General features: G+C 47.2%; 119 protein-coding genes and 1 tRNA gene (2 of these 120 cut by a window edge). 79 read left to right on the plus strand and 41 right to left on the minus strand.

From position 1 onward, the window contains the following. The 6 genes from B5D63_RS00890 to B5D63_RS00915 all read left to right on the plus strand — a co-directional run. A protein-coding gene (locus tag B5D63_RS00890; protein ID WP_078666905.1) for a FecR family protein crosses the window boundary here: on the plus strand, positions 1-304 show its 3' portion. Its footprint begins 869 nt before the window's first position; 304 of the gene's 1173 nt are visible here — the last part of the coding sequence; the start codon falls outside the window, past its left edge; it ends in the stop codon at positions 302-304. Between the two features lie 145 nt (positions 305-449). After that, the gene (locus tag B5D63_RS00895; protein ID WP_078666906.1) at positions 450-3887 is read left to right on the plus strand and encodes a TonB-dependent receptor; all 3438 of its coding nucleotides are present in this window, start codon (positions 450-452) and stop codon (positions 3885-3887) included. Between the two features lie 30 nt (positions 3888-3917). Then, positions 3918-5597 (plus strand): RagB/SusD family nutrient uptake outer membrane protein, encoded by a 1680-nt coding sequence (locus B5D63_RS00900; RefSeq protein ID WP_078666907.1) that lies wholly within the window; start codon positions 3918-3920, stop codon positions 5595-5597. 41 nt (positions 5598-5638) lie between these two features. Beyond that, complete coding sequence (locus tag B5D63_RS00905; protein ID WP_078666908.1) at positions 5639-6664, plus strand: hypothetical protein; 1026 nt, start codon at positions 5639-5641, stop codon at positions 6662-6664. Positions 6665-6689: 25 nt separating this feature from the next. After that, positions 6690-7892, plus strand: a complete 1203-nt coding sequence (locus B5D63_RS00910; RefSeq protein WP_078666909.1) for a glycoside hydrolase family 27 protein — start codon at positions 6690-6692, stop codon at positions 7890-7892. 5 nt (positions 7893-7897) lie between these two features. Next, positions 7898-9325, plus strand: a complete 1428-nt coding sequence (locus B5D63_RS00915; RefSeq protein ID WP_078666910.1) for a glucosidase family protein — start codon at positions 7898-7900, stop codon at positions 9323-9325. 90 nt (positions 9326-9415) lie between these two features. Here the strand turns inward: B5D63_RS00915 and B5D63_RS00920 are convergent, their stop codons facing one another. Next, a complete protein-coding gene (locus B5D63_RS00920) occupies positions 9416-11752 on the minus strand; it encodes a TonB-dependent receptor (protein ID WP_078666911.1) in 2337 nt (778 codons plus the stop codon). Between the two features lie 126 nt (positions 11753-11878). Here B5D63_RS00920 and B5D63_RS00925 point away from each other — a divergent pair, with 126 nt between their 5' ends. After that, positions 11879-12697 carry a helix-turn-helix domain-containing protein gene (locus B5D63_RS00925; RefSeq protein WP_078668486.1) on the plus strand — a complete coding sequence of 273 codons (819 nt, stop codon included), beginning with the start codon at positions 11879-11881 and terminating at the stop codon, positions 12695-12697. A gap of 97 nt (positions 12698-12794) precedes the next feature. Next, the gene (locus tag B5D63_RS00930; RefSeq protein WP_078668487.1) at positions 12795-13412 is read left to right on the plus strand and encodes a class I SAM-dependent methyltransferase; all 618 of its coding nucleotides are present in this window, start codon (positions 12795-12797) and stop codon (positions 13410-13412) included. A gap of 41 nt (positions 13413-13453) precedes the next feature. On the opposite strand, the gene groL is transcribed toward B5D63_RS00930, so the two are convergent. Next, positions 13454-15082, minus strand: a complete 1629-nt coding sequence (gene groL / locus B5D63_RS00935) for a chaperonin GroEL (protein WP_078666912.1) — start codon at positions 15080-15082, stop codon at positions 13454-13456. A gap of 47 nt (positions 15083-15129) precedes the next feature. After that, positions 15130-15411: a co-chaperone GroES gene (locus B5D63_RS00940; protein ID WP_078666913.1), complete on the minus strand. Its 282-nt coding sequence runs from the start codon at positions 15409-15411 to the stop codon at positions 15130-15132. Positions 15412-15688: 277 nt separating this feature from the next. Here B5D63_RS00940 and B5D63_RS00945 point away from each other — a divergent pair, with 277 nt between their 5' ends. From B5D63_RS00945 to B5D63_RS00975, 7 genes are all read left to right on the plus strand, one after another. Then, entirely contained in the window at positions 15689-16369 is a 681-nt protein-coding gene (locus B5D63_RS00945) for a methyltransferase domain-containing protein (RefSeq protein ID WP_078666914.1), read from the plus strand. 191 nt (positions 16370-16560) lie between these two features. After that, on the plus strand, positions 16561-17454 hold the full coding sequence (locus tag B5D63_RS00950; RefSeq protein WP_078666915.1) for an oxidoreductase: 894 nt from the start codon (positions 16561-16563) through the stop codon (positions 17452-17454). Positions 17455-17515: 61 nt separating this feature from the next. Further along, positions 17516-18316, plus strand: coding sequence for an AraC family transcriptional regulator (locus B5D63_RS00955; protein ID WP_394333843.1), 801 nt, complete (start codon positions 17516-17518; stop codon positions 18314-18316). Positions 18317-18361: 45 nt separating this feature from the next. Next, entirely contained in the window at positions 18362-18826 is a 465-nt protein-coding gene (locus B5D63_RS00960; protein ID WP_235021492.1) for a helix-turn-helix domain-containing protein, read from the plus strand. A 65-nt stretch (positions 18827-18891) separates the two neighbouring features. Further along, the gene (locus tag B5D63_RS00965; RefSeq protein WP_078666917.1) at positions 18892-19326 is read left to right on the plus strand and encodes a VOC family protein; all 435 of its coding nucleotides are present in this window, start codon (positions 18892-18894) and stop codon (positions 19324-19326) included. Further along, entirely contained in the window at positions 19310-19759 is a 450-nt protein-coding gene (locus tag B5D63_RS00970) for a DUF1569 domain-containing protein (protein WP_078666918.1), read from the plus strand. The genes B5D63_RS00965 and B5D63_RS00970 overlap by 17 nt, the downstream gene beginning before the upstream one ends. 12 nt (positions 19760-19771) lie before the next feature. Further along, complete coding sequence (locus tag B5D63_RS00975) at positions 19772-20314, plus strand: alpha/beta hydrolase (RefSeq protein WP_078666919.1); 543 nt, start codon at positions 19772-19774, stop codon at positions 20312-20314. On the opposite strand, the gene B5D63_RS00980 is transcribed toward B5D63_RS00975, so the two are convergent. From B5D63_RS00980 to B5D63_RS35680, 3 genes are all read right to left on the minus strand, one after another. Beyond that, positions 20298-20942: a class I SAM-dependent methyltransferase gene (locus B5D63_RS00980; RefSeq protein ID WP_078666920.1), complete on the minus strand. Its 645-nt coding sequence runs from the start codon at positions 20940-20942 to the stop codon at positions 20298-20300. The two genes, B5D63_RS00975 and B5D63_RS00980, sit on opposite strands and share 17 nt — an antisense overlap. Before the next feature lie 74 nt (positions 20943-21016). Continuing rightward, complete coding sequence (locus tag B5D63_RS00985) at positions 21017-21391, minus strand: DUF1801 domain-containing protein (RefSeq protein ID WP_078666921.1); 375 nt, start codon at positions 21389-21391, stop codon at positions 21017-21019. A gap of 83 nt (positions 21392-21474) precedes the next feature. Further along, on the minus strand, positions 21475-21729 hold the full coding sequence (locus B5D63_RS35680; RefSeq protein WP_078666922.1) for a DUF2938 family protein: 255 nt from the start codon (positions 21727-21729) through the stop codon (positions 21475-21477). Positions 21730-21816: 87 nt separating this feature from the next. On the opposite strand from B5D63_RS35680, the gene B5D63_RS00995 reads away from it, so the two are divergent. Both B5D63_RS00995 and B5D63_RS01000 read left to right on the plus strand, forming a co-directional pair. After that, positions 21817-22383, plus strand: coding sequence for a Crp/Fnr family transcriptional regulator (locus B5D63_RS00995; RefSeq protein WP_078668488.1), 567 nt, complete (start codon positions 21817-21819; stop codon positions 22381-22383). 73 nt (positions 22384-22456) lie between these two features. Then, complete coding sequence (locus B5D63_RS01000; RefSeq protein WP_078666923.1) at positions 22457-23275, plus strand: alpha/beta fold hydrolase; 819 nt, start codon at positions 22457-22459, stop codon at positions 23273-23275. A 7-nt stretch (positions 23276-23282) separates the two neighbouring features. On the opposite strand, the gene B5D63_RS34525 is transcribed toward B5D63_RS01000, so the two are convergent. Continuing rightward, entirely contained in the window at positions 23283-23561 is a 279-nt protein-coding gene (locus B5D63_RS34525; protein ID WP_143312720.1) for a DUF6929 family protein, read from the minus strand. Between the two features lie 454 nt (positions 23562-24015). Between B5D63_RS34525 and B5D63_RS01005 the strand changes: the two genes are divergently transcribed. Next, the gene (locus tag B5D63_RS01005) at positions 24016-24774 is read left to right on the plus strand and encodes a hypothetical protein (protein WP_078666924.1); all 759 of its coding nucleotides are present in this window, start codon (positions 24016-24018) and stop codon (positions 24772-24774) included. Positions 24775-24843: 69 nt separating this feature from the next. Here B5D63_RS01005 and B5D63_RS34890 read toward each other — a convergent pair whose 3' ends face one another. Continuing rightward, positions 24844-25008 carry a hypothetical protein gene (locus B5D63_RS34890; protein ID WP_159455847.1) on the minus strand — a complete coding sequence of 55 codons (165 nt, stop codon included), beginning with the start codon at positions 25006-25008 and terminating at the stop codon, positions 24844-24846. Positions 25009-25111: 103 nt separating this feature from the next. Here B5D63_RS34890 and B5D63_RS01010 point away from each other — a divergent pair, with 103 nt between their 5' ends. The 6 genes from B5D63_RS01010 (at position 25112) to B5D63_RS01035 (ending at position 32422) form a co-directional block, all read left to right on the plus strand. Then, entirely contained in the window at positions 25112-25690 is a 579-nt protein-coding gene (locus B5D63_RS01010) for an RNA polymerase sigma factor (RefSeq protein ID WP_078666925.1), read from the plus strand. Between the two features lie 92 nt (positions 25691-25782). Beyond that, the gene (locus tag B5D63_RS01015) at positions 25783-26730 is read left to right on the plus strand and encodes a FecR family protein (protein WP_078666926.1); all 948 of its coding nucleotides are present in this window, start codon (positions 25783-25785) and stop codon (positions 26728-26730) included. 99 nt (positions 26731-26829) lie between these two features. Further along, complete coding sequence (locus tag B5D63_RS01020; RefSeq protein WP_078666927.1) at positions 26830-30261, plus strand: TonB-dependent receptor; 3432 nt, start codon at positions 26830-26832, stop codon at positions 30259-30261. 18 nt (positions 30262-30279) lie between these two features. Next, a complete protein-coding gene (locus B5D63_RS01025; protein WP_078666928.1) occupies positions 30280-31068 on the plus strand; it encodes a hypothetical protein in 789 nt (262 codons plus the stop codon). A 15-nt stretch (positions 31069-31083) separates the two neighbouring features. Beyond that, entirely contained in the window at positions 31084-31830 is a 747-nt protein-coding gene (locus tag B5D63_RS01030; RefSeq protein ID WP_078666929.1) for a hypothetical protein, read from the plus strand. 106 nt (positions 31831-31936) lie between these two features. Next, the gene (locus tag B5D63_RS01035) at positions 31937-32422 is read left to right on the plus strand and encodes a RidA family protein (RefSeq protein WP_078666930.1); all 486 of its coding nucleotides are present in this window, start codon (positions 31937-31939) and stop codon (positions 32420-32422) included. Between the two features lie 30 nt (positions 32423-32452). Here B5D63_RS01035 and B5D63_RS01040 read toward each other — a convergent pair whose 3' ends face one another. From B5D63_RS01040 to B5D63_RS01075, 7 genes are all read right to left on the minus strand, one after another. Continuing rightward, positions 32453-33055: a hypothetical protein gene (locus B5D63_RS01040; RefSeq protein ID WP_159455848.1), complete on the minus strand. Its 603-nt coding sequence runs from the start codon at positions 33053-33055 to the stop codon at positions 32453-32455. 95 nt (positions 33056-33150) lie between these two features. Beyond that, on the minus strand, positions 33151-33993 hold the full coding sequence (locus B5D63_RS01045) for a DKNYY domain-containing protein (protein ID WP_159455849.1): 843 nt from the start codon (positions 33991-33993) through the stop codon (positions 33151-33153). Between the two features lie 406 nt (positions 33994-34399). Then, complete coding sequence (locus tag B5D63_RS01055) at positions 34400-36055, minus strand: GmrSD restriction endonuclease domain-containing protein (protein WP_200816886.1); 1656 nt, start codon at positions 36053-36055, stop codon at positions 34400-34402. 324 nt (positions 36056-36379) lie between these two features. Next, on the minus strand, positions 36380-37783 hold the full coding sequence (locus B5D63_RS01060; RefSeq protein WP_078666934.1) for a Fic family protein: 1404 nt from the start codon (positions 37781-37783) through the stop codon (positions 36380-36382). A 433-nt stretch (positions 37784-38216) separates the two neighbouring features. Continuing rightward, complete coding sequence (locus B5D63_RS01065) at positions 38217-38672, minus strand: hypothetical protein (protein WP_143312722.1); 456 nt, start codon at positions 38670-38672, stop codon at positions 38217-38219. Beyond that, positions 38590-39054, minus strand: a complete 465-nt coding sequence (locus tag B5D63_RS01070; RefSeq protein WP_143312723.1) for a hypothetical protein — start codon at positions 39052-39054, stop codon at positions 38590-38592. Before B5D63_RS01070 ends, B5D63_RS01065 begins: the two co-directional genes overlap by 83 nt. Positions 39055-40014: 960 nt before the next feature. Beyond that, entirely contained in the window at positions 40015-41448 is a 1434-nt protein-coding gene (locus tag B5D63_RS01075; RefSeq protein WP_078666937.1) for a hypothetical protein, read from the minus strand. A 596-nt stretch (positions 41449-42044) separates the two neighbouring features. Between B5D63_RS01075 and B5D63_RS01080 the strand changes: the two genes are divergently transcribed. The 3 genes from B5D63_RS01080 to B5D63_RS01090 are packed head-to-tail and all read left to right on the plus strand — an operon-like array spanning position 42045 to position 43405. Continuing rightward, positions 42045-42512 (plus strand): hypothetical protein, encoded by a 468-nt coding sequence (locus B5D63_RS01080; RefSeq protein ID WP_078666938.1) that lies wholly within the window; start codon positions 42045-42047, stop codon positions 42510-42512. Between the two features lie 19 nt (positions 42513-42531). Beyond that, the gene (locus B5D63_RS01085; protein WP_078666939.1) at positions 42532-42984 is read left to right on the plus strand and encodes a helix-turn-helix domain-containing protein; all 453 of its coding nucleotides are present in this window, start codon (positions 42532-42534) and stop codon (positions 42982-42984) included. Positions 42985-42994: 10 nt separating this feature from the next. Then, positions 42995-43405: a hypothetical protein gene (locus tag B5D63_RS01090; protein WP_078666940.1), complete on the plus strand. Its 411-nt coding sequence runs from the start codon at positions 42995-42997 to the stop codon at positions 43403-43405. 464 nt (positions 43406-43869) lie between these two features. Here B5D63_RS01090 and B5D63_RS01100 read toward each other — a convergent pair whose 3' ends face one another. From B5D63_RS01100 to B5D63_RS01115, 4 genes are all read right to left on the minus strand, one after another. Further along, positions 43870-45027, minus strand: a complete 1158-nt coding sequence (locus B5D63_RS01100; RefSeq protein WP_078666942.1) for a hypothetical protein — start codon at positions 45025-45027, stop codon at positions 43870-43872. 148 nt (positions 45028-45175) lie between these two features. Then, positions 45176-45652, minus strand: coding sequence for a JAB domain-containing protein (locus B5D63_RS01105; RefSeq protein ID WP_078666943.1), 477 nt, complete (start codon positions 45650-45652; stop codon positions 45176-45178). Further along, on the minus strand, positions 45649-46323 hold the full coding sequence (locus B5D63_RS01110) for a hypothetical protein (RefSeq protein ID WP_078666944.1): 675 nt from the start codon (positions 46321-46323) through the stop codon (positions 45649-45651). Before B5D63_RS01110 ends, B5D63_RS01105 begins: the two co-directional genes overlap by 4 nt. Before the next feature lie 77 nt (positions 46324-46400). Continuing rightward, positions 46401-46604 carry a hypothetical protein gene (locus tag B5D63_RS01115; RefSeq protein ID WP_078666945.1) on the minus strand — a complete coding sequence of 68 codons (204 nt, stop codon included), beginning with the start codon at positions 46602-46604 and terminating at the stop codon, positions 46401-46403. A gap of 656 nt (positions 46605-47260) precedes the next feature. On the opposite strand from B5D63_RS01115, the gene B5D63_RS01125 reads away from it, so the two are divergent. Further along, positions 47261-48547 carry a DUF6538 domain-containing protein gene (locus B5D63_RS01125; protein WP_078666947.1) on the plus strand — a complete coding sequence of 429 codons (1287 nt, stop codon included), beginning with the start codon at positions 47261-47263 and terminating at the stop codon, positions 48545-48547. Positions 48548-48557: 10 nt separating this feature from the next. On the opposite strand, the gene B5D63_RS01130 is transcribed toward B5D63_RS01125, so the two are convergent. The 7 genes from B5D63_RS01130 to B5D63_RS01155 form a co-directional block, all read right to left on the minus strand. Beyond that, complete coding sequence (locus B5D63_RS01130) at positions 48558-49463, minus strand: hypothetical protein (RefSeq protein ID WP_143312724.1); 906 nt, start codon at positions 49461-49463, stop codon at positions 48558-48560. After that, positions 49438-49758, minus strand: a complete 321-nt coding sequence (locus tag B5D63_RS34530) for a hypothetical protein (protein ID WP_143312725.1) — start codon at positions 49756-49758, stop codon at positions 49438-49440. Before B5D63_RS34530 ends, B5D63_RS01130 begins: the two co-directional genes overlap by 26 nt. 28 nt (positions 49759-49786) lie before the next feature. Continuing rightward, a complete protein-coding gene (locus tag B5D63_RS01135; protein ID WP_143312726.1) occupies positions 49787-50284 on the minus strand; it encodes a hypothetical protein in 498 nt (165 codons plus the stop codon). A 6-nt stretch (positions 50285-50290) separates the two neighbouring features. Continuing rightward, positions 50291-51091 (minus strand): recombinase family protein, encoded by an 801-nt coding sequence (locus B5D63_RS01140; RefSeq protein WP_078666950.1) that lies wholly within the window; start codon positions 51089-51091, stop codon positions 50291-50293. Between the two features lie 99 nt (positions 51092-51190). After that, entirely contained in the window at positions 51191-51652 is a 462-nt protein-coding gene (locus B5D63_RS01145; RefSeq protein WP_078666951.1) for a hypothetical protein, read from the minus strand. A 116-nt stretch (positions 51653-51768) separates the two neighbouring features. Further along, on the minus strand, positions 51769-52929 hold the full coding sequence (locus B5D63_RS01150; RefSeq protein WP_078666952.1) for a hypothetical protein: 1161 nt from the start codon (positions 52927-52929) through the stop codon (positions 51769-51771). 198 nt (positions 52930-53127) lie between these two features. After that, positions 53128-53454 (minus strand): hypothetical protein, encoded by a 327-nt coding sequence (locus B5D63_RS01155; RefSeq protein ID WP_143312727.1) that lies wholly within the window; start codon positions 53452-53454, stop codon positions 53128-53130. Positions 53455-53605: 151 nt separating this feature from the next. Here B5D63_RS01155 and B5D63_RS34895 point away from each other — a divergent pair, with 151 nt between their 5' ends. The 8 genes from B5D63_RS34895 to B5D63_RS35685 all read left to right on the plus strand — a co-directional run bounded on the left by B5D63_RS34895 (position 53606) and on the right by B5D63_RS35685 (position 62550). Beyond that, the gene (locus B5D63_RS34895) at positions 53606-53779 is read left to right on the plus strand and encodes a hypothetical protein (RefSeq protein WP_159455850.1); all 174 of its coding nucleotides are present in this window, start codon (positions 53606-53608) and stop codon (positions 53777-53779) included. A gap of 298 nt (positions 53780-54077) precedes the next feature. Continuing rightward, entirely contained in the window at positions 54078-54725 is a 648-nt protein-coding gene (locus B5D63_RS01160; protein ID WP_078666954.1) for a hypothetical protein, read from the plus strand. A 282-nt stretch (positions 54726-55007) separates the two neighbouring features. Then, positions 55008-55193, plus strand: coding sequence for a hypothetical protein (locus B5D63_RS01165; RefSeq protein ID WP_078666955.1), 186 nt, complete (start codon positions 55008-55010; stop codon positions 55191-55193). A 67-nt stretch (positions 55194-55260) separates the two neighbouring features. After that, a complete protein-coding gene (locus B5D63_RS01170; protein WP_078666956.1) occupies positions 55261-56763 on the plus strand; it encodes a type IV secretory system conjugative DNA transfer family protein in 1503 nt (500 codons plus the stop codon). Between the two features lie 14 nt (positions 56764-56777). Then, the gene (locus tag B5D63_RS01175; protein WP_078666957.1) at positions 56778-57473 is read left to right on the plus strand and encodes a hypothetical protein; all 696 of its coding nucleotides are present in this window, start codon (positions 56778-56780) and stop codon (positions 57471-57473) included. A gap of 172 nt (positions 57474-57645) precedes the next feature. Next, a complete protein-coding gene (gene mobF / locus B5D63_RS01180) occupies positions 57646-60384 on the plus strand; it encodes a MobF family relaxase (protein ID WP_078666958.1) in 2739 nt (912 codons plus the stop codon). Then, a complete protein-coding gene (locus tag B5D63_RS01185) occupies positions 60368-60748 on the plus strand; it encodes a hypothetical protein (protein ID WP_078666959.1) in 381 nt (126 codons plus the stop codon). Before mobF ends, B5D63_RS01185 begins: the two co-directional genes overlap by 17 nt. 158 nt (positions 60749-60906) lie before the next feature. Further along, positions 60907-62550 (plus strand): recombinase family protein, encoded by a 1644-nt coding sequence (locus tag B5D63_RS35685; protein ID WP_394333844.1) that lies wholly within the window; start codon positions 60907-60909, stop codon positions 62548-62550. On the opposite strand, the gene B5D63_RS01195 is transcribed toward B5D63_RS35685, so the two are convergent. Continuing rightward, positions 62510-62583, minus strand: a tRNA-Met gene (locus B5D63_RS01195). The genes B5D63_RS35685 and B5D63_RS01195 overlap by 41 nt on opposite strands. 91 nt (positions 62584-62674) lie before the next feature. Continuing rightward, entirely contained in the window at positions 62675-65167 is a 2493-nt protein-coding gene (locus B5D63_RS01200; protein WP_159455852.1) for a mechanosensitive ion channel family protein, read from the minus strand. Positions 65168-65419: 252 nt separating this feature from the next. Here B5D63_RS01200 and B5D63_RS01205 point away from each other — a divergent pair, with 252 nt between their 5' ends. After that, positions 65420-66988 (plus strand): glycerol-3-phosphate dehydrogenase/oxidase, encoded by a 1569-nt coding sequence (locus tag B5D63_RS01205; RefSeq protein WP_078666961.1) that lies wholly within the window; start codon positions 65420-65422, stop codon positions 66986-66988. A gap of 32 nt (positions 66989-67020) precedes the next feature. Here B5D63_RS01205 and B5D63_RS01210 read toward each other — a convergent pair whose 3' ends face one another. The 4 genes from B5D63_RS01210 to B5D63_RS01225 form a co-directional block, all read right to left on the minus strand. Then, on the minus strand, positions 67021-67611 hold the full coding sequence (locus B5D63_RS01210; protein WP_078666962.1) for a nitroreductase family protein: 591 nt from the start codon (positions 67609-67611) through the stop codon (positions 67021-67023). A gap of 140 nt (positions 67612-67751) precedes the next feature. Next, entirely contained in the window at positions 67752-68201 is a 450-nt protein-coding gene (locus tag B5D63_RS01215; protein ID WP_078666963.1) for an acyl-CoA thioesterase, read from the minus strand. 29 nt (positions 68202-68230) lie between these two features. Further along, entirely contained in the window at positions 68231-68812 is a 582-nt protein-coding gene (gene rdgB / locus B5D63_RS01220) for an RdgB/HAM1 family non-canonical purine NTP pyrophosphatase (protein WP_078666964.1), read from the minus strand. 41 nt (positions 68813-68853) lie between these two features. Beyond that, positions 68854-69351 (minus strand): hypothetical protein, encoded by a 498-nt coding sequence (locus B5D63_RS01225; RefSeq protein ID WP_078666965.1) that lies wholly within the window; start codon positions 69349-69351, stop codon positions 68854-68856. Positions 69352-69480: 129 nt separating this feature from the next. Here B5D63_RS01225 and B5D63_RS01230 point away from each other — a divergent pair, with 129 nt between their 5' ends. The 3 genes from B5D63_RS01230 (at position 69481) to rpsG (ending at position 71779) form a co-directional block, all read left to right on the plus strand. Continuing rightward, positions 69481-70581: a branched-chain amino acid aminotransferase gene (locus tag B5D63_RS01230; RefSeq protein WP_200816887.1), complete on the plus strand. Its 1101-nt coding sequence runs from the start codon at positions 69481-69483 to the stop codon at positions 70579-70581. Positions 70582-70901: 320 nt separating this feature from the next. Next, the gene (gene rpsL / locus B5D63_RS01235) at positions 70902-71282 is read left to right on the plus strand and encodes a 30S ribosomal protein S12 (RefSeq protein WP_012789278.1); all 381 of its coding nucleotides are present in this window, start codon (positions 70902-70904) and stop codon (positions 71280-71282) included. 29 nt (positions 71283-71311) lie between these two features. Further along, positions 71312-71779, plus strand: coding sequence for a 30S ribosomal protein S7 (gene rpsG, locus B5D63_RS01240; protein WP_078666966.1), 468 nt, complete (start codon positions 71312-71314; stop codon positions 71777-71779). Positions 71780-72422: 643 nt separating this feature from the next. Here rpsG and B5D63_RS01245 read toward each other — a convergent pair. The 4 genes from B5D63_RS01245 to B5D63_RS01260 form a co-directional block, all read right to left on the minus strand. Next, entirely contained in the window at positions 72423-75509 is a 3087-nt protein-coding gene (locus B5D63_RS01245) for a collagen-like domain-containing protein (RefSeq protein WP_200816888.1), read from the minus strand. A gap of 22 nt (positions 75510-75531) precedes the next feature. After that, positions 75532-75930, minus strand: a complete 399-nt coding sequence (locus B5D63_RS01250) for a hypothetical protein (protein ID WP_078666967.1) — start codon at positions 75928-75930, stop codon at positions 75532-75534. 27 nt (positions 75931-75957) lie between these two features. Beyond that, the gene (gene porV, locus B5D63_RS01255; protein ID WP_235021435.1) at positions 75958-77097 is read right to left on the minus strand and encodes a type IX secretion system outer membrane channel protein PorV; all 1140 of its coding nucleotides are present in this window, start codon (positions 77095-77097) and stop codon (positions 75958-75960) included. A gap of 79 nt (positions 77098-77176) precedes the next feature. Further along, the gene (locus tag B5D63_RS01260) at positions 77177-77683 is read right to left on the minus strand and encodes a T9SS type A sorting domain-containing protein (RefSeq protein WP_078666969.1); all 507 of its coding nucleotides are present in this window, start codon (positions 77681-77683) and stop codon (positions 77177-77179) included. 517 nt (positions 77684-78200) lie between these two features. Between B5D63_RS01260 and fusA the strand changes: the two genes are divergently transcribed. From fusA to B5D63_RS01280, 4 genes are all read left to right on the plus strand, one after another. Further along, positions 78201-80345, plus strand: a complete 2145-nt coding sequence (gene fusA / locus B5D63_RS01265) for an elongation factor G (RefSeq protein WP_078666970.1) — start codon at positions 78201-78203, stop codon at positions 80343-80345. Positions 80346-80629: 284 nt separating this feature from the next. Further along, positions 80630-81415 carry a glycosyltransferase gene (locus B5D63_RS01270; protein ID WP_078666971.1) on the plus strand — a complete coding sequence of 262 codons (786 nt, stop codon included), beginning with the start codon at positions 80630-80632 and terminating at the stop codon, positions 81413-81415. Between the two features lie 2 nt (positions 81416-81417). After that, positions 81418-82182 carry a polysaccharide deacetylase family protein gene (locus B5D63_RS01275; protein ID WP_078666972.1) on the plus strand — a complete coding sequence of 255 codons (765 nt, stop codon included), beginning with the start codon at positions 81418-81420 and terminating at the stop codon, positions 82180-82182. 516 nt (positions 82183-82698) lie between these two features. After that, complete coding sequence (locus B5D63_RS01280) at positions 82699-83316, plus strand: outer membrane beta-barrel protein (protein WP_078666973.1); 618 nt, start codon at positions 82699-82701, stop codon at positions 83314-83316. A 271-nt stretch (positions 83317-83587) separates the two neighbouring features. Here B5D63_RS01280 and B5D63_RS34910 read toward each other — a convergent pair whose 3' ends face one another. Beyond that, positions 83588-83923 (minus strand): hypothetical protein, encoded by a 336-nt coding sequence (locus B5D63_RS34910; RefSeq protein WP_159455853.1) that lies wholly within the window; start codon positions 83921-83923, stop codon positions 83588-83590. 2641 nt (positions 83924-86564) lie between these two features. Here B5D63_RS34910 and rpsJ point away from each other — a divergent pair. From rpsJ to carA, 32 genes are all read left to right on the plus strand, one after another. Next, entirely contained in the window at positions 86565-86870 is a 306-nt protein-coding gene (gene rpsJ, locus B5D63_RS01285; RefSeq protein ID WP_012789286.1) for a 30S ribosomal protein S10, read from the plus strand. A 194-nt stretch (positions 86871-87064) separates the two neighbouring features. Beyond that, on the plus strand, positions 87065-87682 hold the full coding sequence (gene rplC, locus B5D63_RS01290; RefSeq protein WP_078666974.1) for a 50S ribosomal protein L3: 618 nt from the start codon (positions 87065-87067) through the stop codon (positions 87680-87682). A gap of 1 nt (position 87683) precedes the next feature. Then, positions 87684-88322 carry a 50S ribosomal protein L4 gene (gene rplD, locus B5D63_RS01295; RefSeq protein WP_078666975.1) on the plus strand — a complete coding sequence of 213 codons (639 nt, stop codon included), beginning with the start codon at positions 87684-87686 and terminating at the stop codon, positions 88320-88322. Between the two features lie 68 nt (positions 88323-88390). After that, entirely contained in the window at positions 88391-88690 is a 300-nt protein-coding gene (gene rplW / locus B5D63_RS01300; protein ID WP_078666976.1) for a 50S ribosomal protein L23, read from the plus strand. An 88-nt stretch (positions 88691-88778) separates the two neighbouring features. Beyond that, entirely contained in the window at positions 88779-89612 is an 834-nt protein-coding gene (gene rplB, locus B5D63_RS01305) for a 50S ribosomal protein L2 (protein ID WP_078666977.1), read from the plus strand. A gap of 63 nt (positions 89613-89675) precedes the next feature. Next, a complete protein-coding gene (rpsS, locus tag B5D63_RS01310; protein ID WP_078666978.1) occupies positions 89676-89942 on the plus strand; it encodes a 30S ribosomal protein S19 in 267 nt (88 codons plus the stop codon). A gap of 91 nt (positions 89943-90033) precedes the next feature. Beyond that, entirely contained in the window at positions 90034-90384 is a 351-nt protein-coding gene (rplV, locus tag B5D63_RS01315) for a 50S ribosomal protein L22 (RefSeq protein ID WP_078666979.1), read from the plus strand. A 61-nt stretch (positions 90385-90445) separates the two neighbouring features. Further along, positions 90446-91234: a 30S ribosomal protein S3 gene (gene rpsC / locus B5D63_RS01320; RefSeq protein ID WP_078666980.1), complete on the plus strand. Its 789-nt coding sequence runs from the start codon at positions 90446-90448 to the stop codon at positions 91232-91234. Between the two features lie 55 nt (positions 91235-91289). Then, complete coding sequence (gene rplP / locus B5D63_RS01325) at positions 91290-91709, plus strand: 50S ribosomal protein L16 (RefSeq protein WP_078666981.1); 420 nt, start codon at positions 91290-91292, stop codon at positions 91707-91709. A 65-nt stretch (positions 91710-91774) separates the two neighbouring features. Continuing rightward, entirely contained in the window at positions 91775-91975 is a 201-nt protein-coding gene (gene rpmC, locus B5D63_RS01330; RefSeq protein WP_078666982.1) for a 50S ribosomal protein L29, read from the plus strand. 51 nt (positions 91976-92026) lie between these two features. Further along, the gene (gene rpsQ, locus B5D63_RS01335; RefSeq protein WP_078666983.1) at positions 92027-92287 is read left to right on the plus strand and encodes a 30S ribosomal protein S17; all 261 of its coding nucleotides are present in this window, start codon (positions 92027-92029) and stop codon (positions 92285-92287) included. A 66-nt stretch (positions 92288-92353) separates the two neighbouring features. Then, positions 92354-92722 (plus strand): 50S ribosomal protein L14, encoded by a 369-nt coding sequence (rplN, locus tag B5D63_RS01340; RefSeq protein ID WP_078666984.1) that lies wholly within the window; start codon positions 92354-92356, stop codon positions 92720-92722. Positions 92723-92890: 168 nt separating this feature from the next. Then, a complete protein-coding gene (gene rplX, locus B5D63_RS01345) occupies positions 92891-93229 on the plus strand; it encodes a 50S ribosomal protein L24 (RefSeq protein ID WP_078666985.1) in 339 nt (112 codons plus the stop codon). Continuing rightward, the gene (gene rplE, locus B5D63_RS01350) at positions 93229-93804 is read left to right on the plus strand and encodes a 50S ribosomal protein L5 (RefSeq protein WP_078666986.1); all 576 of its coding nucleotides are present in this window, start codon (positions 93229-93231) and stop codon (positions 93802-93804) included. The genes rplX and rplE overlap by 1 nt, the downstream gene beginning before the upstream one ends. A gap of 20 nt (positions 93805-93824) precedes the next feature. Further along, positions 93825-94094 carry a 30S ribosomal protein S14 gene (gene rpsN, locus B5D63_RS01355; protein ID WP_078666987.1) on the plus strand — a complete coding sequence of 90 codons (270 nt, stop codon included), beginning with the start codon at positions 93825-93827 and terminating at the stop codon, positions 94092-94094. A 148-nt stretch (positions 94095-94242) separates the two neighbouring features. Beyond that, positions 94243-94641: a 30S ribosomal protein S8 gene (gene rpsH / locus B5D63_RS01360; RefSeq protein ID WP_078666988.1), complete on the plus strand. Its 399-nt coding sequence runs from the start codon at positions 94243-94245 to the stop codon at positions 94639-94641. 127 nt (positions 94642-94768) lie between these two features. Further along, positions 94769-95323 (plus strand): 50S ribosomal protein L6, encoded by a 555-nt coding sequence (rplF, locus tag B5D63_RS01365; RefSeq protein WP_078666989.1) that lies wholly within the window; start codon positions 94769-94771, stop codon positions 95321-95323. 84 nt (positions 95324-95407) lie between these two features. Further along, the gene (rplR, locus tag B5D63_RS01370) at positions 95408-95761 is read left to right on the plus strand and encodes a 50S ribosomal protein L18 (RefSeq protein ID WP_078666990.1); all 354 of its coding nucleotides are present in this window, start codon (positions 95408-95410) and stop codon (positions 95759-95761) included. Positions 95762-95811: 50 nt separating this feature from the next. Next, on the plus strand, positions 95812-96330 hold the full coding sequence (gene rpsE / locus B5D63_RS01375; RefSeq protein WP_078666991.1) for a 30S ribosomal protein S5: 519 nt from the start codon (positions 95812-95814) through the stop codon (positions 96328-96330). 104 nt (positions 96331-96434) lie between these two features. Beyond that, positions 96435-96620 carry a 50S ribosomal protein L30 gene (rpmD, locus tag B5D63_RS01380; RefSeq protein WP_078666992.1) on the plus strand — a complete coding sequence of 62 codons (186 nt, stop codon included), beginning with the start codon at positions 96435-96437 and terminating at the stop codon, positions 96618-96620. A 130-nt stretch (positions 96621-96750) separates the two neighbouring features. After that, positions 96751-97197 carry a 50S ribosomal protein L15 gene (rplO, locus tag B5D63_RS01385; RefSeq protein WP_078666993.1) on the plus strand — a complete coding sequence of 149 codons (447 nt, stop codon included), beginning with the start codon at positions 96751-96753 and terminating at the stop codon, positions 97195-97197. Positions 97198-97275: 78 nt separating this feature from the next. Beyond that, on the plus strand, positions 97276-98616 hold the full coding sequence (secY, locus tag B5D63_RS01390) for a preprotein translocase subunit SecY (protein WP_078666994.1): 1341 nt from the start codon (positions 97276-97278) through the stop codon (positions 98614-98616). Positions 98617-98765: 149 nt separating this feature from the next. Further along, the gene (gene map, locus B5D63_RS01395; RefSeq protein ID WP_078666995.1) at positions 98766-99566 is read left to right on the plus strand and encodes a type I methionyl aminopeptidase; all 801 of its coding nucleotides are present in this window, start codon (positions 98766-98768) and stop codon (positions 99564-99566) included. Between the two features lie 148 nt (positions 99567-99714). After that, positions 99715-99933, plus strand: coding sequence for a translation initiation factor IF-1 (gene infA, locus B5D63_RS01400; RefSeq protein WP_012789309.1), 219 nt, complete (start codon positions 99715-99717; stop codon positions 99931-99933). 70 nt (positions 99934-100003) lie between these two features. Beyond that, the gene (gene rpmJ, locus B5D63_RS01405; RefSeq protein ID WP_073083232.1) at positions 100004-100120 is read left to right on the plus strand and encodes a 50S ribosomal protein L36; all 117 of its coding nucleotides are present in this window, start codon (positions 100004-100006) and stop codon (positions 100118-100120) included. 57 nt (positions 100121-100177) lie between these two features. Then, complete coding sequence (rpsM, locus tag B5D63_RS01410) at positions 100178-100558, plus strand: 30S ribosomal protein S13 (RefSeq protein WP_078666996.1); 381 nt, start codon at positions 100178-100180, stop codon at positions 100556-100558. Positions 100559-100669: 111 nt separating this feature from the next. Beyond that, on the plus strand, positions 100670-101071 hold the full coding sequence (rpsK, locus tag B5D63_RS01415; RefSeq protein WP_078666997.1) for a 30S ribosomal protein S11: 402 nt from the start codon (positions 100670-100672) through the stop codon (positions 101069-101071). A 154-nt stretch (positions 101072-101225) separates the two neighbouring features. Next, positions 101226-101831, plus strand: a complete 606-nt coding sequence (gene rpsD, locus B5D63_RS01420) for a 30S ribosomal protein S4 (protein ID WP_078666998.1) — start codon at positions 101226-101228, stop codon at positions 101829-101831. Between the two features lie 68 nt (positions 101832-101899). Continuing rightward, positions 101900-102895 (plus strand): DNA-directed RNA polymerase subunit alpha, encoded by a 996-nt coding sequence (locus B5D63_RS01425; RefSeq protein ID WP_078666999.1) that lies wholly within the window; start codon positions 101900-101902, stop codon positions 102893-102895. A gap of 147 nt (positions 102896-103042) precedes the next feature. Next, complete coding sequence (gene rplQ, locus B5D63_RS01430; protein WP_078667000.1) at positions 103043-103543, plus strand: 50S ribosomal protein L17; 501 nt, start codon at positions 103043-103045, stop codon at positions 103541-103543. A 132-nt stretch (positions 103544-103675) separates the two neighbouring features. Continuing rightward, positions 103676-104500: a hypothetical protein gene (locus tag B5D63_RS01435; RefSeq protein WP_078667001.1), complete on the plus strand. Its 825-nt coding sequence runs from the start codon at positions 103676-103678 to the stop codon at positions 104498-104500. Positions 104501-104635: 135 nt separating this feature from the next. Next, on the plus strand, positions 104636-105748 hold the full coding sequence (gene carA, locus B5D63_RS01440; RefSeq protein ID WP_078667002.1) for a glutamine-hydrolyzing carbamoyl-phosphate synthase small subunit: 1113 nt from the start codon (positions 104636-104638) through the stop codon (positions 105746-105748). 685 nt (positions 105749-106433) lie between these two features. Here the strand turns inward: carA and B5D63_RS01445 are convergent. Together B5D63_RS01445 and B5D63_RS01450 are read right to left on the minus strand one after the other, a co-directional pair. After that, a complete protein-coding gene (locus B5D63_RS01445) occupies positions 106434-107633 on the minus strand; it encodes a pyridoxal phosphate-dependent aminotransferase (RefSeq protein ID WP_078667003.1) in 1200 nt (399 codons plus the stop codon). Between the two features lie 109 nt (positions 107634-107742). Further along, positions 107743-108135 (minus strand): DUF1573 domain-containing protein, encoded by a 393-nt coding sequence (locus B5D63_RS01450; RefSeq protein WP_078668493.1) that lies wholly within the window; start codon positions 108133-108135, stop codon positions 107743-107745. Positions 108136-108360: 225 nt separating this feature from the next. On the opposite strand from B5D63_RS01450, the gene B5D63_RS01455 reads away from it, so the two are divergent. From B5D63_RS01455 to B5D63_RS01465, 3 genes are all read left to right on the plus strand, one after another. Continuing rightward, on the plus strand, positions 108361-110739 hold the full coding sequence (locus B5D63_RS01455; RefSeq protein WP_235021436.1) for an alpha-ketoacid dehydrogenase subunit alpha/beta: 2379 nt from the start codon (positions 108361-108363) through the stop codon (positions 110737-110739). Positions 110740-110961: 222 nt separating this feature from the next. Then, entirely contained in the window at positions 110962-111927 is a 966-nt protein-coding gene (locus B5D63_RS01460) for a D-2-hydroxyacid dehydrogenase (RefSeq protein WP_078667005.1), read from the plus strand. Positions 111928-112200: 273 nt separating this feature from the next. After that, entirely contained in the window at positions 112201-112929 is a 729-nt protein-coding gene (locus B5D63_RS01465; RefSeq protein WP_078667006.1) for a response regulator transcription factor, read from the plus strand. A gap of 77 nt (positions 112930-113006) precedes the next feature. Here B5D63_RS01465 and B5D63_RS01470 read toward each other — a convergent pair whose 3' ends face one another. Then, complete coding sequence (locus tag B5D63_RS01470; protein ID WP_078667007.1) at positions 113007-113717, minus strand: YebC/PmpR family DNA-binding transcriptional regulator; 711 nt, start codon at positions 113715-113717, stop codon at positions 113007-113009. Between the two features lie 197 nt (positions 113718-113914). Beyond that, positions 113915-114148, minus strand: partial view of an amino acid permease gene (locus B5D63_RS01475; RefSeq protein WP_200816889.1) — the 3' end only. The gene runs 1176 nt beyond the window's last position; the window shows 234 of its 1410 coding nt (coding positions 1177-1410); the start codon falls outside the window, past its right edge; it ends in the stop codon at positions 113915-113917.

The raw sequence follows: 114148 nt of genomic DNA on the forward strand, positions 1-114148 counted from the left end.
GTTGAAGCCCGGCGGGCAGGCGCAGGCAAAAGAAAATATCCGGGTGCTGGACAATGTGGATACGGAAGCACTCATGGCCTGGAAAAACGGCCGTTTCTCCTGTAATGACATCCCGTTGGAAAATATTATGCGACAGATCAGCAGATGGTACGATATACAGGTGGTCTTTAAAGACCGGATTACCGATACCTATAGTATAGAAATATCCAGGGATGTGCCCCTGTCCAAACTATTGCGCTTCCTGGAACTAAGCGGAGGCGTTCATTTTGAAGTCAATGAAAAAACAATCATCGTAAAAAAGTAAAGAGCAACAACCATTCGCGCAGTGATCAGATGCAATAAAAAACCGGGAGGTGTTCGCGGCACCACCCGGCGGATTGTTGGATCAGGACACTTATACAATCGTTTTCGGGACTGCTAATTGTTTACATCCAAACTTTAACAAAAGTATGCAAAATGTTCTTTGTAATTCCACATTACTGAAAGACCGCCATGCCCGTAAACCAGAACGGCAAAGGGCACTCATGGCCAAAATCGGGTTGATCATGAAGTTGACATCTATTCTTATGCTGGCGCTGATGCTGCAGGTACATGCCGCTACCAACGCCCAAACGATCACGCTCTCACTGAAAAATGTTCCGCTCAGAACAGTCTTCAAAGCGATCAGCCGGCAGGTCGGCTACAATTTTGTTTATAACAACAACCTGCTGCTACAGGCCGGCAAGGTAGATGTTGAAGTAAACAACGCCCAGGTAGAGGAAGTGCTGAAACAGGTTTTCCGGGATCAGCCGGTCACCTACGAGATCATCGATAAAACGATCATCCTCCGCAAACCGGCATCAGCGACCCCGGCAGATAATGACCGTCCTGTCGCCCCGGCCGCCACCATCCGCGGCCGCGTGACAGACGAGGCGGGCGAGCCGCTCATCGGCGTTACCATCCAGCTGAAAGGCGCCTCCGCCGGCGCCGTCACCGGCAATAACGGTGAATTCCAGATCAACGTGCCCGACAACTCGTCCGGCATACTCGTCTTCACTTTCCTCGGGATGGAAAAACAGGAAGTGGTGATCGGCAAACGGACACACCTCGACGTGAAGCTGAAAAGGTCTGTGGCACAGCAGCAGGAAGTGGTGGTAGTAGGCTACGGCACCCAGAAAAAAGCCACCCTCACCGGCTCCGTGGCCACCATCAAAGGAGAGGAAATTGCCCGGGTGCCCACGGCCAATGTGTCTAACGGACTGGCTGGCCATATCCCCGGCGTCATCGCCAACAACCGCTCCGGCCGCCCCGGTGACGACTACTCTTCCGTATACGTGAGAGGCTTCAACTCCTTCAGCGGCGGCACAGCACCCCTCATCATCATCGACGGCATCCCCGACCGGAACATGGACCGTATCAACCCCAATGATATCGAAAGCGTTACCGTACTGAAAGATGCTTCTGCTGCCATCTACGGGGTGCGGTCGGCCAACGGTGTGATCCTCATCACCACCAAAAGAGGTAAAAGCGGCAGGCCCACCATCACCTACGAAGGTACCTACGATATCCAGCAGCTCACCCGCATGGACCACCGCGTAAATGCATGGCAGTACATGACTTACTATAATGAGCTAAGCACCTACCAAAACACTACGATCCCCTATACACAGGCCGATATCGAAAAATACAAAGCCGGCAACGATCCCAACTATACCAGCACCGACTGGCAACGGGCCGTATTCCGGAGAAATGCACCCCAAACCAACCACAGCATCTCCGTGAGAGGAGGCAGCGACGCGGTGAAATTCTTCCTCTCCGGCCAATACCTCTCGCAGCAAAGCAACTGGGCCAACAGCGACGAGAACTTCAAAAATTATAACCTGCGTTCCAACATCGACGCATCTATCTCCAAAAACCTGAAGCTGACGCTGGATATCGCTGCCAGAAAAGAAGACCGCCAATACCCCGCGCTCTCCGCCGGAAGCATCCTGCATGAAACGGTCAGCATGTACCCTTTTATCCCCGTACACTGGACAAACGGATTCCCTTCCGCCGGTATTTCCAACGGCCGCAATCCCTACACCATGACGTCTTCCGCACCGGGGTATGATAACGTGACCGACCTCTTTGTGCAGCCTAAAATAGGGTTCGACTGGCAACTGCCCGCCATCCTGAAAGGCTTGTCCATCAGCGGTTACGCCGCTTTCGATTACCGCCAGCGCAGCGAAAAAAATTTCACCCGCCCCTGGGATGCCTATACCTATAGCCTCACTACCAATTCGTACAACAACCAGAAACCCAGCACGGCGATCCTCAGCCTGTCCCAGGATGAGCGCTCTTTTAATGAGAACACCTATTTCTATAAAATCGCTTTCGAGAGATCATTCGGTAAACATAACATCAATGCCTTTGCCGGATATGAACAAACCGTATCTTCTTACCGGCAGACGATCGCTTTCCGCAAAAATCTGCTGAGCGATCAGCTGGACCAGCTTTTCTCCGGTGGCACTGTTGACCAGAACGCCAACGGCACCGCCAGCCAGGATGGCCGCGAAAGTTACCTGGGTCGTGTGTCCTACGCCTATGCCGATAAATACCTCGCGGAAGTGGTAGCCCGTTACAACGGTTCCTTCAACTTCCCCAAAGACAGGCGCTGGGGCATGTTCCCCTCCGTATCCCTCGGATGGCGTATCTCTGAAGAAAATTTCTTCAAAGACAAGGTGAAGTTTGTGGACAACCTCAAACTGCGTGCGTCGTGGGGCATCATGGGAAGCGACGCGGTGGCCAAATACCTCTACCTGGCCCGTTATTCGCTGGTAAGCAACATGAGCTCCTCCTATTTCTCCTACCCTAAAGAATACAACACCTACTTTGGCCCCAACTATACAGAATCCATCGCGCTTTATCTGGCCTCCGTACCCAATGCCAACATCACATGGGAAAAGCAGGACACGCGTAACTTCGGTCTGGATGCGGTATTGTTCAATAATCGTTTAAGCGTGACCGTAGATTATTTCCGCAATCTGCGCAAAGACATCCTGGCGCCAAGAAACGCTTCTGTACCGTTGTATACAGGTCTTACCCTGCCGGATGAAAATATTGGCAAAACGCTGAACAGGGGCTTTGATTTCATCGTGAACTACAATGGTCAGGCCCGTGCCGTCAAATACAACGTGGGTGTCAACTTCACCTATGCCAAAAGTAAGGTGCTGTTCCGCGACGAAGCGGCCAATATCCCGGCCTATCAGAAGTCTACCGGCCTTCCGATCGATTCATGGGTAGTGTTTGAAACCAATGGGATCTACCATACACAGGAAGAAGTAGATAAATCCCCCCATATGGCCGGCGCTAAAGCAGGCGACCTCTGGCTGGTGGATAAAAATGAAGACGGCGCCATCACCTACGATGACCAGGTACGCATCCCGGAGTCCGCCACACCGAAGATCGTGTTCGGAGTCACCATGGGCGCGGAATACAAAGGCCTCGCCGTAGACCTGGTATGGGCCGGACAAACAGAAGCCAAACAACTGATTCTTCCGCAGATGCAGGGTGCCGTGGTGGCCCCGCCACAATGGCTGTATGATGGCCGCTGGACACCGGACAACCCGAATGCGGAATATCCAAGGGCTTTCAATTCCAAAGATCCAAGGAACTCCGTATATGCCGATTTCTGGCTGGTAGACGCTTCTTTTCTCCGCCTGAAATCCGCGCAGATATCCTATAACATCCCGAAAAACCTGTACCGCAGCATCGGTATCGAAAACATCCGGGTATTTGTAAGCGGTTTCAACCTCTTCTCCGTCGATAAGATGAAGAAATTCTACCGCGATCCGGAAACCAACAATATCACTGGTACCGGTTACCCGCAGACAAGGATCTATCGCGCTGGTATCAGCATCGGCCTGTAATCATTTCTATGACATTTAAATCAATTTACCGTGAAAAGAACATACCGGAGAATAGGCGCTGCATTATTTATTGCATTGTTTTTTACAGCCTGTCAGAAAAATGTACTGGATAAAGTGCCACTGGATTCCTTTTCAGATGAATCTGTCTGGAAAGACCTGCGCCTCGCTAAAGCATTTGCCGATTTTCAATATAGTATACTGCCCAATGCCGGCCACTACTGGGACCACCTGAGCAACCGGTCATGGGCCCTCTCCTCCGCCTGTGATGAGGCTTTCAACCGCTTCGACGATTACAATGCGACCATTATGAATTCAGGTTCCCTCACACCGGACAACCTGAATAACTTTGACATATGGGCGGAAACGTACAAGCGTATCCAGGATTGTAATCTCTTCCTGTCCAGAATCGATGGTGTGCCCGGCGACGACGCCCTGCGCAACCAGTTGAAAGCCGAAATCACCTATCTGCGTGCCTACGCCTACTTTAAACTCATCAGCGACTACGGCGGCGTGCCACTGGTGACAAAACCATTCGATCTGAACAGCCAGTACAACATGTCACGCAGCTCCTATGATGAGTGCGCAGCTTTCATCGTGAAAGAATGTGATGCCGCCGCGGCAGTGCTGCCCGGCAGCTACAGCAACGGCGCGGCTGAACTGGGAAGGGCTACCAAAGGCGCTGCCCTCGCCTTAAAATCACGGGTACTCCTGTACGCCGCCAGCCTGCAATGGAGCGCTGACGATAAGGGCAAATGGCAAAAAGCAGCTGATGCTGCCAAAGCGGTGATCGATATGCCCAACTACCAGTTGTTTACCGGTGCGTACCCTAACCTGTTTACCACCTACAACACAGAGCTGATCATGACCCGGGCCACCAATAAACAATACCAGTGGGATGCTTTTCAGGGCGTGGAAATGTTCCTGGCGCCCAACGGTTTCCGCGGCTGGTCTTCTTTTGCCCCCAGTCAGGCCCTGGTAGATGCTTTCGGTATGGCTGACGGAAAAGATATCTCCGATCCGGCTTCCGGCTATGATCCGCAGAACCCGTACGCCAACCGTGATCCGCGCTTCTACCAGGATATTATCTGCGACGGCCGTCCTTACGGTAAACCGGACTACTTCAAGGACCGTTACGATGCAGGTCATAGCAACGTGGTGGAAACCTATGAAGGCGGCCTCGACTCCGAAAGAGGATGGGACACCTGGAACGCCAGCTACACCCGCTACAGCTTTCGCAAATACCAGGATACGACCTATAACTACCGGGTAGAAACGCAAACCAATAAAATATGGGTGGTAGCGCGGCTCTCCGAGATATATCTGAACTACGCGGAAGCAGTATTTCACCTCGGCAATGAAAGCAAAGCCCGTGAAGTGCTGGACCTGCTGCGCCACCGCGCCGGCATCGCTACCAATCTGCCGGGTACCCTGAGCGGTCCCGCCCTGCTGAAAAAAATACAGAATGAAAGGCAGGTGGAATTATGCTTGGAAGGACATCGCTATTACGATGTACGCCGTTGGAAAATCGCCGGTGAAACGGAAAACAAGCCGCTGAATGGTATGAAGATCGTAAAGAACACTGACGGTACTAAAACGTATACCGTCATCAAAGTACAGGACCGTGTGTTTAAGCCGGAGCACTACCTCCTGCCTATTCCCCGCGATGAAATCAGAAGAACCAACCTGCCTCAGAATCCAGGATATAAATGATAACCATTAAAGTGATCAGTAGCATGAAACACCGATGCATAATGACACTACTGCTGGTAATACTGGGGGCGTGCAAAAAAAGCACTGCCCCCGCCGGTGGTAGCGATCAGCATGACAAAATACAAATCGCCGTTACCGCGCCGGAAACAGGATATATCTACCTGGACGGCGCCTATACCGGCGTACAGACGCCCGGCAGCATCGCTGTCGCCAGCGGGAAACATATAGTAGGCGTGGCTTTGCGGAATTCATGGCAATACCTGCGGAAGGAAAGCCATGTCACCGGCGCCGCCACATTGAATTTTACTACGGCAGACAAACCCGCTCCCAAAGTATGGAAAGCTCTCTGGATAGGACTGTACGAGACAAAAGGCATTACCTCCTCCGGCGAATGCAGTACACATTTCTCGCAGACGGAGCTGAACATGGGCTACGATTTTTTTCAATGGAGCATCCAACAACATTTTGAGAAGTATGCGTACAACACCATTCACTGGGATGTTGTGAGGAAAGACATCACACTACCGGTAACGCTTACACGTTCGCCAAATGGTAACTTTACCGTGGAACCTTCCACCATCGCGGCAATGATGCCGGAAATACAGCCCGGCGCTTATGACTGCGTATTCGTTTTCTGGCGCGAAAGTGAAGGCGCCTGTAACTTTAAAAGCAACTACTTCGGCCTGGCATGGACCAACCCGCTCAAAGAAAGTATCAAAACAGGATTCGTTACTATCAAGTTCGACGCAGCGGCCAGCCTGGCCGACAGGATCAACTACTACAAAACGAATGACCCCGGCGTATGGCTGCACGAATGGCTGCATACCGTCGGGGAAAATTTCTACCAGGACAAGGGCCTGCAACTGCCGCGCAAAGCCGGCGACGGCCTCGCCGTCCACGCAGCGGAAATGTATAACTACGTTTTCCCGTGGATGGACTGGTACCGCGACTTTATGGCGGGCACCGTGGTCAATGCCAACGGCACGCCACGTTACCTCGGCATAGGCCCGGAAGCGATGCTGGGCTGCTCCCTTCGGGAGAAAGCGGCGGCCACTTGTCAGGATTAATTGTTCATCATCTCACAAAGAAAAAATGAAAAAACTGATATGGAACGTGTTGGCATTGGCGCTGACGCATATCTCCACGGCACAGAAATTTGAAGGGCTGGCGCCTACGCCGCCTATGGGCTGGAACAGCTGGAATACCTTCCAGACGGGCATCAACGAAAAGCTGATCATGGAAACGGCGGATATCCTGGTGTCTTCCGGCATGAAAGACGCCGGCTATACCTACCTGGTGCTCGACGATGGCTGGATGGCCATGGAGCGCGACAGCCTCGGAAATCTGGTCCCCGACCCGCAGAAGTTCCCCCATGGCCTCAAAGCGGTGGTGGACTATGTGCACAGCAAAGGCCTGAAATTTGGCATGTACAACTGCGCCGGCACGCTCACCTGTGCCAAGTACCCCGGCACCCGCGGTTATGAGTACCAGGATGCACGCAACTATGCCGCCTGGGACATCGATTATCTCAAATACGACTGGTGCAATACCCACGGCATCAACGCTAAAGAAGCTTATACCACCATGAGCCATGCGTTGCGCAAAGCCGGCCGCCCTATGATCTTCAGTCTGTGCGAATGGGGCGTAAACAAGCCATGGGAGTGGGGCGCCCCGGTGGGCCAACTGTGGCGCACCACCGAAGATATCTGGCAGGTGTTTGACTCCGTACACAGCCACGGTACCTGGGACGCCCTCAGCGTAATGCGCATCGCCGATATACAGGATAGCCTCCGCCGTTATTCCGGCCCCGGTCACTGGAATGATCCGGACATGCTGGAAGTAGGTAACGGGATGACTTATACGGAAGACAGGACTCATTTCTCCCTCTGGGCCATGATGGCCGCTCCACTGATGGCCGGTAACGATATCCGGAAAATGACGCCCGCTACCAAAGCCATCCTTACCAACAAAGACGTGATCGCCATCGACCAGGACCCTTTAGGTATACAGGGCTTTAAATTTTCTGATAAAGACAGCTTGCAGATATGGTTCAAACCCTTGCAGCACGGCGACTGGGCCGTTTGTTTCCTGAACCGAAGCAGCCACGATGCCACGGTGCATTTTAACTGGAAAGAGACCGCTGTGGTGGACAATATCTTCCACCATGCATTGAAACAGGATGTTCATTATACCCTGTACAACGTGTGGACAGGTAAAAATGAAGGCACTACGAAAAAACCGTTCAACACCGTGATTCAACCACATGATATCGTGATGTTCCGGTTAAAGCAATAATATACATGAAACGATTCCTGATCATAAGCTGGCTGCTCAGCTGCTGCTTCACTGCATTTTCGCAGGGCGCTGTTTTTACGACTACTGATACCGCCGTGCAGCAGGCGTATCGCTGGGCGGCCGGTATGGTACAGCATTACCGCGGTAATGCCACCGATCCGGCAGGCCCGTGGTATGAGGCCGCGCTGCCTGCGCGTAACGCTTTTTGTATGCGTGATGTAGCGCATCAGACCATCGGCGCCGCTATCTGCGGGCTGGACAAAGAGAACCGTAACATGCTGCGTGCTTTCGCTACGCATATCGCGGAAAAAAGAGACTGGTGTTCGTACTGGGAGATCAACAAATGGGCGCTTCCTGCACCGGAAGACTATCGCAACGACCGCGAATTCTGGTACAACCTGAACGCTAATTTCGACCTGCTGTTTGCCTGCTGGAAGCTATACAAGTGGACCGGCGACAAATCGTACATACAGCATCCGGTATTTACGCATTTTTTTGATAAAACGGCGAACGAATATATCCATCGATGGGTACTGCAGCCGGATTCTCTTTTCACGCGGCCGCTGCATCCGAATGCGCCAACGCCTTTCAATAAGCAGGATTATTTTCATCGATGCCGTGGGCTGGCATCCTACGTAGAAAATGTACCGGACCTTAAAATGGGAGTCGACCTGATAGCGGCCATCTACCGCGGTTTGTCTTCGTTGTCGGCGATAGCGCGACTAAATAACGATGTAGCCAAAGCTGCGCGGTATGAAAGCATGGCCCGCCAATACCGGGAGAAAATAGATGCCCATTGGTGGAATAGCGGCGATCAACGCTACTACACATGGTATAACGGCGCCGGCGAATTTGGAACAGGAGAAGGGGAGATGTTCCTGCTGTGGTTCGATGCGCTGAAAGATACCGCCCGAAGCAGGCAGACGATGGCCCATTTGCTGGCTGGCCGGTGGAATGTGGAAACGACCTCCTACCTGCCGGTGATCTGCTATCAGCAAGGGTACTGGCAGCAGGCTCGCGGGTACCTTTTGCAGCTGTCCGACCCAACTACCCCACGAAGGGAGTATCCTGAAGTGTCTTTCGGCGTGGTGGAAGGGATTGTCCGCGGATTGATGGGGATAGAACCGGATGCACCGCAGCGGCGCATTACCACCCTTTACCGGGGCCAGGCTGCTGATACCGCTACAGTGCGCGGACTAGGGGTGATGAATACGACTGTCACGGTGACGCATAAAGGAAAAGAAACTGTCTTTCAGCATTCAGGTAAACAGCCGTTGCGCTGGCGGGCGGCTTTTGCAGGGAAGCATGATCGTATCCTGGTACAGGGCGTGGCCATGGCAGCCAGCTACCAGACGGATAACAACGGGCAGATAATATCCTTTGTGGATATAAAAGTGCCTGCCGGGACAAGTTGGAAAGCAGCAATTAAGTAAAACCTGTCACCTGTAATTGAAAGCCTTATAAACAATCAAAAGGCCCTGAAGCAGCTGCTTCAGGGCCTTTTTTCGATAGTGCTGTATGGGTTAGTAGTTAACGGTAATGCCTATATTAAATGCAGTGCCTCTTCCTTTGGAATAGAATCCCGGGATCATGAACCATTGTGACCTGGCTGGGAAATAATCTGCGTTGAACAGGTTTTCAATGCCTAGTGTCAGCATGGTGCTGCGGGTTACGCGGTAGCTGGCGTTGAAGTTAAACAGGTGGTAGGCTTTCACGATGCCTTCGTTGCCTTTGTACAATCCGCTGGGCAGTTTGTCGAAGCGGTCACGTTTCAGGATGCCGTTGTAGTGCACCTGTAATTCCAGACCGCTCAGCGGGCGATAGGCGATGCTGCTGCCTGCTTTCGGGGCGGCGATGCGGCGGCCGTTGAGGTACATCCTGTAGTCTCCGGTGCGGCCGGTATCGGCTTTGCCTTCCACATAGCTGAAAGCCAGGTTCAGGTCCACCCTGGAAACGGGCTGGTAGTGTGCTGTGGCTTCAAAACCATAGATGCGTTCAGGAGTACGGCTCACGTTAAACAGATCGGTGGCGGCATCGTACACCATTTCAGCGCCCAGTTTGGAAGTGCTGATAAAGCCGGTCAGTTCAAAGCGGAATTTTTGTGCTTTGCTGACGAAGCCCAGTTCATAGTTATTTACCAGTACTGCTTCTGTATTGATCTTGCTGATGTTGTCCACTTTGGCGTCGCGCAGGGCGAGGCCAACGTCTGTCACAGAGAAGCCTTGTGAGAAGCTGGCATAAGGCTGGAAGGCCGGGAAACGATTATAACGGACACCCACGTTGAACAGGGTAGAAGTATAAGTGAGGTCGCCGCCCTTTACAGCAAAGCTGGGCGTGATGGTTTGGCCGCTGGCGTTGGTGATACGCAGTGTGGTATAGTCATCCACGCTGATTTTCACTCTTTCCATCCGCACGCCGCCTTTCAGGATCAGGTCATCCAGCAGTCTCCACTGCGTTTCCGCAAAAGGCGCCACGTTGAACATGTTCATCTCCGGCACCCAGATACGGCCGTCTACCAGTGGCTGGGAGGTGATGTCGTTGATAAAGTCCGCACCGTAAGAGAGACTGCCCTGGCGGGTGATGGGGGAGTTGAACATAAAGCGGAAGCCTTTTTTCTTTGACAGCGTATGGGATTGACCGTCGCCGCCTTCAAAGCGTCCGAGGGATACGTAAAATACGTCGTCCCTGGATTCGTAGTAGGCGTCTGTTTGCAGGCTGGTACCGCCTATCAGGCTGTCGGCATGCCAGGACAGTTGCAGGTTATGGTTACCGTTGATGCCTGTCGGCTTCCCGGTTTGTTTACCTAATACGCCGGTGGCGGGCTGTTCGGTGAGAAAGTTGCCGTTCACCAGCGTATAGTTGGAGTGCTGCTGGCTGTTGTAATAGTTATACATCAGCTGGATGCGCTGGCGGCGGTTGGGGGCGTACCCCAGTTTCACAAAAGCGTTGTAGCTGTCGGTTTCCCCGAGGCTGTAGTTGGTGCCTACCAGTTTCCCTTTGGCATCTTTCCATTCGCCGTTGTGTTCATATACACCGCTGACAGCGTAATCGAATTTTCCGAGCTTACCATGTAATAACTGACCGATGCGTCCGCCGGTGCTGCCTTTGAGGCTGGCCAGGGAGCCGGTGAGGTTGACGGAGGTCCTGCCGGCGATGGGAGTATTGTCTTTAGGCGTAAGCGTGATGTAGTTGATCAAACCACCGGAAGCGCCGTTACCGTAGATGGCAGTGGCGCCTTTGATCACGTCGATACGTTCCAGCACGGCGGGGTCGATAGACCGCAGGTCCACTTCACCGTTACGCAAAGGGGTGGATTGCGGGATACCGTCTATCATAATGAGCACCGACCGGCCACGGAGGGACTGTCCCACGTTACTGTTGGTTTGTGCCGACGGTGCGAGGCCGGGCACTTCATTGGCGAGTATCTGGGTGATGTCGGAAGTGACGGCAAGGTTGTCTTCCAGCGTTTTGCGGGTGAGGACGGTCACGGAAGAAGGTACATTGTCCAGTGATTCCGGTTTGCGGCTGGCAGATACGATCACTTCGCCGAGGGCGCGGGAAGATTGTTCCAGCATCCAGTCGGCCGTTGTCTGTCCTGCGGTAAAAGACCGCGTTTGTGATGTATAGCCCATCAGGCTGACCGTCAGTGAAAATGTGTCCGGCCGGTTGATGGAAAGCGAATATTTCCCGTCTTTATCTGTGAAGGTGGCTGTTTTCGCGCCGTTGACCCTGATAGTGGCATGCCTGAGCGGTCCTTCGGAAGATTGCACAGTACCGCTGATACTGGTTTGCGCTACTGTAGTCATGGTGACCAGGCTGAGAAAAAATCCTGTGACAGCGACTTTAAATGAAGTGATCATGGTTGGATGTCGAAATTTGTGCAAAATTATCTTGCTAAATTGACGATGGTTAATCGAATCGGGAATTTCTTTTTGTCCGGAAGAAAAAAAATCGGATGTAGGAAATCATTAATTTGAATGCGCGATATGAAAAGTATTCCGGTTAGAAATATCCGGCGTGGTCATCCCCGGGACTTTGGTATACAGGATCTGTCGGAGATGATGGCTGGTAAAGGCATGGTGCAGGAACTGCACCGGCACGACTTTTTTTATGTGCTTGCACTGGAGAAAGGTGCGGGAGCGCATGAAATAGATTTTGTTCCCTATGTAGCGGGGAGCCATGCCGTCTATTTCCTGCGCCCCGGCCAGGTGCATCAGCTCCGGCTGAAAGCCGGAAGCACCGGTTTTATGATGCAGTTTACAGCTGGTTTTTGTCATCATACACAGCTGCTGCGCAAGGTAGGAGCTGTCAACGCCTACGTGGATAAAGAGGGGAGCGTTCTGCGGGTGTTGGCGGACATCTTCCGGGAGTACCAACAGCAGCAGGCGCAATACCGGGAGGTGATCCAGGCCTCGTTGCACATATTTTTGATAACATTACTACGATTGCAGCAACAGCCGGCAGTGGATAACGCCCATACCTATACGCAGGAAAGACTGGAGGCATTGCTGGACCTGCTGGAAACGCATATCCACACGCAAAAGAGAGCGTCGCAGTATGCGGCGATGCTGCATCTGTCGCTGTATCAGCTTAATACCGTCACCCGGGCGGCGTTGGGTAAAACCGTGTCGGAACTGATCAACGGGCAGATCATACTGGAAGCCAAAAGACAGCTGCTGGCCACTACGGCGCAGGTAAGCCGGATAGCGGAGCTGCTGGGCTATGAAGATGTTTCTTACTTTATCCGCTTCTTTAAAAAACAGACAGGGGTTACGCCGGAAGTATTCAGGAGGCATCATAGTTGACGTACCCGGTAATAATTTAACCGCTGTTCTGTTGAATCCCACTTTTGTCCTGTTCTTTTCCTGGCAGCACCTGGTAACTTTGGAGAAAACAATCATCATGAAAGAGAAATGGGATGAAAGATATCAACAGGAGGGATTCGCCTATGGAAAAGAACCCAATGAGTTTTTCCGGGAATGGCTGCCGAAGTTCACGCCGGGCGCCATACTGATGCCGGCCGACGGAGAGGGCCGCAACGGCGTATTCGCGGCGCAACAGGGCTGGAAGGTCACCTCTTTTGACCAGAGCGATACCGCAAAGATAAAAGCCACCCAACTGGCAGCAGAACGGCAGGTATTCCTTCATTACATTGTCGGCAACCTGGAAGACCTTCGTTTTGAAGAATCTTCCTTCGACGCCATAGGCCTGATATACGCCCACTTTGCAGGCGATAAAAAGGCACAGTTCCACCGCCAGCTGGATACTTATCTCAAACCGGGCGGTATCATTATCTTTGAGGCATTCAGTAAGAATCACCTTAGCTTTAAGAAAGCCAATCCCCGCGTGGGCGGCCCTGAAGCGATGGCTGACCTGTATTCAAAAGAAGAGATCAACGCAGATTTCGGAAATTATGATATCCTGTGGCTGATCGAAGAAGAGGTATTGTTGAATGAAGGGAGTTTTCATGCAGGAAGAGGGGCTGTTATCCGGTTTGTGGGGCGGAAGAAAAACGTATAGGCGGTACCGGAGGGACGACTCCCCCCGGTACCTTTTGTAAATTAATAGTCCATGCCTCCCATGCCTGCAGGGGCGGTGGCAGGAGCTTCTTTCTTCGGTTTGTCGGCCACCACGCATTCGGTGGTGAGTAACATTCCGGCGATAGAAGCTGCATTTTCAAGTGCAATGCGGGTTACTTTGGCGGGGTCGATAACGCCTGCCTGTAGTAACGGTTCATATTGTTCTGTCCGGGCGTTAAAGCCGTAGTCGCCCTGGCCTTCCCTGATTTTCTGTACTACTACGCTGCCCTCTATGCCGCAGTTGGACACAATCTGGCGCAGGGGTTCTTCCACTGCTCTTTTCACCAGGGTGATGCCTGTGTTTTCATCAGCGTTCAGTCCCTTTAAGTCCGGCAGGGCCGCCACCGCACGTACATAGGCCACCCCGCCGCCGGGTACTATGCCTTCTTCTATCGCTGCACGGGTGGCGTGGAGGGCGTCGTCCACCCGGTCTTTTTTCTCTTTCATTTCCACTTCTGTAGTAGCGCCTACATACAGTACGGCTACGCCGCCGCTGAGCTTCGCCAGCCTTTCCTGTAGTTTCTCTTTGTCATAAGTGGAAGTAGTAGTGCTGAGTTGTGCTCTTATCTGGGCGATACGGCCATCGATATCTTCTTTGTTGCCATGGCCGCCCACAATGGTGGTATTGTCTTTGGTGATGATCACGGAAGAAGCGGTGCCGAGGTGGCTAAGGTCGGCGTTTTCCAGCTTATAGCCCTGCTCTTCGCTGATCACCGTGCCTTTGGTGAGGATAGCGATGTCCGCAAGCAGGTCTTTTCTTCTGTCGCCGAAGCCGGGCGCTTTAACGGCGGCTATTTTGAGTGTGCCACGGAGTCTGTTGACCACCAACGTGGCCAGTGCTTCCCCTTCCAGGTCTTCTGCGATGATGAGCAGCGGTCTTCCGCTCTGGGCGGTCTTTTCCAGGAGATGGAGGATGTCTTTCATCACGCTGATTTTTTTATCGCAGATGAGAATGTAGGGATTGTCCAGCTCGGCTTGCATTTTTTCCGGGTTCGTTACGAAGTAGGGAGAGAGGTAGCCCCGGTCGAACTGCATCCCTTCCACTACCTCCACGGTAGTGTCGGTGCCTTTGGCTTCTTCTACCGTGATGACGCCTTCTTTGCCTACTTTACCGAAGGCTTCGGCTATCAGTTTGCCGATCGTATCGTCGTTGTTGGCGGAAAGTGCGGCTACCTGGCGGATCTTTTCTCCGGTATGTCCTACCGGCTGCGCTTGCGTCTGCAGGTTGGTCACAATGGCGTCCACCGCTTTGTCGATGCCGCGTTTCAGGTCCATCGGGTTAGCGCCGGCGGCCACATTTTTAAGGCCTTCGCCGATGATGGCCTGTGCCAGCACGGTAGCTGTGGTGGTGCCATCGCCTGCGATATCGGCTGTTTTGGAGGCGACTTCTTTAATCATCTGGGCGCCCATGTTTTCAATCGGGTCTTCCAGCTCTATTTCTTTGGCTACACTAACGCCGTCCTTCGTGATGTGGGAGGCGCCGAATTTCTTTTCCAGCACTACGTTACGGCCTTTGGGGCCCAGTGTAACCTTCACGGCGTTGGCCAGGGTGTCAACGCCTTTCTTCATTTTGTTTCTTGCTTCAAGATCAAAGAAAAGTTGCTTTGCCATAGGATTGTTCTTTTAAAAAATGAAAGCGTACAGATAAAAAAAGTGGATTAAATAATGGCGAGGATATCGGACTCGCGCATAATGAGGAGGTCTTCATTCCCAATACGGACTTCCGTTCCGGCATACTTGCCGTAAAGGACCGTGTCGCCCGCTTTAACAGTTACAGGTTCATCTTTTTTCCCGGGACCTGCAGCAACAATGACGCCGCGTTGTGGTTTTTCTTTGGCGGTATCGGGAATGATAATACCACCGCTGGTTTTTTCTTCTGTCTGTGAGGGCCGGATGATGACCCTGTCATGAAGTGGAGTGGCCGTTAAATTGTTTGCCATAGTGTTGATGATTTTGAATTTAAGGTTAAACACAAAGTCACTTGATTAAGGTGTCGCAATCTTGACGGTGCTTGCTTATAAAAAGGCGTTTTCAATCCGTATGCCAGCGGGAAAGTTGATTACATTTTGTCATTTTTCTTGAAAAAATGACAAGTGGGAATTTGAAAATTTGTCATGCAGATAGCCTGTGGTCTTGTGTTTTATCGATCTGACCATTAAAATTTAAGTGCATGATTTTTAAGATTTTATAGCGGGATTTTTTATACATTACACGTACATGAAATTACTGTCATCATCCGCATTGATCTGGTCGCCGGTAGTGGCCAACAACCGTATGAACCGGAAACGGCAGGCCAGCGGTATCAACAGCTATGAGAAAGAACTGCATTTCAAACCGGAGGACTGGCTGAATGACTGTCGGCAGCAAAACGGACAAGCCGCCTGGCTGGACCTCTGCTGCGGTGAAGGCAATGCGTTGCTGCAATACGCCCGGGAAGTCGTCGCTAACGGCCAACAAGCCAATGTGCGGCTGAAAGGTATTGACCTGGTGGACCAGTTCCAGCCAGCGCCGGCGGAAGTTGACTGCGTAATGTTTGAAACCCGCCCGCTGGACGACTGGAACAGCGATGAACAGTACGACCTCGTTACCTGTATACACGGTTTACATTATGTGGGAGATAAACTCAAAGTGCTGGCGGCAGCCCTGAAAGCTGTTAACAGCAAGGGACTTTTCATGGCCAACCTCGACCTGAAAAGCATCCGCATAACTGGCGATGACCAGCATCAATACCTGAAAAAAATATTCGCTGAGCATGACATCTCCTATAATGGCAGAAGAAAAATCATTAGCTGCAAGGGCACGCGGGAGCTCCGTTTTGAGGTAGTTTACCAGGGAGCGGATGATCAGGCCGGGCCTAATTATACCGGACAGGAAGCCGTGGATTCGTATTATTTATAATTATATTTATAAATTATTAAAATTAATCGATTTAATTTATTGTCTTCTGTCCAATCTGGCCATAAACCCTTTTTTAACCCACTTATGGCCAAATTGCCCTGAGCTTTTCAACAAACCATCTTTGAGCCGTGCAACAAAGCCACGGGTTTCACGCCGGTGTACCTTTGGTGTATCATCAAAAGGAAAAAAAAATGCAAAAAGTATGGTTTATAACCGGCAGCTCCCGCGGACTGGGCCGGAGCCTCACAGAGGCAGTATTACAGCAGGGCGATAAAGTAGCTGCTACAGCGCGCAACATCGCTCAGCTGAACGATTTATTACAACAATACGGCGATCAGATATTGCCCCTGGCACTGGATGTGACAGACTATAAAAAAGTACATACGGCGGTAGCTGCGGCGGTGCAGCGTTTTGGCCGTATCGACGTACTGGTGAACAATGCCGGCTTTGGCATTATCGGCGCGGCGGAAGCGTATACGGAAGAGCAAGTGCGCAGCCAGCTGGAAACAAATCTGTATGCGCCTATTGAAATCACCCGGGCGGTGCTGCCTTATATGCGGCAGCAGGGCGGCGGCCGGATATTACAGATCAGCTCTATCGGCGGCAGGGTAGGCAATGCCGGCCTCACCATGTACCAGGCGGCTAAATTCGGGCTGAGCGGTTTTACGGAAGCGCTGGCCAAAGAAACGGCGCCGCTGGGTATTTATGTCACCAGCGTGGAACCGGGCGGTTTCCGCACGGACTGGGCAGGCGCTTCTATGACCTATGCTCCCGAAATAGCAGCCTATGAGATGGTGAAACAGCGGGTCGACTACCTCAAAGAAGGCAAATTTATCCCGGTGGGAGATCCTTCCAAAGCGGCCAGAGCGATGGTAGCGCTGGTGCAACACCCCGCTCCGCCGGTACACCTGGTGCTGGGCAGCGAAGCCATCGGGCTTTTGAGAAACGCCGATAAGATGCGGCAGGCTGAGATGGAAGAATGGCTGCCGGTAAGCCTCTCCACCGACCACGAAGAGGCGGCGTCATTTATCGATTCCCCCCTGGGCCGGTGGGCTACCCAGGACGTCCAACGCAAAGCAAATTAAACAGACGGGGCAGACGGTATCCACATGCCGTCTGCTTTTTGTAATTTTAGCTATGACCGATTTGAAGACAAATCCATCCCGTATCGCCTACTCCTGCTATTATGCCAGGACAAGGGACGGAGAGCAGTTTGTACAGGAGCACGTATTCAGCTACCAGGTAACCGGCCGGCTGACGCTGAGCAACGCAGACAAAACCTATGTTTTTAACGAAGGAGACCTACGGCTGATCCGGCGTAACCAGCTGGTGAAATTTATAAAGGAACCGCTGAATGATGGCGTTTTTAAAACAATATCCGTTTACCTCGACCAGGAAGTGTTGAAGAGTTTTAGCCTGGAATATGGCTACCAGGCGGAAACCGGTGGCAATACAGGGGAGGCGGTATTGAAATTAAAGACAGCGCCGCTGTGTAAAAGTTTCCTGGATTCATTGCTGCCCTACGTACAGGGGGATCAGCTGATCAACGAGGACCTGCAGCGGTTAAAGCAACGGGAGGCGATCATGGTGCTGTTGCAGGCCCAGCCGGAACTGAAGAATGTGCTGTTCGACTTCCGGGAGCCGGGGAAGATAGACCTGGAAGAGTTCATGAACAGAAACTTTCATTTTAATGTGCAGCTAAAGCGGTTCGCCTACCTTACCGGACGCAGTCTTGCAACGTTTAAGCGGGATTTTGAGCATATTTTCCACACGTCGCCCAGCCGCTGGCTGCTGCAGCGGCGCCTGCAGGAGGCACATTTCCTGATAAGGGAGAAAGGGAAGGCGCCATCTGACGTATACCTGGAGACGGGGTTTGAAGACCTGTCCCATTTTTCCTTTGCTTTTAAGAAGATGTACGGAGTAGCGCCTTCCAGGCTGGTAAGTTGAGGCCATATCGCAGTATTGTCGTATATTCGGATAGCTGTGAACGTTATGAGCAATACCGGTAAAAATATAGAAGACAAAACAATGGTGGTCCCGGAGTACCCCCGGGTGTACCTGTATATCCGTATCGTTCAGGCGAAACTGTTTATTGACAATCATTATGCGGACGAAATAGACCTGGAGAACATTGCTGATGAAGCTTATTTCTCGCGGTTCCACTTCATCCGGCTTTTTAAGTCGGCCTATGGCAAAACACCCCATCAATACCTGAAATCCGTCAGGATCGAAAAAGCCGAGCAGCTGTTAAAAGAAGGCAAAACAGTGGCAGAAGCCTGTTTTTCCGTGGGTTTTCAAAGCCTGACCACCTTCAGCGGCCTCTTTAAAAAAATAGTGGGAGAATCTCCCTCTTCCTACGCCGCCCGCCATAAAGAGATGAAAAAGCAAATCAGTGAGAAGCCCCTGGCGTTTGTGCCTTCCTGTTATGCCTACCAGCACGGCTGGCTGGAAAAATAGCAATTTTGAAGAGGTGAATAACTACGTAGTTGCAGATCTTTGTTTCAACAACAAAAACAAAGACTATGATTACAAAAATGACCATCACCAACATTCACGTACTGGACCAGGACAGTGCCTATGATTTCTATGTAAACAAACTCGGATTTAAGCTGGTAGACGATATTCCGATGGGACCAGACACCCGCTGGCTGACCGTGTCGCCTCCTGAACAGCCCGACCTGCAACTGGTGCTCTTCCCGGTAAAAGTAAGTAAGATGTTTCCCCAGGAAACAGCAGACATGCTGATCACCCTGATAAAACAGGGCGTATTCGGCTGTGGCGTGCTTACCTGTAAAGACATTTTTGCCACCTATGAAGAGCTGAAAACGAAAGGCGTCGAATTTATGAAGCCTCCCACCAAAGAGTTTTACGGTACTGAAGCCCTGTTTAAAGATGATTCCGGTAACTATTTTTCTTTACAAAGCATTGATAATTTTAGCCATGAAAACGATATTTAATGGTCCCGTGAGAGCGGAACTCATCAACAGGATCAGTGCGCTCAACGAGCACAGCAGCCGTCAATGGGGCAAAATGGATGTCTGGCAGATGACCAAACACTGCAGCCAATGGTTTGAATGGATCATCGGAAAGCACCAGACGGTCTACAAACAGGAATTCCTGGGAAAAATATTCGGGAAAATGGCGTTGAAGAGCAATACCAAAGATGACCGGCCCATGCAGAAAAATATGCCCGCCGGAAAACAGGTGGTCAAGCAAAAAGGTGGTGATGTGGAACAACAAAAACAGGTATGGATCGGCTTGATCAAAGAGTGCGAACACTATTCAAACCCTGCTTTTATCCACGATTTCTTTGGTAAAATGACAAAGGAGCAGATCGGTGTTTTTGCCTATAAACACGCGGACCATCATTTAAGACAATTCGGCGTTTAAACTTTCACAGACATGCAGGTAATATTTATCCAGGGCGCCGGTGAAGGTGCTTATGAATGGGACCAGCCGCTGGTGCAATCGCTGCAACAACAGCTGCAGGCGGGTATTAGCTTTCACTATCCGCCGATGCCGCAGGAGGAAGCGCCCGGCTACCAGTTATGGAAAACCGCGATCCTGCAGGAGCTGGAAGCAGGTGAAGCCCCCCTGGTACTGATCGGGCATTCCCTTGGCGGTTCTGTACTGTTAAAGTTGTTGTCTGAAGAAAAGGTACAAAAAAAGATAAGAGCGCTTTTTCTGGTCTCCGTCCCTTTTTGGGGAGAAGCGGAATGGCAGTCGCCCGAATTTATGCTGAAGGATGATTTTGCAAAGCGCCTGCCCGCTATAGATCCTGTTTTTATCTATCATGCGGAAGATGATGAAGTGGTGGATTTCGCACATCATCAACGTTATGCTGCCAGCCTGCCCCGGGCCGTTGTGAGAACATTCAGACAGGGAGGCCATGAAATGGTGGCCGCAGCGAAAACATTGTCAGACGATATCAATCAGCTTCGCTGATCACCTGGCTGCTTTTGCTGCATTTTACAAGGTAGAACGGATAATTTTCGCTCACTTCCATGATCTCTACCAGCCCTGCGTGGTCAAATTCAGCATGGACCGATTCCAGGTCATAGAAGAACATCTTTACGCCGCCAAACATTTCGTAGCGGTTTTTGCCGATGAGCGTGCCCTGGCCGTAGGTATGCGCTGCTTTCGAAATCATGGTAAAAACCATATAGCCGTTTGCTGATAACTGCTGATAACAGTCGCTGATCAGTTTTTTTCTTTCTTCGCCATCCAGCAGATGGATGAGGGCGTAGCAAAAGATACCGTCATATTTAACGTCGTCGAAAGGCATTGCGGTAACAGAGCCGTGATGGATGATCATGTCGTTGCCGTAGTGTTTCCGCGCCATCTCAATCGCCGTTTGAGAAATCTCGATGCCCGTTACGCTCATGCCTTTGTCTTTGAATATTTGTGCATTCCGGCCGTACCCGATACCGGGGATGAGTACTTTTTTTACACCTTTTTCAACGAAAAAGTCGTTGGTCAATATGGCGGAATGAGAAGGCTCAAAGCCCCACATTTCCTGCTTTTCTGTAAAGGCGGCTTCCCAGAATTCGGGTTTTTCATTTTCCTGCTGCATGGTGAAGAATTAGAATTTGCAACAAAGTTACAAAAAATGCGCCCCCTGTCGGAGAAAATAAAAAGGGGAGTGCTTTAAGAGCGGCCCTTAGTAGCGATAACGCCGGTTTTGTAGAGATTGACCGCCTGCCGGACAATCGCTTTGATTCTTTTGACAGGCAGGTCTTTGGCGGGGTCCAGCAGCATCATCTTCATCCGGGAGCGTTTTTCCTGTATCAGATAGGACTGGGAGAAGTGTTTGCCCTCCACAATACCGATATATGGCTGTAGCTGCTTTTTATGCGTCCACAGGTAGCAGAACATTCTGCCCCGGTAGCAGAAGAAAGGCATGCCGTATTTTAGTTCGTTCACAATTTCCGGGTCTACCGACAGGATAATATCTTTTAACGCCAGGAATATTTCCTGGATAGGTTCTTCCTGCCGGAGATAAAAACTATCGATTGCTTTCATGGCTGCTTCACTGTTAGAGTGCTTTCTGTCTGATATGCTTTGATGTCAGCCATAAAGGTACATAGTAAGCCGGACCCGGCCCGCTATTTTATGCACAAACTCAGTAACAGTGCCGCCAGGTACAGCCCTATTCCGTAAACGGTGTGGGTTTTCAGGCTTCTCATCCTCGCTACGGCGGAATTGGGGGTTTTCGAGGCGGCTACCCCGAAACCAAAGGCAGGCTGCATCATAAACCAGGGAGCGACGGTCGTCAGTATGCCTATCGCCAGCGGCGGCCCGATAGTAGGGCGGTAGGTGCGGTGATAATCGAGGTTATTCTTTGCATCTATTGCGGTGATTAACCTGCTATTCTGTACACTTTCTGTGAAGAATAAGCCTGTGGTGCTGTTGGAAGTTGCCTATATTTGAATATCAGCGAGGATTTTATGGAACACTACGGATACTTCAGGCAATTTCACGATATCAGTCTGGCAGATTATCATCTGCTGACAGACAACCTCCAGTCCCGCTCCTTTAAAAAAGGAACAGCTATAGTAGTGCCCGGGCAGGTGCAGCGGGACCTTTATTTCGTCAAAAGCGGGGTACAGATGGCTTATTTGGAAGCCGATGATAAAACTTACGTCATCGACTTTAGTTATGCACCGGCGCTGTGTGCTATCGCGGAATCTTTTTCCTTCCAGGCGCCTTCCAAATACTTTTTAACCTGCCTGACAGACACTGAAATGGCCTGCCTCCCTCATGCGCAGCTGCAACAGTTGCTGGACCAGTCGCGGTCTGTAGAAAGACTCTTCCGGCGAATGATCGAGCGTATGCTAGCGGATATGGTAGACATGCATATTAATCTCCGCGCCATGACCATCGAAGAACGGTACCGGGCTTTTTGCAGTAAAAGCCCTGAGCTGCTGCATTTGGTGCCACATAAATACATCGCCTCCTACCTCGGCATAGACCCGACGAATTTCAGCAAACTGTTTAACCAGGTGAGATTTTGATGTTGATATTGGTATATACCAACATTGGTCTACCTGTTGCTTCCGATTTTTACAATCATTAAATACAAATGCGATGATGACTGTAAAAAATGATGGAAATTATGCCGATGTCAACGGATTGAAAATGTATTACGAAGTACATGGCCAGGGTAGACCGTTGCTGTTATTGCCCGGCGCGGTTTCCGGCGTGGGCACGGCCTTCGGCTGCTTAATCCCGCTGCTGGCGGCAGACAGACAAGTGATAGCCGTCGAATTTCAGGGCTACGGGCATACGGCCGACATCCCGGACCGTCCGCTTTCTTTCGAACAGCTGGCGGATGATGTGATAGCATTGCTGCAACTACTGGCTATCAGGGAAGCCGATTTTTTCGGTTATAGCACCGGCGCCGGCGTAGCGTTGCAGATTGCTATGCGTCAGCCGTCGCTGGTTGGTAAACTGATCCTGGCTTCCTGCACGTTCAACAGCAGCGGCCGCCATCCTGCACTCAGCGGCCTGGAATCCCTGCTGACCGCCGAAGGCATGAAAGGTACTCCCTATGAAGCGGAATATCTCAGCACCGCGCCGCGGCCGGAAGACTGGTCAGGCCACCTGAAGAAGGTGGCAGCCTTCAACAAAAAAATACAGGAATGGCCTGTCGATGCCATCCGGAATATACAGGCGCCCGCATTGATTATTGCAGGCGATGCAGATATCGTTCAGCCGGAGCATGCAGTGGCGTTATTCAGGCTGTTGGGCGGCGGCAGTCTCGGTGAACTGTCAATGCCCGCTTCCCGGCTGGCAATATTACCCGGCACCATGCATACTGCGCTGACAACAAAAACGGATTTGCTGATGGCGATAATTCCAGATTTCCTGGGAGGCCATATCTCCCTGATAACAGCGAGCGCTTAATAATAATTTAAACCCCTGCTTTCCCTACATTCTCTATTTTGCACTCTGCCATTAACACCCGCCCGGAGATGCAATATTCAGCATGTAATACCAATGAACTGCTGCACCAGGTACGCTTAGGAAACAGCGTTACTGTATTGATTTCATGATAATTACTATCCAGCACCAACAGTTGATTGGCGTCGTCGCCGATAACGTACAGAAGCCCGTCGTGGTAGTTGACAGCGGAGCCGGAAAGGTAATGAGGGAACAACAACGTCTTTAATAAGGTGATGATTGCTTTCAAAATTAATCGGGTTAAGGTTTTAAATACTATGCCGAATGTAACGCAGTACTAATTTTTTTAGTGGCGATGGTAATAACATCTCATTAACAAATAGAGATAAATCCAATTGCTTTCGATTTCGTTTCTAAGTTAACCAAAGTATCAAAAAGATAATATGGATTTTGATCTGATACATAATTTCAGCTGTGCTAAAAACAGTGTAACCGTTAAAGAGCGTGCTTTCAGGTGTCGGCGATGTGAAATCTGATGTAGTACAGATGTAATATTTATAAGAGCACCTACCAAAGGAAAAGCCGCACTTCTTTCAAAGAGTTGCGGCTTTTCCATGTGTCCGGGAAAAAAGTGTTGCACCTAATATTAAATAGCTTTATGACTGAAATGATCATTCGCATTTAAGTTATTAGTTGTTAATATGTTTCGTGTCGTGATAGTAATAACCGCATAAATTATTTTTATGAATAACGATTGGTTAGCAAAGGCAGCTAATGTAGGTGCTATAATTGGTATTCCCGGTTCAATTGTTTCCTTCTACGTTGATGCGGCGCCAGAGGTTTCCTATTCAGTAACATCAGTAGCCGCCATCCTGGCAATGGGTTTTTGTTATAGGATAGTGAAAGATAAAGATGCTCTGGGTTTGATCTGGAGGCATCCTTCTTATAAGATGGATTTTGAATTGTTAGCCAATTACACAAGGATAGATATCATTTCTGAAGATTCAATGCAAGCAAAATATACTTGTACTCATACCTTTAAGTGCAGGAAGCATTCGGCGAATGTTTATTATTTCCGTGTTTTTCCCGGCGATAACTTTTCAAACATACAAGTGTCTTGTGGCAGGATTATAGCTATCAACAATGTTGCCGCAGGTAAAGATATTTTTGTTGAATTTGATGCGCCCTGCAGGGTCGATGAAACTAAATCTGTGACGCTGACCGCAGACACGACTAATGTATTTCCTGCAACAGAAGAGTTTTGGATATCGCAAAAATACTATTACGGTAATAGCACAAACTATAAAATCGAAGTTTTCTTTCATCAAAAACGTCCTCCGATAACTCATAAAGCTGAAATTATTGTAAATGAGGATTACAATAATGTAGTCAAACCCAGGCAGCTTCCTTCATTACGAATAGTGAACGGTGGTGCGGTACTGTCCTGCGAAAGTTCAGATTTACAGGATAATTCCAAGCTCAAATTATCCTGGTCATGGTAGAACTATCTGTTGAAAGCGATAGGTTTAACACCTGTTTTTGTTGAGATAATTAATAATCGATACTTCTCGCTAACGCTTCTGTTTGTGTAAGGCAGCTTTGTAATGCAGTAATTTAGCTTTTATCGTATCGATGGTGCCGGCTGTCAGTGGCCGCCGGAAAGAAGGGCTCCCATTGTTTACTGCTTCAATGATGGCTTGTGCTGCTTTTACAGGAAGTACGAAAGCATTAGCCATAGGCCGGTTATTGTACGGACGGGATAAATTAATAATAAGATAATCTCCGGTATGCTATGCCTGCAATGCTGATTATATCTTTGCGTCCGCAAGGTAATTTGTCATGGATAGAAATATTTTAAATGATGCCGCCTTATGGCAACAGGTAAAACGGGGAGATACAGCGTCGTTTTCGTGTTTGTTTGAACGGTATTGGGAGGAGATGTTTTCCATGGCTTACCGCAGGCTGGCCGATGAGGCAACAGCCAAAGATTTTGTGCAGAATATCTTTATTCACGCCTGGGAAAACCGGCAGCAAATAACCGTAGAAGATAAGTTAAGCCCCTATTTATTTACCGCTTTAAAATACAGTGTTATCCGGCATATTTACCGGGAAGCCAAACAGGGCACCACAGATTTACCATTATCTGTTTACAGCCTGCCTGATGAAACGGAGCAGAGAAAACAGGATCATTACGAATTTGATACATTGAAAGAAAAAGTTCAGTGGGAAATCGCTGCTATGCCGGATAAGATGCGGGAGGTGTTTATCCTCAGCTATGAAAAGGAGCTATCCGTCAGGGAGATAGCGCTGCGACTGTCTCTTTCGGAGCAGACGGTCAAAAATCAGGTCCACAACGCCCTCAAACGACTCCGCTTACGACTGCAGAGCCAGTCGGTTTACCTGCCTTTTATCCTGTAACCAGGCTCCTTTGCGGTGTTTACAATTTGGTAACATTGAAAGGATAGTACCACACGCCCCAACCGGTATGTATATAGCAGGAGGACTGTTATATGAGACTACACAACCGGTTAAAATTACTTCAGCATTATTTAGGAGGAAAGATCAACGAGGAGCAGACCAGGCTTGTTGATGACTGGTATCACTCGGTCGATGATACAAAGCCTATCGGGCTTTGGCAGGAGGAAGGAAAAATAAATGCCATTAAGGGAGGGATTCATTTACAGATCCTGGAACAGATAAATACAAAGAAGGTAGTGCCCATGCGCGGCCGGATAGTGGCTGCTGCATGTATCATATCATTGTTGATCGGCGCATCCTGGTTTTTCCTGTTGCATCACAACAGGCAGTCCATTACCAGCTTCACCATAACAGCAGCTACGGGCGAAATCAAACAGCTTCTGTTGCCTGATAGCTCGAAGGTATGGCTGAAATCCGGTACTACGCTGCAATACAGCTCTCAATACGGAAAAACCGACAGACACCTGGAGCTGTTGGAGGGAGAAGCATTTTTTGAGGTGCAAAAAGATGATACCAGGCCATTTGTTGTAAAATCCGGAGGACTTGAAACAAAGGTATTGGGCACCGCTTTTAATGTACAGGCATACCGTAACCGTCCTTCTGTACAGGTGTGGGTGCAGCAGGGAAGGGTACAGGTGAGTGATAGTACGCAGGTATTAGCAGAACTGTCTAAAGGAAAAAGGCTGCAATGGAATACGGACGATGGCCGTTTCCGCGTTGACAGTCTCCAGTGGAAACAGGCGCAGGCCTGGCGGGATGGTGTTTTATTGCTGGAATCAGCTACTTTCTCCGAGCTGGCCAACGAACTACAGGACACATATGGGGTGACGTTGGTAACCTCCGATGCAGACATCCGTAGTCAGCACTATGACGCCAAATTCTTTATCCGTAAGACTTCCGTAAATGACATCATGGCCACCCTCGCGGAGGTGCATGGAATACAATACAAAATACAGGGAAACACAATCATCTTATATTAAAAGCAAAATCCCGCTGGTAACGGGATTTGCCAAACATTTCGGTAATGCCATTTTTTGACGAAAGCAACATTACCCTCTAAAAAAATCAATCATAAAGGTATGGAAAAAAAAGGAACAGGGATATCGACCCTGCCCCGGCGAAGGCTTGTATTGATGTTATGTTGGCTGATGCTGGCGGCATCGGGCTTAAAAGCACAGGCGCCCGGGAAGGTAAAGCTGTCTATCCGGTTTGCAAATGTAGCATTGGATGTTGCTATGCGGCAGGTGAAGGAAGCCAGTCCTGTGAACATAGCGTACGATGCCGGTAAATTACAGCTGGCACGGTGGAGCGTATCGCCGAAGGTCTTTAAACAGGCGGATTTGTCTGAAATCCTGCAGTACCTGTTACAGCAGACGAATGTCGGGTATAAAGAAGTAGCAGGAGGAATAGTATTATTTGAAAATGAGAAAGCAGCCCCCGTTAAAAAAGACAAGGGGCGCCTTACCGGTAAAGTGATAGACGAAGAGAACGGTGATCCTGTGATTGGCGCCACCATCCGTATCGGTGACGCGGGCGCGATTACAGACGATGCCGGTAATTTTTCGTTGCCGCTGCCCGGAGGACGTTATACGGTGATGGTCCGGTCCATGGGATATGGAACTAAGGAGGTGAGCGGTGTTACCATTAAAGAGAACGAAACATTTACTTTAAATGCTACGCTGAAGCGGCAGAAAGGAAACCTGGCCACGGTAGTGGTAAAATCCTCTGTGAGAAAAGAAACCACGGCTGCCTTGTACAGCCGTCAGAAAAACGAAGCCGGTATCACCAACGGGATCAGCCATGAACAGATGGCGGCGTTACCCGATAAAAACATCGGGGAGACATTGAAGCGTATTTCCGGTGTTAGTACCACAGACAACAGACGCGTCGTGGTGCGCGGTATTGCCGAAAGATATAACATGGCCATGATGGACGGGGCCGCCCTTCCCAGCACGGACGTGCAGGTGCGTGACTTTGAATTTGACATCGTTCCCAGCAACCTGGTGGATAACGTTGTCGTATCTAAAACAGCTACCCCCGATATGGGCTTCGGCTTTGGCGGAGGGATGGTGCAGATCAACACCATGGCTATCGCCGACAACAATTTTACCACTATCAGCGTGGGGAGTAAGTACATCAATGGGAGCACCGGAAAGGAATTTATGGGCTACCAGCGGGGAAAGAATGATTACCTGGGATTTGATGACGGTGGCAGGAATCATTTTCCCAAAGAGATCCTCACGCTCACACCGGGCAATTACAATCCCAAAAATCCTTATGATCACATCCCGCCTGCGGGCATTGAAAAAGTGACCCCTGAAATGATCGCGGACCAGAATAAAAGGATCGGCGGCCTGGACAGGCTGGGTACCCGCACCTATCGGGCAGCTCCCGGTCAGAACTACCAGTTCAGCCTCGGACGCAGCTATAACCTGAAAGACAGCCGTATCGGACTGGTAGGATCGCTGAGCTATCGCAACGAGCAGGCCACAGACGATATCCTTCATTTTGAACGCGGGGTTTTCAGCAAGCAGGGTGACAATCTGTATGATCCGGCAACAGGAGCGGAGATCCAGGAATCCAAAGCGCAGCAATACAATTTTACCACCAGCTGGGGAGCTTTGCTGAACGCGGGATGGAAAAGCAAACACCATCAGATCATCTCACGCAACTTTTATTCAAGGGTATTTGCCAACCAGTTTTTCCGCGTGACGGGCTGGGGTGATGGGTTCGGGTTTGGGGACAATCCCGCCATTAATGAATACGACAGACCCAAGTTTATCGATCTGCTGCAGAACAGGATCAACGGCGAACACACCTTTGGCCGTTTTAAATTCGACTGGGCCGTGGCCCGTAACCAGGTGACCAACCACGAACAGGATGCCATAGATGCCAACCTGGCCCCTATGACAACGCTGAACGGTATGGTATACAATTATATACCCGGTGGCTACATTGCCAACCCCGGACCGCTGAGCCGCTCTTCCTACCGGTATGTGGAGACCAACTGGATGGCAGATGCAGCACTCAGCTATCGGTTCCACGTCAGAAAATTGCCGCAGGTAGTCAAGGCGGGCTATCAGTACCTGGATAAAAGAGGGCATTATGACTGGAACGTTTTGCCGGTGGGAGCGGCCGGCGACTTTAAAGACATTTTTAAGCCGGTGCACCAATGGGATATGAGCTTTAGAGATCCGCTGAGAGGCGCATTTTATTATCCCGCTGCTTTCAATAACAACAGTTACGAAGGCAGGAATAACAACCAGGCCGGGTATGTGATGATGGACAACCGTTTTACCAGCTGGCTCCGCCTGGTATGGGGAATAAGGGCAGAGTACTACAGTTATGAAAAGGTAAAGGACGAGGCGGCAGACAAAATTTCGCAGGCTAACCTGGATGATTCGGACAAGCGGCGTTATGTAGACCCGGAAACCGGTAACCTGGTGCACAAAACCCTCGATGCCAGCGCGGAGGATAAGAAGTGGCTGTACCTGCCTTCGGCCAATCTGACTGTTACACCGTTTTCCAACTTCAATATCAGGGCGTCCTATGCGCAATCTGCTATCCGCCCGGCATTGATAGAGAACTCCAGTTTTGCCCGGTTTAACTACCTCTATGGCCGTATACAACGTAATACGGGCGTGGTGTCTACGCTGATCTCGCATTACGATCTGCGGGTGGAGTGGTATCCGCAGCCGGGAGAGGTGATCTCAGCAGGTTATTTCAGGAAACATTTCAAGAACCCCGTGGAAATGTACCTGGACATCACCAATACCAGCGGTGCGGTAGATCTCCTTACCGCCAACTCAGACTATGCCAACGTAAACGGGTTTGAAGTGGACCTGCGCAAAAGCCTTGGATTTATCTATAAAGGGGCGAAATTCCTGGACGACCTGTATTTCAGCGGTAACCTCACCATTCAAAACTCCGAAGTACAGGCGAGCGCTTTCCGTTATACGTCCATGGGATCAGGCGCTGATGTCAACAATGTAACTTATGCTTACCGCGGGAAAACATACCTGAGAGAAAAACGGCCGCTGTACGGTCAGGTACCCGTGTTGTACAACATCGGTCTGCAGTATGCCGGCGACCGGCTGGGCGCCAATATCGCCTTTAACCACTCCGGCTACAAAACCTTTACAGTAGGGATGCAGCCGCACTACTCAGAAATGGAGCGGCCCCGCGATCAGGTAGATGCGCAGGTGAGCTACAAATTCCTGAAGAACAAGAATTTACAGGTAAGGTTGAATATCAGCAACCTGACGAACAGCCCCTATCGTTTTTTTATCAACGGTAAAAATACCTACAGCCTGAAACCAGGCGCCAACGACATGACTATGAAAGAATGGTCGGATGTGTATGAATGGAAAGAAGGCTTTTCCCAGAAGTATGAGGAAGGGTATTATGTGGATGAACGCAGCGGGAAGGGAAAAGTCCGCGTAGGCGATACAGATACCTTCATCCGCAAGATAGGGTCTTCTTTCAGTCTCTCTATATCTTATAATTTCTAACGATCATAAACAAAAGAAATGAAAGTTTGTAAAACAAGCTGTTTGCTGTTGGGTGTTGTGGCCTTTTTGCTGGCCGCCTGTAGTAAAAACAACGATAATTTGCTCTATAGGAAGCAGGCGTTGTCCATTGCCATCGGTGGATACAATGCTACCAACGAGGTACTAACAGTGAAAGTGGATACGTTTACTTTACCATACAAGCTGGGAGCTGGCTCTTTTAAACAGGGAAGCGCTTTTACTTTCGGAGAACATCAGCATACGGTAAAGGTGAGCATCAGCGAAGAAAGTACCGGTAAACTGGTGTTGGAAAAAGAATTTACAAGGGAGGACAGCGCTGGAGTCTTCAGTTTCCTGTATATGGACGGCAAAGCGAGCAGTATGCCGGAAAAGCCGGCTGTGGAAAAGGGAAAGCTAAGTCTTATCTATATGTTCATTCCAAGTGTTACCCAATACAGTGAACCGGTGGATTTTGTGATTGGGAAATATTTTGTTGTGCCAAAGGTATTTGAGGAAGTCGCCCGGATAAAAAACGTGAAGCCTAATGAATTCAGCCCGGCCGCAACATTTCCCACTTTTCTCACGGGCCGGCAGGAATACAATGGCGTTTTGACGGCCGTTTCTTTTCAGGTGAGGATATACAAAACCGGGACCAATACGCCTTATGTGGATGGTACCGAATATACCTGGAACGATATTTCAACTTCTGCTCCCAAACCGGCATCGTCTGTGGCGGCCTCTAAACTCTACATCTTCTCAGAAGCTCCCGGTGGAAACCTGATGCGGTTTTTTACCCGTTTGGATTACTAAAAAACAAACCTGATCATGTCAAAGATAAAGTTACTCGGACTGCTGGTCCTTTTGATAATACTGAATGCCTGCAACAAGGAAGAAGAACTGACAAAAGCCATCAATGTGGAGGTGTGGGGCTATAATATCGGTGATGCCGAACTGGAAATGTCGGTTGATACCACTGTTTACCGAAAATTCACTACGCCTCCTAATATGCCTGTTACTTTTAGCAGGATATATACCTTTCCTTCCGCCAAAAAAGAGGTATCACTCAGCATAAAAGACAAGACATCCGGTAAGGAGGTGTATCAGCAGCAGCTGGACCTGGCCGGCAGCGAGCGGGAACTGTTTTTTCCGTTGGTGTTGATGAACGGCAGCATCATGAAAATAGCTTCCTCCACTGCAGATCCGGCTACCAACAAACTGGACTTCTATATCCATTATCCGCAAACTAACGAGGCGCTGGATATCTTTCTGAAGAACGAAGCCGGACAAAGGGTGAACATCGCTCAAAACGTAAAACCAGGAGGCTGGGTACATGCCAGTTATATACCAGGTGAAGGGTTTAAAGAAAAAAATAAAAAATATATGCTGTGCTTTACCAAAGCGGGAACAACAGATGGCTGGTATTTTGAGGACAGTGAAGGCAAAAGTACGGTAGACGAGTTTAGCTTATTGTTCCCTAAAAACGAAGAAAAGGGACTGGTACGTTCCTATTTTGTGACGCCCGGCGCTGCGCAGCTGGAAGTGATACGTTTGTTCAAAAGACCCAAAGTATAGAAGTTACTGCCCGATTATCATAGTTTACCGGAGTGTGTGGTGTTTATCGCCGCACACTTTTTTTATGTGCTGTAAATAGCTATCTTGAAATAAACTATCCATTGCTATGAGAAAACAGTTTTTTTTAAGCGTCGCAACCCTGTTATCGGTAGCCTCATGCGTTCATGCCCAGTCAGATAAATTCTCCGTTCAATTAATCAATCCGCCTGAAGTTGTCCAACCGAATGGCTATTCGCAGGCCGCCGTCATCGACCTGGGAGTCAGTAAAATGGTTATACTGTCAGGACAGGTACCGTTGAACGTCAAAGGAGAATTGATAGGGAAAGATAATTTTGAGCAACAGGCGGAGCAGGTTTTTGTCAACATACAAAAGATGATAACGGCTGCCGGCGGAAAGATGTCCGACATCGTGAAACTCTCTTACTTCATCCTGGACACAAAGCACCTGAAGACGCTGCGGGCTGTCCGGGATAAATATATTGACGTGCAGCATCCGCCAGCCAGTACGCTGGTGCAGGTCAGCGGCTTGTTCCGGGATGACGTGTTGCTGGAAATTGAGGCTACTGCGGTCATCAACTTGCCAAAGCATTGAAAATTTTGATATGCTGCCTAACGGGTTATGTTAACCCTTGATAGGGTCAGACGGCAGGGGAGGAGGTGGTGGAATATCCATTTCCTCCTTCTTAGAGAGGGGCTGAATATTATATATTTTCTTTAGTCGCTGGATAACAGCCGGGTGTTTTTTTAGTGCCGTTGGATCTGTTATGATAGTGATTTCCTGTATCTGGGGGTTCAAACGTGCCTGCTGCAGATCAGTTTCTGCGAACCTGACCATGATGGCAGCTACTGCCTTTAGCTTTTTCCTGGAATCCGTTTCTGTAAAAACGCTTTCAAGCCATATTTGTCCATCTTCATTCGGCTTTGTGTCAAGCAGAATTGTCTGAACGGGCTTGGCCCAATAATTGGCGGGAAAACTTTCTCTGAACCGGACAGCTGCTATCTCCAGGCTGTCTAAATTAACATTATGAGTCTCGCTGAATTTGAGCGAACGGCTTGCTTTAAACGTTTTAAATCCTCTGGCGGCATATATCACGTCGTCCACCTGCATGGACATTAACATTATCCGGTGTTCACCATTTGAGTTTAATAAAGCATAGATACAGGATTGAGAGAATACCTGTATCGTGGCTATCTGAAATAAAAGAAAGCAGAAAAATCTTGTCATAGCAACAGGGAACGTTTGATGTGAAGATAATCATCATTCGGATAATGCATGCAAGATGGTTTTAATCAAATTTCCGGGAAGAAGTACCCGATAACCTACACTTTCTTACCTTGTCTGTAGCGGTTTTCCTTGTCGTATCCGTAACCTGTTTCATCTTCCACCTTAAAATCAAATGCTTCGATACTTTTAGAGCTAATTTTTTTGAATGATTTGTCGATGGTGCGTACAAACCAGGCGAACTTTTCATCTTTGGCATAAAACTCGATGTCGCAGTTTCTATAGTAATCTCTGTCGGCCGCTACGCAACGGTCCAGAAAATGAAACGTCCGCGGATTTGCCGCGGCGACAATTTCTTCGCGGAAGAATACATGATCTTTGTCCAGCGCAACATTACTGATGAGTTCGGGCGCTGGAATTACGAAGGTAGTGGCGTCCGCGGGCACCGGCCTGGTATAGGCAGCATATATCTTTCCGTTGGCTTCGGCGTAGTGCTCATTCAGAAGGCGGGCGTCCGTGAGCCGGTAGGGCAATGGCTGTGCATAGTAATAGTCGTTGCACCCGTCTGTGCTGAATCCCTTTTTTATATCCGTGATCTCAAATGTGCCGGGGATGGCGCCTTCCAGCGTGGTGAAGGTACACATGGAGCTGTGGAGATAAACGTTGTTTTTATCCCGAAAATAAGTAGTCATCGGCGTATCGTTTTCCTGTATCACCTCAAAAGTCTCCAGGTCTATCGCCTTGGTATGCCGGGTGAATACGCGGGAGCTGTTACAGAGAATGCCTTTATGGTCTTTGGAATAATTTTCTGATAAGGGCTGCCAGGTGTCAAGATGGGCTTCTACCGGGACTTTAAACAACTCATCTCCCGATTTTACCGTAGCATAGGGTGGGTCAATGTTGATGACTTCATATTGTTTTAGAAATTTGCCTTCCTGCATGATAGAATTTTTAGGTTTCTCTATGGGCATTGCTTGTGCCGGGTTAATATATTTTGCAGACTTTTAGCGATCTTAGATGTATCGTTTGTTAAGGCTAATATATAAAATATCATGTTACTTTTTACAAGCGGATATTATCACTGTGCGGTGTCGGGAGACGTAATAAGATTCTTCCGGAAGGATAACGAAGAATGGATGGAATGGAAAGGAGCGGGCTGGGAAAAGCTGGGGACGTGGTCGATTGTACAATATCCGGAGAAGAGGGTCTTTACGTTTACATATAATTATACGCGGGAGGAAATGGGTAGAATCTCCAATCAAACATTATGCGAGATTTTCCCTCATGGCGATACAACTCCCGTAATAATCTAAACCAATTTTATCTACCATTCCACTACCAAATAGTCTAATTTTTTATTCCGGTATTGCAATATGGGTGTGTCAGTTGTCCATTGTCTATAGTGCCTAAGCCTCCGTCCTGTTTTCGTTGTTTGTGGTCAATAGAAATTGAGTTTCTATGGATAAGTCCTTTACAGATCCCACATTTAGGAGCAGTACTCAATGCATTGGTGATGTAAATGGCAGATTTCCTCTCTGGGCTAAAGTCTTTTGACTCTATTGACTCTCGTTCTGTTGAAAGTGATAAATAACGGTAAGTTTCTTTCTTTACTAAATTTTCGGCAGCTTGATCAATGGTATTTCCTGGAATATTCAATTGGTCAATGATCTCGAAGTAAAAATCCTTGATGTGGGGAAAACTGGCTAGGGCGCTTCTATATCTTCTGACAATTTGCTGTACTATGTAATCATATTTTAATAGAAAAGCTTCAAAGTACTCTCTTACAGTTATGAATTTTTTATACTGCCTGTTTTGTTCCAGATCCATTATGAAAGAGACTGTTGCATAAAATGATGCTACTTTATGTCTCCCATCATGAGAGTAGAAGTATATTATTGGATGCAATCCAAGTGATGAAGCGTGATTGCTATTTATTTTGTTAGCTATTTTTCGAACACCTTCCAGGTAGCGAATGGTAGCTTCTCCGGTTTCATCATCAGGAAGCTGTTCCCTGAAATTGTCAGGTATATTGTTGGTAATATTAACAAAATCCAGGATTAATGGGAGTGTTGCAGCTGAATAAACTTTGCCACCAATTGGAATATCAAGTGTTTTTATCGGAATTTGATAAAGAGGGGTGAAAAGAATGGAATTAATTTCCTTTGCCAGATCTTGGACCTTTGTTTGATTCTCTGGAGCAAAGCTGGACCAATACTTATGTCCTTTACCGCTTCTTATTATCGCTCGTGCTGCTATACAGTTAGGCTTCTTTCTTGACTCAAGAAGTATTAACTCGGTTTTGTTAATGGGTGCAGCCTGTTGGTTAATCTTAAAGAAGGAGCTTTCAGCTTTATTGGCGTCTCCTTCCACCCACTGCAGCTGGATAGCTAGTGCACTAAGGTTTTTTGCTCTTTGAACAATGATAGGTTTTACTTTTTCAGGGCTTTCCAGCGCTAATTTGAAGTCTTTATATGAACCAATTCTCTTGGTAATTAGCTTTCTTGCTGCTGTGCCAAGTTGTATTTGATCATCAGGGAGCACGCTATCATAAAACTTTTTTGATATTTCCCCGTCCCCGTAATCATCATTAATCCATGCATGCAAAGAGCTGAGACGGTGGGAGCCGTCAATTACGAAAACATAACCAGATGGGCTTCTCCATAATATAAGCGCCGGGATTAAATCTCCGTCTAAAAAGCTTTCAATGAAATCGGCAATCTTTTTTGCATCCCACTCGTTTGTTTCTCGTTGAAAGTCTGGTTTTCGGATATTGGAAAAGAAAAAGGAATCATTTTTTAAGTCCTCAATTGATATTGTTTCTTTCTTTTTACCAGGATTGATAGTTTCCTGTACTTCAAAATCTTCTCTTTGAATTAAAGCGTCTAAATTTATTTTGGCCATTGTGAATAAAATGTATTTAATGTTTTGGTGATAGATCTGAATGGTTTCTCTGGGGTGGTGTATATGCTCTATGAATATTATCATGAAATGCAGTTCGCGCATGACAGTTAACATAAATGGGATATAGTTGATTTTTTATTTGGGAATCATTGACAATCTATAAATGGAGTGAATATAAAAGGAAATATAAGTCATTCTTTAATGCAAGCCAATTTTTTAGTTGGCAAAAAAATCTTATCAAACGCACAGGTTGAGTTGTTCTTTGAAAATGGTCAGCTAAAAATGAAGCATATGTATGACCGAAACAAAAAGGCTTTTAGAGAATTTCTCTAAAAGCCTTTTTCTTCGTAGCGAGAAAAAATGGATTGTTTAATCAATTCACGCAAGATTTGAAGGCTTTTGCCAACCTGCCGAGGTGACAGATTGTCATTTTCTGCGCCATACCTCTTTCCATTTTTCAAATTCTGCGGGTCGGATATAATATCGAGCAAAGTTGCCGTCATGCAGAGAAAGAAGTTCTGTATCGACAGTTTCGACAAACTTCCGCTGATCTGCGATAGGAAGTCTCAACGACTTAGCATTAATTATGATTGCAGCTTCGTCCGGTGTCATGGCATTCGATACGATCTCCGTTACAAGGGCGCGAATTTCGTCCCGGTATTTTAGCCGAAATGGATCGGGTTCTCCCAATGACTGACGTAATGCGGCATAACGCAACGCTGAACGCTCATAGGCCCATATGAATACATCTTTGAATAATTCAATGCGATTGAGTTCGTACACGCCCAACATGCCTTTGACGTACATATCCTCTGGCACATCGACGAAAGCCAGTGGGGCAAGGTTAAGTCGATTCAAGGGGATATTTGCAGCAAGACGTGATACACGTTTATTCACATCATCAAAGGACTGTAGGTATGGCAATTGCACCATGATAAAGAAGGCTTGCTCAAAAGGGTCGGCTATTTCCCTGGCCTTTTCCAACATGATTTCGAACATTTCTTCGATCTGCTGCGGTATCCCCAACGGCGTATAAACAGAATTACCAATACCGACCCCAAAGCTGCGCAGTCTACCCGATGCACCGGGGTCTGCCAGAAGGTTATTAGACAGCAATGCGTGCAAGTTGGTGATGGTATAGCGGTTGAAACCGATTTCTTCTGCGGATTGCACGATGAATTCAATGGCGTCCTTATGGTTCAGGATCATCTGCGCTTCCATCGCCGATTTATTATCGGCGGCCTTGCCCTGAGAAATAAGCTGCTGTGTATCAAGTAAGCTGTAGGTATTTCCTTCAAGACGGCTAGAGTTCCACGAAAGGTCGATCAGTAGTCTTTGAAGAATTTCCTTCGCGTAGGTGCCCGCGGGCTGATTCAGCTTCGCGGTCTTTCCCAATTCGGCCAATTTGCGTTTATCCTCCGGCGACAGGTAACTATCAACGTTTGGGCGATACCCGCGCAGAAAGTCTGTATTATACCCCACTGGATGACGAACGGCAGTAGACCGGGAAACGGCTGCCAGTATTTCTCTTCCTTCATCAGACAGGGGGATTATATCTGCCTCGGCTCCATTGGCCGCTTTATTATCTTTTTCTTCCGTGGAGTGGGCGGGTAGTTCCGCCAAGCGGTAGAGCATGGCCCGTGTTCTGCCGGACGTTGTAACGATCCCTTGTTCTACGAGCTTGTCCAATCGCCTTAATAACGTGCGCCGTTCCAGGTCTAAACCTGTTTCTTTTTTAATACCTTCAATGGAAACCCCATCCTTGAATTTTTCAAGGGCTTTACGGATGACTTCCATTTCCCGATCTATGGTTTCTTGACTAGCTCTCATTACGACACAAAATTTATAACAGGCATTTTAGCGAATATACCATTTTTATGTCGCAATGTCAATGTATTGCGTCACAAAAGTGTGGCTTAGTGTCCAAAAGTGCGATTTAATGTCTTAAACGTGAATTTAGTGTCCTAAAGTACAGTTTAGTGTCCTAAAGTACAGTTTAGTGACCCAAAACGCGATTTATGTCGTAATAATAAGTATTGAGACATAAACCATAAAATTTCCCATTGTTTGGAATCCCCCGCCGGGAGGGAAAAGGAAGGATGGCGCAGCGGCGCCTCTCTTGGTTTAGATAAGGTGGTTCGTCACGAGATGTCCATGAATCCCCGTCTCGAAGAGCTTTTGCGTGATGGCAATATCCGCCCTGCTTGCGCATAGTCACTCGAGGGTAATTATGATCCAAAAAAGGAGAAAAATTATATCTAGGTTACTTACCTCTCCACAAATCGTAAAGGTCTTGTATGTAGGCCCCCAATTCCGAAGATGCCATTTCTACATCAAGAAATTGGTTCATTAATTTATTCTGAATGTCAATGATATTTTTTACAATGACATGCTCTTCCTTTCCTGTTAACTTTCTTACTCTTTCTTTGATTTTGTCTAAATTAACTTGATAGGGATATTTTCCTTTATATTTTTTTCCATGCATTCTCAGCAGTCGTCGGCCCTCTTTTTGCCGTCCGTTTAGGTTTGGGAGGTCGTCTAAATAATCAGAGTTTTCACGGATATACAAGCAGAGTAGGAGAATGCTATTTAAATTTTGGGGTTTTCTATTCTCGCTTTCGTATTCTCCAAACAAATCATTTAAATACCAAAACCTTTTGAGTGCACCGTAAAAGTTTACCACGGCACTCTCTTTTTTTATAAATGCTAGTCTTCTCAATTGCTTCTATTTGGGAAATAATTAGCTTTTGGGCTGTTAAATTCAGTTGTTTTGCTATTTGCCATTTTGCTAGAATCGTTTTTAAAGAGGCCTCAAAGTAGTCTGGTGTAGTAAGAGTTGATTTTTTGTGATCTTCTGTGGGATTAGCTGTGAAATCAATATAATAGTAACCAGGACGGCTAGTGTGCCCTGGCATGGACACTTTACCCCATTTATTGATAGATTTGGTTAGCAAAGCAAAATATATAAGGAGAGCCAATTCAATTTTTTGATGATCGTTTTCACCTCTATGATAGACAGCGTTTCTTACTTCATGAGTAAACTTAATTGTTTCTAGTTCTTGTTCTGTGATAATTTTATGATCCTTTATAAATTTTAACATTCGGTCATATTTGCCCACTTGGGCCTGTGATCGAATTTCGAGTTTTCGTATCCACACTGCGACTGCCACCATACCATGTTGTACTGTCCCACATAAGTATATTTTCTGCTTTTCTATAAAGCATTACTTCTATTAAATTGTCAAATAGTATGACAGCAAGTGCCTTGTCTTGTGGAATATCTGAATTTGCGAAGGCGATGGCTCTCTCCAATTATAAGAGTGTCTGGTTGATACGATACATCTGTAAATCTTGTCGTTAGTTAAATTACGTCAAATTAGCTATACCGTCGGCTTTTTTATTGTAGACAAATACCAATTATTTTAGCATCACTAAAGTGTTTTGTTTTTTGCATCAACAATATCCGGTCTCCTTGGGCTTATTGCCTTGTCAAAAAATAAGCTGTACCTGAGGGGTTACCAAATATTGCAATCTTCTTATGGGGGGCTCCTATATCCAAATAATCTATGTAGTTAGACAGCATCATATTTCCAAAATAGCTTTCGGGTTTCAACGTGCCGCCGACAATATCTAACCTTGAAAAATTGCTTACAACGACTTTGGAAAAATTACAGAACCTGCGCCAGATATGGGTTTCGGGGGATTTAGACAGCAAGCGGCGATTGCATCGGACGATTTTCCCGGATGGTATTTATTATGATGTAAAAAAACACGGTTATCTAACCGAAAAAATAAATGGGTCGTCCGCGTAAGCGCTGAACTGGCGCATCTTTCGCCGGAAAAAGAAAAAGGGAATTTCCAAGATTTCCTTGAAAATTCCCTTTCTGTAGCGAGAGATAGAAAAATGTTTAACGATCTCATCAAAGATTTAATAGTTCTTGTTACATAGCTTTGGCATAACAGTTCAGTCCAAAAATCTATGCTAAGTTGATAGCAGATGAGATATCAATTTGAATAATACTTTTTTATCTATCTGATCTGAGAACATTGATAATGTGTTGTTACAAATTTCGCTTACTTGCAGATACTTTTTGGGATGCATCTATTACAATTATATCGGATGCAGGTTCATTATTTTTTATTCTTTCCTCTTTTATCTTTAATATTTTTTGTAGTTTATCTCCCAAATTACCATAGTCCATTACTATAAATATACCATAGTTTGTTCTTGCTGCTTCTTTATATATTTCTAGTTGAGTTTCATATCCGTGTACAACTGTGCCTGTTGATTTTTTCATTTCAACTAGTACCCGAGTGGTGTATCCTTTTGAGTATTTGAAATCAATTGGTCCGCCTCCCATATTAGCTTCTGGGGATATATCAATATTATTGGCTTTGCAAAATCCGTCTGCGATTGCAAAGTATATAAGTTGCGCTGCTCGCTCTTTTTTAGGTTTATTATTAATCCACAATTCCTCCCATAAATTCCCGTTTTCTACATGATGCTTGAACATTTCTATAGAATCATATACAACCTGTTTTACGGAATCTATATCCGTCTGGAGATCATATTTCTTGTTTGATTTAAGCACATTGGAGTTATCCGATAACATTTTCTTTAAACTATAATATCCCAACGCATCTATATTCGGGTCATAAAAAGTGGTATGATCCTTTACTGAGTTGATGAATTCTTGGAGTAAATCCGCTGAAGTTAACACCGCAGATTTGATAGCTTCCTTTATTTCCACAACTTTGGGCTTGGCTATTCCTGCAAGCAGGTAATTTACTCTATTCCGTATCTCTGCATTAGCTTCTGCTGCCTCTTGAATCCCAGCCCAGTCATTTGCTACAGGCAAGTCACGGACAATGTCAGTGGGAACTAAAATGATTGCTCTTTCCTTGCCATCTTTTGATGTATGATGAGGTAGCGGAATGCCTGTTGGTGAATATGTTTTGACCGGAATATTATGAAGGTTACAAAATTCATTTGTAATTTTAGCTAATTGGGGTTCAATAATCCAAGATGTTAGGTCGCTAATAGTGTCTGGACCGACATTTTCTTCAAAAAAGCCCATTAGAGAAATCATTTCAGGGTCTTTAGCCCCCAATTCTATTATTTCTTTTGTAGTACGAAGGATGATTGTTGATAATTCTTTAGGTCTGGAAGTACCTGGTCTATCACTCCTGCCATAGCCAAGTCCATTAGCCGGAGCCTCTCGCAGACTAACTAAATTTTGTGCCGCTTTCCATGCTGTGTCACCTTCTTTTTTTGATATAATTAATAAGCGAATTACGTTTTCAAAATGGGTTCTAAATTGGTTATATGCGTCTACACTAATTAAAAGATTACTTGATTTATCAAGCAATATGGGATCGATAAATAGTTGTGTGTCAACTGTTAGAAATGGGTCTATTAATCCAGCTTTGGCTAGAGTATCGGGAGAAACATTAAAATATTTTGAGAACAAAATGGGATTTGAGAAAGACGACATGGAGGGAAGATTAATTGTTCTTAGGATTATTGTCCAAATTTCTTATAAGTTTATTCCATTTTTCAATCGATCAGTAATAAGAAAATTGAATGACGCGAAGAAAGTAACATTTGAAGAGCTATATTTCATAGCTACGTTTATAAATATGTAACTTCTATTCTCACAATATACGTTAAAGCGTTAAAAATAAAAAAGACTTCCAAGCATCTGCCTGAAAGCCTTTCCATAAGTGTAACCGGATTGGGCGGTATATTTAATAAAATATTTAATTATATTTTAGGCCCTGCCCTACCCAAAATTCAGACCGAATATTTCGATATGTACAAATTCAGAAATTAATTAGCAATATTTTATTCATGCTTAAAACATTAATTATCAATTAAAAACTTAATATGGTGCTTTGCTCAAAAACTTGATTATCAGCACCTTAAGTCGACATGCGTACAGTTGCGTATTCAATTCCATTTGTTAACAAATAAAGAGCTAAATTTGACATAATGAACATTTTCACTTATAAGTGAAAATTTATTCCTAAATTGCAAATATTATAATCCGTGAGGTCAAAGCTGAAATTGCTAGAAACATATTCCGGAGAAATGGCATCACTCTACACAGTAATGTTTGAAGTGCCTGGTGGCGCAACAACCAAACTAGACCAGTTCATTGGAAAATATCGAGACGCATACCCCGAACAACTTATGGATATTGTGCGTCGGTTAAAGTCGCTAGGTACCAAAACCGGATGTATAGAGAATTTTTTTAAGCTTGATGAAGGGCTTGATCCAGATGATTTGGTTTGTGCTTTGTATGATGTGCCAGAAACCAACTTACGATTATATTGCATCCGTCTCTCTGATCAAATTGCTATACTTGGAGATGGCGGTCCGAAGCCTAAAACAATTAGAGCTTGGCAAGAAGATAAAGATCTAGAAAGAGAGGTTCATGAAATGATGAGGGTATCCAAGATAATTCGTACTAAGATAGACAACGGAGACTTAAGGATATCTGATAACGGATTAAGATTAGAAGGCGATCTATGGATTACTAGACCACTTACTTACTAAACACAGATATAAAAAGACTATGATAAACAAGTCGGTACATAATGATGATAATTGGGGAGATGACTATTCAAGTTCGCTTGTTAAGGAGCTAGCTGATGCTATTACTCCACAAGAACAAGAACAGACAGATTACAAAATGAAACTAGCGGCCAAGATATATATGGCAATGAAAGCACATGGCATGACTCAAACTCAGTTTGCCAACTCAATAGACAAACCGATTTCACTTATCTCGCGTTGGATGAGTGGTACTCATAACTTTACCGTCGAGACACTTGTAGATATTCAGCGCATCTTAGGCATTTCATTATTGAACTTGGAAACAGCAAATTCATATTCTCAAATAAATTTTAAATTAAATATATCTTCTACTATTACTGATTGGACACCATATGAGTTGAATCAATATGTTTCTGATATGGGTGGATTAGCTGTTTCGGAAAAGACTATCGAATACGTAATAGAAGACTAAATTCTATTGTATGGAAGACATTACACATTCATATAGAATTGTTGCCGCTAATGTTATAAATTCTAGCCTAGTTGAAAAGGGCAGTCAATTTGAACATGGCCATGTATTGGGTTATGGCATCGAACAAGATCAAAAACTAGACAATGAGCGAAAGCTTATTGTCTATACAACATCAGTTATAATAGTAAAAAAAGAAACAGACGAACGGCTATTCGACTTCAAGACTATTTGTTTTTTTGAATTAAAAGATTTTGACCAACATGTTACGTCTTTACAGGAAAGAGCCTATAACATTACTCCTATTGTAAGAGATTCAATGAGTAAAATTGCGGTTGGAATCACTCGTGGCTTGATGTGCGCTCAATTGAAAGATACATATATCTCCAACGCTATGCTTCCTTTATTGCCTTTTGAGTTTTAAATGAAAGTATATAACTAGTCTTAAATTAATTATTGTATTCCGAAATATATGAGTCGAGCTTACTATATAGATGAAATAAGATTATTAGTAACACAAAAATCGCTTAAGCGAATATTAAAATCAAAGGACAATATTTTACTCTCAAAAAAAGATCAGATTGAGGTCGAAAATATTTTGAGAAATGAGAGTATTGATTTTGTGTTTATGGATACAGGTTTTGATAATTGTATGATTATTATCACGCATTCTCCACATTAGGAGCCATATTGTACTAATAATTTATAATAGTTAAAAAGGCCTTCAAGCATTTGCTTGAAGGCCTTTTTAACTCGTAGCGAGAAAAAATGGATTCTCTAAGCAATTTGGGCCGGATTTGGTAGTTTTTGCCAACTTGCCAAGGTGACAGATTGTTAGACGTATTATTGGAATCAATTATAGTTGCAATTCTTAAAATTTCCGACCTCCTAACCATTTTTCTTAAATGAAAATACTGTTTGTTCTTTTACTTGCCGAAACGGGCTGTTTTGAGATAAATAATCCTCAATTTCACTGTCCTTTGCCCAAGGTCCATCCAATAAGTACCATTCTATTGTGTAATGCTCAGTACCATCCTTAGCAAATGTCATTCCTATGCACTTTCTTAATCGTTGATCATATTTATGTAGTTCAGTTAGGGACGTCAAAATCTTTTCTCTATCAACGATCTCGTTTGTTAATATTGGAATAAATATAAATCCGCAATTCATACGTGGAAATGCTATACGGTATGGTTTATCATATTTATCTTCTCTAGCTTTTTGAATAGCTAATTCATACCTCATTCGAAATTCTCTTAATTCGCTGCGATTCATTTGTGCCAATGGAGTAATTATCTGATAATAATCATGAGCATTATCCGCTCTTGTAATACGGTCACCATATTTAGAAATTACGCCTGATATATCCCATTTTTCAATCTCATGATCTATTTCTGAAAGAATTTTTACATGAGAACTATCGGGTCGCAAATTAATATCATCCATAATGAAATGACCAACAAGTGCTTGCTCTGGAAGAGTATCTAACTCTTTATGCCATTTATCAATTAGTTGTTCTCGATATGCGAGGTAATGAATAAACTCAGCAGGCGTCATTAGTGTCTTAACTAGGCCAGCGTAATCGTCCGTAGATAAAAGATGTATAATCCCAGCAATACTACTTTTAACGAATTTTCTACTTAAAATATCGGGAGGTAAGCTAGAGCTAGGTTTGAATAAAATTAACTTCTGAATACGAGTTACCTTTTGCATACTTAATTCAAAGGTGTGACCTCTATGATTTTCAAGAGGGATACTTTTTTCTTCACCTAAATATTTCAGAGTATCTTTAGTCTGTCTTTTGCCCTTTTTTTCTACTTTTTCCTCAAACCATTTTTTTTCTTCTTCCGGCGTGGTGTTTGTGACATTTCTCTCCTTTAATTGATAAATAATCAGTTCATCACCAAGCCAAAGTAGCCCATCAGCAAGCTCTACCTCATTTTTTGATTTTTGCTTAAATCTGGTATTGGAGTATGTAAATTCTTTGAAGAAATAGTTTTTATTTAGAGACGCTATTTCTTCCTCAAAGGTCATTTTCTGTTCCATAGGCCCATCCTTAATGTAATAATAAATCTACATAATTATATTCACTCTCTCGGAAATTGCACCATTGTTTGGAACCCCGCCGGGAGGGAGAAGGAGGGATGGCGCGGCGGCAGCGCCTCCCTCGGTTTAGTTTTTAAACTTATCATGACTACAGGAACGGCATAAGCCCCTCATCAGCGAAAGAGTAATAACGCTGCGGGGTGACGATAAGGTGATCCGTCACGCGAATATCCATGAATTTCCCTGCCTCGCAGAGCTTTTGCGTAAGGGCAATATCTGCCGGGCTTGCGCATAGCCGCTCAGAGGGATGGTTATGAGCCAGGATGATATTCGTCGCCCGTGCCTTCAGGGCGATGGCGAAGATCACTTTAGGGTCAACAATACAGGAACTCACGCCGCCCGTTGCGATTTCAGCAATCCCCAAACAGGCATTGCCCTGGTCCAGCAGCAGGATTTTGAATTGCTCGACCAGTTCGATTTTGTTCCTATCCCATGTATCCATCAGAACATCATAGGCATTTGCCGCCTGCCGGATGATTATTCTATCCTCCGGCCTTATCTTGTTACGATAGATAAGTTCCACTTCGGTGACACTGAAAAGAGACAGATGGCCGGACGTTTTCATTTGCCCTCCGGTGTCGCTATCAACCCCAGCTTGGCCCGGTGCCAGGTATTCACATCCTCATGCGATGCATACAGGAAATTCATGGGCAAATGTTCCAGCCTCCCTTCGGCTTTGAAAAGGTCGCGTAAAGCAAGGGTTGCCAGCCTGCCCGCTTCGGTGTTGTCCATCCATGTAAAAGCGCGTTTATAGCCGTATCCTCTAATATAAGGTGCGGCTAAAGGAAGAATGGACAGGGAATTGACAATCAACGCGTCTCCTTCGAGGGGATGCCCTTTTTTGTTCTGCATGACCGCCGAAAGAAAACTCATTGTGTCTTTAAAAAGATGAATGGTCTCCCGCTTCATATCGACGCCGCGAACAAAGGAGATATTCCGCTTCCCAATACTGCCGGAATAATAGGGGTTGAGTATTTCCCAACCATTGTCCTCATTACGCATACCGACCGCCAGAAATGAGCGTCTTTTAGCGCTATTAAAGACACGTACCTGTCGGGCATGTTGCCTTGCCACTTTGTAGTGGATACCGTTCCTATGCAGATAATTAATGATACCTCGATGGTTGATGACGGTCACATCTTCCACCGTCAGGCTAGAGCCTTCGGTGATAGTTTCTTCAAACGGAACTGGTTGAATGTGGGCAAGCGGAATGCTTTTCGCTTGTTCATTGTCCATAGCGATCTCCAGAAAATTGTAAAAGAGTGTTGATTTCTGGGAAAGACCGGGGGGCTGCCCTCTCCCGCCTTATCGGCTTAGGGCTTTAAATCCGCTTCTGCGAATGCGTCCAATACACTGCGGTAATAATACGTTTTGCCATCCTTTTTCTTAAACGGCTTCAGGTCGTATTGTTTAGTGCTGTCGATTGTCGCCAATGTCCTTGGCGTGGTTCTTAGATACTTTGCGGCCTTTTCCCGGCAAAGTTCGTCTTCATGTTTTTCGAACACGAATACCTCCATTCACAGATGTGGATTACATATGAGCACAGCAACACTCAAACAGGAGGCACTGTAATAAAATAACTTATTTATCCCTGTCAAAAAAAACTGTGATTATTGAATGCAAATATAGACCATCAATAAATGAGGTTTTTTGTGACAGGGGGGAAGAAGATATGCTATAAGCCCCGTCCTTTTATCCGCGAAAAGGAGAGTAACGCTGAAAAATTCCAATTTCACAAGCGACATTAAAATTGTTCAACTGGAACGAGCCTGTAAGGTAATTGCCAGAACAGTAAAAGACTTTGGCGATATCTACCTTCCAATATTCGAGAGGCTCCATGGAGAACTTCTCCAAGAAAAAGAAAAACAGAAAATAAAGTCTCTTGCGCTTTCCTTGGCGTTTCAGTACAATGAAGACGAATAACAAACCGTCATACGCTTTTGCATACAAAACTGTATACCAAAAACTGGTGACGAAAAAATTATTCAATAAACGCAACGACGAAATCGTTGATAGTTTTCGAACATAGGCTCATCCTGTCCGCCACTATTTAAGGTTGTAAACAACAAATAGTGTTTAAAAAATAGGGAAAATTCCCCCTTGGCGCTCAGGTTCCAGTAGGTTCATTTCAAAAACTATCACACATTTTGTCACACAAAATGAGGTACAGAGAATGAACTTTCTGCTCAATAAGAGTGGCCGTTACTATTACAATCGCAGAGTCCCTAAAATCTTTAAAGAATATGATCCCCGGCGCTTCGTCCGCCTGGCTCTTCGGACAGATAGCCGAAAAGCGGCCATCAAATTAGCTATCGCTCAAAATGACCGCTTGGAAGCCTATTGGAAAGCGTTAGTGGCTACAGGGGAAAAGCACTCGGATAATCACTATAGAAGCCTTGTTGATCGGGCAAGGCTTCTGGGGTTTTCGTACCACGAGCCGGAAGCTGTCGCCGCACTTCCTCTTGAAGAAATTCTGAAACGGGTTGGGCATATAGAGAAAAACTACACTCATAAGCATACAGAGGCTGTACTTGGTAGCGTTTCTGCTCCTGCGGTGAAGCTGGATGACGCTTTAACCCGTTTTTGGGGCTATTCGAGAGACAAAGTCTTGAACAAGTCGCCTAATCAAATTCGTAAGTGGCGTAATCCTCGTAAGAAGGCCATTAGAAACTTTATTCATTGTGTTGGCAATAAACCGCTTCATGAGCTTACGCGTGAAGATACCTTGGCGTTCCGCGATTGGTGGATTGATCGGATGGATAAGGAGGAGCTAGTGTCAGGCAGCGCCAATAAGGATTTGATCTATATTAAGATGATCGTCACGACGGTAGCCGAAAACCTAAAGATTGACATTGATACGGAGCATCTTTTCAAAAAACTTGTTCTTTCGAAAGACGATGGTCAAAAGCGGTTACCTTTTACAACCGACTTCATCAGCTCGACCTTACTTAATCCGGACAACCTAAAAGGATTGAATGTACAGGCCCGGTATGTGTTATACGCCTTTGCGGAAACAGGAGCAGGTCTTGCAGAACTAACCGGATTGCTGCCGGAAGACATTATTTTGGACGCTCCCATACCATACATAGCCATTGTTCCGCGGCAAAAACGTGCCCTAAAAACTAAATTCAGGGCTAGAACAATTCCCTTGGTCGGTTATGCATTGGAAGCATTTAAAGCCTGTCCGGATGGGTTTACCCATTACAGAGACAGGCCGGACGCGCTATCGGGGATACTAGCCAAATATCTTCGGGAAAATAACTTGCTGCCAAGTAGACAACATGCGGTTTATTCTCTCCGGCACAGCTTTCAAGACCGTATTTTGAGTGTGAATTGCCCTGACCGCATCCAAGCGGATTTGATGGGGCATAAGTTCGGACGGCCCGCTTATGGCGAAGGGGCAACCCTCGCCCATAAACTGGAATGGCTGAAAAAAATCCAACTGAAGCCGGAATCATGACCGCTCACACTTACCCCCGGCAACGCTCTACCGCCGCCTGGTCAGTGATGACGATTTTTCCGTCTATCATTGACTGATAAAGATCAATGCCGAATTCCATACGGTACTTGGCGCAAATATTTTCTTTTAGGATGCGCCGTTTTCCTGCTTTCCATCCCTGATAGATGATTTTCCCGATACCGAGCTTGATATAGATAACGGCAGGATCGATCCCTAAAAAAGTCTCTATGTGCTGTAGGGCTTCGTGAAACGGCCAGACAAAAACGGGCATTTCTGTTTTTGGTGGTTTAAGACGTGTTCGGCTTTCCTGGACACAAGCAACATATATGTCGGCATCTGCAATGACAATATCGCCTTTACCCTGTGACAAATAAAGATCAATGCCAAGTTCTCTTTTGCATCGCTCGTATGTGTAGAGGCGTGGTTGCCGGATCGTTCCGTCAAGATATGCAGCATAAGTCGAAGAAGAAACGCCTAGCTTCTTGGTAAGAAATGGTCTGTTGGCGTTTAGCGCCGCCTGTATCCGGGGAATAATGATGTTCAGCGACGTTATCGTGCTCACCGCATCCTTTTGCGGTATCTCTTTGAAGATTTCCTGTTGCTCGGTCTGCACGCATGACTCGAATAGTTCTTTATCAACGATCACGATTTCCCCCATGCCTAGGGATAGGTAAAAATCAATCCCATATGCCTTTTTGAATCGTTCGTAGATGGTGGGATCGTTGGGTCTGTGCACAATTCCTCGCCGCCATGTGCTGTAGATTGACGATCGCATTCCCAGTTTTTTATAGATCGTCGGCCCCTCTACCCCCAATTTGCTTTCGAGGTCCAGCAGCATTCGACGCAATGGGGCCAAGGCGTTTCTCTTTCTCTGCGGACGATGCGGGTTATCAGGCGTTATAGGGGCTGTCTGCATCGTTCAAGGTGGATTGCGTATTTAATTTATCTTGTAGATGGGACGGATAGGAGGGCATTTCCTGATCTACTTTCAACGTTTGTTCGTCGATAAGCGCCAACAATGCCCGGGCTTGTGTCTGCGCCACTTTCAGCGCCATTTTTTCTTCCGCAGGGCTGCACAAATGGGGGAGCCGAATTCGCCTGTAAAATGTCGGTGTACTCCAATTGCATTCCACCTCGACAACTGTCCGAAAGCTTAAAGTCATATCATTAATATGTTCATATACAGTAGATAAAGTATTTGTGTTTTTCATAATTAATTATTTCAAGGGTTAGAAAAATTTATTCTTTCGTCAGTTCCAGTAAAGCTTCGGCGATTTTTTCGGTGCTGCCGTCATTGATTGGCTGGCGGTGGCAGATGGTAAGGATCGACCCGGTATAAGAAACAATATCCCATTCGACGGTCCATCGGCTGTTCCCGTTGTCGATGGTGCGGATTTTTCGACCGTCATCAATGAGCAACCATTTACCGGCATGCGGAAGATGATCCTGCGCGACGATACCCATCTGCGTGAAAGTACTGTCTTTCACGTCCAGCGTAGAACGATCCCACAGATCGCCGTGCAGACCGTTTTTTTCAATGCCTGCGCGGCGCAGGAGCTTTTCGTTACCATCATAGTAATTAAATACGCCTTTGGTGATGGACCAGGTGCCGACAATTTTCGTCTTGTCGATGGGCGGGGGTGTTATGGGGGGCGTTTTGTCCTCTTTGGAACAACTGCCGAAACAAAAGAAACTGGCGGCGCATAGGAACGCCAAGCGGTGAAACATCCTTTTCATCGTGAATTATAATTGAGGTGAGAAATGAAGCTCCTTGATAAGATGCAGGAGTTTGCACACGGTGTTGCGGTGCCATTTATAGCCGCGCCCATGAAAGGGGCGAATGCGGCGACGGTTGAGTTCCGAAACGATGGCACGAATTGTCGTGAAGCCCTGCGCTGCTAAATCCTGTATGATAGGGGCCATCTTCCGGGCGAAAGCCCTGGCGAGAAGTTTGTTTTTAAGCGCCAGCAATTGGCAGGCCGTGCCCAGCTTCACACCGCGCCGCTTGGCGGCCTGCAGGGCGGCGCTGGTGCGCTTGCTGATAACCTCGCCTTCCCGCTCGGCGCGGATAAATTCGTCCAGCAAGTCCAGTTTTGTTGCCCACGGCTTGTCGGCTGCGATGAGTTTCATCTTGCTATCCAGCAACCGCGCACCGAATAAGGCTTTACGGGTCAGGCGGTCGCATTTCGCGATAATGAGAACGGCCTTTGTTTTTATGCAGTACCGAATGGCTTTTTTCAGGATGGGCCTATCGTTTCGCTTACCGCTTTCGCTTTCGTAATATTCCCGGTCTACGGCCATAGGGCTATCCTGCAATAGGATTGCAACGTCCTGGTGTTGTGCGTCAAGTCCAAGGCCGCTGGACTGCTGCCTGTCCGTCGAGCATCTGAAATAGGCCACGGCATGCTCCATGAGTGCGGCTCCTTTCTGTCCATAGGTGAACCAAGGTTTATCTTTGGACAAGAAACATAAATATTCAATGAGGCGTTCATCTAAAACCCATTGATATGAAGCATTTTTCAAAAACAGAAAACGGGAAAACAAGCGGTCTTTTGTCCATACATGAACCTTCCTTCACATATGGACAAATTTTTTTTAGAAAATTATTTGCAAGGTGAGAATGGCTGGGCCGGATGGAATAATCTATCTCTCTAATTCGATGTCGTGATCGGTAGGGTACAGGTCATTGGCGGGATAATTAAGGCGAGTTTCCCATTCACGTTCTAATGTTTCATATTCCATGGCGGCAAAGAGTTGTGCCGTGATGTCTTTAGCTCTTTCACCGATTTGTGGTGGTTTAGGGTTTTCCAATGCCTGCTGTTGCTCTATATGATCGGTCTTTACACGATCCTGGTTGATTGATTGCGCTTCTGAAAGAAGTTCCTGGTCGAGAAATGCGGCATGTTCATGCGGCTTTAGTGAGCGCTGGCTTTCTCTGAACGTTGAATTGTAATCGAGATAGCCTTGTAGCTGCGCGTAATACTGTCTTTCGTATGCTTTTTTTACAGTAAGGTTGTCTCGCCATCTTTTTTCTATATCGTCGAATTGCTCGTTATTCATGTGGATCATCTGATCCAGCAATTCCTGAGGGATTTCGTTGGGCATAAACTAATTTGTTTTTCAAAATCGGATGATGGAACACTCACAAAATTAGTGTTACTAAACGTTTCTTTTATATTTGGTCAAATTAATTTTGAGGATAAACTTTCAAATATATAATATTAAGGATAACGATCTGGCTTGCTTGATGGCCATATCCATTCATATTCATCATTCGCAAAAGAAGCATCGCGGATACTGTCAATAAACCACGTCCCGTTTTTATCAACGCAGATGCATTGTTCACATCTGTTTCCTCGTACATTCTTCTTGATGAGGCTAAAGGGCATACCAAAGCCATCTAAACCAACGGTTTCTTCTAACTTTAATTCCTGAAAAATTTTACTATCTAACTCTTTGCCGAAAATCGCATGCAGCTTTATTTCAGCTATTTTTCTATTCTCTATCCCTAATTTATTTAACCCGCTTTTGAACTGATCTATTTTATCTTTAAATTCATTCAGGTCGTCAATCGTTAGATCATTTAATGGCTGTAAGGTATCCGGTAAGGTTAGCACAACTTCATTGGTAGTATTTGAAATTTTGAATTCGACCACTTTATCGCTAAACTCAACTGTTTCCCACACCATAAGACCGGACAAATTCAGATCAAGGCACCATGTTTTGAACAACCAATAATCGCCACGCCAATAATAGCTTTGCTTTCCTGATTCAGATAAGCAATCCCACGCGCGATTGAATTCCAGTCTTTCTATATTATTGTAAAATTCCACAATACATTTTAATGCGGGGGAGAAAGTGGGGAGCAGCCATTGCCTTTTGATATTTCCCTGTCCTTCTTCGTAAGGAAAATCAGGGTGCTTGGTGCGGTAAATAATAGGATACTTTTGTTCTTCGGCTTTAGGTAGGAAGTCAGGCACTTCTATCGTTGATGGTAATTCCCATCCTTGTTGTTGATAAATATTGTTTCGCCAATCGATAAAGGCGGCATTGATGCCTTTGTGGCGTGCTTTTTCTTCTTCCGGTAGTGCATTAAAAATATCGGTAAATTTTTTGCAGAAGAATTGAAAATGAAAATCGTCAACTGGCCCGCTGCCTACATAGAAATTTTCTACGGTTCGAGTACCTAATCTGTCGAATAAGTCTTGACCTATGAAACAATAATGAACATATGCATTGGAAGTTCGTTTATTTTCTACTTCTGTTAAAAAATACACATACTTCGATTTATTCTCATCCCTCTTTTCAAGTACGGCTAAAAATTCTGTGAAGGCTTGGAATAAAAGTAATTCAAGACTCTTTTTATTGAACTGAATGGACATCAATCAATGGGTTTAATTACTTGAAAATACTAAATTTAATGACATGAAAATCATGTTATTACGAAACATCATAGGCGAATTGTGATGTTTTACCAGTGTATTGAACAAATCTGTGATGGATTTACAATATAATGTGATTTTCTATTTTAATCGCCATCCCTACCTTAGCATTGGATACAGGATAGAAAAAAGAAATGATTAAGGTCTTAAAGCGGGTGGAAGAAGACGCTCGATTTCGTCAATCTCAATGTCCTGATTTTGCCGTAAGTTGTCAATGCTATATCGGAATTCCATATGTTCATTGATCAAGGCCGAAAGAGCTTTTTTAGTAACATCGTCTGCATTTTGAATAGCGTCTGCGATTTCTATAAAGCCCGGCATAATTACATCAAGGGCATGCATGTAACCTGAAAACATGATTGGATCAGAGCAAAGCTCCCCGAAACGAACGGGTAGGTTTTTCATTGTAAAATATGGCTTATCAAGATCATCGGACATTGATTTTCTCCTGTATGGAATTGACATATATACATATTATCACTGATTGTCAAGCATTAAGTGCGCCAGTGATTTAAATAAATCTCATTACATACATACCGATTTAATGCCTTAAAACAAGGTGCTGGCGGCGCTTTGCTGTTACTGAACAGCATTACTAACAATAAAACAAACCAACATGAACAACACAAAACAAAGCCGGATTGTAAAGCTGGCGCAGGCTGCGGCCAAAAGAAAGAAGGAACAGCGACTTGTCAACCGTGATGGGCCGCCGGATGTTCTACGTTCCTCTGCCGGAATGATCCGGAACGCCACGGATTACCTCACCGCCTCGGACAAGCATGAGGACTAGCAACATTTTCCACCACTAAAGCCATCCATCATGGAACTGACCAGAAACGAATTAATCAAAATCATCCGAAAGCTGCTTTTACCTGGGCATGAAAGCAAAACTCCTTCCGGCCTGCCGAAATCCTGTTGCTGCTGTTCGTGCAGGCAAAAATCCTGCTGTAAAATGAAGTAAGCGGCCCTTCTCTCTTTCCAGTTTTCACATTTTTTATTCTCAATCACACTTAAACGCTTGCCTCCGGGCGGGTGCTGGCTGTGCTTTGCCTATACTGAACCGATCATTCATCTTTTAATATTTGAAAATGAACACAAATAAATCGTCAAAACCAATAAAAGCTCGTATCGACGTTAATGCCTCGCTTGCCGAGGTCGAGGAATGTTTACTGGGGTTTTTCAGGGCAATAGATGACGGCGATGCGAAAAGGATGTGGGAACATATGTCCGAAGCCTTTCGCAGCCGCGCACTCCAGGACAATCATATCGCGCGTTATCGCAAGATTTTTCAGACGGAAAATATTCCGATCAGTATCGGTCTTTCAAGTATTAACATTCAATCCCGTACTCAAATTGATTGTATTGCGGATTGTGAAATCAATGTCGGAAGGCTTACGTCCCTTAAAGGGGTTTCTTTCACCAATAGAGCGTTGGAAAACATCGGCGAGATCGGCCATCTGATTCAAATACGGATCGATCAAATGAGAGAAATCGACCCGGTAAAAGCCGAAGAAATGATTCAGCGCGTTTCGATTGATTTTGATATTATCGAGGGAAAATATTACTGGACTGCGTTTCGCATTAATACGAGCGATGTTTCCGGCCTTATCCTTGACTCTTTTAAAGATCTTGTGATGCGCAGCTTTAAATTCTTTTTCGTTTTAACGGATGGCGTTTGGTTGGTTGATAATGTCATCTTACTCAGCGAAAAATCTATTCCCAAAGAGGAAGAATAGGCCCTTTCGGTCGCCCCGTAAGGCGACTTCTGCAAATGACTTCTCATTCGGTTTTCAAGTTTTCTTAATTAAGTGTAAGCGCTTTCCTGTGGCAGGTAAGGAGTAGATGTTCGTTCGTATCAGCGATATCAGAATCAATCTTTGTCTTGCGACTAAAAGTTACAAAGCCACCCCTTAAGATAAGAAATTTTCTTTATTGCTTCCAAATTTTTTTTCCACATTAACGCGCTTAAAGCAATGCTTTCGATAACTCCTTTTTTCACAATTCAAAACCTAAACATCATGTGTAATCAAGACAATGTTCCCGGCTATCTCAAACTGCGTCCGTCCTCCGTTGACCCGAACAAGCTGGTCAATGATCGCGGCGATACCGTGAAAAAAGTATCCGACAGCACGTATAACGTGAACGGCGATACGTGCCACGGCTTGAAATCCGCCGCGGATAAGGTGTCGAAGTGGGGTAAATAGTACGTACGGGGCTGGCGGCGGTGCGGCTGTCCGGCAGCCCTCTTTTTTTTCACACAAACGATCTGCAATGGAAAATCAAAAATTCGATCTTGACGCTCCGCTGTTACGGTTTTCAGGCGGTGATGTGCTGACTGTAAAAGATAGCTTCGAGGGGATCGCCGTATTTGGTGGCATCGGCGCCGGGAAAACAACGTCGTCAGGTAGGTTGATCGCATTGAATATGCTACGGCATGGCTATGCCGGACTGGTGCTGACGGCAAAACCAGACGAAGTCGATCTTTGGCGGCAATACGTCTGTGAAACAGGCCGTGGAAAAGACCTTATCATCATCGAGCCAGGCGGTAGTGAGTATTTCAACTTTCTGGATTATGAATGCCGCCAGACGCAGAAAGGCGTGTCTTTACGGCATAACATCGTGTCCTTGCTAGAAACCGTTATTAACAGTGGGCAAGATACTGGCGCAGGTCTTGAAGATGGCCGCTTCTGGGCCTCGGCTTTGCGCATGACCCTTTCGTCCGTCACAACACTGTGTTTGCTCGGATACGGAACCGTAAACGTGCAGGATTTGTTTGACATCGCCATGTGCGCACCGAAAGAGGATGACGGCCATGTCCAGCCAGAAAAGCCGCCGCATGATCCGTACACCAAGGCACGGCAAGAAGCCGAAAGGAGAGTACAGGCAAAAGTCAACGCCTTTCTTGCTACGTTTCCGAAAGAAGAGATTGCCGACCTTGAAAAACGTGGATTGATGGACGCTTTTGCTTTGCAGCACGTTTCCAGCTATCGGGCATTGAAACAAGTCAATCAGTTTTTCTCCCGGTCATACAAGAAACTTTCTTCAAAAACGAAAAGCGCCATCGAGTTTATGATCGTAGGTTTCTTGTATCAGCTTCTCAGCGAGCCGTTTTATTCGCTGTTTTGTAACAACCCGTCAACCTTCACGCCTGAAACCTGCCTTGAGAAAGGGTCAATCGTGGTGCTCAACCTCCCTACTAAGCTGCATCATGAGGCGGGGCGTATGATCCAGGTCGCCACAAAATACTGCTTTCAACGTGCTTGGGAAAAAAGAGACACCAAAGTCAATAACCGTCCGGCATTCATCTTCGCGGATGAAAGTCCCATCTTCCTGCACGCTCTCGATGCGGATTTTCAGGCCACAGCCCGCAGCAGCATGATTGCAACCGTCTATCTCGCGCAGAATTTGCCAGGGTATTTCGCCAATATGGGCGGCGATAAGTCGACCTATAAGGTCAAGCAATTCCTCGGTACGCTTGCAACCAAAATCTTCCATGCTAACGCAGACGCGGATACGAATAAATACGCCTCTGAATTGATCGGTCAGGAATATTACGATGACAAAACCGAAGGCGTCAACTTCGGCGACAATGTGTCTTTCAATGAATCGAAAGCGCAAAAGCTCCGCCAGATTGTCCGCCCGGAAGAGTTTTTCAGGTTGGCTACAGGCGGAAAAAACGGCTTTATTTGTGAAGCCTATATCCACCGCCAAGGCGCACCCTTCAACGGAAAATCCCACAAAAAAGTCCGCTTTAAACAGCAATTCTTCAACTAATCAAATCCACTTCTATGCAAAAGAATACATCTCTTCGGACGGTGCAGAAACATCGGCGCATCTCTTCTTTTCTCTCTTTGTGTTTTCAGCTTTCACCGCTTCCACGATTAATGTTAGAAACTTTCATTCGCTCCCAATTCGGGCGGCGATACTATTCGATGCGGCTGGCGCTGAAAATCTTCTTTTTTCTTCTGCTATTTCCACTGTTCCTCTGGTTCCCACTCATACGCTATTTACTATGGGGATTATGGCCAGAGCCAAACTTTGACGCGAATACGTTAAGTAATTTTTGGTCGCACTACACGACATGGTATGTCTTTACGTTCGCCTTTATCGTTCTTGCCATTCGTAAGAAAAGAAAGGCGATGAAAAACTGGGGACCAACCTCATGCCCTGGCGTTTCATTGCCCTTTTTCTACAAAATCAAGCTATTTGGTCGTCCGCTTACCGCCCGTTTTATAGAAACGATTGCAGAACCTCTAGTTACTTTTTTAATCGGCTTTATCCTGTTTCGGCTCGAACAAAAGATAGGGCATGTGATTATGATCAGCAGCGTGTTTTTTTCTCTTAGTTATATCTATGCGTATCGGATCGCGGATGAAAAATTGATGGATATGCATGACGACAAGCAAAGCGGCGATGCGTACCGCGAGGTTTTGAGCGATACAAGACGGCCACTAACACCACCGGATGCCGAAGATGTATTTTAAGACCGTTGCAGTGCAGCGGGAAGATGTCTGATACTTCTAGGCTCTGAATCCAGGTTATCTCCCGCGCACTGCTCCGCCTCATTTCTTCGCACTGCTTATTCGTTCTATATGGGCCTTTAAAACCTGTCGATTTTTCCCACCTGCATTTCAATCTCTGATAAAACGCTTCTCGATGATTCGCATGATTCAAAGCACAAGTGCCGCACACGCGCAGGCTTACTATACGTCCGCTCTCTCACCGTCCGACTATTACACCTCCGATCAAGAGCTTCCCGGCAAATTTGCCGGAAAGCTGGCGGCGCGGCTGGGTCTTACGGGGGATGTGACGAAAGAGGCGTTTTTCGCACTGACGGAAAACCGCAATCCAGTGACAGGCAAAGCACTGACGCCTGTCACCAAAGAAAACAGGACGATCGGTTACGATATAAATTTTCACGCAAGTAAAAGTGTATCAATTCTTTATGCCCTATCAAAGGACGATCATATCTTGAAAGCATTCGAGCAATCGGTATTTGAAACGATGCAGGAGATTGAAGCCGATGCGCAGACCCGTGTTCGTATAGGCGGTGCCGATACGGATCGAAAAACGGGTGAATTGCTGTGGGCCGGGTTTACCCATCAAACGGCGCGGCCTGTCGATGGATCATTGCCAGATGTTCATCTCCATCATCATGCATTTTGTATCAATGCCACGTTTGATGAGGTGGAAAACAAAGTGAAGGCTTGCCAGTTTCGCGAGATACAGCGCGACATGCCGTACTATCAGGCACGGTTCCATAAACGGTTGGCCGATAAATTACAGGAATTAAACTATCAGGTGCGTAAAACTGACAAAGCCTTTGAGATCGACGGCGTGCCGAAAGAAATCATCGCGCATTTTTCAAAACGCACCAATCAGATCGGACAGATTGCCAAAGAAAAAGGTATCACGGATGCTAGAAAGCTGGACGAGCTAGGCGCACGTACCCGCGCCGCCAAGCAGCAAGGTCACACCATGGCCGAACTGAAAGCGGCATGGAAACAGGAGATGCGGGCGCTCACGGCTGAACTAAGCGACGATTTTGATAAGGCGCTGCGCTTTGCGCAGGTGGAGGCATCCCGAACACCGGAGCCGGAGCAAAGCGTACGCCATAGTATCCGGCACCATTTTGAAAGGGTATCTGTATTCCCAGAGCGGCGTTTATTGGCAACGGCCTATCACCATGCTATCGGCAACAGCTCAACCACATTGGATCATATCACCGACCATTTTCAGAAAGACGATCAAATCATCCGTGTCGAGGATCGGGGCCGCCGGATGGTCTGCACCACTGTGGACGTGTTGGAAGAAGAACGCCGAATGGTGACTCTCGCCCGTGCTGGTCAAGGACAACTGACACCGCTTTACCGTGATGCACCTGTTTTGAATTTGGATGGTCAGCAGGCGGCGGCTTCTTATATTCTCACAACCACTAACCGCACCAGTATTATTCGGGGCGTTGCTGGCGCTGGTAAGACCACGCTTTTAAAAGAGCTTGTTCCTTGCATTGAAAAAGCGGGTAAGCAAGTGACGATCATTGCACCCTCCGCCGACGCTTCGCGTGGCACATTGCGGGATCAAGGCTTTAAAGATACTGATACCGTTTCACTGCTTTTGTCCAATAAGGATATGCAAGCAAAACTTGCTGACCAGGTGTTGATTGTTGATGAAGCGGGAATGCTCGGCACCGGACAAGCGTTACATTTACTGGAAGTTGCCACCGAACAAAACGCACAAGTCATCTTTGTCGGTGATACGCGCCAGCATAGCGCCGTCACAAGAGGCGATGCCCTGCGTATTCTCAATACGGTTGGCGGCATTCAGACGGCGGAAGTGGATAAGATTTATCGGCAAAAGAATGTCGATTACCGCGCTGCTGTTGAGTTTCTTTCGCAAGGCAAAGCGCGTGATGGTTTTGAAAAACTGGACAGTATCGGCGCGATAAAAGACTGCGATCCGTTGTCACCGCATACGGAACTGGCAAAGGACTATGTCGCCGCTTTGAAAATTGGAAAATCCGCCCTGGTGATTTCTCCCACCCGTCAGGAAGGGGAGAAGGTAACAGCCTCTATTCGCTCCGCCCTGCGTGAGGTGGGATTACTCGGCAAACGGGATCATGCCGTGTCAAAACTTTCCAATCTCAATTTCACGGAAGCGCAACGGGCCGACTGGCGCAATTACAAAGAAGGACAGGTTATTCAGTTTTCCCAGAATGTGCCGGGAGCCAAGAAAGGCTCGCAATGGTCGGTCAAAACCGCCGACGATAAAGCCGTCACCCTTGAAAATACCGATGGGAAAGCGTTGTCTCTTCCCTGTGACCGTGCGCAGCACTTCGCCGTGTTTCAGAAGGAAGAGCTTTCTCTGGCTAAGGGTGATGTTATCCGTATCACGCATAATAGCTTTGATAAACAGGATAAGCGCCTGGATAACGCGACGATGCTGGAAGTCGTGTCGGTCAGTGATAAAGGCGATATCTTGCTGCGCAATACCGCCAGTAAAGTATCTTATAAGCTGGGAAAAGAATTCGGGCATCTCGAACATGCGCACTGCATAACCTCCCACGGTAGCCAGGGGAAAACCGTTGATAGGGTTTTTATCGCGCAGAATGCTGCCACATTTCCGGCAACCGATTTAAAACAGTTTTATGTGTCCGTCTCACGGGGCCGCGAAGCCGTTACCGTCTATACGGATGATAAAACAGCCTTGTTGGAACATGCATCTGACATGGGTGACCGCCAATCGGCTTTAGAGCTTCTTGCTGCGAAAGACCTGCATATTGAACACGCCCTTCAACAGGAACGCGCCACCGCCCATCTCTTGCAACAAGAAAAGAACATCGAAAAATCCATCTCACCTGAAAAGCACCGGATCGATTATGAGCTTGAACTTTAAATTGCGCTTAGATGAACTTGAAGAGAATGATCCTACCAAAAAACAATCTGCTCCCCCCGAAGATGAATCCTATTTGACGCATAGCCATGTGCGCAACGTCAATTTCGTTTTGCTGGATGGGAACATGATCTTTCTCAACTACGGGTATCTGGTCAGTGGCTGTTATCAGGTGCAGGAAAACCGGATCATCCTTGCTTTTACGTCCGATAAAATCACCCTGACGGGCATTTATCTAAAGCCGCTTTATTACGATCTGATGTTGCATTTGCCGCGTCAGATTGTGGCCCAAGATGCCCGCTATAACGCCGCTGCGCCAAAAGACACGCCCATCGTTAACGATATAACCGTCAAAGAAAATGGTTAGAGGCAACAAAATAAAAGATGTCCGGCTCACGGTGCAGGAAGTCGATCAGTACGACGATTTCAAAGGTTTGTCGCCGGATCAAAAAGAACGGCTGATTACGCTCGTCTATGAAGTTTCACGCGCATTATACAAAAGCTATGAGGGAAAACATGACTGACATGGAATATTTCAAACGGTTCGTACCAAAAAAAGACGAAGACACGAAAAAGAATTTTTCCGTATGGTCGTATACACGCGTATCGTCTAAAGAGCAATTTGACAAAAATTCGTCGATTGAAAATCAAATTGAAGCGAACCGCCGCTATGCGAAGCTGAATAACTATGAGATTACCGAAGAATTTGGCGGTACCTACGAAAGTGCCAAAAAAGACGACTTCAGGCCTGAATTTAAGCGCTTGATTGAAAAAGTAGAGAAAAGCCGCAATCGCCCCTTTGCCATTCTTTTATTCAAGATGTCGCGCTTCTCCCGTTCGGGGGCCTCCGCTATCGGTCTAGTCGATCGCTTGGTTAAAGAACTAGGCGTGCATTTGATCGAAGTGTCTTCCGGCCACTCAACGCTGACACCGCGCGGTGAAATGGCGATCATAGACAGCCTTTCACATGCGAAAAAAGAAAATCTGGAACGTCTGGAAATCATTGTCCCTTTTATGCAGGCCAGTCTGCGCAGTGGCAAACGTTTCGGCATTTGTCCGGTGGGGTATGACCATTACGGCCCGCGTGTTCAGAATGAAAAGTTTTTCGCCAAACACCAACGCATCGAAATTAATAAAGACGGCGAGCTTCTAAAAGAAGCCTGGCAATGGAAACTATCCGGCCATTATAGCGATGCGCAAATCCTCGGTAGACTTGCGTTAAGAGGCTTGCACCTGCTCCCGCAAAAGCTTTCCAAAATCTGGCGCAATCCTTTTTACTGCGGTGTGTTGGTATCAAAAATGATCGATGAGCCGGTAAAGGGTAAATGGCAGCCCCTTGTAACGCAAGATGAATTTATCAAGGTTCAGCAGATTTTAGAAGGTAATCCCGTGGGCTATCAGCATAATAAAGAGGAAATCATGCGCCCCTTAACCCGCCTTGTAAAGTGCAGCGATTGCAAGGGGTATTTGGTGGGCTATCGGATCAAGAAAGAGAAAAACGATTTACATTATTATCGCTGCTCGAAATGCCGTGGCGTAAGCGTCAATGCGTTTACCACGCCCAGAGCCAAGCGGAAAGGCGCGAATGATCTTTTCCTTGATTTCCTCGACAACTTCACCTTGCCCCCGGCTGTTGCGCCGCTTGTCAAAGTACAGCTTACAAAATTGTATGAGCATTTTAATGATGTCGGCACCGATGATGACGCACTGAAAGAGCAAGTCGCTAAACTAGAAAAGGAATTAAAAGACCTGAAAATTCGTCATGGTTTGGGTAAGATCGACAAAGAGACCTATGATCTGGCCCATGAGCATTTAAACAAAGAGATGCAGGCAATCAACAAAGAATTGAGCAACGTGCCGCCGACGATATCTAACCTTGAAAAACTGCTTACAACTTCTCTGGAAAAGTTACAGAACCTGCGTCAGATATGGGTTGCGGGGGATTTGGACAGCAAGCGGCGATTGCATCGAACGATTTTCCCGGATGGTATTTATTATGATGTGAAAAAACACTGTTATCTAACCGAAAAAATAAATGAGTTTGTCCGCGTAAGTGCTGAACTGGCGCAGCTTTCGCCAGAAAAAGAAAAAGGGAATTTCCAAGATTTCCTTGAAAATTCCCTTTCTGTAGCGAGATCGGGACTTGAACCCGAGACCTCAGGGTTATGAATCCTGTGCTCTAACCACCTGAGCTACCTCGCCATTTCCTGTCTGTCTTGAACATTCATTCTCAAAACGGGAGTGCAAAGATAACGGCTTATAAATGAAAATTCAAAATGTACAGCTCGTTTTTTTACAAATTTTTTTCCCCGTCCTCGGGATATACCCCGGATGGCGCTTCCTTATTGGCTTTCCATTTGTTCAGCACGGCTTCGTCGACGGTACGGATATGCAGGTCCCGTTGTGGGAAAGGCAGTTCTATACCGGCTTCATTGAGGGCGTCGTAGATGAAAGTGAGTACTTTACTTTGTAATGTCCCGGCGTTGCCCAGGTCGGAGATCCAGAAATACACCTGGAAGGTGACCGCGTTATCCCCGAACTGCGACAGCTGTACGATGGGCTCGGGGTTGGTGAGAATACCTTCCTGGTCAACGAAAGCGCGCTTGATAATATCGGTCACCTGGGTGATGTTGCTGCCGTAGCCAACGCCCAGCACGAAGTTAACACGACGGATACGGTTGGTCATCGTCCAGTTGATCAGTTGTTGGGAGATGAGGTCGGCGTTGGGCACTACCACGGTGGAACCGTCGTAGGCAGCGATCTTACTGGAGCGGATACCGATTTCTTTGACCACGCCGGAGCGTGTCCCCAGCTCTATCACATCGCCGACTTCAATCGGTTTTTCGAAGGCGAGGATAATGCCGGACACCAGGTTGTTGACGATATTCTGCAGGCCGAAACCGATGCCCACGCTGAGGGCGCCGATCACGATGGTGATTTTGTCCATGGGGATGCCGGAGGCGGCGAAAGCCAGCAGGATACCACCGGCCAGCACGGCAAGGCGCAGCAGCAGGAGCGTGGAGCCGAAGCGGGGTTTGGGGGTAGGACTGGTACTCTGACCGGTATTGCCGAACATATAGGCGATCAGCTGGGAGGCGACAAAAGCGACCCAGATAACCAGCACAAAGATGATCACACTGCTGAAAGTGAAGTCGGAATTGCCGATATGGCGGGTGGTGGACAGCAGCTCGGTGACTACCTCGTAGATGGCGTCATACAGGTAGAGGTTGCGCGCAATAATAACAAGCCACCCCACAAAAGCCAGCACGGTCAGGAAGGTTTTCAGCTTCGTCTGCACATCCTGGTAGTCCATGAACGAGATGAAAGTACTGGAGTTTTTATTGGCTTCTACCTGTAGAAAAACCGCTTCCAGCAATATCTTCACGAGCACGTAGAGGTTCATGGCCAGAACGGTGTTTACCACGGCGCTGGACCCGAATATCTTGGCACTGCCTACCCGCGCAAATATCACCAGCAGCATGGAGAAAACGCTCGTGGCAATAAACAGCTTGATGGTAGGCGCCGTGTATTTAGGATGGGCGAAGGTGGTCAGCGACGTTTCTTTGAGCAGCCGGAAACCCAGCGCTATACAGAGGCCGGCGCAGATCATCAGCCCCCATTGTTCGGCGTAGGTTACCTCTATCAACAGGTTGTTGATGCAATACATAAAGAGCAGCGCCATCAGCATCAGCCAATAACGGTAGAGGGTCTTGGGGAAATGGGCGCGGAAAAGCCAGGTGAGGGCGATCATGGTCAGCCCCCAGATAATTTCGGTGTACAGGATAGGGTACCGTACGGAAAATACGGATGACAGCGTCGTTACAAAAATCACGGTGCTGGCCACCGGATGCCGGTATACATACTGCGCATGTTGCAGGATGGCCTCGCCCTCCTGTTCCGGGTGGTTGCGCCGGATACGCCGTACATTGGCATGTACCCACCAGGCAAACAACGAGGCCAGCACGATCCATACAATGAAAATAGGCCACTGGATAGAAAAAAAGATGCTCAGCACCCGGGTGCTTTTGTGCAACGATCGTTTAAACACCGGGAAGAACTCCAGCGGATTGATACTGTCGCGGTGCGGCTTCCAGATGTACCGGTAGTCCCGGGAGAACATATTGGCGGAGAACTGCTCCAGCTGGTAGTTGCTGTCTTCCAGCAGGTTGGACACGTCGATGTACCTGTTGGCGATCTTATTCTGCAGCAATCCTATTTTGACAAGGCTCACTTTATTGGCGCTGTCGACTGACCGGTACTTTTTGATCAGGCGGGTAAGCTGACCGATATAAAAACCATACAGCTCATCTTCTGCGGGAATATTGCGCATAGAGGTGTCCCGCCGCAGGGAGTGGAGGGTGTCGTTAATAGCTACCAGGGAGTTGTAATAGGAGAAGAGATTGTTCTGCCACCCCCCCAGCTTACGCTGTAGCTGTTCCAGCATCACCTTGTTGGTGTAAATGTCATTGATGTTGGGGGTCCGGTCCTGCCCGGCAATATTCTCTTTTATAAGGGCGAGAGAGGTGTCCACGAGCGGTACTTCCCGGGTGATATTCAGGGTGTCAAATCCGCGCCGCAGACTGCTCATCAGCTGGTTGAGCAGCAGGGTGTACCCTTCTATCCTGTTGATGATCACTGCTACCGCGGTGTCGGATTTCTTCATCTTCGAAGTGTCCTGCGCCAGCTTGTTGATGTTTTTACTGATGGTGGCGCTGTCTATCACCGCCATGTGAATGGTGTCCGGGGGAGGGGTCTTCTTTTTGGTACGCTGCGCGGTTGCCGGCATAACAAGACATAGCCATAACAATGTCAGCAAAGGCCGACAAAAAACGCGCGATTTGGTGATAACCTGAATGGACATATGAATAATATGATATGGAACAGGAAGTTACGTCACTTTGAGGAACATTTTTTGTGCCTAAATGTTCTGGCCGTCAGAACTTTTCTTTTACCTGTCCGTTAACTTTTAGGGCAGAAGTCGGTGCTGTTTGCACAGCCGGTATTTCCGCAGTAATTTGTAGTACCCGAAACTTCGAATATGAAAAGAGAAGCTATTGTTACAGCCCTGAGAAAAGACCTTGAGCCCTGGGATATTATTGTTGCCGGCGGCGGTGCTACGGGTCTGGGAGCGGCATTGGAGGCTGTTAGCAGGGGGTACCGCACCCTGCTGCTGGAACAGAACGATTTTGCGGCGTCCACCTCCAGCAAAAGCACGAAACTGGTACACGGAGGGGTGCGCTATCTGGCGCAGGGCGATGTCTCCCTCGTTCGTGAAGCCAGCGTGGAACGGGGCCGCCTGGCGCATAACGCGCCCCACCTGGTGCGTAACCTCAGCTTCGTGATCCCCACGTTCAACACCTGGGAAAACCTGAAATATACGATCGGCCTTAAAATGTACGACTGGCTGGCGGGCCGCCTCAGCCTCGGCAGATCGGTGCATATCTCCCGCCGGGATACGCTGGAAAGACTGACGACCCTCAAACCGGAACACCTCGTCGGCGGCGTCCTGTACCACGATGGCCAGTTCGATGACAGCCGCCTCGCAGTTAACCTCGCACAGACTATCGCCGATAAAGGCGGTACAGTGCTGAACTACATGAAAATCACCAGCCTTCGTAAAGATGAAGGAGGAAATATCAGCGGACTAACAGTCAGGGATACACTGAATGGAGGCCCTGAAATATTTTTAAACACCAGAGCGGTGATCAATGCGACCGGGGTTTTTGCGGATGATATTCTGGAGATGGACAACCCGGAGGCCCCTAAGTCTATTGCAGCCAGCCAGGGTGTACATGTGGTACTAGACAGCAGCTTCCTGCCCGGGCATAACGCACTGATGATCCCGGCTACCAGTGATGGCCGCGTACTGTTTGTAGTGCCCTGGCATAACAAAGTGGTCGTAGGTACTACTGATACGCCGGTCAACCATATCAGCCTCGAGCCGCATGCGCTGGAAGCAGAAATCAACTTCATCCTGCGTACTGCCGGACAATATCTGGCCAGAGCGCCCCACCGTAGCGACGTACTGAGCGTATGGGCCGGCCTCCGCCCGCTGGCCGCCGCTAAAGCAGAAGGCCATAAAACCAAAGAGATCTCCCGCAGCCATAAGATTATCGTGGCTGCTTCCGGATTGGTGACCATCATTGGCGGGAAATGGACCACCTATCGCCGCATGGCGGAAGACGTGGTGCATCAGCTGGAGAAGTCGCTGCGCTGGAAACAGACGGCCTCGGTCACCCATGCCATGCCCGTTCACGGCGCTGCCACGGGTATGAACTGGGACGATCCCTGGTATTTCTATGGCAGCGATATCGCCCGGCTGCAGTTACTGATGAAGGACCAGCCAGACCTGCAGGAGATGCTCAGTGAACCGTTCGGTATCCGGAAAGTGCAGGTGGTATGGGCGGTAAGGGAAGAGATGGCACGGAATATCGCCGATTTTCTGGCGAGAAGAGTGCGCCTCCTTTTTCTGGATGCACGCGAAGCTTTACGTATAGCCCCGGCCGTAGCAGAGATCATGGCGCGGGAACTGGGGAGGGACAGGCACTGGATAGAAGAACAATTGCAAACATTCGAAACGCTTGCCAAAGGATATATATTGACCTGAGACGGCAAAAAACCGGCTCAGGCCAACAAGTATTACATCCATTTTACTTTTTCAGACAAGGGCTTCAGGCGTTTGCCGGGTTGTACCGGATCGTCTGTATAGCCAAGATAGAAGAAGCCCAGCACCTGGTCGTCATCTCCCAGTCCAAGATAGTCCTGCATAGCAGGGTGGAAGGTCATTCCGCCGGAACCCCAGTACGCCGCAATGCCCTGGGAAGTGGCGCTCAGCCACATGTTCTGTACAGCGCAGGATACCGCTGCAATTTCCTCCACTACCGGAATTTTAGGATTACTGCCCCTTTTCATGCAGATGGCGATCACATGAGACGCCAGGTCGCCCTGACTTTTCAGTTTGTCATAACTACCGGCGATGAACTTGTCGGGAGGAGTGAACTGTTTGTACAGATCCGCATGGGCGGTGCAGAACTCCTGCACCTTATCGCCACCGTATACAACGAAGTACCATGGCTCTGTATAACCATGCGTAGGAGCCCAGTCTGCCATTTGCAACAGCTGCTGCACAGTCTCATCCGCTATTTTCCTGCCATTCATGCTGGTCGGTTTTACAGTGCGGCGGCTGGCGATTATTTTTTCCAGATAACTGGTAGTTGTGTTTGTTTCCATTAAATAACAATATTTATAATAATGATGGTTTCCAATATTTATTTGTTCCGATGATCACAGCTCCCGGAGATAATAGCGGAAGTTCCTGATAATATAAAACCCTGCTGGTAAAGGACCGGAACTGCATCACTGCCCGGGCTTTAGCCCTGGCCCCCCAGCGATTCCAGCGCCATTTTCATCTCAGCCGGCAGTTTCATGACCTTGCGGGCGTTATAATCAAAGCATACCATGCCCGTTTTGGCGGTAGCGATGGTAATGGCCTGATCATTGCGCCGGGTGGTCAACTGGTAGAACAGCTCAAAGCCGAAAGGGCTGTATTCGCCGGCAGCTACTTCCACGGTGAAGATATCGCCGTGGAACCCTTCGCCCTTGTAGGCTACGGCTACGTCGGCCATAATCAGGCCGGTGCCGGCTTCATGGTCCAGTTCTTTGTAGCCGGCGCGCTGGATAAACTGCATACGGGCTTCGTGCATAATAGACAGGATGGCGTCATTGCCAACATGTCCGCCGTAGTTAACATCCTGTATCCTGATAGGTATCGTTGTGCTGAATCCGAATTGTGCCGGTAGGTCTATTTTTATCCTTGCCATTATTTTTTAGGTAGATGTTTAGGTAGATGTTAAACAGGTAATGTTTTCAGAAAAGCGACGAACTTATCGAAGGCACGACCGCGATGACTGTACTGATTCTTTTCGGTGAGGTCCATTTCGGCAAAGGAGCGGTCGGCTCCTTCGGGAACGAAGATCGGATCGTAGCCGAAGCCTTTGTTCCCGGAAGTATGGTCCAGGATAGTGCCCTGGCTGACACCTTCAAACTGGTGCTCTTTTCCGTCCAGTATCAGGGAGATAACGGTGCGAAACCGGGCGCTGCGGTTGGTGGCGCCTTGCATTTCTGCCAGTACTTTGGCGATGTTGTCGGATGAAAGTTTTTGTTCGCCGGCATAGCGGGCACTTAATACGCCCGGGGCACCGTTCAGCGCGTCTATTTCCAGGCCGGTGTCTTCGGCAAAACAGTTCTGGCCGGTCATCCGGTGAATGGTGGTGGATTTCTCACGGGCGTTCTCTTCCAGGGTGTCGTGCGGCTCCGGAATGTCAATGTCGATACCGGCTTCCAGCAGGGTGACGATCTCAAAATGATCGCCCAGCATAGAACGGAATTCCTTTACCTTGTTTTCGTTATTGGTAGCAAAAATCAATTTCATCTATAAAAAGTTCTAAATCCCGAAATCAAATGTCAAAATAATTAAATGCCAAGTAATTGCTTTAATCCTGCCCATAATTTGGCTTTCAGTACTTTATCCGCCCCGATGATCTGAAGATCGTCAGATAGCAGGAGGGTAGTGCTGTTCACGGTCAGCAGCTGGTAAAGTGGCGCATCTGTAAGGCCCAGCGGTGCCGATGCAGCCCCAAATACAATGGCCTTCTCTATCTTCACGGCTGTGTTCCACGAAGTGTAGTCCAGCTGCGGGTATGGCGCGGTGTTCATGAGGGACACGTCCTGCATTCCCAGTTTACAGGCATTTAATATATTAGTGAGGAGGTTGAATAATTCATCATTTAAGTACGCTTCATTTTCGTTTTGTATGAAGAGCGCAACGTTTTTTTGATTTTCTCCTAAATATTTGACTTTAGGTGCCTCAATTTGCGGCGCTGCAAGCGGTGCGCTTTTCCCGGGAATGATCGGCTGGGTAAAGATTTTAGCCAGATAGTACGGATCAAGGTCTAATTGCTCGAGCGACATATTATTATAATTTAATTTAATATCAAAGTCCCGCGTGGGGAAAAATCAGTTTATTTGCACTGCCGTATCCGCAAGTGCGGCCGTCCAACGCAAGAAAGTGTAAAAATATTGAGATAAAATTGATTAACCATGATGGTAGCTAAATCAACAGTAAAGGAAGAAGCATTGCAGAAGATCAAAGTCACAAAAACTACGCATAGCCGTTTAAGTGAAGTAGATTTTAATAATCTGGTGTTCGGTAAAAAGTATGCTGACCACATGCTGGTAGCCGATTTTGATGGAAAAGAGTGGAAAAATGCCGAAATCCTGCCCTTTCAGAACTTTTCTGTAAGTCCCTCCAATGCCGCCTGGCACTATGGACAGGCCATTTTTGAAGGTATCAAGGCCTACAAAGATCCTCAGGAAAACCCGATGATCTTCCGGCCGTATGACAACTACAGAAGATTCAATATCTCCGCCGAAAGAATGGGAATGCCCGAAGTGCCGGAATGGCTCTTTATCGGTGGTATGGACATGCTGGTAGACCTGGACCGCGACTGGATACCTACCGGTGAAGGCTGCTCCCTCTACCTGCGTCCTTTTATGATCGCGGCAGACGAGTTCATCGGGGTACGTCCTTCTGATACCTACCGTTTTGCCATTATCAACTCGCCCTCAGGCCCTTATTTCAACAAGCCGATCAAATTGCTGGTACAGGATAAGTATGTACGCGCATTCCCCGGCGGCGTAGGGTACGCAAAAGCTGCGGGTAACTATGGCGGTACCATGTACCCCACCATGCAGGCTAAAAAACAGGGCTATGACCAGATCCTCTGGGTAGATGGCTATGAACATAAATACCTGCAGGAATGCGGTACCATGAACGTATTTGTCATTATCGGCAATACGGCCATTACTCCCGACCTGTCACAGGGCACCATCCTGGAAGGCGTTACCCGCGCCAGCGTGATCGATTTGCTGAAAGACCTCGGTCTCACCGTGGAAGAAAGGCCCGTGTCTATAGATGAAGTGGTGACCGCCTACAAAAACGGCTCCCTCCGCGAAGTCTTCGGCACCGGCACCGCCGCTGCACTGGCCTACGTAGAGCAACTGGATTACCTGGATACCCAGATCAAACTGGACTCCGCCACCTATAAAATCGCTGCAGAGGTCATCCGCCGCCTGGACGCCATCCGTACCGGCCGCGCAGAAGATACCCGCAACTGGAATTATCATGTTGGTGAAAAATAAGCAGCTACATATTATTAAAATAAAAATCAAGAAATATCAACATCAAAAAATACCAAAATATAATAGGGTCTGGCAATCGGCCCTATTTTTTTATGGTAGATTCTAAAGGAAAGCATACCTTTGCAATCCGGATTTTGATAATCCTGCTTATACCAGATCGCATTTGACCAGTCTTCGACTGCCTGGGAACTTCAAAGCCGGCAAAAAATATTCGAAACAATTTTGTTATTCACATATATAGTTTTACCTTTGCCCTCCCAAAATTCCCATATGGGAAATTTGGATGTCATTGTAAACCGACATAAAAAACTAGGTAAAGAATGCCTACTATACAACAATTAGTAAGAAAAGGAAGAGAAATTATCCGGGCTAAGTCCAAGTCCAGGGCATTAGATAGCTGCCCTCAGCGTCGTGGTGTTTGTACTCGTGTGTACACAACCACGCCTAAAAAACCTAACTCCGCTTTGCGTAAAGTTGCAAAGGTGCGTTTGACCAATAAAGTTGAGGTGATTGCGTATATCCCGGGTGAAGGTCACAACCTGCAGGAGCACTCCATCGTACTGATCCGTGGTGGAAGGGTAAAAGACTTACCTGGTGTTCGTTACCACATCGTTCGCGGTTCCCTGGATACTGCCGGTGTGAAAGACAGAAAGCAGAGCCGTTCCAAATATGGTACTAAAAAGGAAAAGGCTAAAAAATAATCAATTATAAATAGTCGTAATTTTCAATAATGAGAAAGCAAGCTGCAAAAAAATTGCCTCTGGCTCCGGATCCTCGGTTTAACGACAAGCTGGTTACACGCTTCGTCAATAACGTAATGGAACAAGGAAAAAAGAGCATTGCCTATAAAATCTTCTACGATGCCGTGGATAAGGTAAGCCAGATGACCGGTGAAAACGGTTATGAAGTTTGGAAAAAAGCATTGAACAACGTAACTCCTGCTGTAGAAGTTAGAAGCCGTCGTATCGGTGGTGCTACCTTCCAGATCCCTGCTGAAGTTCGCCCGGATAGAAAAGTATCCCTGAGCATCAAATGGCTGGTTCGTTACGCTGGTGAAAGAAACGGTAAGAGCATGGCTGACAAGCTGGCAAATGAAATCGTAGCAGCAAGCAAAGGTGAAGGCGCAGCGTTCAAGAAGAAAGAAGATACTCACCGTATGGCTGAAGCTAACAAAGCTTTCTCTCACTTCAGAGTATAGTTATAGCCCGAAAGGGCCACTCAATATATTTGGCAAACAGTTCCTCTCCGGAGCTGTTTGCCTTTTTATGTTTGTAAGATGACTGCTACATCAACGCAGAACATCGCCACGGCCTGTTACCATCTTCCTCCTACCTAACTTCCGTACAGCCTTCGGTTCCCTTCGTTAATTAACTTCCGCACCACTCCTCCGGCCCCCCGTTACTTCACTTCCGTACAACCTTTTGTTCCCTTCGTTAGTTTAACTTCCGTACCATTTCCCGGTAGTCCCCGCTACTTCACTTCCGTACAGCCTTCAGTTCCCTTCGTTACTTAACTTCCGTACCATTTCCCGGTAGTCCCCGCTACTTCACTTCCGTACAGCCTTCAGTTCCCTTCGTTAATTAACTTCCGCACCACTCCTCCGGCCCTCTCCACTACTTAACTCCGTATAGCCTTCAGCCTCCTTCCGTTTACGCCCAGCTGAATTGCCTCGCGCTCCCGCCTATAGATTATACCTCATGGCCCATTTCCCTTCGGCGTTCCGTTTTAAACGCCCCACCTGCACCGGTTACCGTGCCCGGTTCAACCTCCGCTGATCAAAAATAAAAAGGCCACCGGCATGAAACCGGCGGCCCTGGATGCATCGTGGTATACTGCTTATGTTATCTCACGTTTACAAGTACTTTGATCTTGCCCTGCGCGCCGTCAAATTCCTGCAAGGCTTTGCCGATGGCCTGCCCTGGTTTCAGTTTGTTCAGGTCCGCCTTCATGGCATAACCCGGCTTGCTGGCAGTCACCAGCAGATCGCCGCGGCGGATAGGCCCGTTTTCATTGCATACTTTGGTCGGTATCACGCCTACAACGCCCAAAGGGGCTTTGTCAGAAAGATTGCTTTCGATGTCTTCCTCTGTCAGTAATACCCCTGGTTTGGTGGCATATACGCCCACCACCAGCGGAGAATAAGCTTCGGAGGACTTTTCAATGGTCCTGTCTGCATCTGTGGCAATTACCATCACATCGCCCGGCTCATATTGCTGTATGGCGCCGGTCACATCAAATGCTTCGGCCACGTCGGCGCCGCTGTTCTGGGTACCACCGTTAAAAAAGCCCCTGCCGGCTTTGTTGATACGCGCCATGTTGGCACTACCGCTCTGGAAAATGGCGATGTTACCACTGGGCCCCTGGTGATTAACCAACATGCCGGTGCCAGTGCCTGTAGTGGTAATATGTACTACCGGCTGACCGTTAGCATTATTGAAATTGGCAAACCGTCCGGCCTTACCGGTACCGAAATTGGGAATGAACCCGGAAATAGCGTTACCGTTACCATCGCAGGAAGCCTCCACACCGTCACCGGTACCGCCGGCATTGGCAGTAATACCATTGCCGCTGCCTTCTGAAAGGGCCAGCAAAGCGGGACCGTTGCCCGCAGGGTTGGAGGAATAGAACAAGCCGGCATAACCACCGGTACCGGAGGAAAGACCATAAATACCTGCAGTACCGAAATTGGCAAACTGGGAATTCACCTCGCCCTTCACAGCGGGAGAGGTGCCCGTGATTTTGTCTACTTTGAAATTACCGGCGATGCCGTTGCCTACGGTCTTTACAGTGATCGCATCGCTGGTATTGTTTTCGTTGAAAATCTCAAACCGTCCTGCCCTGCCGGTGGAAAAAGTAGGTACCCAGGCATATAATGCATTGCCGGCTCCGTCAATATTGGTTTCTACGCCGTTGCCGTCTTTGCCGGCATTGGCGGTAATGGCATTGCCATTGCCTTCGGTGATGGAAATAAGGGAAGCACCGTTACCAGATGGATTGGAGGCGTAAAAAAGCCCTGCGCGCCCGCCGGTTCCGGAAGAAATGCCAAATACACCGGCTGCTCCGAAGTTGCCAAAGATGGTATTGGTTTCTGCCCGGATGGCTGCTGCCACACTATTGGTGTTGTTAACAAGGAAAGAGGCGGCATTACCCTGTGTATTGTCCGGAATATTACCATTACCATTGGTTTCTACCTCCAGCGTATTGCCGGTGGTGTTGGTTTGGTTGAAATTCTCAAACCGCCCTGCCCGGCCAGTGCTATTATTAAGACCCACCTGGCCTAACACCCCGATACCGGTACCGGCAGTGCTGGTAGCGATAAAGCCTCTTACGCCGTAACCGCCACCATCATTGCGGCCTACCACAGCGCCGGCAATATCACTGGTGGTACGGCCCACTACAGCCTCGCCTCCGCCGTTATTATCGCCTACTACCCCGGCTGATGTCTGACTGGAGGTAATACCATGCACGCCAAAACCGGCAATGGTACTGGAACGTACACCAGCGCCGTTGCCGGAGGTAGTTACGTTCACCACAGTACCATTACCCACACTGTTGACAACCAGCGCATTATTGTTATTTGCATTGTTGTAAATACTGATATTGGCAGGGATTCCATTGTTACTGGTGGCATTCAACCCCGTGCCGGTATTACTGTTGGCGTAAACGCCGTAACCATTGGCGGAAGCATTGCCATATACGCCCAGCCCGTTTGGTGTAGTACCGTAAACCCCCCAGCCTGAACCAGCCTGTGAGCCATATACGCCCACGCCCAGGCCGCCGGTACCATTATTGATACCTCTCACGGCCGCAGAAAAGCCACCCGGACTGGCAGAGGATACTATACCCCTGATGGCAGCGATATTGGAAGTAGCAGTATTATTCACACCTTCCAGTGAAGTACCGTCACCGTTGTTGGTAATACTGAAAAGTGTGGTGGCGCTGTTCTCTGTGGCGACAAAAGGAAGCGTCAGTCCGCCACCAGCGGCACCGGCTACCCACTGGGCGCCGTCAAATTTTAAAAGCTGCCCTGCCAGCGGTGCTGTATTGCTCACCGGCGTCCCCTGAAGTTTCGCCACTACCGGGTTGGGATAGGTGCCTGTCAGATCTCCGCCTGCCGCAACCCCGTTAATGTCCCCCGCAGGCCCGGCAGGTCCTGCTGGCCCTATTGGACCAATCGGCCCCGCTGGACCAACCGGTCCCACCGGCCCTGCCGGTCCTACTGGTCCCACCGCGCCATCAGCACCAGCAGGCCCCACCGGACCAACGGGTCCATCAGCTCCCACTGGTCCTGCCGGTCCGATGGGTCCTGCTGGTCCTACGGGTCCAACCGCGCCGGGAAGGCCCATAGGCCCCGCCGGCCCCTGTGGGCCTTGTGGTCCCGCTGGTCCAACAGCTCCCGCCGGTCCGGCCGGTCCTACAGCTCCGGCGGCACCAGCCGGCCCCTGAGCACCCTGTACACCCTGAGCACCCTGTACACCCTGTGGACCTGCGGGCCCCGCAGGTCCGGCCGGACCAGGATTGCCGTTGGCTGCATACAGCGCAAAAGGCACGCTGGCCAGCGGTGAATTGCCCAGTACCTGGAAACTGCCGCCACCAATGGCGGCTTCCACTTTGATATATTGGTTGGCGTTTGCCCAGGGCACTGCCGCAAATGTGCCGCTCACCGGCACACCGGCGCCAATCTGCAGGTTGAACAGCCCCAGCTGGTTGGTGATGGCATCATGTGTTTCCTGGTATTGCACCGGGCCGGCAGCGGAACCTCCCAGAATAGAGATCCGCACTTTAATGCTCTCATTGGCAAGCACCGTACCGTTGCTGTTTCTGGCCACCGCCTGATAGTTGATCGTTTTTAACCCGTTTTGTGCGTATGTCAACTGTGTTAAAAGCAGCATACTGCAAAAGAGGGAAAGCAGGTATCTTTTTTTCATATCGGCTGATTTAAGGACTGTATTAAGGTTTGTTTTTCAGGGGTTTGCTGCCATTGTTTTTGGGTTCTTCTCCCTGGTCAGGTATTTTGAAAGGAGCCACAGGCTGTGCCGATTTCCGGGTGGCGGCAGCAGCAGCTTCATTGTTAATATCGGAAGGGATAGCCGCTTTCTTGCCGGCGGCCGGTGCGGCCATCCTGGCAGTGTTAGGGGGAGTGGAAGGTTTATAATCGTTGAAGATCAGCTCTTTGGTGGAACGGCCACGAAACTGGGCTTCTTTGGAGCTCTTTTCAGGAACGGAAGATTGCAGCTTCGAAAAATCCTTTTGAAAGGAAGGAAACAGGATGTCGCGGGTTTTGGTTTGTGCAGCGGCCTGTATGCTGAGGCCTGCCAGCAGCAGGAAGAGAAAGATAGAAAGTTTCATATGGGCGTTTTAAATGTGTTAGCAAATTCATTCGGCAGCCGCATCCCTGCGGGCGCCGATATTGTATACCAGTGAGAATTTCAGCGTGCGCCGCTCCCGCAGGCTGGTGCCGGTGGGAACCAGGTATGCTACGTCAAATCCTATATTGGAATACCGCACACCCAGGCCTGCGGAGAAATGCTGCCGCAGCCCTTTCTGGGGATGCTCGTAGAAATAGCCGGTCCGCGCAAAAAATGCCTGCTTGTAGGCATATTCCAGCCCGCTGGCCACGGTAAACTCGCGGAGTTCTTCACTGAAACCGCCAGGCGCATCTCCAAAGGAGGAAAACAGGGCATTGACCACCTGCCGGTTAGGGTCTTTCCCCTTGAGGATCTGGTCTGTGGGAATACCGTCGTCATTGACCGCATACAGGGGAGGAGTAGGTACCAGCAACTTATTGATGTCTACAGCAATGGTAAATTCGTGATCGTAGGTGTGCACAAACGTATAGCCACCACCGATACGCAGGTTCATCGGCAGAAAACTCTTCCGGGTATTGTCGTCCGTGTACTGCAACTTGGTGCCGATGTTGGTGAAACTCACCCCGAATGAATAACGGTTGCCGAATTCAAGCCTGTCGGTACTGTTCTGGTAGTAGTAGCCCACGTCTCCGGCTACCGCCGATGCCGGCTTTTGCTGGAGACCATTAAAAGAACCCTGGCCCAGCTGACTGCGTACATACCGCAGACTGATAGCGAGCGACATATGCTGCCCCAGTTTCCGGGCATAAGCAGCATCCACTGCAAACTCTTTGGGGGAGTAGGTCTGCAAAACAGTACCGTTGTCGTCCCGAAAGGTCACCTCTCCGTAGTTGAAGTACTTCAGGGACAAACCCACGCCCTCCACCGCATTGAAGTTTTTATAGGCGGATACATATGCCATGTTGGACTGGTTATTATTCAATTCCCACATCCAGGGGGAGTAATTGGCGCTCACGCCCCAGTCGCCGGCAAACACGATTTTCGCTGCATTGGAAAACAGGGAATTGGGATCGGCTTCCAGCCCGATGGTGGCGTCTCCGGCCCCGCTGGAACGGGCATCGGGGTTTACCAGCAGGAAACTGGCACCGATGTTCGGCGCTTTCTGCTCCGCTTTTTGGGCATGTACGGCCGGTTTTACGGCTGTCATGCCGCATAACAGTAGAATTATTCGACCATATTTCATGATTACGTTTTTTAAAAAAGAGGATGAGCAATAATGGATGGCGCTACTGAACTATCAGCTTCTCAAAGTAAATACTGGCGTTCACCTTCAATACCACCGTGTAAATACCAGCGGCAAAATGGTTCACCGGCAGTATCACGGTGGTTTTGCCCGCACCCATTTCCACGAACTGATGATACAGGGTCTGGCCTGCAGGGTTCAGTACCTGGATGGTTACCGTGGCGCCCCGGAGCAGGTCAAATTGCACTTTGGCGTTGGTAACCGCCGGGTTAGGGAAGATGATGTAGTTCTTGACAGGATTGGCGCCGGGAGGTAATGCAGGAAGTTCTTCCGGTTGCTGAAAGCCCTGGGTGAGGAGCAGCCGGCCGTCTGTCACAGGCGTCACTACTGATTCGCCTATGGTATACTGTATCCGGACGTTATTCACCGCACCGCTGCCTCCGTTGCTGGCCACCACCTGTCTGTTCATGATCAGTTGAGCCCTCGCCGTAGTGCATAGCAATGCCAGCACCACCAGTGCAAGGATGCACCTGGAGTTGTAAAATGTCATATGAAATCGGGGGATTAGAAAATGTACGTATGATATGGCCTGACTGTTATCAACAGCCAGTAGCTCAGGAAGAAAGTGTTTTTCTCTTCATGACAGTATTTTTTTGGATTTTATAGATAATAATTCGCAATAAGGCTGTTCTGTATACTACACGTTGATTTATATGGTTGACGCTCAGTAGTCGGTGCCGATAACAATAGTCGGTTCAACAACAATGCACAGGGATCAATCAGGACATTTTGACGGGTAAACCTATTAAATGTTGATACAAATGTGGAAGATTTATTGTTCAGTAAAAATAAAGATTTCGTCTCCGGCAGGATTTTCTAAAAAAATGGCGGAATCCACCTAAAAACTGGTTAGGGTAACAGATACTTATTCTTAATTTGAATAATGTGTTGAAACGCCCGTGCTCGTTAATGAGAAATAACATTTGCACAATATTGCGCGTTTTATTTATTGCTAAAAATAAATTACCTTTGCCCCCCAAATTGCATTATTTAGTCATTTTAATATTATGGCAGACTTAAGATTTCAAAGGAACTTTGGTATTGCGGCGCACATTGATGCGGGTAAAACCACTACCACAGAGCGTATCCTGTATTATACAGGTAAATCCCACAAGATTGGTGAGGTGCACGAGGGTGCTGCTACCATGGACTGGATGGCACAGGAGCAGGAAAGAGGTATTACCATCACATCTGCTGCTACCACTTGTTTTTGGAATTTCCCAACCTTACAGGGTAAAGCTCTCCCGGACACTAAACAATATAAATTCAACATCATCGATACTCCGGGCCACGTGGACTTTACCGTGGAAGTAGAGCGCTCTCTGCGTGTACTGGACGGTCTGGTGGCACTGTTCTGCGCCGTATCCGGCGTTGAGCCTCAGTCTGAAACCGTTTGGCGCCAGGCTAACCGCTACCGCGTACCCCGTATCGGTTTCGTTAATAAAATGGACCGTTCCGGTGCCGACTTCCTGAACGTGGTAAAACAGGTAAAAGAGATGCTGGGTGCTAACCCCGTTCCCCTGACCCTGCCTATCGGCGCGGAAGATACCTTCAAAGGCGTGGTTGACCTGATCACCATGAAAGGTATCATCTGGGACGAAGAAGGTAAAGGCGCTACCTACCAGGAAATCGAAATTCCGGAAGACATGAAGGAAGAAGCGAACGAATGGAGAGCTAAACTGGTAGAAGCCGTTGCTGAATACGACGATACCCTGATGGAAAAATTCTTCGAAGATCCTAACTCCATCTCCGAAGCTGAAATCCACGAAGCTATCCGCAAAGCGACCATCGATATAGCTATCATCCCGATGATGTGCGGTTCCTCCTTCAAAAATAAAGGTGTTCAGAAAATGCTGGATGCGGTTTGCCGTTACCTGCCTTCTCCAATGGACATCGAAGCGGTAAAAGGTACCAACCCTGACACCGGTGACGAAATTGAACGTAAACCAGACGCAAAAGAACCATTCGCTGCCCTGGCGTTCAAAATCATGACCGATCCTTTCGTAGGCCGTCTGGCGTTCTTCCGGGCTTACTCCGGTCACCTGGATGCAGGTTCCTACATCCTGAACACCCGTACCGGCAAAAACGAGCGTATCAGCCGTATCATGCAGATGCACGCCAACAAACAGAACCCGATCGACTTCATCGAAGCTGGTGACATCGGAGCTGCTGTAGGCTTTAAAGATATCAAAACAGGTGACACCCTGTGCGATGAAAACAACCCGATCATCCTGGAATCTATGACATTCCCTGAGCCGGTTATCCACATCGCTATCGAACCTAAAACACAGGCCGACGTTGATAAAATGGGTATGGCTATCGCTAAACTGGTAGAAGAAGATCCTACCCTGAAAGCGAGAACTGACGAAGAAACCGGCCAAACCGTACTGAGCGGTATGGGCGAGCTTCACCTCGAAATCATCGTTGACCGTATGAAACGCGAGTTCAAGGTGGAAGTTAACCAGGGCGCGCCTCAGGTTGCTTACAAAGAAGCCCTGACCGCTAAAATCGAACACCGCGAAGTGTTCAAAAAACAAACTGGTGGTCGTGGTAAATTCGCCGACATCCAGGTGGAAATCTCCCCTGCTGATGCTGAATGGCTGAAAGAAAACGACGGCAAATCCTTCCAGTTCGTGAACGATATCTTCGGTGGTGCGATCCCGAAAGAGTTCATCCCGGCTGTTCAGAAAGGTTTTGAACAATCCATGAACCAGGGTGTACTGGCCAACTTCCCGCTGGTAAACCTGAAAGTACGCCTGTTCGACGGTTCCTTCCACGCAGTGGACTCCGACGCTATGTCCTTCGAACTCTGCGCCAAACAAGCCTTCCGTGAAGCTGCCCGCAAAGCTAAACCAGTACTGCTGGAGCCAATCATGAAAGTAGAAGTGCAAACGCCTGACCAGTACATGGGTGACGTTACCGGTGACCTCAACCGTCGTCGCGGTATGCTGGAAGGTATGGACTCCAGAAATGGTGTACAGGTGATCAAAGCCAAAGTACCTTTGAGCGAAATGTTCGGTTACGTAACCCAACTGCGCTCTCTGTCTTCCGGCCGCGCCAGCTCCATCATGGAATTCTCTCACTACTCCCCGGCTCCGAACAACGTGGCTGAAGAAGTAGTAGCGAAAGTAAAAGGTAAAGTAAACGCCTAATTACATCTCTTTCCATAGAAAAAGGTTGTCCTGCGAAAGCGGGACAACCTTTTTTGCTTACATGAACATGCTATTGCCAGGTGACAGCTTTTCGGTAAATTCGGGGACACTATAACCTGCAACTGAACGTACTTTTGCCAAATGCCAGGGTCCTGCTCGTCAGGACCTTTTTTTTTGTTTTCTTATGACGGCAGTAGGGGGTGGGCCGGCTTTTCCCGTCTTAGTATATGAAAATGCAATCTAACTGAGCCTGTATTTTTTACTGATAGCCGACTGACCACAATATGTACTTAGAATTAACACAAGCACCACCTACAACTGTTAGATATGAAACAGGAGAAGAGGTCATACTGGCTCCTGGCCTCGATGTGATTCTGCCCTGCTGGAACCCGTCGGGCCCCTGGGTGGAATCGCTCATCAGGCACTATCATGAAGTCATCCGCCTTATGGGAGATGTCCCCGTACAACTCATCCTCGTGAATGATGGCTCACTCCGTAATTTCACCGATCAGCATGTCTCCTGGCTGGAAGCAGCCATTCCCGGTATTATCATCGTCAACTACAAGGAAAACAAAGGCAAAGGCCACGCGGTCCGCGAAGGCGTGAAAAACTCCCGCTATGCCTACCAGGTATATACAGACCTCGATTTCCCCTTTGGCGTGGACGCTGTGAAAAAGGCCTACGACCAGCTGCAGCACGGCATAGATGTAGTGGCCGGCGAAAGAGGCGCCGCCTATCTGAAAGAACTACCCCGCAAAAGAAGGATCATCACCCGCATCAGCCGCCTGCTCAATAAGGTAGTGCTCCGCCTCAAGGTAAGAGACGCCCAGGCCGGTCTGAAAGGATTCAACGCCCACGGAAGGTCTGTACTGCTCAATACCACCATCGACGGTTTTTTATACGATAGCGAGTTTCTGTATAAAGCCGGTAAAAATCCACGCCTCAAAATTGGCGCAGTAGACGTATATTGCCGCCCCGGAATCAGCTTCAGCGCCTTTAAAATCAAACTGCTGCTGAAAGAACTCAGGAACTATTGCCGGATTATTACCAGTGCTAACGCAGCTAACTAATTATGAACCAGGAGAAAAGGATACTGCTCAGTGTAGACGTGGAAGAATTTGATATCCCCGAAGAATTTGGCCGGCAGGTGCCCCTGCAGGAAAAACTGGAAATATCCAGGAAAGGCCTGCAAACCACCCTCGACCTCTTTGATCAGTACAACATACGAGCTACCTTCTTCATTACCGCCTACTGGGCACAGCATTACCCCGAACTGATCCGGCAGGTGGCCGCCAAACATGAAATAGCCTCCCACGCTTATTACCACAGCTCTTTTTCCGATGCAGACCTGGAAGGGTCACGCCTGGCGCTGCAGGAAATCAGCGGGCAACAGGTACGCGGTTTCCGTATGCCCCGCCTCCGTAAAGTGAATATGAAGGCGCTCAAAGATGCCGGTTACCTCTACGATGCCTCCCTGAACCCCACCTGGCTGCCCGGTCGCTACAACAACCGGCACCTGCCACGTACGATGTTCAGAGATAATAACATGTGGATCATCCCCTCCTCTGTATCCCCCCTCATCCGGTATCCCGTTTTCTGGTTGAGCGTGAAAAATGCACCACTGTGGGTAACCCGCCATTTCTGTAAAACAATTCTCCGGAAAGATCATTATCTCTCTTTTTATTTCCATCCCTGGGAATTGGCGGATATCCGTGGATATGCCCTGCCTTCCTACATCAGCCGCGTTTCCGGCCCCAGAATGGAGCAGAAAATGGACGGTTTTCTACGCTTCCTGCAACAGCAGGGCCGCTTCTGCGCACATATCGATATGCTCTGATGTTCCGGCCCTCACGACGATGGCCGCGGACGCCTGCATCGCCATGCCGGCATTCACCGGAAGAGCACCAGCATCCGGTCAGGCTTCCCAACTACTTATGATCACCTGTTAATCATCTCACAAACAAAAAAAAGCACAAGTGGGAAAAGATTTTTATGCAACAACATGTCATGTGTAATTGTTATATCCCTTAAGTATAACCAGAAGATAGATCGTTACAAGCTGTGCAATGTGAAAAAAAAGTTATATTTTTTTTAACAAGATGAATACTTATATGATTCATTTTCAGTACTTTTGTTTCAAGTTCAGATTTAATCGAAGATGTGCTTTTGATTGTTTGTGATTGTTTGATGCTTTTTTGTTTAAGCAACCCATTATCCCCTGCCGCTAATTTTTTCAGTTCATTATTCAATAGCACCTGCTATAGCTGCAAACCTCAAATACTGATTTGCTGTTTTGCGCGATCGGCATATTTATTCATTCAGCATGTTAAATGTTAAAACTAAAATGCACACTATGAAAAAAATTCGTCTCCTAACCCTTGTTGCAGTGAGCGTACTGATGGGATCGACCGTTAAAGCACAGATCCAGAAAGGTAATATTATGGTGGGGGCCAGCCTTACCAACCTCAATGTAACTTTCCAAAAAGAAAGCACTGCCTTCGGTGCAAACATAACTCCCAAAATCGGGTGGTTTATCAAAGATGGTCTGGCTATCGGTGGTTACGTTAATTTTGGCGCCAATACTACCAAAAATAAAACAACAGATATCAGGGCTTCGAATACGAATTACGGTGTCGGTGCTTTTGCCCGTTATTTTGTAGAGGATAAAAACGTCCGGAAACTGGAGTTCTCCAAAAGAGTGAGGTTCTTCGCAGAAGCCAACGCAGGATTTGCGGGACAAAATCCGGCCAGCGGCGCTTCTACCAATGGTTTTAATGTTGGTATCGGACCTGGTATTTCTTATTTCATCACACCAAACGTTGGCCTGGAAGGTTTATTGAAATATGATCTGACTGTAGGAGGAGGAAATTCCACAACAGCTAACAACCTCAGTCTGGGCATAGGTTTCCAGATCTATCTGCCGTCTGCTAAAGCAAAAGCTATCTACAGAGAGGAAAGAGGCGGAAAATAATACACTGGCAAGTGAAAAAAATGGTCCCGGTAGTCATCTTTCATGACGGCCGGGCCCTTTTTGTTTTAATAAGGATTCCTTATATATTATAATAATAGCAGAAAAGGAGTGATCTGCGTCATTGGTTGGAAGCAGAAGAACCAATTACATTTGCAGCATGATCTGCTAATACAGGTCATTTGGGATTGCTGAAAACCAATGAAAGAGTAGGCATTATCTTAAATCCTCTGTTATGATACTGTATCAATTACTGGCACTGCTGCGCAGACTTTTATGCGGATGTAACAACAACGATGATGATCACGGCGGTCACGGCGGTCATGGTGGACATGGCGGTCACGGTGGTCATGGTGGTGGTTGCGGACGTCGCAATTAAGCTCCCCCCGAAACTATTGCTCTTAAAACCCCATAGCCTGTTTGCTACCCCAGACCGCACGAGCAATGAGCCTACCGAAAACCATGTAAAAGCGTAGCTGAGATCAAAACCTTTTTTCTCATGGTCTTCGATATACTCCCTACCTATTAACAGGTTATTTGTGTTGCTGATGTCCGCACTGGGCGGCATTCGGCCGGAGAGCATGTATGTGTTTGTTACCCGTAGAGCCATGACTTACGTCATGGCTTTTTGTTGCACTTTTACGAACAGTATGTATATATTTTCAAGAACGCCTTGCGAACAAATAATAAGGGTGACCTGCATCAGGATTGTATTTGAGAGAAGCGATTACATTTGTGATATGCCGGTTAACACCGGTTATTGGGATTGCCGAAAACCAATAAAAGAGTAGGCTTTAACCCCCTAAAACCATTTGTTATGTTCCTCTGTGGATTGCTTGAATGGCTTCGTCGGCTGCTTTGCGGCGACGACAATAACGGTAATAATGGTGGCTGCCGCCGTCGTGACGATGATGACGATCGCTGCCATCGCCGTCGTTGCTAGACGCCACCCCGTTATGAAATTTTGCTCTTGAAAACCCCGCGCCGGATTGCCCTCTCCCAGGCCATACGAACAATGAGAATGCCGGAACCATGTAAAAGCGTAGCTGAGATGAAAAGACTTTTTTCAATGGTACTCGATATACTCTTTATCCGAAAGGATGATTTGCGTAGCTGATGCCCGCACTGGGCGGCGTTCGGCCAGAGAGCATGTCGCGTTTGTTACCCGCAGAGCCATGACTAACGTCATGGCTTTTTTCGTACTGGCACTGCGTTGAATAAAATGAACAGGGGCTGTTTAAATGAATTAACTGAACAGGCTGTTTTTACCGGGATGCGCTATTTTGCAGTGTGGCCGGTAGGTGCCGGTCATTGGGTATCGCTGAAAACCAATAAAAGAGTAAGCTCAGAGTCTTAATCGTTTTCCTATGTTAAAAACAATGCTCGACGCCTTTCTGAAATTCCTGCACACTGTAATAGGCGCCCTGTAATCCACTGTGCAGCAACAGGACCTTTACAACGTCTGTATCCTGTGATTGCCGGAATGACATTTTTTTACTTGTATTTCGGAAAAGCCGCGAAGTTTTTCGCGGCTTTTTTATGTATGCTATCAGAAGGAAATAGTTAGGAATCCGTTTTTTATTGATGATTTTTAGAAATATGATATTATTTTTTTAAGTGTTTGATGTAGGCTGCAGCGCTTGTAAATGGCGTGTTCAGCGGATTGAACAAATGCTTGTTTTTAAACGGCAGAATGAACAAAATGAATGCATGTTATTGCGTGAATAGCCCTTACTTTTAATACGTTGGTCTGTCCGCAGCACCAATTGGGATTGCCGAAAACCATGAAAAGAGTAGGCTTTAACAGGTGTAATACCATTCTTATGAACTTACTGAACCAATTGCTCGCAACTATCGTTGCTCTGCTGAACTCTCTGCTGGGTGGCCTGTAATAAGGGACCGCTTCTAAGGGAACAGTCCTATCCTTAGCGTCTGATTTCCCTTGTATGGCATTCAACTCATTGGGATCGCCGAAAACCAAAAAAAGAGTAGGCATAACATGTGAAAACCGTTTTTATGAACTTGCTGAACCAATTGCTCGCAACTATCGTTGCGCTGCTGAACTCTCTGCTGGGTGGCCTGTAATAACCGGTACCCGTAAGGGAACAGTCCTATCCTTAGTTCGATTTCCCTTGCAACGCATTTAGCTCCGGGACCTGTTCCCGGAGTTTTTTTATTTATCCACGCAATATCCCGTCTTGTTACTCCACGAATTGAGATGTGAAATAGCCGGTTGCTGCATTGACCGATCGTAAGCCGCGATAAACCGTCATTACACATACGGATGAGCTGTGAAAAACAGCCGTTTCCCCTTATTGGTAAAGGAATGAACAAAATGACTGCTATTGCTTAAAATGAACAAAATGAGCTCATGCTAATTGCAGGAGAGCCTTTAAATTCGGCACCGGATGTTAACATTACCACCTGGGATTGCCGAAAACCAGTCAATAGAGTAGGCATAACAATGAAAACCTAAAACTATGGATTTGCTGAACCAATTGCTCGCACTGATCTTAGGATTACTACAATCATTACTCGGCGGTATCGGTGGCGGTTTACCTCTGTAAGAGGCAACCGGATGCACCATATCTGCTTTAACTAATTCAGAAACCGCTTCATCTTGCACTCGCGAGATGGAGCGGTTGTCTTTTGTACCAGAGGCAATGGTGAATGTGAAGGTTGAAAGATAAAGATATTGTATGGCGTCCTTCGGAAAATGGGGGGCTACTATCGGCTGTTTTTGCCGATCGCTGCCCTCAATGCCTGGTAGATATGCCCCACTGTTGCCAGATGTGCTATTACCAGCAGCGGGGGGTGACTGGGGCAGGAGAGGGGAGAAGCGGCCTTTGGGTGCCCGAAGGGGAAACTAGGGATGAGCTGCCATGCTTGCGATAAGGTCGGAAGGCGGCCGCTGCCTTAGTTTCGCTATCTCCAGCCTGTACTGGTGCCACAATAACAGATTTTTCAGAAGCCACCCCGGAAAAATTTTTTGTTTTGATGTTTGTTTTCCTATATTTGTCGAAATCAGCATGTCAACTAAGCGTAAGACTTAATACGCACAAAATGAATGTTTTCGGAGGCTTAATTGCATAAAAATCCGCCCCTCATACCCCGTTTCCCCGTGACCATGGCATACTTCTGCCAGGTATCTTTTATTTTTTTCCTGAGATTTATTTGCCAATTCAAAAAAACCGGGTTACCTTTGCCCTCCCAAATTGTAAAGGGAAAAAACACGAAGAAGTTCATTGCATATGTCTCAGAGAATAAGAATCAAGCTGAAGTCCTACGATCATAACCTGGTAGACAAGTCTGCTGAGAAGATCGTTAAAACCGTGCGTAACACGGGCGCCGTGGTAACAGGTCCAATACCTTTACCTACAGAAAAGAAAATCTTTACGGTATTGCGTTCTCCGCACGTAAACAAGAAAGCGCGCGAGCAGTTCCAGTTGTGTACTCACAAACGTTTACTGGACATCTATACCTCCTCTTCCAGGACTGTAGATGCGCTGAGCAAGCTGGATTTACCTTCTGGCGTAGAAGTTGAAATTAAAGCATAAGGACAACAGCAAGGCTGGGCAAAAGGCCCGCCTTTTACTGATTTTATGGTTATTGGTTGATTATCAATCAATAACAATTTTAACACATAACACATAGGTCGCGCCTTCTGGGCGGCCGCCCAATAAATGTATTTAACCGCCCATCCTGGGGATAGCTGGAAATCCCCCAGGCGCTGGGTAAAATCATATATAAAATGAAAGGTATTATTGGTAAAAAGATTGGTATGACCAGTATCTTCGAGTCCAATGGTAAGCAAACTGCTTGTACCATTATCGAAGCAGGTCCCAACGTTGTAACTCAGGTAAAAAGCCTGGAATCAGATGGTTACAATGCAATTCAGGTTTCTTTCGGTGAGAAGAAAGAAAAACACACTACAAAAGCTGAGCTCAATCACTTCGCGAAAGCAAGCACCTCTCCCAAACGTTTTGTTAAAGAATTCCGCAACCCGGACGTACAGAAAGCCCTCGGTGAAATTATCACCTGCGAAATCTTCGCAGAAGGTGAATCTATTGACGTTGTAGGCACTTCCAAAGGTAAAGGTTTCCAGGGCGTTGTAAAACGCCACGGTTTTAGCGGTGTGGGTGAAGCCACCCACGGCCAGCACGACAGAAGCAGGGCTCCTGGTTCTGTAGGCGGTTCCTCCTATCCTTCCCGCGTTTTCAAGGGCATGCGTATGGCCGGCCAGACAGGTAACGAAAGAGTGAAAGTGAAAGGTCTGAAGATCCTGAAAATATTCCCTGAAAAGAATTATATCCTGGTAAGTGGTTCCGTTCCCGGCCACAATGGTTCAATCGTTTTAATCCAGAAGTAACATGCAACTTGATATTTTAAATATAGAAGGTAAGAAAACCGGAAGATCCATCGAACTTCCTGAGGAGATCTTTGGTGTAGAACCTAACAACCACGTCATCTACCTGGCTGTTAAACAGTATCTCGCCGCTCAGCGTCAGGGTACCCACAAGGTAAAAACCAGAGCTGAAGTAAAAGGTGCTTCCCGCAAACTGCACAAACAAAAAGGTACCGGTGGTGCCCGTAAAGGTAACATCCGTAACCCGCTGTATAAAGGTGGTGGTACCATCTTCGGTCCCAAACCGCACAGCTGGAGCATCAAACTGAACAGAAAAGTGAAAGATCTCGCTAAGATCTCCGCCCTGTCAGTAAAAGCTAAAGAAAACAGCATCATCATCGTTGAAGACCTGGCGCTGCAGGCTCCTAAAACCAAACAATTCGTTGGTATCTTAAAGAACCTGAACATCAATGTAGACGGTAAGAAGACTATGTTCATCACACCGGAATACAATGATAGCGTTTATCTGTCTTTAAGAAACATCCCTACTGTGGACGGCGCTATGCTGAGCGATATCAATACTTATGATATCATGAACAGCAACTACCTCGTGTTCACAGAAAGCGCTGCTAAAATCTTCACTGAAGAGCCTGCAGAAGCGTAAGGTGTTGTAAACCAATTCAATAACAAAGCTACAAGCTCACAGCTTAAAAGCTATAAGCTATAAAGAAGATGAAACTTTCAGACGTTTTAATCAAACCGGTAGTAACCGAAAAGGTGAATAAAGCCACCGAAAAATTCAACCGCTACTACTTCATTGTTGACAAAAAAGCCAACAAACTGGAGATCAAAAAAGCAGTGGAAGAGTTCTACGGTGTAACTGTACAGGATGTGAATACTGCCGTAATGCCGGGTAAAGCTAAATTCCGCTTTACAAAAGCCGGTTTCATTGCAGGTAAAAAACCGTCTTACAAAAAGGCGATCATTACCCTCGCATCCAATGAAACTATAGATCTGTATGCTAACATGTAGTGCCGTTCCGGCCTGAACAGCCGGGATGTGGATGTATATACAGATCACGATTTATAATTATCAATAACATTTAACTTTTTAGGAAGTAATGGCACTGAAGAAGTTCAAACCAATGACGGCCGGTACCCGCTGGAAAATAGGCAACGCTTACGCTGAGCTGACTACGGATACCCCCGAAAAAAGCCTGCTCGAGCCCGCTAAAAGAAGCGGCGGTAGAAACGCTCAGGGTAGGATGTCTATGCGCTACATCGGTGGCGGTCACAAAAAAGCCTACCGTGTGGTAGACTTTAAGCGTGAAAAAGTAAATATCCCCGCTACTGTTAAATCTATCGAATACGATCCAAACCGTAGCGCCTTCATCGCACTGGTTAGCTATGCAGACGGTGAAAAACGTTATATCATCGCACCACAAGGCCTCCAGGTAGGCAGCACCGTTATCAGCGGTGAAACTGCTGCTCCTGAAGTAGGTAACGCCCTGCCGCTGAAAAACATGCCGCTGGGTACCGTGGTACACAATATTGAACTGCAGCCTGGTAAAGGCGGTGCTATCGCAAGAAGCGCCGGCGCCTACGCCCAGCTGTCGAACAAGGAAGAAAGATACGCTGTACTGAAAATGCCTTCCGGTGAACTGCGCAAAGTGCTGAACACCTGCATGGCAACCGTAGGTACAGTATCCAACTCCGACCATGCCCTGCAATCTATCGGTAAAGCAGGTGCCAACCGTTGGAGAGGTATCCGTCCCCGCAACCGTGGTGTGGCCATGAACCCTGTAGATCACCCGATGGGTGGTGGTGAAGGTAAATCTTCCGGCGGCCATCCAAGATCCAGAACAGGCAAATATGCGAAAGGTCTGAAAACCAGAAAACCGCATAAGAGCTCTGATAAACTGATCATCAGCAGGAAAAACGGTAAAAAATTATAATATTTCGGAATTCGGGTCCTGCTAACCCGGGACCCAAATTTGAAAAATCATAAATAAGAAGACATGGCTCGTTCCATAAGAAAAGGTCCTTACGTAGACCAGAAATTAGAGACTAAAGTTGAAAAAATGAACGCTGGCACCAAGCGCACAGTTATCAAAACCTGGAGCCGCCGTTCTACTATTACTCCTGATTTTGTTGGTCACACTTTCGCTGTTCACAATGGCAACAAATTCATTCCGGTATATGTAACGGAATTTATGGTTGGCCACAAACTGGGCGAATTTGCACCTACACGTAACTTCAGAGGACACGCTAACAAGAAAATGTAAATTATAGTCTGAGGTTTGAGGTTTGAGAAGGCTCAAGCCCAATCTCAAACTCCAGACGTCAGACATTAAATAATAAAAGAAATTAATAACAATGGAAGCAGTAGCTAAGCTGAACAATAATCCCACATCTACCCGCAAAATGCGTTTGCTGGCAGACTTAATCCGCGGCCTGGATGTGGAGAAAGCTTTGAATATTTTGAAATTCCATCCAAAGCACCCCAGCGTTCCGTTGGAAAAACTGCTGGTATCCGCTATCGCAAACTGGAAAGTGAAGAATGAAGGTGCAAGGGTAGAAGATGCCAACCTGATCGTTAAAACTATCTTCGTAGACGGCGGCCGCACCCTGAAAAGAATGCGCCCCGCTCCACAAGGCAGAGGTTACCGTATCCGCAAGAGAAGTAACCACGTTACGATTGTGGTAGATGGTAAAAATGCACAGTAAGCGTTTCATACCAAAGAGAGATAAATTAATACTATTAAACTAATAGACAAATAACCAGAACATGGGTCAGAAAACAAATCCTATTGGTAACAGGTTAGGTATCATCAGAGGATGGGACTCTAATTGGTATGGCAGCAAAAAAGATTTTGCTACCAAACTGATCGAAGACAACAAGATCAGAACTTATCTGAATGCCCGCATCAACAAAGGCGGCATCTCCAGAGTTGTGATTGAAAGAACTTTAGGTAAGTTGATCGTCACTGTGCATACTTCCAAACCAGGTATCATCATAGGTAAAGGTGGTAATGAAGTTGATCGCATCAAGGAAGAACTGAAAAAACTGACTGGTAAAGAAGACGTACAGATCAATATTCTCGAAATCCGCCGTCCTGAAATGGATGCGAACATCGTTGCCGAAACTATTGCCAAACAAATCGAAAGCCGTATCAACTACAAACGCGCTATCAAAATGGCAATCGCTACTGCACTGAGAATGGGAGCTGAAGGTATCAAAATTAAAGTAAGCGGCCGTCTGGGTGGGGCTGAAATCGCCCGCGCGGAAGAAGTGAAACAAGGTCGTGTGCCCCTGCATACTTATCGCATGGACATCGACTACGCTTCCCTGTTCGCTTTGACTGTATACGGTAAAATCGGTATCAAAGTATGGATCTGTAAAGGTGAAGTACTCGGCAAACGCGACCTGAACCCGAACGTGCTGACCGGCAAAGAAGGCGACAACCGCGGCGGTGGACGTGAACACGGTGGAGACAGAAGAGAACACGGTGACAGAAGAGAACATCGCGGAGGAGACAGAAGAGGCGGTGAAAACCGTGGCGGTGGCCGCAGATAATCCCTGCAGGCAGAGCAAACATTAACAATTACTATTAACATTAACAATACAGACGATGTTACAGCCAAAAAGAGTGAAACACAGGAAGATGCACAAAGGCCGCATCAAAGGGAACGCTAAAAGAGGCGCTACCCTCTCCTTTGGTACATTCGGTCTTAAAGCATTAGAACCTAAGTGGATCACCGACCGGCAGATCGAAGCTGCCCGTGTCGCCCTCACCAGACACATGAAACGTGAAGGTAACGTTTGGATCCGCATATTCCCTGACAAACCAATCACTGCCAAACCACTGGAAGTAAGGATGGGTAAAGGTAAAGGTGCACCGGACCATTGGGCAGCAGTAGTAAAACCAGGCAGAATTTTATTTGAAGCAGACGGCGTGCCCTTACAGGTAGCGAAAGAAGCGATGGAACTCGCAGCACAAAAACTGCCCATCAAAGTAAAATTTGTAACCAGCCGCGACTACGTTGCTTAATTACTATCAATCACTAATATCACCCGTTTGCCGCTCACGCTGTAAACGGACCAAATAAAATACAAATGGCAAAAGAAAAGCTGGATCTGAACGGCCTGAGCATTCAGGATCTCCAGGAGAAAATCTCTGCGGAAGAGCTGCGCCTGAAGAAAATGAAATTCGGTCATGCAATTACGCCCATCGAAAATCCCATGAGCATCCGCTCTGTGAGACGCGATATCGCCCGTATGCAAACCGAACTGCGTAAAAAACAACTGGGCTTCTAAGCATTCGTATAACAAAATTAACCTCCCCCGGAGGATTAAATACTTTCAACAATGACGACCGAAAGACAATTAAGAAAAACCAGGATTGGTGTGGTGGCCAGCAACAAAATGGATAAAACCATTACTGTTAAGGTGGAACGTAAAGTGAAGCACCCTATCTATGGTAAATTCGTTAAAAAAACTACCAAGTTCATGGCGCACGACGATAAAAACGAGTGCAGCATCGGCGATACCGTGAAAATCGCGGAAACCCGCCCTCTGAGCAAAAACAAATGCTGGAGACTGGTAGAAATTATCGAAAAAGTAAAATAATTTATCAAGTGTTTCATGCTGCTGCCGGCTTCCCCGGCTTCAGCCGCTGATTAAAAAATCATTACGATGATACAACAAGAATCAAGACTGAGCGTAGCCGATAACAGTGGTGCCAAAGAAGTACTTTGCATCCGCGTACTGGGCAACTCCGGTCAGGACTACGCTAAAGTAGGCGATAAAATTGTAGTGACCGTTAAGGACGCAATTCCAGGTGGCGGCGCTAAAAAAGGTATGGTTACCAAAGCGGTAATCGTAAGAACCAAAAACAAATTACGCCGTAAAGACGGTTCCTATATCCGTTTCGACGACAACGCGGTTGTACTGCTCAATAACTCAGACGAACCACGCGGTACCCGTATTTTCGGTCCGGTTGCCCGTGAACTGAGAGACAAGGGGTATATGAAAATTATCTCCCTCGCTCCTGAGGTATTATAATAATATTGAGATTTTGGGATTTCAGAATTTGGCGATGACCATCAAAAAATTCGTAAATCCCAAAATTTGTAAATATTTCTTATCTTTGCAGCCCGTTTGCAAAACGAGACAAAACATTAATCAAGCGAAACAATTGTTTCGCTTGGCGTTTATAAATAAATCAAAGTGATGAAAACTAGATTTAAGCCTAAATTCAACATTAAGAAGGGCGACCTGGTTGCGGTGATTGCCGGTGACGACAAGGACAGGACCAAAGCACGCAAAGTGCTGGAAGTTCACCCTGAACAAGGCCGCGTTCTTGTAGAAGGCGTTAACATTATTACCAAGCATACCAAGCCTACTGCGCAGAACACCAAAGGTGGTATCGTTAAGCAGGAAGCGCCGATTGCTATCTCCAACGTGATGCTGTGGGATGCCAAAGCTGGTAAACCTACCCGTGTGAACAGACAGCGGGAAAACGGTAAATTAATTCGTATCGCTAAAAAATCAGGGGAGGTAATTAAATAATGGCAAACACTAAATATACTCCAAGACTGCAGAAAAAATACTTCGACGAAGTGGCACCTGCACTGATGAAGAAATTCAACTACAAAAGTGTAATGCAGGTTCCCCGTCTGGTGAAAATTTGCCTGAACCAGGGTATCAATGGTGCCGTGGGTGATAAAAAACTGGTAGACATCGCTGTGGACGAAATGACACGCATCTCCGGCCAGAAAGCAGTTGCCACCCTGTCCAAAAAGGATATCTCTAACTTTAAACTGAGAAAAAACATGCCAATCGGCGCCCGCGTAACACTGCGCAGCACCAACATGTTTGACTTCCTGGACCGCCTGGTTTCCGTTTCCCTGCCTCGTGTACGTGACTTCAAAGGCATCAACGAAAAAGCGTTCGACGGCCGCGGTAACTACACCATGGGTATCACCGAACAAATCATCTTCCCTGAGATCGATATCGATAAAGTAACAAAAATGTCCGGCATGGATATCACTTTCGTTACTACGGCTAAAACCAACGAAGAAGCTTACGAGCTGCTGAAAGAAATGGGGATGCCGTTCAGGAACATGAAAAAAGATAATCAGTAATTCGAAACGATAATATAATTATGGCAAAAGAATCCGTAAAAGCCAGACAAAGGAAAAGAGAAGCCATGGTAGCAAGATACGCTGAAAAGCGCGCTGCCCTGAAAGCTGCCGGTGACTACGCTGCACTGGACCAACTTCCTAAAAACGCTTCTCCTGTTCGTCTGAAAAACAGATGCCAGCTGACCGGTCGTCCTAAAGGATACATGCGTCACTTCGGCCTCTGCAGGAACATGTTCCGCGACCTGGCACTCGCAGGTAAAATCCCTGGCGTAACTAAAGCCAGCTGGTAAAAAATTGATTTTTTGATTTTCGATTTTTTGATTTTTTAAACCGAAATCAGAAAATTCCGAAATCAAAAAATCGACAATTAAAGTTATTTGATTCCCATCTCTTTCGATTGGATATCGCATTGTAAACATTATTCAAACTATTACAACAATGGTTACTGATCCAATAGCAGACTTCCTGACCAGAATCCGGAACGCGCAAATGGCCACCCACAGGATCGTGGAAATTCCGGCTTCCAAGCTGAAAAAACGTATTACAGAAATTCTGTACGATAAAGGTTATATCCTGAAGTACAAATTCGAAGAGGACAACAAACAAGGCGTTATCAAAATAGCCCTGAAATACGATCCTCAAACCAAAGAACCCGCTATCAAGGAACTGCAACGCATCAGCCGTCCGGGTCTGCGTCAATACGCTAAACCTGAAGAGTTCAAACGCGTGAAAAATGGTCTCGGTGTAGCGATCATCTCCACTTCCAAAGGCGTAATGACCGATAAAGAAGCGAAAGCGCAGAACGTAGGCGGCGAAGTAGTTTGCTACGTTTATTAATATATTGGCTTACAGGAACTTATGCTTCCGGTAAGCCCCAACGGTTTTCTGACAATTAAGCTTTCTATACGGCGCTGAACACAGATAACCGCGAAACAATTATCAAAATTATACTTAAACTCAAGTTATGTCACGTATAGGTAAAGCTCCTATCAAATTGGCCGGCGGCGTTACGGTAACCGTTTCCCCGGCTAATGAAGTTACTGTTAAAGGTCCTAAAGGTGAACTGAAAAGAACCATCGACAGAGACCTGAAAATAGAAGTGAAAGACGGAGTATTGACGGTAACCCGTCCTACAGACCAGATCCGCCACAAAGCACTGCACGGCCTGACCCGCGCACTCATCGCTAACATGGTGACTGGTGTTACAGACGGTTTCAAAAAACAACTCGAACTGGTTGGTGTGGGTTACAAAGCTGCCAACAATGGTCAGCTGCTGGACCTGTCTCTGGGTTACTCCCACAATATCGTGATCGAAATTCCAAAAGAATTGAAAGTGGCTACCCTGACTGAAAAAGGTCAGAACCCTAAAATTATGCTGGAAGGTTCCGATAACCAACTGCTGGGCCAGGTTGCTGCCAAAATCCGCAGCCTCCGCAAACCTGAACCGTACAAAGGTAAAGGTGTTCGCTACAGCGATGAAGTGGTTCGTAAGAAAGCTGGTAAGTCAGCAGGTAAATAATTTTTAACTAGCTAATCAGCCCCCGGCTGGTTAGCTGGTTTTAACATATCCCGGCAGCATCGGGATAATAAAATAAAACTCACAATGAGCACAAAAGTTAGCAGAAGGGAAAAAATCCGCTACCGCATCCGTAAAAAGATCTCCGGTACTGCCAAAGCACCAAGATTGTCTGTATTTCGCAGCAACAGCGATATCTACGTACAGCTGATCGACGATACCAACGGTACTACCCTGGCATCCGCTTCTTCCCGTGATAAAGATATCAAAGCACAATCCGGTACCAAATCCGAGAAATCCAGACTGGTAGGTATGGCGCTGGCTCAGAAAGCAACCGCTTTAGGCCTCACCACCTGCATTTTCGACAGAAGCGGGTATTTATACCACGGCCGCATTAAAAGTGTAGCTGACGGAGCAAGAGAAGGTGGTCTCCAGTTCTAATCCTGGGTCCTAATTTTATCATTCTGAACAAGTAATTCTTATAAAATAAAATGGCAAAGAATTCATTCAATAAAGTAAAGGCCGGTGATCTGGAGCTGAAAGAAAAAGTAGTGGCGATCAACCGTGTTACCAAAACCACCAAAGGCGGTCGTACTTTTAGTTTCTCCGCACTGGTTGTAGTAGGTAATGAAAACGGCGTGGTAGGTCATGGCCTTGGTAAAGCGAAAGAAGTACAGCAGGCTATCACCAAAGGTATAGACGATGCTAAAAAGAACCTGATCAAGGTTCCGGTAATGCACGGTACTATCCCTCACGACCAGTTCGCGAAAGAAGGTGCTGCCAAAGTATTGATCAAACCGGCTGCTCACGGTACCGGTGTGATCGCTGGTGGTTCTATGCGTGCAGTACTGGAAAGCGCAGGCGTTACCGACGTACTGGCTAAATCCCTGGGTTCTGCCAACCCGCACAACGTGGTGAAAGCTACTTTCAAAGCGCTGGGCCTGTTACGCGAACCAGTGAGCGTAGCCAGAACCAGAAGCATCTCCCTGAAGAAAGTTTTCAACGGTTAATCTCCCTTACAGGCGATCTTCCGGTGTAAACATATTTCCTCCGGGATATATTGACACTCAATTATTAACAATTAAATTACTCCGCCTTCGGCGGATAGGGGTTTATGGCAAAGATTAAGATCACTCAGGTAAAAAGTGGTATTGACCGTCCTGAAAGGCAGAAACTGACCTTGAAGGCGCTGGGGCTGACTAAAATGAACGCTACTGTTGAAGTAGAAGCTACTCCTCAGGTCCTGGGAATGGTACGTAAAGTAGACCATCTGGTAAAAGTAGAAACAGTGAATGCTTAATAATTAAGTAACACTGCTGTGGGATTGTCTGCTGATAATCTTACTTTTACATTTGTAACTTTACAAAGTCATACTTTTTACAATTTAAATGCGAGCGGTTAATTTCCGCGTAAGTAAAAACAATTAAATTATGAATCTGCATTCATTAAAGCCTGCTAAAGGCGCCGTACATAAAGAAAAACGTCTCGGACGTGGTGAGGCTTCCGGTAAAGGTGGTACCTCTACAAAAGGTAACAAAGGTATCCAGCAACGCGCCGGTTACGCCAGCAAAAGAGGCTTTGAAGGTGGCCAGATGCCCATCCAGCGCCGTATGCCTAAACGCGGTTTCAAAAACAACAACCGCGAGGAATACACCATCTTCAACCTGGGTCAGATTGACCACTTAGTTGAAAAATATGGCCTGCAGGAATTCAACCTCGAAAACCTGTACATGAATGGCCTGGTAAACCGGACAGCTAAAGTGAAAATTCTGGCTAACGGGGAACTGAAATCCAAGGTGACTGTTAAAGTAAACGCTATCAGCGAAAAAGCTAAACAGGCCATCGAATCAACAGGTGGATCAGTAGAACTGGTATAAGACTTTACGACTGAGGAGACGCCTACGGAGTAGTGCGTCTTTTCATATTTAATAGCGCTATTAAACCTTTATCTTCCTGTGAAGAAATTTATCGAAACGATTAAGAATATCTGGAGTATCGAGGACCTGCGTAATCGCATCTTAACTACCCTGCTCCTGGTCCTCATTTACCGTGTTGGATCGTATATAGCCTTGCCCGGTATTGATGCAAACGCGCTCACCGACTTTGAAAAAAATTCTAACCAGGGCATTCTGGGGCTGGTAAACATGTTTGCCGGCGGATCGTTTTCAAGGGCCTCTATTTTTGCATTGGGCATCATGCCCTACATCTCCGCCTCCATTGCTATTCAGTTACTGACCATAGCAGTGCCTTACTTCCAGAAACTACAGAAGGAAGGAGAAAGCGGCCGCAAAAAAATCAACCAGTATACCCGCATACTGACGGTAGTGGTAACCGGATTCCAGGCAAGTGCTTACGTAGCTTATCTGCGTAATCAGTCAGGTAGCGCTATTATTCCGGAATACGGTACCTTCTTCTTCTGGCTCTCTACCACCATCGTCCTCACCGCAGGTACCCTGTTCGTGATGTGGCTCGGTGAAAAGATCACAGATAAAGGTATTGGTAACGGTACTTCCATTATCATCATGATGGGCATCCTCGCCCGCCTCCCGCAAGCCCTGATCGGGGAATTCTCCTCCAAAGTGGCCGGCTCCGGCGGTCCTATCCTCTTCCTGATCGAAATCGCGGTATTCATCATGATCACCGTGGGCCTCATCCTGCTCGTTCAGGGTACCCGGAAAATTCCCGTTAACTATGCCAAACGTATTGTGGGCAACAAACAGTACGGCGGAGTTCGCCAGTTCATTCCCCTCAAGGTGAATGCTGCCGGTGTAATGCCGATCATCTTCGCCCAGGCTATTATGTTCATCCCTGCTACGGCCATCGGCTTCGCTACCAACTCTGAAAGCGCCTCCGGCTTTGTCCGTATCTTCAGCGACCACACTAATGGCTGGTACAACCTGATCTACGCTGTTCTCGTGATTGTATTTACTTATTTCTATACTGCGCTGATTTTCAACCCCACCCAAATGGCGGACGAAATGAAACGCAACAATGGTTTCGTTCCCGGTGTTAAACCAGGAAAAGCAACCGCTGATTATATCGGTGCTGTTATGGACCGCATTACCCTCCCGGGAGCATTCTTCCTGGCCATCGTGGGTATCATGCCAGGTCTCGCAGCGGCCTTCAAGGTTAACAGCAACTTCGCCACCTTCTTCGGTGGTACCTCCCTCCTCATCATGGTAGGGGTTATCCTTGATACACTGCAACAGATCGAAAGCCAGCTCCTGATGCGCCACTACGATGGCCTCATGAGCACCGGCCGCATCAAGGGCAGAACTGCCCCGGCTAATGCATAAGTTATTGTCCGCCCGGGCGCCCCGGTGCCTGATGCGCACAAACGCAATAAAATAGCCACAGAAGCTCTTACGCTTTGGTGGCTATTATATTTTGTTAAAGCCGTCAAATGCCCCCTTCAAAAGGGCAGACGGCGAAAAGCTTACGAAAGATGATTCATTATAAGACGAAGGAAGAAATAGAGCTGATCCGTAAAAGTGCCCTCCTCCTCAGCGCTGCCCTGGCCGAAGTGGCCAAAAGCCTGAAACCCGGAATGAGCACACTGGACGTAGACGCGGTGGCGGACAAATTTATCGTGGAAAACGGAGCCGTGCCTTCGTTCAAAAACTATAAAGGATTCCCCAACGCCTGCTGTATTTCAGTGAACGAGGCTGTGGTACACGGTATCCCCAACAAATATGTGCTGAAAGACGGCGATATCCTCACCGTAGACGTAGGCGTGTATATGAACGGCTTCCACGCCGACAGCGCCTATACTTTCGCGATCGGCAACGTGGCGGAAAATGTACGCCGCCTCATGGCTGCCACCAAGGCTTCCCTCTATAAAGGCATCGAAAAGGCAGTGGTAGGAAACCGCATCGGCGATATCTCCTATGCCATCCAGGAATATACTGAGAAAGAACGCGGTTACGGCGTGGTAAGGGAACTGGTAGGGCATGGCCTCGGCCGTCACCTCCATGAAGACCCGCAGGTGCCTAACTACGGCAAACGCGGCGCAGGACCTGTCATGAAAGAAGGCCTCGTCATCGCCATCGAACCCATGATCAACCTCCGCACCAAAGATGTGGAATACCTGGAAGACGGCTGGACCGTAGTAACACGCGACAGAAGCCCCTCCGTTCACTTCGAACATACCGTGGCGGTAGGAAAAGGCAAGCCGGATATCTTGTCTTCCTTTACGGAAATCGAAAAAGCGGAAAAAAACAACCCGGAACTGAACACAAATTACTAAAATCTGTTAGTGTATTTGGTTCATTGTGAAGGGGTTTTAAATAGCGATAGACAGGCATTGATCACCGGATCGGCAATAATAATAATAATTAAGGGAAATTTTTCTATTTCAAAAGATAAATGCTATCTTTGCAGTCCTAAAAATTTTTATGGCAAAACAGGCACTCATTAAACAGGATGGAATTATATTAGAAGCCTTGTCAAACGCTATGTTCCGTGTAAAACTGGAAAATGGGCACGAGATCCTGGCCACCATTTCTGGAAAAATGAGAATGCACTATATACGCATTCTGCCCGGAGATAAGGTGGGAGTGGAGATGAGCCCGTACGATTTGTCAAGGGGCCGTATAATTTTCAGATACAAGTAGGCGGGACCCGGATTCGTGTATTAAGGCAGATAAATTAACAAAAAACATAACCTTTTATAAAATAATCATCATGAAGGTAAGAGCTGCAATCAAAAAAAGAAGTGCGGATTGTAAAATAGTTCGTCGTAAAGGTGTTCTGTTGGTGATCAACAAAAAGAACCCTCGTTTCAAACAACGTCAGGGATAATTTGTCCCCCGCGGAATTTGATTTTTTAATCAGAATCATAAAATCTAAAATATAAATATGGCACGTATAGCCGGTATAGATCTTCCTAAAAATAAAAGAGGAGAAATTGGCCTCACCTATATTTTTGGTATAGGCCGTTCTACCGCCCAATATATCCTGAACAAGGCGGAAATTGATGTAAACAAAAAAGTGAAGGATTGGAATGACGATGATCAAGCTGCCATCCGTAACATTATCAACGGCGAGTTTAAGGTAGAGGGTCAGCTGCGTTCTGAGGTACAAATGAATATCAAGCGTCTGCTGGATATCGCTTGCTACCGTGGTCTGCGTCACAGGAAAGGCTTACCGGTAAGAGGTCAGCGCACACGTACCAACAGCCGTACCCGCAAAGGTAAACGTAAGACAGTGGCTGGTAAGAAAAAAGCAACTAAGAAATAATAAATAATCCCAGGTTGGAATCCCAAATTCCCAAACGAGGGGTTTGGTTTCGATGTCAACAGGATCGGAAGATTTGGGATCTGGAATTTCATATTTGGAATTTAAATCATTATGGCAAAAGCAAATAATACAAAAACTGCTGCTAGTAAAAAAAGGGTAGTAAAAGTAGACAACTACGGAGACGTACACATCTCCGCCAGCTTCAATAACATCATTGTGAGCATCACCAACAAACACGGTCAGGTTATCTCCTGGTCTTCTGCTGGTAAAATGGGCTTCAGAGGTTCTAAAAAGAACACTCCGTACGCCGCTCAGCTGGCTGCGCAGGATGCTGCTAAAGTTGCTATGGACGCCGGTCTGAAAAGAGCAGATGTATTTGTAAAAGGCCCAGGAGCAGGTCGTGAGAGCGCTATCCGTGCTATCGCTAACTCCGGTATCGAAGTGAGCATGATTAAAGACGTTACGCCTTTACCGCACAACGGTTGCCGTCCTCCCAAGAAAAGAAGAGTATAGTCAGCTATCATAACAGATTCCAGATACCGGACTTCCGCAGAAGTTGGGTATCTGGACTTTGTAATTTATATTTATAATTGGGTGTATGATCAGGTTTTCAGATTTTTTGAAGAGCATACATCATTAACTAAAAAATCTAACTTATATTTAAATCATGGCAAGGTACACAGGCCCAAAGACCAAAATTTCCAGAATTTTTGGCGAACCTATCTTAGGTAATGGTAAATACTTAGGTAAAAACAGTAACCCTCCGGGTCAGCACGGTGCTAACCGCAAACGTAAACAACTGGGCGAATACGCACTGCAGCTGAGAGAAAAACAGAAAGCCAAATATACTTATGGCCTGCTGGAAAAACAATTCCGTAACCTGTTTGACGAAGCTACCCGCAGAAAGGGTGTTGCCGGTGAAGTATTGATTAAACTGCTGGAAGCTCGTCTGGACAACACTGTGTTCCGTCTGGGTATCGCTCCTTCCCGCCCTGCTGCCCGTCAGCTGGTGTCCCACAAACACATCACCGTTAACGGTATCGTGGTAAACACTCCTTCCTTCCAACTGAAACCAGGCGATGTTATCAGCCTGAAAAACAAAACTGCCAACAATACCGCTCTGACCAGCGTTATCCGTGGTAAAAATCCTAAATTCAGCTGGCTGGATTGGAACGAAAAAGAAATGAAAGGCGTATTCATTGCTTATCCTGAGAGAGAGAGCGTTCCTGAAAACATCAAGGAACAACTGATTGTAGAATTGTACTCTAAGTAATAAATATTAGTCCATGGCAATCGCCATGGACTAACTTCATATTTAAACTAATTAAATCTATCATATCAATGGCAATTTTAAATTTCCAGAAACCTGATAAGATCGTATTGCAGAAGTCTACCGACTTTGAAGCTCAATTCGAATTCCGTCCATTAGAACCAGGTTATGCTGTGACTATCGGTAATGCGTTGCGTCGCGTACTGTTGTCTTCTTTGGAGGGCTATGCCATTGTGGGTATAAAAATTGAAGGCGCCGATCACGAATTCGCTACACTCAGAGGTGTTACCGAAGACGTTACAGAGATCATCCTGAACCTGAAACAGGTTCGTTTCAAAAAGATCGCTGAAAACGACGTAACGAACGAAAAGATCACCCTGTCCATCAAAGGCAAAACAGAATTCCGTGCAGACATGATCGAAAAAGCCACCAGCGCTTTCCAGATCATGAACCCGGAACTGCTGATCTGCACCCTGGACCCTTCTGCCAAACTGGATATCGAACTGACCATCGGTAAAGGCCGCGGTTACGTACCAGCAGAGGAAAACAAACCCAAAGATGCAGTATTCGGCTACATCGCTATTGACTCTATCTTTACGCCCATCAAAAACGTAAAGTACAGCATAGAAAATACCCGTGTGGAACAAAAAACCGACTATGAAAAACTCATCATGGAGGTTGTCACAGACGGTACCATCCACCCGGAAGAAGCAGTAAAACAAGCTTCCCGCATCCTCATTCAGCACCTGATGATCATCACCGATGAAAACATCAGCTTTGATACCAAAGACACTGAAAAAGAAGATGTAGTGGACGAACAAACACTGCAACTGCGCAAGATCCTGAAAACACCACTCGAAGACCTCGATCTGAGCGTGCGTGCCTTCAACTGTCTGAAAGCAGCGAAAATCAACTCCCTGAGCGAACTGGTACAATACGAACAGGAAGAACTGATGAAGTTCAGAAACTTCGGCCAGAAGTCCCTCAGCGAAATCGAACAAGTGCTCGGCGAAAGAGGCCTGCACTTCGGTATGGACCTGTCCAAACTGAAACTCGAAGAAGAATAAAATTATTGGGGATTTTTTGATTTGCGATTTTGAAATTTGGCGAAAATCAAACAAAATCATGAATCAAAAAATCCCCAAATCGTAAATCCTTTTATAAAAGTACCTTACAATTCCTGACACGGTGTAAGGGGTAAAACAACAAATGTCATGCGTCACGGAGTTAAATTAAACAAATTAAGCAGAACTGCTGCCCACCGCAAAAGCCTGATGTCTAACCTGGCTTGCGAACTGATCAGCCACAAACGTATCACCACCACCCTCGCAAAAGCGAAAGCACTGCGTGTTTACGTTGAACCACTGCTCACAAGAGGCAAAAACGACTCTACCCACAACCGTAGAATCGTGTTCAGCTACCTGCAGGATAAAGAAGCTATCAAAGAACTGTTCGGTACGATCAGCGAAAAAATAGCTACCCGTCCTGGTGGTTACACCCGTATCATTAAGCTGGGTAAACGTCATGGGGATAACGCAGAAGTTGCCCTGATCGAGCTGGTTGATTTCAACGAAATCTACGGCGCTCCGACAGAAAAAGCTGCTGCTAAGAAAACCCGTCGTGCCGGTGGTGCTAAAAAGAAAGCTGACGCTGCTGCTCCCGCCGCAGAAAAAGCTGCTGACACTACTGCTACTGAAGAAAAATCAGCTGAGTAATCGTACTTTACGATACAACAAAAAAGGACAAAGCCCCGCTTTGTCCTTTTTTTATGACTATTTAAATATATTTATTTTGTAATATTATGGTACGTTTCCCGCAAGGGAGTAACCAACACCTAATCATTGCCTATGAAATACCTGCTTTGCGGGAGCTGCTCGCATGCTAATCCCCTGAAATCAGAATACCTCACCTTTTGTGACCAATGTGGTAAAAAACTGCCCAACACTTTCTCCGACTGGCGTAAACTCCATCCCATGGGCTCCTTCCCGGAATACCAGCAAACGGTAGGCATCTCCATAAAAGAAAAAAAGCCCGGTCGTACCGTCAGCTGGGTAAAAAGACAACTGCAACCAGCCAACAAAGGCAAAGTCATTATATTCTTCACCCTGGTGGTGGCGCTGCTGGCCACTGCGGGCACCCTGTTCGGCAAAAGGGCTGTATTTACACTGCTGTACGCCAAAGTGCCGAAGTCATACCTCTACAGCAGCTGGCAAACAGCCACCATTGGCCGGCAGGCCCTGGAAATCAGCACTCCGGTAAAGTTATGGATACACGATCAGCCTATGGACAGGGAGACCGCCCAGGTTACCGAATACGCCAAAAGCTACCGGAACGAGGAGGGAGGCGGTATCCGCATCACAGTGAATATGTACAGCTATTTCGAAAATGTGGCCAATACCCTCGATAATGCCAAAGAGGACAGTCGCCATACGATGGAACAGGAGGACCTGTCCGATATCCATGCCCAAACGGTCCCTGTGCTCGTTTCCGGCATACAGGGGCAGCTGGAAGAAGGCAATTACCTTTACCAGGGCGGTATCCGGCTCGCCTTTCAGCACCTGGTGGTCGTAAAAGGGGCTAACCGCTGGGAGATCAGGATCCATTACCGGGATGACGACCCCATCGGTCCACAGGTAGCACAGCGCGTACTAAAATCAGTAAAAATTAAATAAACGGGGCAAAAGCAAAAAAAATCTGTAATTAAACCTTGCATTTCATAACTTTGCACGGTTTTTTATCCGAACCTTCAGGGCGTACTAACCCTTGAAGGTTTTTTTTAAAATATAAAACAAGAACAGATACCAGAAATGCCTCAGACAAGAACCATCCAGCCTGCCATACTGTTGCTCGACGACGGTACGGTTTTTCAGGGAAAAGCTTTTGGGAAAATTGGCACTGCCGCCGGTGAATTGGCTTTCAATACCGGTATGACGGGTTACCAGGAAGTGTTTACAGACCCTTCTTACAAAGGACAGGTACTTATCATGAACAACTGCTATATCGGCAACTACGGCACCCGCAAGGAAGACGTGGAAAGCAGCAGTGTGAAGATAAGTGGTCTGATTGCGAAAAATATCGCGTACAACTATTCCAGAAAGATGGCCGACGAATCGCTGGAAAAGTTCCTGACCGATAATAACCTGGTCGCCATCTATGATGTGGATACCCGCGCACTGGTGTCTCATATCCGTAGCAAAGGCGCTATGAACTGCATCATCTCCTCCGAAATCCTGGACGTGGAACAGTTGAAAGCGCAGCTGGCAAAGGTACCTTCCATGGAAGGGCTGGCCCTCTGCCAGGAAGTGACCACCGCCGAGCCTTACTACATCGGCGATCCGGAGGCGGAAATCCGCATCGCGGTGATGGACAACGGCGTGAAAAGAAACATGCTGAAATGCCTCTCCGATAAAGGAGCCTACCTGAAGGTATTCCCGACCGACACCAAATTTGAAGTATGCGAGGAGTTTAAACCACACGCTTACTTTATCTCCAATGGTCCCGGCGATCCGGCGCCGCTGAAATACGCGGTAGATACCGTAAAACAGATCCTCGCCGTGGAAAGACCGATGTTCGGCATCTGTCTGGGCCATCAGCTGCTGGCCCTGGCCAACGGCATCCCCACCTACAAAATGCACCACGGTCACCGCGGTCTGAACCACCCGGTGAAAAACCTGAAAACCGGTCTGTGCGAAATTACCACCCAGAACCACGGTTTCGCCGTAGACGCTGCTGCCATCGCCGCCAGCGAGCAGGTGGAAGTAACGCACATCAACCTGAACGATAATACCGTAGAAGGTATCCGTATCAAAAACAAACCGGCTTTCTCCGTGCAATACCACCCGGAAAGCACGCCTGGTCCGTTCGACTCCCGCTACCTGTTCGATGATTTCTTTGAAATGATCAGGGCAAACAAAAAATAACACTGGTTTATAAGACGGAATATAATGAAGACGGTCCCGAGGAATCGGGACCGTTGCATTTTAAAATTCCACGTTATGAAAACAAACGAAAATACTATGCAACTAGGCATTAGCTTTTCCGCCGTTTTATTACATAACAATATTATAAAAAAAAGGTGTGTAATGTTAAATCGGGCAGGTGAAAATTTTAGCAAACCTGGCTAAAAGGGGGATTTTCGGCAGTTTCCGGCTGAAAACCGGTATATAAGGACAAAAAAATACGGCTCTGTGATCAGAGCCGTTTGCCTTTATAAATTCCACGTTATGAAAAACTGATACAAAAATACGATATTTTGCTAAAACGTTTTAGTAAGCTTTATACTTTTTACAGATTGCTGATAATTCTCTTTCTGTAATGTGGATTCAAAGTTCGCTTCAAAAAAACATTTGCTGAAATTCTCCAGGTTAAATTTTTCTTAAACAAGTTTAGATTTTGCAATCTATCGTATATGTAAATATTTTTATTTTTGTTGTATTATTCGCTTTGTTGCCGTTTCTGACTCAAATATACAAAAGAAAATATTAAAAATACAAGAGGTGAGCGTTAAAAAATGATGAAATCGGTGTTAAAAACAAACATATAATTTTATATAATGTGTTTTTTGCATAGATCCTTTCCCCGTTCACCTCCTGTCTCCTTTTATTATTATTGACGTGTACGGCCCGGATACACTTCCAGCGCTTTTTCCAGGCAAACTATTGCATGACGAATGTCGTCACGATTTAGCACATAGGCCAACCGCACTTCCTGCTTGCCCAGACCGGGAGTTGCATAGAAACCAGTTGCCGGAGACATCATCACCGTTTGTTTTTCGTATTCAAAAGACTCCAGCATCCACTGGCAGAACTTGTCGGAATCATCGATCGGCAGGCTCGCCATGGCATAAAAGGCGCCACCGGGATTCGGGCAGAAAACACCCGGGATCTTGTTCAGGCCTTCCACCAGCACATCGCGGCGGCTCTGGTACTCTGCCTTGATACCGTCAAAATAATCCAGCGGCAGGTCCACGGCTGCTTCACCGGCGATCTGCGCGAAAGAAGGAGGGCTCAGACGGGCCTGCGCAAACTTCATGGCTGCGTCCAGCACCACCTGGTTTTTGGTCACAAAAGCACCGATACGACCGCCACAGGCGCTGTAACGCTTAGAGATCGTGTCCATCAAAATCACGTTGTCATCCATGCCTTCCAGGTTCATCGCGGAGAAATGGGCGCCGGCATAACAGAACTCCCGGTAAGCCTCGTCGGAGAACAGGAACAGATTATGCTTCAGGCACAGCTGTTTCAGCACTTCCATCTCTTCTTTGCTGTACAGGTAACCGGTAGGGTTGTTCGGGTTACAGATCAGAATGGCCCTGGTGCGCGGCGTAATGGCTGCTTCAAACGCTTCCATGGCCGGTAGCGCAAAACCGGTTTCAATATTAGCGGTAATCGTCTTGATCTTCACTTCGGCTTCTACAGCAAAACCATTATAGTTGGCGTAAAACGGCTCCGGCACAATCACTTCGTCACCCGGATCGAGACAGGCCATAAAGGCGAACACAATGGCTTCGGAGCCACCGGTGGTCACAATGATCTGCTGGTGGTTCAGGGATACATTGAAACGTCCGTAGTATTCCACCAGTTTGCGGCGGTAACTTTCGTTGCCCGCGCTGTGGCTGTATTCCAGGATCTTGAAGTCGGAATGACGCACCGCGTCCAGCACCGGTTTCGGGGTTTCGATATCGGGCTGTCCGATGTTCAGGTGATATACCTTCACACCTCTTTTCTTGGCTGCTTCGGCGAAGGGAACAAGTTTTCTGATGGGAGAAGACGGCATCTGCACGCCTCTCTGGCTAATGGTAGGCATAAAATTGTTTTGATCTTTTTGCCCTGCAAAGATAGGGGTTAGGCAGGGCAACAAAAAAACCTTACAGCGCGCTGCTGTAAGGTTTTTAAATATTTTCTCTTAACCAGAACTAGTTGTTGGCTACGGTGCCGGTCAGGTGCAGTTCTTTGTCCTGATCCACGCCTTTGAACTTCACCCAGATGGTTTTGTTCTGCTGGCCTAAACCGTTAGCACTGTAGTTGGCAGTGATTTTACCTTTTTTACCAGGAAGGATAGGCTCCTGTGTCCACTTCGGCGTTGTGCAACCACAGCTGGCACGTGCTGCTTCAATCAAAACTGGTTCCTTGGAAATGTTGGTGAATTCGAAATCAACAGTTACCGGTTTGTTCAGGGCTGTTTTGCCGAAATCAACAGTTTCCTTTGCAAATTTTACTTTCGTGTCTGCCGGATTAGGCTGAGACTGTGCCCACAAAGCTGTAGTAATCAACAAGCTGGCGAATAGGGACAAGATGAATTTTTTCATTTTCATATGATGGTTTTAGCGCGACTGGTTAAAAAATATAAATTCTTTTCCGACCGTGAACAAATTTACGGCCAAAAAGTAATTGTTACCTTGTAATTTATTAAAATCTTATTAAAAAAAATCAGATTATTTTAAATGCGGTCCGGTGAGCCATTTTTCAACTGTATAATTAACCTTACTTTTGTACTTTAACCAAGAGGCATGATAGAAAATAAAGCACTATCTATGAATATAGAAAGCCGGTTGTCATTCGAAGAATTCCGCAAGGAGGTATTAAATGACTACAGGCTGGCCTGCGAAAGCAGGGAAGTGAGTCTGCTGGCCCGCAGGGAAGTTCTCACGGGCAAGGCTAAGTTTGGCATCTTCGGGGATGGTAAAGAAGTGGCGCAGGTGGCGATGTCAAAATATTTTAAGCCCGGCGACTTCCGCTCCGGTTATTATCGCGACCAGACTGTTGCATTTGCCACTGGGATCGCTACTCCCGAACAATATTTTTCCCAATTATATGCGGATCCCGATCAGCAACATGATCCCTTCTCCGGCGGCCGCCAGATGAACTCACATTTTGCGACCCCCAACCTTGATAAGGACGGTAACTGGCTCAACCTTATGGAGATGAAGAACTCCGCGGCGGACATGGCGCCTACGGCCGGACAGATGCCCCGTGCGGTAGGACTGGCATACGCCTCCAAAATGTTCCGCGAAGTGGAAGCGCTGCACGATCTCAAACACCTCTCTGATAACGGTAACGAAATTTGTTTCGCTACTATCGGCGACGCCTCTACGTCAGAAGGTCATTTCTGGGAAACTATGAATGCTGCGGGCGTACTGCAGGTACCACTCGCTGTTTTCGTTTGGGACGATGGTTATGGTATCTCCGTGCCGCGTAAATACCAGACAACTAAAAACTCCATCAGCGCCGCACTGGAAGGCTTCCGCAAAACGGACGGCACCAACGGCTTTGACATCTATAACGTGAAAGGATGGGATTACGCCGGTATGTGCGAAGTATTTGAGGCGGCTATCCGCAAAATACGGGAAACACATATTCCTGCCTTATTCCATGTGGAAGAAATAACGCAGCCCCAGGGCCACTCTACCAGCGGCTCCCACGAACGCTACAAAAGCAAGGAACGCCTGTCCTGGGAAAAAGAATTTGACTGCAACCTGAAAATGCGCTCCTGGATCATGGAGAATGCCCTGTGTGATGAGGAAACACTGGTGAAGATCGAAGCGGATGCCAAAACCACCGCCCAGAACGCACGTAAGGCTGCATGGGAAAAATATATCACGCCCATTAAAGAAGAAGTACAACAGTTTATTGCATTGGCAACACCGGTTTCAACAGTGGCCGGCGCCAACGCGGAACTGGTGGCCCAACAGCTACGCGAGCTGCAGGCTAACCGGGAACCACAACGCAGGGATATTCTGAAAACCGCTGCCACGATCCTGTTAAGACACCGGCAACTGAAAGGGGAACATGCCATACAGACATTGCAGCAGTACTACGATCAGTACCTGCAGGCTGAAAAAGAAAACTACAGTTCCCTCCTGCACGCCGTAGGTGCCAACTCAGTGCACAACGTACCGGTAGTGCCGGTGGAATATAACGATGACGCCACTACGCTCAACGGATATGAGGTGCTGAATAAATATTTCGATCAGCTGATCACCAACAACCCGAAAGTATTTGCTTTCGGAGAAGACGTAGGTAAAATCGGCGACGTAAACCAGGCCTTTGCCGGATTGCAACAGAAACATGGTCCGCTGCGTATAACGGATACGGGTATACGTGAATTGACGATCATGGGGCAGGGTATCGGTATGGCGCTGCGCGGACTGCGTCCTATCGCGGAGATCCAGTATCTTGATTACGTGTTGTATGGTCTGCAGCCACTGAGCGACGACGTGGCTTCGCTGCAATACCGCACCAAGGGCATACAACATTGCCCGATCATCGTGCGTACCCGTGGCCACCGCCTGGAGGGCATCTGGCACAGCGGTTCCCCGATGGGCATGATCATTCACGCTCTCAGGGGCATGAACGTATGCGTGCCGCGCAACATGGTGCAGGCAGCCGGTATGTACAATACGCTGCTGCAGGCCAATGAACCTGCGCTGGTGATCGAATCGCTGAACGGCTACCGCCTGAAGGAAAAGCTGCCTTCCAACCTCGGCACCTTCACCGTGCCGATGGGCGTACCGGAAGTGCTGAAGGAAGGCGCCGATGTAACGCTGGTGACCTATGGTTCTATGACGCGTATCGTGGAAGAGGCGATGGTGACGCTCGAAGAACTGGGGATTTCCTGTGAACTGATAGACGTACAGACATTATTGCCTTTCGATATTCATCACAGCATTGTGGAGTCGCTGAAGAAAACGAACCGCATCGCCTTCATCGATGAAGACGTACCGGGTGGCGGCTCTGCTTTTATGTTCCAGCAGGTGATGGAACAGCAGGGCGGCTATCGCTGGCTGGATGTGGCGCCGCGCACGCTGAGCGCCCAGGCGCATCGTCCGGCTTATGGCTCTGATGGCGATTACTTCTCCAAACCCAACGCGGAAGATGTGGTGAAAATGGTTATAGAGATGATGGAAGAATAGCGAATAGACTTGCACATAATAGGCGAAGCCACCGTACATGCATCCAATCTGCATATGCGGTGGCTTCTGTGTTGAATGTAGTCAAGCAGTTATTGCAAGCTTAGTTTTGCTGTTATTATGGCGCAGCAAAGGTGTGGCATTTTTTTAAAGTGCAGAAGAAAGACGCCCCGAGTTAATAATTATTTAATTCATCATGTATATTTAACGTACAAACAGAAATATATGAAAAACATCGTTGTACTGGACGGCTATGCTTTAAATCCCGGTGACCTGGACTGGGCGCCGCTGCAGGCTTTGGGAAAGGTAACCATCTACGACCGCACGCCGGCACACCAGGTGGCGGAGCGGGCGAAGGATGCACATATACTGCTGACCAACAAGGCTATTGTCAGCGCGGAAACGATCAATAACCTGCCATCCCTGGAGTATATCGGGGTAATGGCTACAGGGTATAACGTGGTAGATATCCCGGCCGCTACGGCCCGGAAAATACCGGTAACAAACGTTCCCGCTTACAGTACTGCTTCAGTGGCGCAGCTTACCTTTGCATTAATATTGGAATTGTGTCATCATACCGGTTTGCACGCAGAGAGTGTAAGGGCAGGCGAATGGGCTTCCAGCGTGGATTTCAGCTACTGGAAAACACCACTGACCGAGTTGGACGGCCGTACGCTGGGCATTGTGGGGTTTGGCCAGATAGGGCAGGCCGCAGCCAGGATCGCACTGGCCTTCGGAATGAAGGTGATCGTTTCCCATAAACATCCTGAAAGGGACAAAATGGAAGGCGTAACTTTTGTGGACCAGGCCACCTGTTTCCGGGAGGCGGACATTGTATCACTGCATTGCCCGCTGAACCAGGACAACCGGGAGTTTGTGAACGCTGTCCTGCTAAAGACCATGAAAAAAACGGCTTTCCTGATCAATACCAGCCGGGGTCCGCTGATCCACGAAGCGGACCTGGCTGAGGCTTTAAAGAACGGCGTGATAGCAGGAGCGGGGCTGGATGTGCTTTCATCAGAGCCGCCGGCGGCAGATAATCCGCTGGTACAGGCGCCCCGGACCATTATTACGCCGCACATCGCATGGGCAACGCAGGCGGCACGCGGCCGGCTGATGCGCGTGGCCATAGAGAATGTTCAGCAATATTTGCACGGACAGTGTCAAAATAATATCAATAAAATACAATAAAATATTATTTTGACATTTTTATCATGTGTTTGTATATTTAAGTAATCCTCTTATAAATAACTATTATTTTTTGTCTGACGAATGAATACATTGAACAACTCCCGTAACTTGAACAGAATGGCCATCGGTTTTAGTATAATTTTGAAAACGTATATTTTACCCTTATAGAATTAAAATATATAAAAACGGGTCGGTACCTTCCGCGGTCGACTGCGTTTTTATGAAGGGGGAAGTCGCTACATTCAGAAGTCACCTTCAAAATTCAACCGAAATATGAAATCACGTATTCTATTGGTAGAGGACGATGAATTTTTTGCCAAAGTGCTCAAGCGGCAGCTGGAGCGCGCCAATTTTGAAGTAACGCATGCTGCTGACGGACAGGCCGGTTGGGAGAAATTCCAGGAAACAATTTTTGATTTATGCATACTGGACGTGGTGATGCCCAGAAAAGACGGTTTTACACTGGCAGGAGAAATACGGGCTACGGATTTTAACATCCCCATCGTATTCACTTCTTCCCGCTACATGGAACAGGACAGATTGCAGGGATTTGATATCGGGGCGGATGATTACCTGGTAAAGCCTTTTAATACGGACGAACTGATCAGCCGTATTAAAGTGTACATTAAACGCAGCCGTCTGCTTCGGAGTGAGAAGCGGATTGTCTATACGGTAGGTAACCTTGTTTTTGACTATTCCCAGCTTCAGCTGCGGCATAAGGATAACGAGGCGGAGAATCACGTACGGATTGCTCCCAAAGAGGCGGAATTACTGCGCTATCTGTGTGAAAACGCTAACAAAAAATTGAAACGGGAGCATATCCTGGCAAGTGTCTGGGGAGCGGACGGTTACCTGGCACAAAGGGTAATGGACGTTTACCTGAGTCGTTTACGCCGGCATATTGCCATGGACCCCTCTATCCGGATAGAGACCTTTCACGGGAAAGGCCTGATGCTGGTCATCAATGAGATGGACCGCACCCACATTATTGAAAAGGCCTGAGGCCTGATTGTTTTTTAAACCTAAAACAAAAACGTCCCGGTGTTTGCCGGGACGTTTCCTTTGTATGGAAATAACCATTATTTCAGATTGTAAAACACCTGTTGAACGTCGTCGTCCTGTTCCAGGCGGTCTACCAGCTCCAGTACTTCTTTGGCCTGCTCTTCACTTAGTTCCACAGTGGTGGTAGGAATGCGTTTCAGCTCGGAGCTGATCACTTCCAGTCCTTTGTCCTCCAGCGCTTTGGCCATATTGCCAAACTCGCTGAAAGCCGCGCGGATAATGATGTTACCTTCGCTGTCTTCCCCGATTTCTTCCAGACCGAAGTCGATCAGTTCCAGTTCCAGCTCTTCGAGGTCCTGACCGGCGTTTTTCACTTTGAATTCACCTACACGGTTGAACAGGAAACCTACAGAACCACTGTTGCCGAGGCTGCCGCCGCCTTTGGTGAAATGCATGCGCAGGTTGGCCACGGTACGGGTGGTATTATCAGTAGCAGTATCGATCATGACCGCTACGCCGTGAGGGGCGTAACCTTCGTATACCACTTCTTCGTAATCAGTCTTGTCTTTACCCATGGCACGTTTGATAGCCGCTTCCACACGATCTTTGGGCATGTTGGCGCTTTTGGCGTTCAATATGCAGCGGCGCAGTGCAGGGTTATTGTCGGGGTCAGGACCACCATTTTTAACTGCGATAGCGATTTCTTTGCCGACTCTTGTGAATGCTTTGGCCATCCTGTCCCAGCGGGCAAACATGGTTGACTTTCTTACTTCAAATATCCTTCCCATAATGGGTTATAAATTAATTATTTGTGAATGATAACAATTGGAGGTGAATACACCTCAAAAGGCTAATAAAAATGCAAATTTAGAGAACTTTCGGCGAAAACAGCGCCCTTTTAAACAGAAAACCGCCCGGAAAGATGACCGGGCGGTTGCTGTGAATATGTTTCAGTGACGACGGGATCACGGTTGTCAGCAGGGGACTATTTTTCGCTTTGCCCGATCTTACTGTTTTTCTTGCTGTAGGTAAAGTAAATCACGAAACCGAGGCCCATCCAGATAGCCAGTCGTAACCAGGTGTCCCAGGGCAGTGCGCCCATCATTACCACGCAGATGATGATACCCATGATCGGAACGAAAGGCACCAGCGGTGTTTTGAAAGGTCTGGGCGCATCCGGTTGTTTTTTGCGCATGATGATGATACCAATACAAACCAG

This window comes from Chitinophaga eiseniae (assembly GCF_900167135.1).
Classification (GTDB): Bacteria; Bacteroidota; Bacteroidia; order Chitinophagales; family Chitinophagaceae; genus Chitinophaga; species Chitinophaga eiseniae.

Bases quoted from the DNA above. Each gene is read 5' to 3' on its own strand.
- B5D63_RS00895 (WP_078666906.1), top strand. From the start codon at position 450: ATGCAAAATGTTCTTTGTAATTCCACATTACTGAAAGACCGCCATGCC.
- B5D63_RS00905 (WP_078666908.1), top strand. From the start codon at position 5,639: ATGACACTACTGCTGGTAATACTGGGGGCGTGCAAAAAAAGCACTGCC.
- B5D63_RS00910 (WP_078666909.1), top strand. From the start codon at position 6,690: ATGAAAAAACTGATATGGAACGTGTTGGCATTGGCGCTGACGCATATC.
- B5D63_RS00915 (WP_078666910.1), top strand. From the start codon at position 7,898: ATGAAACGATTCCTGATCATAAGCTGGCTGCTCAGCTGCTGCTTCACT.
- B5D63_RS00920 (WP_078666911.1), bottom strand. From the start codon at position 11,752: ATGATCACTTCATTTAAAGTCGCTGTCACAGGATTTTTTCTCAGCCTG.
- B5D63_RS00925 (WP_078668486.1), top strand. From the start codon at position 11,879: ATGAAAAGTATTCCGGTTAGAAATATCCGGCGTGGTCATCCCCGGGAC.
- B5D63_RS00930 (WP_078668487.1), top strand. From the start codon at position 12,795: ATGAAAGAGAAATGGGATGAAAGATATCAACAGGAGGGATTCGCCTAT.
- groL (WP_078666912.1), bottom strand. From the start codon at position 15,082: ATGGCAAAGCAACTTTTCTTTGATCTTGAAGCAAGAAACAAAATGAAG.
- B5D63_RS00940 (WP_078666913.1), bottom strand. From the start codon at position 15,411: ATGGCAAACAATTTAACGGCCACTCCACTTCATGACAGGGTCATCATC.
- B5D63_RS00945 (WP_078666914.1), top strand. From the start codon at position 15,689: ATGAAATTACTGTCATCATCCGCATTGATCTGGTCGCCGGTAGTGGCC.
- B5D63_RS00950 (WP_078666915.1), top strand. From the start codon at position 16,561: ATGCAAAAAGTATGGTTTATAACCGGCAGCTCCCGCGGACTGGGCCGG.
- B5D63_RS00960 (WP_235021492.1), top strand. From the start codon at position 18,362: ATGAGCAATACCGGTAAAAATATAGAAGACAAAACAATGGTGGTCCCG.
- B5D63_RS00965 (WP_078666917.1), top strand. From the start codon at position 18,892: ATGATTACAAAAATGACCATCACCAACATTCACGTACTGGACCAGGAC.
- B5D63_RS00970 (WP_078666918.1), top strand. From the start codon at position 19,310: ATGAAAACGATATTTAATGGTCCCGTGAGAGCGGAACTCATCAACAGG.
- B5D63_RS00975 (WP_078666919.1), top strand. From the start codon at position 19,772: ATGCAGGTAATATTTATCCAGGGCGCCGGTGAAGGTGCTTATGAATGG.
- B5D63_RS00980 (WP_078666920.1), bottom strand. From the start codon at position 20,942: ATGCAGCAGGAAAATGAAAAACCCGAATTCTGGGAAGCCGCCTTTACA.
- B5D63_RS00985 (WP_078666921.1), bottom strand. From the start codon at position 21,391: ATGAAAGCAATCGATAGTTTTTATCTCCGGCAGGAAGAACCTATCCAG.
- B5D63_RS00995 (WP_078668488.1), top strand. From the start codon at position 21,817: ATGGAACACTACGGATACTTCAGGCAATTTCACGATATCAGTCTGGCA.
- B5D63_RS01000 (WP_078666923.1), top strand. From the start codon at position 22,457: ATGATGACTGTAAAAAATGATGGAAATTATGCCGATGTCAACGGATTG.
- B5D63_RS01005 (WP_078666924.1), top strand. From the start codon at position 24,016: ATGAATAACGATTGGTTAGCAAAGGCAGCTAATGTAGGTGCTATAATT.
- B5D63_RS34890 (WP_159455847.1), bottom strand. From the start codon at position 25,008: ATGGCTAATGCTTTCGTACTTCCTGTAAAAGCAGCACAAGCCATCATT.
- B5D63_RS01010 (WP_078666925.1), top strand. From the start codon at position 25,112: ATGGATAGAAATATTTTAAATGATGCCGCCTTATGGCAACAGGTAAAA.
- B5D63_RS01015 (WP_078666926.1), top strand. From the start codon at position 25,783: ATGAGACTACACAACCGGTTAAAATTACTTCAGCATTATTTAGGAGGA.
- B5D63_RS01020 (WP_078666927.1), top strand. From the start codon at position 26,830: ATGGAAAAAAAAGGAACAGGGATATCGACCCTGCCCCGGCGAAGGCTT.
- B5D63_RS01025 (WP_078666928.1), top strand. From the start codon at position 30,280: ATGAAAGTTTGTAAAACAAGCTGTTTGCTGTTGGGTGTTGTGGCCTTT.
- B5D63_RS01030 (WP_078666929.1), top strand. From the start codon at position 31,084: ATGTCAAAGATAAAGTTACTCGGACTGCTGGTCCTTTTGATAATACTG.
- B5D63_RS01035 (WP_078666930.1), top strand. From the start codon at position 31,937: ATGAGAAAACAGTTTTTTTTAAGCGTCGCAACCCTGTTATCGGTAGCC.
- B5D63_RS01040 (WP_159455848.1), bottom strand. From the start codon at position 33,055: ATGACAAGATTTTTCTGCTTTCTTTTATTTCAGATAGCCACGATACAG.
- B5D63_RS01045 (WP_159455849.1), bottom strand. From the start codon at position 33,993: ATGCAGGAAGGCAAATTTCTAAAACAATATGAAGTCATCAACATTGAC.
- B5D63_RS01055 (WP_200816886.1), bottom strand. From the start codon at position 36,055: ATGCGCGAACTGCATTTCATGATAATATTCATAGAGCATATACACCAC.
- B5D63_RS01060 (WP_078666934.1), bottom strand. From the start codon at position 37,783: ATGAGAGCTAGTCAAGAAACCATAGATCGGGAAATGGAAGTCATCCGT.
- B5D63_RS01070 (WP_143312723.1), bottom strand. From the start codon at position 39,054: ATGTTAAAATTTATAAAGGATCATAAAATTATCACAGAACAAGAACTA.
- B5D63_RS01075 (WP_078666937.1), bottom strand. From the start codon at position 41,448: ATGTCGTCTTTCTCAAATCCCATTTTGTTCTCAAAATATTTTAATGTT.
- B5D63_RS01080 (WP_078666938.1), top strand. From the start codon at position 42,045: ATGGCATCACTCTACACAGTAATGTTTGAAGTGCCTGGTGGCGCAACA.
- B5D63_RS01085 (WP_078666939.1), top strand. From the start codon at position 42,532: ATGATAAACAAGTCGGTACATAATGATGATAATTGGGGAGATGACTAT.
- B5D63_RS01090 (WP_078666940.1), top strand. From the start codon at position 42,995: ATGGAAGACATTACACATTCATATAGAATTGTTGCCGCTAATGTTATA.
- B5D63_RS01100 (WP_078666942.1), bottom strand. From the start codon at position 45,027: ATGGAACAGAAAATGACCTTTGAGGAAGAAATAGCGTCTCTAAATAAA.
- B5D63_RS01105 (WP_078666943.1), bottom strand. From the start codon at position 45,652: ATGAAAACGTCCGGCCATCTGTCTCTTTTCAGTGTCACCGAAGTGGAA.
- B5D63_RS01110 (WP_078666944.1), bottom strand. From the start codon at position 46,323: ATGGACAATGAACAAGCGAAAAGCATTCCGCTTGCCCACATTCAACCA.
- B5D63_RS01115 (WP_078666945.1), bottom strand. From the start codon at position 46,604: ATGGAGGTATTCGTGTTCGAAAAACATGAAGACGAACTTTGCCGGGAA.
- B5D63_RS01125 (WP_078666947.1), top strand. From the start codon at position 47,261: ATGAACTTTCTGCTCAATAAGAGTGGCCGTTACTATTACAATCGCAGA.
- B5D63_RS01130 (WP_143312724.1), bottom strand. From the start codon at position 49,463: ATGCAGACAGCCCCTATAACGCCTGATAACCCGCATCGTCCGCAGAGA.
- B5D63_RS34530 (WP_143312725.1), bottom strand. From the start codon at position 49,758: ATGAAAAACACAAATACTTTATCTACTGTATATGAACATATTAATGAT.
- B5D63_RS01135 (WP_143312726.1), bottom strand. From the start codon at position 50,284: ATGAAAAGGATGTTTCACCGCTTGGCGTTCCTATGCGCCGCCAGTTTC.
- B5D63_RS01145 (WP_078666951.1), bottom strand. From the start codon at position 51,652: ATGCCCAACGAAATCCCTCAGGAATTGCTGGATCAGATGATCCACATG.
- B5D63_RS01150 (WP_078666952.1), bottom strand. From the start codon at position 52,929: ATGTCCATTCAGTTCAATAAAAAGAGTCTTGAATTACTTTTATTCCAA.
- B5D63_RS01155 (WP_143312727.1), bottom strand. From the start codon at position 53,454: ATGTCAATTCCATACAGGAGAAAATCAATGTCCGATGATCTTGATAAG.
- B5D63_RS34895 (WP_159455850.1), top strand. From the start codon at position 53,606: ATGAACAACACAAAACAAAGCCGGATTGTAAAGCTGGCGCAGGCTGCG.
- B5D63_RS01160 (WP_078666954.1), top strand. From the start codon at position 54,078: ATGAACACAAATAAATCGTCAAAACCAATAAAAGCTCGTATCGACGTT.
- B5D63_RS01165 (WP_078666955.1), top strand. From the start codon at position 55,008: ATGTGTAATCAAGACAATGTTCCCGGCTATCTCAAACTGCGTCCGTCC.
- B5D63_RS01170 (WP_078666956.1), top strand. From the start codon at position 55,261: ATGGAAAATCAAAAATTCGATCTTGACGCTCCGCTGTTACGGTTTTCA.
- B5D63_RS01175 (WP_078666957.1), top strand. From the start codon at position 56,778: ATGCAAAAGAATACATCTCTTCGGACGGTGCAGAAACATCGGCGCATC.
- mobF (WP_078666958.1), top strand. From the start codon at position 57,646: ATGATTCGCATGATTCAAAGCACAAGTGCCGCACACGCGCAGGCTTAC.
- B5D63_RS01185 (WP_078666959.1), top strand. From the start codon at position 60,368: ATGAGCTTGAACTTTAAATTGCGCTTAGATGAACTTGAAGAGAATGAT.
- B5D63_RS35685 (WP_394333844.1), top strand. From the start codon at position 60,907: ATGGAATATTTCAAACGGTTCGTACCAAAAAAAGACGAAGACACGAAA.
- B5D63_RS01200 (WP_159455852.1), bottom strand. From the start codon at position 65,167: ATGCCGGCAACCGCGCAGCGTACCAAAAAGAAGACCCCTCCCCCGGAC.
- B5D63_RS01205 (WP_078666961.1), top strand. From the start codon at position 65,420: ATGAAAAGAGAAGCTATTGTTACAGCCCTGAGAAAAGACCTTGAGCCC.
- B5D63_RS01210 (WP_078666962.1), bottom strand. From the start codon at position 67,611: ATGGAAACAAACACAACTACCAGTTATCTGGAAAAAATAATCGCCAGC.
- B5D63_RS01215 (WP_078666963.1), bottom strand. From the start codon at position 68,201: ATGGCAAGGATAAAAATAGACCTACCGGCACAATTCGGATTCAGCACA.
- rdgB (WP_078666964.1), bottom strand. From the start codon at position 68,812: ATGAAATTGATTTTTGCTACCAATAACGAAAACAAGGTAAAGGAATTC.
- B5D63_RS01225 (WP_078666965.1), bottom strand. From the start codon at position 69,351: ATGTCGCTCGAGCAATTAGACCTTGATCCGTACTATCTGGCTAAAATC.
- B5D63_RS01230 (WP_200816887.1), top strand. From the start codon at position 69,481: ATGATGGTAGCTAAATCAACAGTAAAGGAAGAAGCATTGCAGAAGATC.
- rpsL (WP_012789278.1), top strand. From the start codon at position 70,902: ATGCCTACTATACAACAATTAGTAAGAAAAGGAAGAGAAATTATCCGG.
- rpsG (WP_078666966.1), top strand. From the start codon at position 71,312: ATGAGAAAGCAAGCTGCAAAAAAATTGCCTCTGGCTCCGGATCCTCGG.
- B5D63_RS01245 (WP_200816888.1), bottom strand. From the start codon at position 75,509: ATGAAAAAAAGATACCTGCTTTCCCTCTTTTGCAGTATGCTGCTTTTA.
- B5D63_RS01250 (WP_078666967.1), bottom strand. From the start codon at position 75,930: ATGAAACTTTCTATCTTTCTCTTCCTGCTGCTGGCAGGCCTCAGCATA.
- porV (WP_235021435.1), bottom strand. From the start codon at position 77,097: ATGACAGCCGTAAAACCGGCCGTACATGCCCAAAAAGCGGAGCAGAAA.
- B5D63_RS01260 (WP_078666969.1), bottom strand. From the start codon at position 77,683: ATGACATTTTACAACTCCAGGTGCATCCTTGCACTGGTGGTGCTGGCA.
- fusA (WP_078666970.1), top strand. From the start codon at position 78,201: ATGGCAGACTTAAGATTTCAAAGGAACTTTGGTATTGCGGCGCACATT.
- B5D63_RS01270 (WP_078666971.1), top strand. From the start codon at position 80,630: ATGTACTTAGAATTAACACAAGCACCACCTACAACTGTTAGATATGAA.
- B5D63_RS01275 (WP_078666972.1), top strand. From the start codon at position 81,418: ATGAACCAGGAGAAAAGGATACTGCTCAGTGTAGACGTGGAAGAATTT.
- B5D63_RS01280 (WP_078666973.1), top strand. From the start codon at position 82,699: ATGAAAAAAATTCGTCTCCTAACCCTTGTTGCAGTGAGCGTACTGATG.
- B5D63_RS34910 (WP_159455853.1), bottom strand. From the start codon at position 83,923: ATGGCTCTACGGGTAACAAACACATACATGCTCTCCGGCCGAATGCCG.
- rpsJ (WP_012789286.1), top strand. From the start codon at position 86,565: ATGTCTCAGAGAATAAGAATCAAGCTGAAGTCCTACGATCATAACCTG.
- rplC (WP_078666974.1), top strand. From the start codon at position 87,065: ATGAAAGGTATTATTGGTAAAAAGATTGGTATGACCAGTATCTTCGAG.
- rplD (WP_078666975.1), top strand. From the start codon at position 87,684: ATGCAACTTGATATTTTAAATATAGAAGGTAAGAAAACCGGAAGATCC.
- rplW (WP_078666976.1), top strand. From the start codon at position 88,391: ATGAAACTTTCAGACGTTTTAATCAAACCGGTAGTAACCGAAAAGGTG.
- rplB (WP_078666977.1), top strand. From the start codon at position 88,779: ATGGCACTGAAGAAGTTCAAACCAATGACGGCCGGTACCCGCTGGAAA.
- rpsS (WP_078666978.1), top strand. From the start codon at position 89,676: ATGGCTCGTTCCATAAGAAAAGGTCCTTACGTAGACCAGAAATTAGAG.
- rplV (WP_078666979.1), top strand. From the start codon at position 90,034: ATGGAAGCAGTAGCTAAGCTGAACAATAATCCCACATCTACCCGCAAA.
- rpsC (WP_078666980.1), top strand. From the start codon at position 90,446: ATGGGTCAGAAAACAAATCCTATTGGTAACAGGTTAGGTATCATCAGA.
- rplP (WP_078666981.1), top strand. From the start codon at position 91,290: ATGTTACAGCCAAAAAGAGTGAAACACAGGAAGATGCACAAAGGCCGC.
- rpmC (WP_078666982.1), top strand. From the start codon at position 91,775: ATGGCAAAAGAAAAGCTGGATCTGAACGGCCTGAGCATTCAGGATCTC.
- rpsQ (WP_078666983.1), top strand. From the start codon at position 92,027: ATGACGACCGAAAGACAATTAAGAAAAACCAGGATTGGTGTGGTGGCC.
- rplN (WP_078666984.1), top strand. From the start codon at position 92,354: ATGATACAACAAGAATCAAGACTGAGCGTAGCCGATAACAGTGGTGCC.
- rplX (WP_078666985.1), top strand. From the start codon at position 92,891: ATGAAAACTAGATTTAAGCCTAAATTCAACATTAAGAAGGGCGACCTG.
- rplE (WP_078666986.1), top strand. From the start codon at position 93,229: ATGGCAAACACTAAATATACTCCAAGACTGCAGAAAAAATACTTCGAC.
- rpsN (WP_078666987.1), top strand. From the start codon at position 93,825: ATGGCAAAAGAATCCGTAAAAGCCAGACAAAGGAAAAGAGAAGCCATG.
- rpsH (WP_078666988.1), top strand. From the start codon at position 94,243: ATGGTTACTGATCCAATAGCAGACTTCCTGACCAGAATCCGGAACGCG.
- rplF (WP_078666989.1), top strand. From the start codon at position 94,769: ATGTCACGTATAGGTAAAGCTCCTATCAAATTGGCCGGCGGCGTTACG.
- rplR (WP_078666990.1), top strand. From the start codon at position 95,408: ATGAGCACAAAAGTTAGCAGAAGGGAAAAAATCCGCTACCGCATCCGT.
- rpsE (WP_078666991.1), top strand. From the start codon at position 95,812: ATGGCAAAGAATTCATTCAATAAAGTAAAGGCCGGTGATCTGGAGCTG.
- rpmD (WP_078666992.1), top strand. From the start codon at position 96,435: ATGGCAAAGATTAAGATCACTCAGGTAAAAAGTGGTATTGACCGTCCT.
- rplO (WP_078666993.1), top strand. From the start codon at position 96,751: ATGAATCTGCATTCATTAAAGCCTGCTAAAGGCGCCGTACATAAAGAA.
- map (WP_078666995.1), top strand. From the start codon at position 98,766: ATGATTCATTATAAGACGAAGGAAGAAATAGAGCTGATCCGTAAAAGT.
- infA (WP_012789309.1), top strand. From the start codon at position 99,715: ATGGCAAAACAGGCACTCATTAAACAGGATGGAATTATATTAGAAGCC.
- rpmJ (WP_073083232.1), top strand. From the start codon at position 100,004: ATGAAGGTAAGAGCTGCAATCAAAAAAAGAAGTGCGGATTGTAAAATA.
- rpsM (WP_078666996.1), top strand. From the start codon at position 100,178: ATGGCACGTATAGCCGGTATAGATCTTCCTAAAAATAAAAGAGGAGAA.
- rpsK (WP_078666997.1), top strand. From the start codon at position 100,670: ATGGCAAAAGCAAATAATACAAAAACTGCTGCTAGTAAAAAAAGGGTA.
- rpsD (WP_078666998.1), top strand. From the start codon at position 101,226: ATGGCAAGGTACACAGGCCCAAAGACCAAAATTTCCAGAATTTTTGGC.
- B5D63_RS01425 (WP_078666999.1), top strand. From the start codon at position 101,900: ATGGCAATTTTAAATTTCCAGAAACCTGATAAGATCGTATTGCAGAAG.
- rplQ (WP_078667000.1), top strand. From the start codon at position 103,043: ATGCGTCACGGAGTTAAATTAAACAAATTAAGCAGAACTGCTGCCCAC.
- B5D63_RS01435 (WP_078667001.1), top strand. From the start codon at position 103,676: ATGAAATACCTGCTTTGCGGGAGCTGCTCGCATGCTAATCCCCTGAAA.
- carA (WP_078667002.1), top strand. From the start codon at position 104,636: ATGCCTCAGACAAGAACCATCCAGCCTGCCATACTGTTGCTCGACGAC.
- B5D63_RS01445 (WP_078667003.1), bottom strand. From the start codon at position 107,633: ATGCCTACCATTAGCCAGAGAGGCGTGCAGATGCCGTCTTCTCCCATC.
- B5D63_RS01450 (WP_078668493.1), bottom strand. From the start codon at position 108,135: ATGAAAAAATTCATCTTGTCCCTATTCGCCAGCTTGTTGATTACTACA.
- B5D63_RS01455 (WP_235021436.1), top strand. From the start codon at position 108,361: ATGAATATAGAAAGCCGGTTGTCATTCGAAGAATTCCGCAAGGAGGTA.
- B5D63_RS01460 (WP_078667005.1), top strand. From the start codon at position 110,962: ATGAAAAACATCGTTGTACTGGACGGCTATGCTTTAAATCCCGGTGAC.
- B5D63_RS01465 (WP_078667006.1), top strand. From the start codon at position 112,201: ATGAAATCACGTATTCTATTGGTAGAGGACGATGAATTTTTTGCCAAA.
- B5D63_RS01470 (WP_078667007.1), bottom strand. From the start codon at position 113,717: ATGGGAAGGATATTTGAAGTAAGAAAGTCAACCATGTTTGCCCGCTGG.